General features: G+C 72.4%; 102 protein-coding genes and 1 tRNA gene (2 of these 103 only partly in view). 63 read left to right on the plus strand and 40 right to left on the minus strand.

Annotation, left to right across the window (positions count from 1 at the left end):
- Positions 1–604: the 5' portion of a quinone oxidoreductase family protein gene (locus ASC77_RS11095; protein WP_056152225.1), read on the minus strand. Its footprint begins 362 nt before the window's first position; 604 of the gene's 966 nt are visible here — the first part of the coding sequence; it begins with the start codon at positions 602–604; the stop codon falls past the left edge of the window.
- A gap of 81 nt (positions 605–685) precedes the next feature.
- Between ASC77_RS11095 and ASC77_RS11100 the strand changes: the two genes are divergently transcribed.
- The 35 genes from ASC77_RS11100 (at position 686) to ASC77_RS11270 (ending at position 42548) form a co-directional block, all read left to right on the plus strand.
- Positions 686–1117, plus strand: coding sequence for a MarR family winged helix-turn-helix transcriptional regulator (locus ASC77_RS11100; protein ID WP_056152228.1), 432 nt, complete (start codon positions 686–688; stop codon positions 1115–1117).
- Positions 1118–1121: 4 nt separating this feature from the next.
- Complete coding sequence (locus ASC77_RS11105; RefSeq protein ID WP_056152230.1) at positions 1122–1910, plus strand: 3'(2'),5'-bisphosphate nucleotidase CysQ; 789 nt, start codon at positions 1122–1124, stop codon at positions 1908–1910.
- Positions 1907–2536, plus strand: a complete 630-nt coding sequence (locus tag ASC77_RS11110) for an HAD-IA family hydrolase (RefSeq protein WP_056152233.1) — start codon at positions 1907–1909, stop codon at positions 2534–2536. The genes ASC77_RS11105 and ASC77_RS11110 overlap by 4 nt, the downstream gene beginning before the upstream one ends.
- 162 nt (positions 2537–2698) lie before the next feature.
- On the plus strand, positions 2699–3736 hold the full coding sequence (gene pstC / locus ASC77_RS11115; RefSeq protein ID WP_056152237.1) for a phosphate ABC transporter permease subunit PstC: 1038 nt from the start codon (positions 2699–2701) through the stop codon (positions 3734–3736).
- The gene (gene pstA / locus ASC77_RS11120) at positions 3733–4872 is read left to right on the plus strand and encodes a phosphate ABC transporter permease PstA (RefSeq protein ID WP_235547589.1); all 1140 of its coding nucleotides are present in this window, start codon (positions 3733–3735) and stop codon (positions 4870–4872) included. The genes pstC (ASC77_RS11115) and pstA (ASC77_RS11120) overlap by 4 nt, the downstream gene beginning before the upstream one ends.
- Positions 4869–6557 (plus strand): substrate-binding domain-containing protein, encoded by a 1689-nt coding sequence (locus tag ASC77_RS11125; protein WP_082574635.1) that lies wholly within the window; start codon positions 4869–4871, stop codon positions 6555–6557. The genes pstA (ASC77_RS11120) and ASC77_RS11125 overlap by 4 nt, the downstream gene beginning before the upstream one ends.
- Positions 6554–9301 (plus strand): hypothetical protein, encoded by a 2748-nt coding sequence (locus ASC77_RS11130; protein WP_056152243.1) that lies wholly within the window; start codon positions 6554–6556, stop codon positions 9299–9301. The genes ASC77_RS11125 and ASC77_RS11130 overlap by 4 nt, the downstream gene beginning before the upstream one ends.
- Positions 9298–10221: a sortase gene (locus tag ASC77_RS11135; protein ID WP_056152244.1), complete on the plus strand. Its 924-nt coding sequence runs from the start codon at positions 9298–9300 to the stop codon at positions 10219–10221. The genes ASC77_RS11130 and ASC77_RS11135 overlap by 4 nt, the downstream gene beginning before the upstream one ends.
- Before the next feature lie 131 nt (positions 10222–10352).
- On the plus strand, positions 10353–11555 hold the full coding sequence (locus ASC77_RS11140) for a substrate-binding domain-containing protein (RefSeq protein ID WP_056152247.1): 1203 nt from the start codon (positions 10353–10355) through the stop codon (positions 11553–11555).
- Between the two features lie 81 nt (positions 11556–11636).
- Positions 11637–12278: a hypothetical protein gene (locus ASC77_RS26995; protein ID WP_056152250.1), complete on the plus strand. Its 642-nt coding sequence runs from the start codon at positions 11637–11639 to the stop codon at positions 12276–12278.
- A gap of 41 nt (positions 12279–12319) precedes the next feature.
- Complete coding sequence (locus ASC77_RS11150; protein WP_056152252.1) at positions 12320–13765, plus strand: Ig-like domain-containing protein; 1446 nt, start codon at positions 12320–12322, stop codon at positions 13763–13765.
- Between the two features lie 41 nt (positions 13766–13806).
- A complete protein-coding gene (locus tag ASC77_RS11155) occupies positions 13807–14610 on the plus strand; it encodes a phosphate ABC transporter ATP-binding protein (RefSeq protein WP_414813182.1) in 804 nt (267 codons plus the stop codon).
- Positions 14611–14649: 39 nt separating this feature from the next.
- A complete protein-coding gene (locus tag ASC77_RS11160) occupies positions 14650–15039 on the plus strand; it encodes a VOC family protein (protein ID WP_056152255.1) in 390 nt (129 codons plus the stop codon).
- 327 nt (positions 15040–15366) lie between these two features.
- Positions 15367–16380, plus strand: a complete 1014-nt coding sequence (pstC, locus tag ASC77_RS11165) for a phosphate ABC transporter permease subunit PstC (protein WP_156391032.1) — start codon at positions 15367–15369, stop codon at positions 16378–16380.
- A 1-nt stretch (position 16381) separates the two neighbouring features.
- Complete coding sequence (gene pstA / locus ASC77_RS11170; RefSeq protein ID WP_056152260.1) at positions 16382–17608, plus strand: phosphate ABC transporter permease PstA; 1227 nt, start codon at positions 16382–16384, stop codon at positions 17606–17608.
- Entirely contained in the window at positions 17605–19242 is a 1638-nt protein-coding gene (locus ASC77_RS11175) for a substrate-binding domain-containing protein (protein WP_235547591.1), read from the plus strand. Before pstA (ASC77_RS11170) ends, ASC77_RS11175 begins: the two co-directional genes overlap by 4 nt.
- Complete coding sequence (locus tag ASC77_RS11180) at positions 19239–21860, plus strand: hypothetical protein (RefSeq protein ID WP_056152263.1); 2622 nt, start codon at positions 19239–19241, stop codon at positions 21858–21860. The genes ASC77_RS11175 and ASC77_RS11180 overlap by 4 nt, the downstream gene beginning before the upstream one ends.
- Positions 21857–22837, plus strand: coding sequence for a sortase (locus tag ASC77_RS11185; RefSeq protein WP_056152266.1), 981 nt, complete (start codon positions 21857–21859; stop codon positions 22835–22837). Before ASC77_RS11180 ends, ASC77_RS11185 begins: the two co-directional genes overlap by 4 nt.
- An 88-nt stretch (positions 22838–22925) precedes the next feature.
- Entirely contained in the window at positions 22926–24527 is a 1602-nt protein-coding gene (locus tag ASC77_RS11190; protein WP_056152270.1) for an Ig-like domain repeat protein, read from the plus strand.
- Between the two features lie 93 nt (positions 24528–24620).
- On the plus strand, positions 24621–25466 hold the full coding sequence (gene pstB / locus ASC77_RS11195) for a phosphate ABC transporter ATP-binding protein PstB (RefSeq protein ID WP_056154026.1): 846 nt from the start codon (positions 24621–24623) through the stop codon (positions 25464–25466).
- Between the two features lie 28 nt (positions 25467–25494).
- Positions 25495–26238: a lytic transglycosylase domain-containing protein gene (locus tag ASC77_RS11200; protein WP_056152273.1), complete on the plus strand. Its 744-nt coding sequence runs from the start codon at positions 25495–25497 to the stop codon at positions 26236–26238.
- A gap of 63 nt (positions 26239–26301) precedes the next feature.
- Positions 26302–28800: a hypothetical protein gene (locus ASC77_RS11205; RefSeq protein ID WP_056793417.1), complete on the plus strand. Its 2499-nt coding sequence runs from the start codon at positions 26302–26304 to the stop codon at positions 28798–28800.
- 132 nt (positions 28801–28932) lie between these two features.
- The gene (gene mfd, locus ASC77_RS11210) at positions 28933–32412 is read left to right on the plus strand and encodes a transcription-repair coupling factor (RefSeq protein ID WP_414813183.1); all 3480 of its coding nucleotides are present in this window, start codon (positions 28933–28935) and stop codon (positions 32410–32412) included.
- Positions 32409–33077, plus strand: a complete 669-nt coding sequence (locus ASC77_RS11215) for a hypothetical protein (protein WP_156391033.1) — start codon at positions 32409–32411, stop codon at positions 33075–33077. Before mfd ends, ASC77_RS11215 begins: the two co-directional genes overlap by 4 nt.
- A gap of 12 nt (positions 33078–33089) precedes the next feature.
- The gene (locus ASC77_RS11220) at positions 33090–33698 is read left to right on the plus strand and encodes a MazG family protein (protein WP_056152284.1); all 609 of its coding nucleotides are present in this window, start codon (positions 33090–33092) and stop codon (positions 33696–33698) included.
- 18 nt (positions 33699–33716) lie between these two features.
- On the plus strand, positions 33717–34097 hold the full coding sequence (locus ASC77_RS11225) for a response regulator (protein WP_056793419.1): 381 nt from the start codon (positions 33717–33719) through the stop codon (positions 34095–34097).
- Positions 34094–36133 carry an ATP-binding protein gene (locus tag ASC77_RS11230; RefSeq protein ID WP_056152290.1) on the plus strand — a complete coding sequence of 680 codons (2040 nt, stop codon included), beginning with the start codon at positions 34094–34096 and terminating at the stop codon, positions 36131–36133. Before ASC77_RS11225 ends, ASC77_RS11230 begins: the two co-directional genes overlap by 4 nt.
- A 32-nt stretch (positions 36134–36165) precedes the next feature.
- Positions 36166–37443: a phosphopyruvate hydratase gene (gene eno / locus ASC77_RS11235; protein WP_056152293.1), complete on the plus strand. Its 1278-nt coding sequence runs from the start codon at positions 36166–36168 to the stop codon at positions 37441–37443.
- Between the two features lie 15 nt (positions 37444–37458).
- Positions 37459–38049 carry an FtsB family cell division protein gene (locus ASC77_RS11240; protein WP_056152296.1) on the plus strand — a complete coding sequence of 197 codons (591 nt, stop codon included), beginning with the start codon at positions 37459–37461 and terminating at the stop codon, positions 38047–38049.
- Positions 38050–38061: 12 nt separating this feature from the next.
- Positions 38062–38547: a DUF501 domain-containing protein gene (locus ASC77_RS11245; protein WP_056152298.1), complete on the plus strand. Its 486-nt coding sequence runs from the start codon at positions 38062–38064 to the stop codon at positions 38545–38547.
- A complete protein-coding gene (locus tag ASC77_RS11250; RefSeq protein ID WP_056152300.1) occupies positions 38532–39446 on the plus strand; it encodes a Ppx/GppA phosphatase family protein in 915 nt (304 codons plus the stop codon). The genes ASC77_RS11245 and ASC77_RS11250 overlap by 16 nt, the downstream gene beginning before the upstream one ends.
- 80 nt (positions 39447–39526) lie before the next feature.
- A complete protein-coding gene (locus tag ASC77_RS11255; protein ID WP_056152304.1) occupies positions 39527–40336 on the plus strand; it encodes a uracil-DNA glycosylase in 810 nt (269 codons plus the stop codon).
- 48 nt (positions 40337–40384) lie between these two features.
- Positions 40385–41665: a PAS domain-containing sensor histidine kinase gene (locus ASC77_RS11260; protein ID WP_056152308.1), complete on the plus strand. Its 1281-nt coding sequence runs from the start codon at positions 40385–40387 to the stop codon at positions 41663–41665.
- Positions 41666–41728: 63 nt separating this feature from the next.
- Positions 41729–41802, plus strand: a tRNA-Leu gene (locus ASC77_RS11265).
- An 86-nt stretch (positions 41803–41888) separates the two neighbouring features.
- A complete protein-coding gene (locus ASC77_RS11270; protein ID WP_162249818.1) occupies positions 41889–42548 on the plus strand; it encodes a calcium-binding protein in 660 nt (219 codons plus the stop codon).
- Here the strand turns inward: ASC77_RS11270 and ASC77_RS11275 are convergent.
- On the minus strand, positions 42545–43618 hold the full coding sequence (locus ASC77_RS11275) for a hypothetical protein (protein ID WP_200944955.1): 1074 nt from the start codon (positions 43616–43618) through the stop codon (positions 42545–42547). The two genes, ASC77_RS11270 and ASC77_RS11275, sit on opposite strands and share 4 nt — an antisense overlap.
- 233 nt (positions 43619–43851) lie before the next feature.
- On the minus strand, positions 43852–44205 hold the full coding sequence (locus ASC77_RS11280) for an MmcQ/YjbR family DNA-binding protein (RefSeq protein ID WP_056152316.1): 354 nt from the start codon (positions 44203–44205) through the stop codon (positions 43852–43854).
- Between the two features lie 143 nt (positions 44206–44348).
- Here ASC77_RS11280 and ASC77_RS11285 point away from each other — a divergent pair, with 143 nt between their 5' ends.
- Positions 44349–45224, plus strand: coding sequence for a Bax inhibitor-1/YccA family membrane protein (locus tag ASC77_RS11285; RefSeq protein WP_056152318.1), 876 nt, complete (start codon positions 44349–44351; stop codon positions 45222–45224).
- A gap of 88 nt (positions 45225–45312) precedes the next feature.
- Here ASC77_RS11285 and ASC77_RS27200 read toward each other — a convergent pair whose 3' ends face one another.
- From ASC77_RS27200 to ASC77_RS11295, 3 genes are read right to left on the minus strand one after another with little or no spacing between them, the layout of a single operon-like run.
- Entirely contained in the window at positions 45313–45456 is a 144-nt protein-coding gene (locus tag ASC77_RS27200) for a hypothetical protein (RefSeq protein ID WP_200944956.1), read from the minus strand.
- Entirely contained in the window at positions 45453–46952 is a 1500-nt protein-coding gene (locus tag ASC77_RS11290; protein WP_056152321.1) for a glycosyltransferase family 2 protein, read from the minus strand. Before ASC77_RS11290 ends, ASC77_RS27200 begins: the two co-directional genes overlap by 4 nt.
- Positions 46953–47007: 55 nt before the next feature.
- On the minus strand, positions 47008–48036 hold the full coding sequence (locus tag ASC77_RS11295; protein WP_056152324.1) for an SGNH/GDSL hydrolase family protein: 1029 nt from the start codon (positions 48034–48036) through the stop codon (positions 47008–47010).
- 78 nt (positions 48037–48114) lie between these two features.
- On the opposite strand from ASC77_RS11295, the gene ASC77_RS11300 reads away from it, so the two are divergent.
- The 8 genes from ASC77_RS11300 (at position 48115) to ASC77_RS11335 (ending at position 58492) form a co-directional block, all read left to right on the plus strand.
- Positions 48115–49515, plus strand: a complete 1401-nt coding sequence (locus ASC77_RS11300) for a cystathionine beta-synthase (RefSeq protein WP_056152327.1) — start codon at positions 48115–48117, stop codon at positions 49513–49515.
- Positions 49516–49583: 68 nt separating this feature from the next.
- A complete protein-coding gene (locus ASC77_RS11305) occupies positions 49584–50033 on the plus strand; it encodes a Zn-ribbon domain-containing OB-fold protein (RefSeq protein WP_056152330.1) in 450 nt (149 codons plus the stop codon).
- Positions 50030–51223, plus strand: coding sequence for a lipid-transfer protein (locus ASC77_RS11310; RefSeq protein WP_082574638.1), 1194 nt, complete (start codon positions 50030–50032; stop codon positions 51221–51223). Before ASC77_RS11305 ends, ASC77_RS11310 begins: the two co-directional genes overlap by 4 nt.
- Positions 51224–51381: 158 nt before the next feature.
- Positions 51382–51696, plus strand: a complete 315-nt coding sequence (locus ASC77_RS26590) for a GIY-YIG nuclease family protein (RefSeq protein WP_156391035.1) — start codon at positions 51382–51384, stop codon at positions 51694–51696.
- A 359-nt stretch (positions 51697–52055) separates the two neighbouring features.
- Positions 52056–53510 (plus strand): cytochrome ubiquinol oxidase subunit I, encoded by a 1455-nt coding sequence (locus tag ASC77_RS11320; protein ID WP_056152333.1) that lies wholly within the window; start codon positions 52056–52058, stop codon positions 53508–53510.
- 15 nt (positions 53511–53525) lie between these two features.
- A complete protein-coding gene (cydB, locus tag ASC77_RS11325; RefSeq protein WP_056152336.1) occupies positions 53526–54542 on the plus strand; it encodes a cytochrome d ubiquinol oxidase subunit II in 1017 nt (338 codons plus the stop codon).
- Positions 54542–57724, plus strand: a complete 3183-nt coding sequence (gene cydD / locus ASC77_RS11330) for a thiol reductant ABC exporter subunit CydD (RefSeq protein WP_056152339.1) — start codon at positions 54542–54544, stop codon at positions 57722–57724. The genes cydB and cydD overlap by 1 nt, the downstream gene beginning before the upstream one ends.
- A gap of 126 nt (positions 57725–57850) precedes the next feature.
- A complete protein-coding gene (locus ASC77_RS11335) occupies positions 57851–58492 on the plus strand; it encodes a response regulator (protein ID WP_056152342.1) in 642 nt (213 codons plus the stop codon).
- 9 nt (positions 58493–58501) lie between these two features.
- On the opposite strand, the gene ASC77_RS11340 is transcribed toward ASC77_RS11335, so the two are convergent.
- Together ASC77_RS11340 and ASC77_RS11345 are read right to left on the minus strand one after the other, a co-directional pair.
- The gene (locus tag ASC77_RS11340; protein WP_056152345.1) at positions 58502–60073 is read right to left on the minus strand and encodes a GAF domain-containing sensor histidine kinase; all 1572 of its coding nucleotides are present in this window, start codon (positions 60071–60073) and stop codon (positions 58502–58504) included.
- A 24-nt stretch (positions 60074–60097) separates the two neighbouring features.
- Entirely contained in the window at positions 60098–60538 is a 441-nt protein-coding gene (locus ASC77_RS11345; RefSeq protein ID WP_056152347.1) for a pyridoxamine 5'-phosphate oxidase family protein, read from the minus strand.
- 131 nt (positions 60539–60669) lie between these two features.
- Here ASC77_RS11345 and ASC77_RS11350 point away from each other — a divergent pair, with 131 nt between their 5' ends.
- The 3 genes from ASC77_RS11350 to ASC77_RS11360 are packed head-to-tail and all read left to right on the plus strand — an operon-like array spanning position 60670 to position 62530.
- Entirely contained in the window at positions 60670–61479 is an 810-nt protein-coding gene (locus tag ASC77_RS11350) for a universal stress protein (protein ID WP_056152354.1), read from the plus strand.
- Between the two features lie 7 nt (positions 61480–61486).
- Positions 61487–61717 carry a CBS domain-containing protein gene (locus ASC77_RS11355; protein ID WP_056152357.1) on the plus strand — a complete coding sequence of 77 codons (231 nt, stop codon included), beginning with the start codon at positions 61487–61489 and terminating at the stop codon, positions 61715–61717.
- 9 nt (positions 61718–61726) lie between these two features.
- Complete coding sequence (locus ASC77_RS11360; RefSeq protein ID WP_056152360.1) at positions 61727–62530, plus strand: enoyl-CoA hydratase; 804 nt, start codon at positions 61727–61729, stop codon at positions 62528–62530.
- Here ASC77_RS11360 and ASC77_RS11365 read toward each other — a convergent pair.
- Together ASC77_RS11365 and ASC77_RS11370 are read right to left on the minus strand one after the other, a co-directional pair.
- Positions 62514–63023 carry a GNAT family N-acetyltransferase gene (locus ASC77_RS11365; RefSeq protein WP_200944957.1) on the minus strand — a complete coding sequence of 170 codons (510 nt, stop codon included), beginning with the start codon at positions 63021–63023 and terminating at the stop codon, positions 62514–62516. The genes ASC77_RS11360 and ASC77_RS11365 overlap by 17 nt on opposite strands.
- Positions 63020–63388, minus strand: coding sequence for a YchJ family protein (locus ASC77_RS11370; RefSeq protein WP_200944958.1), 369 nt, complete (start codon positions 63386–63388; stop codon positions 63020–63022). Before ASC77_RS11370 ends, ASC77_RS11365 begins: the two co-directional genes overlap by 4 nt.
- Positions 63389–63450: 62 nt before the next feature.
- Here ASC77_RS11370 and ASC77_RS11375 point away from each other — a divergent pair, with 62 nt between their 5' ends.
- From ASC77_RS11375 to ASC77_RS11390, 4 genes are all read left to right on the plus strand, one after another.
- Positions 63451–64839, plus strand: coding sequence for an ATP-binding protein (locus tag ASC77_RS11375; RefSeq protein ID WP_056152366.1), 1389 nt, complete (start codon positions 63451–63453; stop codon positions 64837–64839).
- Complete coding sequence (locus ASC77_RS11380) at positions 64832–65224, plus strand: OsmC family protein (protein ID WP_056152371.1); 393 nt, start codon at positions 64832–64834, stop codon at positions 65222–65224. Before ASC77_RS11375 ends, ASC77_RS11380 begins: the two co-directional genes overlap by 8 nt.
- A complete protein-coding gene (locus tag ASC77_RS11385) occupies positions 65221–67263 on the plus strand; it encodes a vWA domain-containing protein (protein ID WP_056152374.1) in 2043 nt (680 codons plus the stop codon). Before ASC77_RS11380 ends, ASC77_RS11385 begins: the two co-directional genes overlap by 4 nt.
- Positions 67264–67482: 219 nt before the next feature.
- Complete coding sequence (locus ASC77_RS11390) at positions 67483–67782, plus strand: hypothetical protein (protein WP_056152377.1); 300 nt, start codon at positions 67483–67485, stop codon at positions 67780–67782.
- A gap of 10 nt (positions 67783–67792) precedes the next feature.
- Here ASC77_RS11390 and ASC77_RS11395 read toward each other — a convergent pair whose 3' ends face one another.
- The gene (locus ASC77_RS11395; RefSeq protein WP_056152380.1) at positions 67793–68206 is read right to left on the minus strand and encodes a DUF2695 domain-containing protein; all 414 of its coding nucleotides are present in this window, start codon (positions 68204–68206) and stop codon (positions 67793–67795) included.
- Between the two features lie 55 nt (positions 68207–68261).
- On the opposite strand from ASC77_RS11395, the gene ASC77_RS11400 reads away from it, so the two are divergent.
- The gene (locus ASC77_RS11400; protein ID WP_200944959.1) at positions 68262–68558 is read left to right on the plus strand and encodes a CBU_0592 family membrane protein; all 297 of its coding nucleotides are present in this window, start codon (positions 68262–68264) and stop codon (positions 68556–68558) included.
- Positions 68559–69114: 556 nt separating this feature from the next.
- Here the strand turns inward: ASC77_RS11400 and ASC77_RS11405 are convergent.
- Together ASC77_RS11405 and ASC77_RS11410 are read right to left on the minus strand one after the other, a co-directional pair.
- A complete protein-coding gene (locus tag ASC77_RS11405; protein ID WP_056152386.1) occupies positions 69115–69963 on the minus strand; it encodes a cobalamin-binding protein in 849 nt (282 codons plus the stop codon).
- Between the two features lie 19 nt (positions 69964–69982).
- The gene (locus ASC77_RS11410) at positions 69983–70660 is read right to left on the minus strand and encodes a hypothetical protein (RefSeq protein ID WP_056152389.1); all 678 of its coding nucleotides are present in this window, start codon (positions 70658–70660) and stop codon (positions 69983–69985) included.
- Between the two features lie 101 nt (positions 70661–70761).
- On the opposite strand from ASC77_RS11410, the gene ASC77_RS11415 reads away from it, so the two are divergent.
- The 5 genes from ASC77_RS11415 to ASC77_RS11435 all read left to right on the plus strand — a co-directional run bounded on the left by ASC77_RS11415 (position 70762) and on the right by ASC77_RS11435 (position 73816).
- A complete protein-coding gene (locus ASC77_RS11415; protein ID WP_056152392.1) occupies positions 70762–71544 on the plus strand; it encodes a sulfite exporter TauE/SafE family protein in 783 nt (260 codons plus the stop codon).
- A gap of 76 nt (positions 71545–71620) precedes the next feature.
- Positions 71621–72253 carry a YigZ family protein gene (locus ASC77_RS11420; RefSeq protein WP_056152395.1) on the plus strand — a complete coding sequence of 211 codons (633 nt, stop codon included), beginning with the start codon at positions 71621–71623 and terminating at the stop codon, positions 72251–72253.
- Positions 72250–72564, plus strand: a complete 315-nt coding sequence (locus ASC77_RS11425; protein WP_056152398.1) for a hypothetical protein — start codon at positions 72250–72252, stop codon at positions 72562–72564. Before ASC77_RS11420 ends, ASC77_RS11425 begins: the two co-directional genes overlap by 4 nt.
- Complete coding sequence (locus ASC77_RS11430; RefSeq protein ID WP_056152400.1) at positions 72561–73298, plus strand: VOC family protein; 738 nt, start codon at positions 72561–72563, stop codon at positions 73296–73298. Before ASC77_RS11425 ends, ASC77_RS11430 begins: the two co-directional genes overlap by 4 nt.
- Positions 73295–73816 carry a DinB family protein gene (locus ASC77_RS11435; protein WP_056152403.1) on the plus strand — a complete coding sequence of 174 codons (522 nt, stop codon included), beginning with the start codon at positions 73295–73297 and terminating at the stop codon, positions 73814–73816. The genes ASC77_RS11430 and ASC77_RS11435 overlap by 4 nt, the downstream gene beginning before the upstream one ends.
- A 3-nt stretch (positions 73817–73819) precedes the next feature.
- On the opposite strand, the gene ASC77_RS11440 is transcribed toward ASC77_RS11435, so the two are convergent.
- The 7 genes from ASC77_RS11440 to ASC77_RS11465 form a co-directional block, all read right to left on the minus strand.
- A complete protein-coding gene (locus ASC77_RS11440; RefSeq protein WP_056152407.1) occupies positions 73820–74206 on the minus strand; it encodes a VOC family protein in 387 nt (128 codons plus the stop codon).
- Between the two features lie 82 nt (positions 74207–74288).
- The gene (locus ASC77_RS11445; protein WP_056152410.1) at positions 74289–75635 is read right to left on the minus strand and encodes an ABC1 kinase family protein; all 1347 of its coding nucleotides are present in this window, start codon (positions 75633–75635) and stop codon (positions 74289–74291) included.
- Between the two features lie 151 nt (positions 75636–75786).
- Positions 75787–76152, minus strand: a complete 366-nt coding sequence (locus tag ASC77_RS11450) for a YciI family protein (RefSeq protein ID WP_056152413.1) — start codon at positions 76150–76152, stop codon at positions 75787–75789.
- A gap of 292 nt (positions 76153–76444) precedes the next feature.
- A complete protein-coding gene (locus tag ASC77_RS27705) occupies positions 76445–76567 on the minus strand; it encodes a hypothetical protein (RefSeq protein WP_268788418.1) in 123 nt (40 codons plus the stop codon).
- Between the two features lie 219 nt (positions 76568–76786).
- Entirely contained in the window at positions 76787–77626 is an 840-nt protein-coding gene (locus tag ASC77_RS11455) for a hypothetical protein (protein WP_056152416.1), read from the minus strand.
- A gap of 105 nt (positions 77627–77731) precedes the next feature.
- Entirely contained in the window at positions 77732–78376 is a 645-nt protein-coding gene (msrA, locus tag ASC77_RS11460) for a peptide-methionine (S)-S-oxide reductase MsrA (RefSeq protein ID WP_056152420.1), read from the minus strand.
- A gap of 76 nt (positions 78377–78452) precedes the next feature.
- Positions 78453–79625, minus strand: a complete 1173-nt coding sequence (locus ASC77_RS11465) for a CARDB domain-containing protein (protein ID WP_162249819.1) — start codon at positions 79623–79625, stop codon at positions 78453–78455.
- 70 nt (positions 79626–79695) lie between these two features.
- Between ASC77_RS11465 and ASC77_RS11470 the strand changes: the two genes are divergently transcribed.
- From ASC77_RS11470 to ilvA, 3 genes are read left to right on the plus strand one after another with little or no spacing between them, the layout of a single operon-like run.
- Positions 79696–80859, plus strand: coding sequence for a cystathionine gamma-synthase (locus ASC77_RS11470; RefSeq protein WP_056152425.1), 1164 nt, complete (start codon positions 79696–79698; stop codon positions 80857–80859).
- A gap of 23 nt (positions 80860–80882) precedes the next feature.
- Positions 80883–82241 (plus strand): AI-2E family transporter, encoded by a 1359-nt coding sequence (locus ASC77_RS11475; protein ID WP_056152427.1) that lies wholly within the window; start codon positions 80883–80885, stop codon positions 82239–82241.
- On the plus strand, positions 82234–83463 hold the full coding sequence (gene ilvA, locus ASC77_RS11480) for a threonine ammonia-lyase (protein WP_056152430.1): 1230 nt from the start codon (positions 82234–82236) through the stop codon (positions 83461–83463). The genes ASC77_RS11475 and ilvA overlap by 8 nt, the downstream gene beginning before the upstream one ends.
- Here ilvA and greA read toward each other — a convergent pair whose 3' ends face one another.
- Together greA and ASC77_RS11490 are read right to left on the minus strand one after the other, a co-directional pair.
- Positions 83464–83973, minus strand: a complete 510-nt coding sequence (greA, locus tag ASC77_RS11485; protein WP_056152432.1) for a transcription elongation factor GreA — start codon at positions 83971–83973, stop codon at positions 83464–83466.
- A 180-nt stretch (positions 83974–84153) separates the two neighbouring features.
- The gene (locus ASC77_RS11490; protein WP_056152435.1) at positions 84154–84549 is read right to left on the minus strand and encodes a DUF4307 domain-containing protein; all 396 of its coding nucleotides are present in this window, start codon (positions 84547–84549) and stop codon (positions 84154–84156) included.
- Positions 84550–84578: 29 nt separating this feature from the next.
- Here ASC77_RS11490 and mca point away from each other — a divergent pair, with 29 nt between their 5' ends.
- The gene (gene mca / locus ASC77_RS11495; RefSeq protein WP_414813176.1) at positions 84579–85463 is read left to right on the plus strand and encodes a mycothiol conjugate amidase Mca; all 885 of its coding nucleotides are present in this window, start codon (positions 84579–84581) and stop codon (positions 85461–85463) included.
- 12 nt (positions 85464–85475) lie between these two features.
- Complete coding sequence (locus tag ASC77_RS11500; protein ID WP_056152438.1) at positions 85476–85760, plus strand: hypothetical protein; 285 nt, start codon at positions 85476–85478, stop codon at positions 85758–85760.
- Here the strand turns inward: ASC77_RS11500 and ASC77_RS11505 are convergent.
- From ASC77_RS11505 to ASC77_RS11520, 4 genes are all read right to left on the minus strand, one after another.
- Positions 85757–86224, minus strand: coding sequence for a hypothetical protein (locus tag ASC77_RS11505; RefSeq protein WP_056152441.1), 468 nt, complete (start codon positions 86222–86224; stop codon positions 85757–85759). The genes ASC77_RS11500 and ASC77_RS11505 overlap by 4 nt on opposite strands.
- Complete coding sequence (locus ASC77_RS11510; RefSeq protein ID WP_056152444.1) at positions 86221–87774, minus strand: DUF4157 domain-containing protein; 1554 nt, start codon at positions 87772–87774, stop codon at positions 86221–86223. Before ASC77_RS11510 ends, ASC77_RS11505 begins: the two co-directional genes overlap by 4 nt.
- A 30-nt stretch (positions 87775–87804) precedes the next feature.
- A complete protein-coding gene (locus tag ASC77_RS11515) occupies positions 87805–88599 on the minus strand; it encodes an AfsR/SARP family transcriptional regulator (RefSeq protein WP_056152447.1) in 795 nt (264 codons plus the stop codon).
- A 76-nt stretch (positions 88600–88675) separates the two neighbouring features.
- Entirely contained in the window at positions 88676–90925 is a 2250-nt protein-coding gene (locus tag ASC77_RS11520) for a glycosyltransferase (protein ID WP_056152450.1), read from the minus strand.
- A gap of 187 nt (positions 90926–91112) precedes the next feature.
- Between ASC77_RS11520 and ASC77_RS11525 the strand changes: the two genes are divergently transcribed.
- The gene (locus ASC77_RS11525) at positions 91113–96638 is read left to right on the plus strand and encodes a DUF4157 domain-containing protein (RefSeq protein WP_056152453.1); all 5526 of its coding nucleotides are present in this window, start codon (positions 91113–91115) and stop codon (positions 96636–96638) included.
- 24 nt (positions 96639–96662) lie between these two features.
- Here the strand turns inward: ASC77_RS11525 and ASC77_RS11530 are convergent, their stop codons facing one another.
- The 14 genes in view from ASC77_RS11530 to ASC77_RS11590 are tightly spaced (at most 23 nt apart) and all read right to left on the minus strand, a layout consistent with a single transcriptional unit that may run on beyond the window.
- On the minus strand, positions 96663–98588 hold the full coding sequence (locus ASC77_RS11530) for an ATP-binding protein (RefSeq protein ID WP_056152456.1): 1926 nt from the start codon (positions 98586–98588) through the stop codon (positions 96663–96665).
- Positions 98585–100102: a hypothetical protein gene (locus ASC77_RS11535; RefSeq protein WP_056152461.1), complete on the minus strand. Its 1518-nt coding sequence runs from the start codon at positions 100100–100102 to the stop codon at positions 98585–98587. Before ASC77_RS11535 ends, ASC77_RS11530 begins: the two co-directional genes overlap by 4 nt.
- A 7-nt stretch (positions 100103–100109) precedes the next feature.
- A complete protein-coding gene (locus ASC77_RS11540) occupies positions 100110–101693 on the minus strand; it encodes a hypothetical protein (RefSeq protein ID WP_056152463.1) in 1584 nt (527 codons plus the stop codon).
- Positions 101690–103630, minus strand: coding sequence for a hypothetical protein (locus ASC77_RS11545; RefSeq protein WP_056152466.1), 1941 nt, complete (start codon positions 103628–103630; stop codon positions 101690–101692). Before ASC77_RS11545 ends, ASC77_RS11540 begins: the two co-directional genes overlap by 4 nt.
- A gap of 23 nt (positions 103631–103653) precedes the next feature.
- Positions 103654–106086 carry a phage tail protein gene (locus tag ASC77_RS11550; RefSeq protein WP_056152468.1) on the minus strand — a complete coding sequence of 811 codons (2433 nt, stop codon included), beginning with the start codon at positions 106084–106086 and terminating at the stop codon, positions 103654–103656.
- A gap of 7 nt (positions 106087–106093) precedes the next feature.
- Positions 106094–108556 carry a putative baseplate assembly protein gene (locus ASC77_RS11555; protein ID WP_056152471.1) on the minus strand — a complete coding sequence of 821 codons (2463 nt, stop codon included), beginning with the start codon at positions 108554–108556 and terminating at the stop codon, positions 106094–106096.
- Positions 108553–108969, minus strand: coding sequence for a GPW/gp25 family protein (locus ASC77_RS11560; protein ID WP_056152474.1), 417 nt, complete (start codon positions 108967–108969; stop codon positions 108553–108555). Before ASC77_RS11560 ends, ASC77_RS11555 begins: the two co-directional genes overlap by 4 nt.
- Complete coding sequence (locus ASC77_RS11565) at positions 108966–110609, minus strand: hypothetical protein (protein WP_235547593.1); 1644 nt, start codon at positions 110607–110609, stop codon at positions 108966–108968. Before ASC77_RS11565 ends, ASC77_RS11560 begins: the two co-directional genes overlap by 4 nt.
- Positions 110606–111307, minus strand: coding sequence for a phage baseplate assembly protein V (locus ASC77_RS11570; protein ID WP_200944960.1), 702 nt, complete (start codon positions 111305–111307; stop codon positions 110606–110608). The genes ASC77_RS11565 and ASC77_RS11570 overlap by 4 nt, the downstream gene beginning before the upstream one ends.
- Entirely contained in the window at positions 111304–112377 is a 1074-nt protein-coding gene (locus ASC77_RS11575; RefSeq protein ID WP_056152477.1) for a phage late control D family protein, read from the minus strand. Before ASC77_RS11575 ends, ASC77_RS11570 begins: the two co-directional genes overlap by 4 nt.
- A gap of 1 nt (position 112378) precedes the next feature.
- The gene (locus tag ASC77_RS26600) at positions 112379–112534 is read right to left on the minus strand and encodes a hypothetical protein (protein ID WP_156391037.1); all 156 of its coding nucleotides are present in this window, start codon (positions 112532–112534) and stop codon (positions 112379–112381) included.
- A gap of 9 nt (positions 112535–112543) precedes the next feature.
- A complete protein-coding gene (locus tag ASC77_RS11580; RefSeq protein WP_056152480.1) occupies positions 112544–113389 on the minus strand; it encodes a LysM peptidoglycan-binding domain-containing protein in 846 nt (281 codons plus the stop codon).
- Positions 113389–114015 carry a phage tail protein gene (locus ASC77_RS27710; RefSeq protein WP_056152482.1) on the minus strand — a complete coding sequence of 209 codons (627 nt, stop codon included), beginning with the start codon at positions 114013–114015 and terminating at the stop codon, positions 113389–113391. Before ASC77_RS27710 ends, ASC77_RS11580 begins: the two co-directional genes overlap by 1 nt.
- 1 nt (position 114016) lies before the next feature.
- A protein-coding gene (locus ASC77_RS11590) for a phage tail sheath C-terminal domain-containing protein (RefSeq protein ID WP_056152487.1) crosses the window boundary here: on the minus strand, positions 114017–115343 show its 3' portion. The gene runs 818 nt beyond the window's last position; only the last 1327 of its 2145 coding nucleotides appear in the window; its start codon lies beyond the right edge, outside the window; it ends in the stop codon at positions 114017–114019.

A 115343-nucleotide genomic window follows, 5' to 3' on the forward strand; every position in this document is an offset into this window, starting at 1 on the left:
CCGCCTGCGCCAGCGCCGCGGTGGTGGCGTCGGCATCGTCGGTGAGTGCGACGGTGGCGTCGGCGCCCAGGGCGGCCAAGGTGGCGAGGACCTCCGGGTTGCGTCCGGCTCCGACCACCCGACCGGCACCCAGCCGCTGGGCGACCTGGACCGCCATCCGACCGGCGTTGCCGGTCGCGCCGAGGACGAGCACGGACTGCCCGGGCTGGAGCGGGACCCGTCGCCGGAGCGCCACCCAGGACGACATCGCGGGGTTCATCGCGGCCGCGACCTTGACGAGGTCGGCGCCCGCGGGGAGAGGCACCGTGCGCCGGAGGTCGACCACGGCGCGTTCGGACATCGACCCCGGCACGTCGTCGTCGGCGACGAAGTAGACGGCGGTCCCGTCGGCGAGCCGGCCAACGCCGTCGATCCCAGGCACCAGCGGCAGCCGGCCGTCGCTGGTGTAGTGACGACCGGTCGCCGCGCTGCGCACGCGCGGGTGCAGGCCCGCGGCGAGGACCTCGACGACGGCCTGGTCCTGGCCCGAGGGCGCCGGCAGGTCGAAGGGCGCGAAGCGCGGCGGGTGGTCGAAGGAGCTGACGACGGCTGCGTTGACGTTCATGGGACACCTCGGCTCGGCGAATGGTTCGTGGCACGAACTAAAGTAGTTGGTAACACGAACTAATTCAAGTAGGGTGTCGTCGTGCCCTCGCCGAACGACGACCTCGTCGACGCCCTCGTCCAGCTGTCGTTCCTCGTCCAGGGCACGCTCGCCGAGCTCGCGGGGGAGCACGGCCTGTCCGTCGCGCAGGCCCGGCTGCTCGGTGTGCTGCGCGACCGCGAGCCGACGATGAACGAGCTGGGCCGACACCTGGGCCTCGACAAGTCCAGCACCAGCGGCCTGGTCGACCGGGCCGAGAAGCGGGGACTCGTCCTCCGCACCCCGAGCGCGACCGACCGCCGCGTCGTGCAGGTCTCGATCACGCCCGCCGGGCTCGAGCTCGTCACGACCGCTGCCGCCGTGTTCGCCGACCGGCTCGGCAACCTCACGGCCGAGGTGTCCGACTCCGACCGTCGGGCGCTGGTCCGCGCCACCCGCCGCATCCTCGACGCGGACCCCGGCTGGCTAGGGTGACCGCATGAGCTTCGCGCCCGGAACCCCGCCCGCTGCCGCCGCCACCGACGACCACGTGCTCGCCTCCTGGTTGGCGACCGTCGCGGGGGAGCGGCTGCTCGAGGTGCGCGGCGAGGGGCTCGAGGGCCGCGAGCTCAAGGACGCCGGCGACCGGGCCGCCCACGAGCTGCTGATGGAGCTGCTTGCGGAGCACCGGCCGGTCGACGCGGTGCTCTCCGAGGAGGGCAAGGACGACAAGGCGCGGCTCACGACCGATCGGGTCTGGATCGTCGACCCCCTCGACGGGACCCGCGAGTTCTCCGAGGTGCCCCGCGACGACTGGGCCGTCCACGTCGCGCTCTGGCAGGGCGGCGACCTGGTCGCCGGCGCCGTCGCGCTGCCCGCGCTGGGCGAGACCTTCAACACCGGCGAGCCGCCGGTCGTGCCGCCGAGCACGGCGACCCGGCCGCGGATCGCCGTGTCGCGCAGCCGTCCGCCGGAGTTCGTGCACGCGCTGGCGAAGGAGATCGACGCCGAGCTGGTCCCGATGGGCTCCGCCGGGGTCAAGGTGATCTCGGTGGCCCGGGACATCACCGACGCCTACGTGCACGCGGGCGGTCAGTACGAGTGGGACTCCGCGGCTCCGGTCGCCGTGGCGCGTGCCGCCGGCCTCTTCACCTCACGCATCGACGGCACCCCGCTGGAGTACAACCAGGACGACGTCTACCTGCCCGACCTGATCGTCTGCCGACCCGAGCTCGCCGACCAGATCGTCGCGTTCGTGCGGGCGCACGGCGTCACCTCCGACGGATGACGCCGCTCGACCGGTCCGGCGCGGTGATCCGGCACGTCCTGCTCGACGCCGACGAGGTCGTCCAGCACCCCGGCCGGTGGGAGGAGTCGTCCGGGAAGTTCGCCGAGCGGGTGACCGGAGCGTTCCTCGCCGACGTCGGGGAGCTCCAGGACCCGGCGCTGCGCGGTGAGATCGACTTCTTCGCGGAGTTCGCGACGGTCGCGGGCCGGCACGACCTCGACGTCGACCCTGCCGAGCTGTTCCCGGCCATGTGGCGCGGGATCGTCGTGGACCCGGAGTCCCTGGCGATGATCGACAGCCTCCGGGCCCAGGGGTACGGCGTCCACCTCGCCACCAACCAGGAGCGGCACCGCGCCCGCTTCATGCGGGAGACCCTGGGCTTCGACGACCTCTTCGACGTCGCGGTCTACTCCTGCGACATCGGGACGGCCAAGCCCGACCCGGCGTACTTCGAGAAGGCCGTCTCGCTGATCGGGGCGCCGGCCGACACGGTGCTCTTCGTCGACGACAAGCAGGCCAACGTCGACGGCGCCCGCTCCGTCGGCCTCGTCGCCGAGCGCTGGGAGCTCGCCGACGGTCACCCGCTGCTGCGCGAGCTGCTGGCCGCGCACGGCGTGGACGTCTAGACCGGTCGTCCCACCCGGACGGGCCGTTTCGGCCGGAACGGCACGTATATGCCTATAGTCGAGTAATCTTCTCGGGATTCATGGCAATGGGTGCAACCGTCGCCTGAAAGCGCGTCGTCCCTCCTGGCGGCGTGGTGCGGTCACGTCGTGAGAAGGACGCAGATGTCAGGTGAGGGTGGGGTGGCGACGTCCGTGGCCGACCCGGTCGAGGTCGAGGACGTCCCGCGGCGGTTGACAGCCCGGCACTCGCTCCAGGACCGGCTGTTCGTGCACGGCGTCCGCGTCACCGGGCTCTTCGTGCTGGTCATCGTGTCCTCGATCGGGCTGTTCCTCGGGCTCCAGGCGAGGCCGACGTTCAGCCACTACGGCTGGTCGTTCTTCACGGAGTCGCGGTGGCTGCCCAGCCAGGACATCGTCGGCATCTCCGCCGTCCTGCTCGGCACCCTCCAGGTGGCGGCGATCGCGCTGATCATCGCGTTCCCGCTCTCGCTGCTGACCGCGCTCTTCGTCACCGACTGGGCGCCGGCCCGGATGAAGAACTCGCTGGTGCGGGCGATCGACCTGATGGCGGCCGTGCCCGGCATCGTCTTCGGGCTGTGGGTGCTCCTGTTCATCCAGCCGCACGCCACCCACGTGGCGCACTTCCTGAGCAAGTACCTCGGCTGGATCCCGATCTTCAAGGTGCACACGGACGTCGACTACCCGATCTGGAACCAGGCGCCGGGCTACCCGGCCTACCAGGGATCGGCGTTCATCGCCGCGATCGCGGTCTCGATGATGATCTTCCCGATGGCGACCTCGGTGATGCGCGAGGTCTTCTCCGAGGCGCCGGCCGGCGAGAAGGAGGCGGCCATCGCCCTCGGCGCCACCCGCTGGTCGATGGTGCGCACGGTCGTCATCCCGTTCGGCCGCAGCGGCATCGTCGGCGGCACCATGCTGGCGCTCGGCCGCGCGCTCGGGGAGACGATCTCGGTCGTCCTCATCATCAGCCAGACCTTCCAGCTCAAGGTCAACCCGCTGGAGTCGGGCACGTCGACGATCTCGTCGATGATCGCGATCGGCTACAAGGAGGCGACGCCGGCGCAGCTCTCCGCGCTGCTCACCGCCGGCTTCCTGCTCTTCGTCATCACCCTGGTGACCAACACGATCGCCGCGCAGATCGTCGCGCGCGGCCGCAGCGGAGCGGGGACCGAGCTGTGACCGCCGTGTCCGCCGACAACCTGCCGGCCGGCGGCCTCCGCGCCGTCGAGCGCCGGGCCGACGACGTCGTCCAGCCGCCTGCTGTCCCGGTTCCCGCCGACCTGCCGCGTCCCGTCACCGGCCGGACCCGCGAGGACACGATCACCCTGGTCGCCGCGGGGTTCGCCTCGCTCGCGACCACCTGGCTGCTCTACACGCAGATCCTGCCGGTGGAGGGCAAGATCGGCTTCGTCGTCAGCTGGTTCGCGGTCTTCGTCCTCTACTACGCCGGGCTGACCGCGTTGACGCGTCCGTGGACCGTCGTCGCCGACCGGGTGGCGACCTGCTTCGTGGTCGCGGCGCCGACGCTGGTCGGCGCCGCCCTGCTCTGCACCGTGATCGTCACGGTCGCGAAGGGCCTCCCGGCGCTCGTGCACTGGAACTTCTACACGACCGACATGGCCGGTGTCCGACCCTCCGACCCGTTCTCCAGCGGTGGCATCCTGCACGCGATCGTCGGCACCCTCATCGAGGTCGCGATCGCGGTCGCGATCGCGCTGCCCCTCGGTGTCACGGCCGCCGTCTACATGTCCGAGGTCGGTGGCCGCGGGGCCCGCTTCGTCCGCACGATCATCGAGGCGATGACCGCGCTGCCCTCCATCGTCGCCGGCCTGTTCATCTACTCGGCGCTGATCGTCGGGCTCGGACTGCCCAGCAGCGGCCTGGCCGCGGCGCTGGCGCTGGCCGTGATGGGCCTCCCGATCATGGCGCGGGCCAGCGACGTCGTCCTCCGGGTCGTGCCCGGCGGGCTGCGCGAGGCGTCGTACGCCCTCGGTGCCGGACGTCTCCAGACCGTGTGGAAGGTCGTGCTGCCGACAGCCCGTCCGGGCCTGGCGACGGCGCTCATCCTCGGCATCGCCCGGATGGTCGGCGAGACCTCGCCGCTGATCCTGACGTCGGGCGCCTCGACCTTCCTCAACACCGACCCGACGACCAATCCGATGAACTCGCTGCCGCTCTTCATCTACAACGCCGTCGCCTCGGGTCAGCCCGCCTTCGAGCAGCGGGGGTACGCCGCCGCGACCGTGCTGCTCCTGATCGTGCTGATCCTCTTCGTCTTCGCCCGTCTCGTCGCCCGCAGGAGGCCTGTCCGATGAAGCTCCGTTCTCGCGTGACCCGAGCGGTCGTCGCCGCAGCGGCGCTCGGCGTCGCGCTGCTCGTCCCCACGGCGACGGCGCCCGCGGTCGGTGCCGCGGCGACGCACGCGCTGATCCAGGGCTCGGGCTCGAGCTGGGCCGCCAACGCGATCAACCAGTGGGTCGCGGACGTCGCCAACCAGGGCATGCAGGTGGTCTTCACCGCCAACGGCGCGGCGCAGGGCCGCAAGGACTACGCCAACCGGTCCAACGACTTCGGCGTCTCCGACATCCCGTTCCGGGGAGCGGACCCGACGACCGGCCAGGAGGACAGCCCGCGCGGCCGGTCCTACGCCTACCTCCCGATCGCGGCGGGCGGCACGTCGTTCCCCTACCACGTCGAGGTCGCCGGCAAGCTGGTCCGCAACATCCGGCTGTCGGGGGAGACGATCGCCAAGATCTTCACCAGCCAGATCACCAACTGGAACGACGCGCAGATCACCTCCGACAACAACGGCAAGGCGCTGCCGTCGATCCCGATCATCCCGGTCGTGCACTCCGAGGGTGCCGGTGTCACCAACCAGTTCACTCGCTACCTCGCGAAGCAGTACCCCGACATCTGGGGGCCGTGCAACGGCGGCAAGACCGTCGAGACCGAGTACTTCCCGCTGAACTGCGGCAAGTCCACCGGCAACCAGAAGGCGCAGGCGGGCTCCGACGGCGTCATGAACTTCATCAAGAGCGCCGGGGCCAACGGCTCGATCGGGATCGAGGAGTACTCCTACCCGCTGCTCGCCGACTTCCCGGCGATCAAGGTGCTCAACCAGGCGGGCTACTACACGCTGCCGACGCAGTACAACGTGGCGGTCGCGCTCACCAAGGCGGTCATCGACAACGACCCGAGCTCCTCGACGTACCTGACCCAGAACCTCGACCAGGTCTACGTCAACCCGGACAAGCGGACCTACCCGCTCTCGTCGTACGTCTACGCGATCATCCCCACCGCGTCCGACGACTCGCGGATGACGACGGCGAAGCGCCAGACGCTGGCGGACTTCCTCTACTTCTCCATCTGCCAGGGCCAGGCCGAGATCGGGCCGATCGGCTACTCGTCGCTGCCGGTCAACCTGGTGACCGCAGGCTTCGACCAGATCGGCAAGCTCAAGACCGCCGACAGCAAGGTCGACCTGACGCAGCGCGACGTCAGCACCTGCCACAACCCCACCTTCATCGCGGGCAAGCCCAACGTGAACCACCTGGCGCAGATCGCCCCGAACCCGCCCGCGTGCGACAAGGTCGGCGCGGACCCGTGCGTCGCCGGGGTCGGCGCCTACAACGGTGACAACCCGACCGACGACAAGAACAACCAGCCGCAGCCCGGCAGCGGCGCGACGGGCGGCAACGGCGCCGGAAGCGGCGGCACGGGCGGCGGCGGGGGGACCGGTGCGTCCGGCGGTGCCGACACCGGTGGCACGGGCGGGGTGCAGTCGGACCTCGGCCTGGGCGGGACCGGCACGACGGGCAGCTCCGACGACCCGGCCACGGCGGGCGGCGACATCGTCCCGACCACGCTCGCGGCCGGTAGCAGCAGCGGGCCGACCAGCACCCTGACCGTGCTCGTCATCGGCCTGCTGACCCTGGCGGTCGTGCTGCCCGCGGTCGTGAGCCGACTGCTGTCCCGGCGCTCGGGCGGGGGAGCCCGATGACGCTGCGACGACGCCTCGCGTACGCCGGTGCTGGGCTCACCGCGGTCGGGCTGCTGGTGGCCGGCCTGCTCGTGCCGCTGTCGATGGCGCCCGCCGAGTCCGCGGGGACCTACCGGGTCACGGCCACCCGCGACGCCATCGCCGAGGACGGGACGTCGACGACGCTCGACCAGCGCACGGTGTCCATGGACGTCTCGCAGACGACCAACCTGCGCGGGCGCCAGCAGGTGACGGTGTCGTGGTCGGGCGCGCACCCGACGGGGGGCACGGTCGCCGACGTCAACTCGGCCGCCGGCGCCGGTGAGGAGTACCCGTTCGTCCTCCTCCAGTGCCGCGGCACGGCCTCGGGCGACAACGCCGTCCGGCCCGAGACCTGCTGGACCCAGACCTGGGCCGAGCGCTTCCAGCGCAGCTCGTCGGCCTGGCCGGTGTGGCGCGCTGACGCCTACGCGGACACCGACGCTCGCGGGTCCGCGGTCGGGGCGCCGGACCCGCGGCCCGAGCTCTGCTTCGGCGCCGCCCGCTCCGAGCGCTGGCTCCCGTTCGACGCCGTCGACGGCACGACGTACGCCGGCGGCTCCGCCGGCTGCGCGGGCATGGCCCCCGAGTCGGCCAACGTCGACGGGTCCGGGCTGCCGAGCAACACGACGTACGGGATCACCGGCAGCGACGGCAAGGGCTCCGAGCAGTTCACCGTCTTCACCGCCGACGAGAACGCCTCCCTCGGCTGCTCAAGCGAGGTCCCGTGCTCGCTGGTCGCCGTGCCGGTGATGGGCGTCAGCTGCGACGGCTTCGGCACCAAGCTGCCCGAGGAGTCCCGGCCGACCGCGGCTGCGGGCGCGCGTGCCGACACCCTGTGCCGCGCCCCCGACGTCTACCAGCCCGGCCAGATCGCGACGACCGGCACCGACTCCAACCTGGCCGTCTCCGGCTCCCTGTGGTGGGCGCCCTCCAACTGGCGCAACCGGATCACGGTCCCGCTGACGTTCGCGGTCTCCTCCAGCGTGTGCTCGGTCCTCAACTCGGACGCGCCGCTCACGGCGTACGGCTCGGTGCTGTTCTCGGACATCAGCGCCCAGTGGACGCCGAAGTTCTGCACCGACGACCGGCTCCGGCCGTTCGTGCACGTGCAGGCGGCGGACACGGCGGCCCGCAACCTGATCACGGCGGGCACCGCGTCCATGGTGCTCAGCAGCCGGGCTCCGGACGGCGGCTTCGGGAAGCCAGTGGTCCAGGCGCCCGTCGCCTTCACGGGCTTCGCGGTCGCCTACAACGTCGACGACTCGACCGGGAGACCGGCGAAGACGCTCAACCTCGACGCGCGGTTGCTCGCCAAGCTGCTGACGCAGTCCTATCCGGCCAACTCGTTGGTGGGCGACAACTACCCGGCGCTGGCCAGGAACCCGATGAACATCACCAAGGACCCCGAGTTCATCGCGCTCAACCCCGGTCTGCCGCAGTACGACGCCGTCGAGGCCGCCTCGACGATCATGACGCTCTCGACCGAGACCGACATGACGGCGGCGCTGACGAGCTACATCGACGCCGACCCGGAGGCACGCAAGTGGCTGGACGGCGTGCCCGACCCGTGGGGGATGGTCGTCAACCCAAACTACCTGCGCATCGACCTGCCCGTGTCGTCGTGGCCGCAGCTGGACGAGTTCGTGCTGCCCCAGTCGATCATCGACGCCAAGGTGAACCCCTGCTACAGCTACAGCCCGAGCCCCTACCTCGGCCTCATCGCCAACCCGACCGGGTTCGTGCAGAACGTCGTGCAGAACATCCAGTACTCGATGTCGAACGTCAACATCGCGTGCCCGAACGGCGACTCCAGCGACGTCACCACGCTACGGCTGCGCACCCAGGGCCGGCAGCAGCCGGGCAACCGGTTCGTGCTCGGCGTCGTGCCGCTGACGGCGGCGTACCGCTACAGCCTGCGTACGGCGTCGCTGCAGACGACCTCGGACGTGTCGGCGAGCGACAAGGTCGCGGACGCAGCGGGGCGGACCTTCGTCGCGGCCGACGACGCCGGGCTGAAGGCGGCCGGTGCGCTGCTGAAGCCCGACGAGGAGTCCGGGACCTGGGACCTCGACTACGCCCAGCTCCACGAGACGGCGGGCGCCGCGGCCTACCCGGGCGCGCTGCCGGTGTACGCCGACGTGCCGACCACCGGGCTCGACAAGGCGACGGCCAAGCGGGCCGCGCAGCTCCTCGAGTACGCCGCCACCAGCGGCCAGCAGGCGGGCACCGGCAACGGCCAGCTGCCCCCGGGCGCGCTGCCGCTCACCGAGGCCAACGGGCTGTCGGCGCTCGCGGCGTACACCCACCGGGCCGCCGCCGCCGTGCTCGACCAGAAGGGTGAGGTCCCGAAGCTGGTGCCGGACGACCCGGACCCGACGCCCAGCCCGACCGGCGAGCCCACCGACGACCCGACGACCACCTCGCCCGTCGGACCCGGCACGACGACTCCGCTGACGCCGCCGGCGACCGGGGGATCGCCCAGCGCGGGCAAGCCGGGCAAGGGTGCGACCCCGAAGCCGGCGGAGACCGACGTCATCCGCACGGTCGGCGCCGAGTCGTCGTTCGGCGGGATCGGGCTGCCGGTGGTCCTCCTGGCCGGCCTCGTCGTGGGGGTGGCCGGGTTGAGCCTGCGGTTCACCGGGCGCGCCGTCCAGCTCGGCCGGACCGCCGGGCCCGCGCTGGCCCGACGGGTCCGCTCCGGCGGCCGACGGGTGCGGCGATGACCGCGCCCGCCCCGGAGCGGCCGCGGCCGACCGCCGTCCGCGACCTGCCGACCGACACCGCGCAGCTGCCCCGCCCGGCGCGCGGGTTCAGCGAGGTCGCCCTGGGTCAGACGATGATCGTGCTCGGCCTGGTGACGGTCTGGGCGCTGGCCTACCTCTTCCTCCTCAGCGGTTTCCAGCAGGGGCACGCCCAGCACCGGCTCTACGCGCAGCTGCGCACCGAGCTCGCGCTCGGCGAGGCGCCCGCGGGGGCGCCGATCGCGCTCGGTGCGCCGGTGGCGCTGGTGTCGGTGCCGGACGCCGGGGTGCACGACCTCGTCGTCGTGGAGGGCACGACCCCGGCGGTCCTGCAGCAGGGGCCCGGTCACCAGCAGGGCAGCGTGCTGCCGGGCCAGGCCGGGGTGAGCGTGCTGATGGGCCGGGCGCTGTCCTTCGGCGGGCCGTTCAAGGACGTGCCCCAGCTCCGGGTGGGCGACCCGGTCGAGGTCACGACCGTCCAGGGGACGTTCCGCTACGAGGTGAGCGGCGTACGCCGCAAGGGCGATCCGGTCCCACCCGCCCTCGCCGACGGGCAGGGCCGGCTCACGCTGGTGACCGCCGCAGGGGAGGGTCGGCTGGCCGGCCTCGGACCTTCGCGGTCGGTGTACGTCGATGCGACGCTGACGGGTGACGCACAGCCGGCGGGCGCGGTCGCGGCGATCGACCCGAACGGGTCGCCCTTCGCCCACGACGCCGGCTTCACGACCCTGGCCGTGCTGGTGCTGGCCCTCGAGGTCCTCGTCGCGGCGGTCCTCGTGGTCGCCTGGGCGCGGCACCGGTGGACCCCGCTGGCCGCCTGGGTGGCGGGCGTGCCGGTGGTCCTGGCTGCTCTCTGGCTGGTCTCGTCCGCCGCGAGCCGGCTGCTCCCCAACCTGGTCTGACGGGCCGGTCCGGGCGACCGGACCAGACCACCTGGCCGACACGGATCTTTAATTCTTCAAAATCTAGTAAGTAAGTACAAAAAAGGTCTAAATTCCGACCTGCCCCTCACGTCCCAGGAAAGGCTCCACACATGTCGAAGAGACGGACAGCCGTCGCCATCACCGTCGCAGGGGTCGTCTCGGCCGGCGCCCTGGCTGCGGCCATGCCCTCCCAGGCGGACCCGGCACCGACCGCGACCGACGTCGTCGGCGTGGGCTCCGACATCATCCAGAACTCCGTCGACTTCCTCGGGGACGGCTACTCCTGGTCCGGTGGGTCCCTGCCCGGCTACAACACCGCGGGCAACAAGAACCGGCTGATCAGCTTCAGTGCTACCGCGGACGGCAACGGGCGCAACGCCTTCACCGACCCGGCGCTGGGCACCTCGGTCAAGCTCAACCCGACGATCGTCCTGCGGGCCGGCACCTCCCCGGTGCAGCGGCCGAACGGCGGAGGCGCCGGGCTCAACGCTCTGGTCGCCGACGGCAACCCCACCAACGGCGGCCGCATCAGCTTCGTGCGCAGCCCGAACAAGCCGACCTCGGCGCAGTCGACGCCCACCCGCCCGCTCCACACGATCCAGTTCGCCGACGACAAGCAGTACATCGCGACCGCGACCACGACCAACGCGCCGGCCGACCTCACCACCGCCGACCTGGTGAAGATCTACTCCGGGACCTGGACCACCTGGGGTGACGTCGCCGCCGGCGTGACGCCGGGCGCCCACACCGGCGAGACGATCGTGCCGCTGCTGCCGCAGGACGGCGCCGGGGTGCAGACGATCTTCCTCAACGCTCTCAAGGCGGCCAACGGCGGTGCCGCCATCACCCTGGGTGGGGCGGTCCAGAAGGTCCAGCAGAACGACCCGACCACGATCACCGCGCTCCCGGACGCCACCCGCAAGAACGCGATCGTGCCGTTCCCGAAGGGCCGCTACGAGCTGCTGGGCGCGGGCTACTTCCGCGACCCGGCGCCGGTCTACAACTCCGACAGCCCGTCGGCCGCGCTCTCCAACGCGGGCATCAAGCTCCAGACGGGTGGTTCGAACTTCATCGCAGACATCCCGTACTACATCGTCTTCCGCGAGTCGGACGTCAACAGCAGCACTCCGTGGCAGCCCGGCAGCACGCTCAACTGGGTCGAGACGCTCTTCTACAACCCGGACTACGACCCGGCCGACCCGGACCCGGACGTCACGCCGCCGTTCGTGGCCAGTGCCGCCGGCAAGGCGATCATCCAGTCGATCGGCCTGACCCCGCTCTACGCGGACCACGCCAACACGACGACGGGCTGATGAACGCGGCCGGCCGGACGGTGCACCCCCGTCCGGCCGGTCTCGACCGGCCACCGCCACCACCGAACAGGAGAACCCGACGTGAGCAGCACCCTCGACTCGGCCCAGCAGCGTGCCGACGCCGAACCGACGCCGACCCGCACCCGGTCGTCGCGGATCGGGCGCCGAGGTGTCGCCATCGCGCTCGTCGCGGCAGTGGTGGCGGTGGCCGTGGTTCTCGCGGTCTGGCTGACCCGGTCTCCCGCCGAGGCGCCGTACGCCGATCCCGCCTCGAGCGGGCGGCTGACGCTCTGCGGCGCGGACGGCAAGGCCCTGACCGAGGGCTCGACCGAGGACCCGCTCCTGGCCGCCTCCGTGGTCGGTGCGACCGCTGCCACGCAGGCCTACGCCGCCGAGGGCCGGACCGCTGCCCTCTTCGCCTACCAGCCCCGCGAGGGACTGGCGCCGTCGGAGTGGAGCGGGCTCCAGCTCACCGCCCCGACGTCGTACGACGACCCGGCGGCGCCCGAGGTCACCCTCGCCGAGGGGGACACCACCCTCTCGCAGTTCCTGGCCGGCTACCCCGCGACGTACGACGGCTGGGTGCAGCTCCGGCTCTACCTCGCTGCTCCCGGGCAGCAGGTCGCGAGCCAGCAGTACGACGCCGTCGACCTCCAGGTCGACGGGACGTCCTGGCGCGCCGTCGAACCCGGCACCGCCAGCTGCGCCCCCACCACTCCGTGAACTCCAGCTCCACCCGAACCGCTCCGTGCGAGAGGAAGACCGTGACCAAGCGATCGACCAGCGTCCTGGCAGGCCTGACGGCCGTCACCGTGGCCGCCACCACCAGCCTCGTCCTGGCAGTCGGCGGCCCCGCCGGCGCCGCCACGCCGCCGCCGTGGCAGAGCGGTGCGCTGAAGGACCCGAACGCCGTGGGCGTCCTCACCCTCCACGCCGCGAACGGTGCCGAGATCACCTCGGGCACCCTCGACGACGGCCCGATCGCGGCCTTCGTCGCGGGCTCGACCGCGCTGCGGAGCGGCGACAAGTTCGCCACGCTCTTCGCCTACACGCCGCGTGACGGCAACAACCCCGTCGGCTCGTGGTCCGGCCTGCAGCTGACCGGCAGCACCGACTTCGTCGCCGCGACCCTGCCGAGCTCGATCGACACCGGCCTCCCCGTCGTCGCGCTCTCCGCCGCGGACACCACCCTCCCGCAGTACGCCGCCGGCTACCCGAACACGGCGACGACCACGGGCTACCAGGGCGTCTACGAGCTCCGGCTGCGGACCACCGCCGTGGGGCAGAGCGCGACCTCGGCGTACGACGTGGTCGACATCGTCGTGGACGGCAACACCTGGCACGTCGCGGGCGTCGGTGGCGAGGCGACCTCGACCTCGCTGGTGGTCGCCCCGTCCAGCCCGAAGGTCGGAGACACGGCGACCCTGAGCGCCACGGTCAGCGCCGGCGTGCCCGGCAGCGTCCAGTTCAAGGACGGGACCACCGCCCTCGGCTCGCCGGTGGCCGTCTCGGCCGGTGCGGCCTCGACCACCACGGTGGTGAGCAGGGCCGGCGCCCACACCTACTCCGCCGTCTTCACGCCGACCGACACCGACACGTACGCCGGCTCCACCGGCACCGCGAGCGTCACGGTGGCCAAGGCGACCTCGACGACCACGGCGACCTGGCCGGCGTCCGCGACGTACGGGACCGCGGCCTCGGTCAAGGTCACCGTCGCCGCGTCGGCGGGCACGCCGACGGGAACGGTCACCATCACCTCCGGCGGCGCCACGGTCGGCACAGGGACCCTGGCCGGCGGCACCGCCACGATCAAGCTCGGCGCGACCGCCCTCAAGCCGGGCAGCCCGTCGGTGCGGGCCACCTACGCCGGCAACGCCGACGTCGCGGGCTCCGACTCGAGCGCCGGCACGCTCAAGGTCGCGAAGGCCACCGCCAAGCTGACCAACAAGCTGACACCGGCCAAGGTGAAGGCGAGCGCGAAGGGCAAGCTCACGGTGACCGCCACCGCCACCGGCACGGTCCCGACCGGCAAGGTCACCGTCTTCGACGGCAAGAAGAAGATCGGGACCGGCACCCTCAAGGGTGGCAAGGTCGTGATCACGCTGCCGAAGCTGAAGAAGGGCACGCACCAGATCCACGCGACGTACGCCGGATCGACGCTGGTGTCCGCAGCGACGGCCGCCGTGGTGAAGCTGAAGGTCGTCAAGTGAGTGCCGCGCTGACCGACGACCCGACGATCGTGATCGACCCGGTGGCGCCGGCGGACCAGGCGCCACCGACGACCCACGGTCTCGAGGCCGACGCCGTGTCGGCGTGGTTCGGTCGGCGCAAGGTGCTCGACCGCGTCTCGCTCGACATGCCGGCGGGCCAGGTGACCGCGCTGATCGGCCCGTCCGGCTGCGGCAAGTCGACGTTCCTGCGGATCCTCAACCGGATGCACGAGCTGGTGCCGGGGGCGGCGCTGGCGGGGGAGGTGCGGCTCGACGGGGTCGACATCTACCACCCCGAGCGGCGGCTGACCGACGCCCGCAAGTCGATCGGCATGGTCTTCCAGAAGCCCAACCCGTTCCCGGCGATGTCGATCGAGGACAACGTGCTGGCCGGCCTCAAGCTGACCGGCACTCGGGTCTCCCGGTCGGACCGGGACGCGCTGGTCGAGGAGAGCCTGCGCCGGGCCGGGCTGTGGGAGGAGGTCAAGGACCGCCTCAAGCAGCCGGGCTCGGCCCTCTCGGGCGGTCAGCAGCAGCGGCTCTGCATCGCGCGGTCGCTCGCCGTGCGGCCTGACGTGCTGCTGATGGACGAGCCCTGCTCGGCCCTGGACCCCACCTCGACCCGGGTGGTCGAGGACACGATCACCGAGATCGCCCGCGACGTCACGATCATCATCGTCACCCACAACATGCAGCAGGCGCGCCGGGTCTCCGACCGGTGCGCGTTCTTCCTGGCCGCCCAGGGCACCCCGGGCGTCATCGTGGAGCACGGCGAGACCCAGGCGATGTTCGACGACCCGATCGACCAGCGCACGGCCGACTACGTCAACGGGCGGTTCGGATAAGGGTTTGAGCCCGCACCGGCGCTGCGCGAGGCTGGCGGGATGACCGCCTTCATCTCGCACGTGACCGTCGACTGCCGCAACGCCTACGAGCTCTCCGAGTGGTGGAAGCCGGTGCTCGGCTACGTCGACATCGACGGGGACCCGAACCTCCCGGGCCACGAGGAGTGCATGATCCGCGACCCCGAGACCGGTCAGCAGCTGCTCTTCATCGAGGTCCCTGACGACAAGTCGGTCAAGAACCGCCTGCACCTCGACCTGCGCCCGCGCTCGGCCACGCGCGACGAGGAGCTCGAGACGCTGGTCGCCCACGGCGCGACCGTCGTCGACGACCTCCGCGGGAAGTACGGACCCGGCTCCGGCTGGGTCGTGCTCGCCGACCCGGAGGGCAACGAGTTCTGCATCCTGCGCTCGGCCGCTGAGCTCGGGTAGCCGGTTCGGGTGGTGGTTGCGAGGGCCCCCGGGCCCGTGCCTCGAAACCACGGCAACCACCGGGTAGCGGGCTGCGGGTGGCCGGGCGGCAGCCGAACGGCAGTTGAACGACCGTCACCGGCGTTCCCTGGCCCGGATGGCAGCGCTCCGGCGGCCGAGCATGACCCGTTCGGACTAGGCGAAAACGTGCGGCCGGTGAAGTTGGCGAAAGCAGCCGCTGCTGTTCGCTCGTCGTTCACCCTTCAACGGCCGTTCGTTTCGGTGCTCTCCTGACACTTCTGGCGTTTGCCCGCGCGCTCTCACGAGCGCCTCGCCAGAGAGTTCCAGGTGACGACCCTCCCCATCCAGGACGCGTCCGCCGCCGAGGTCCACCCGCGAAAGATCTCGCGGAAGGCCACCGGCGCGGACAAGGTGTTCGTTTCCTCGATCCGCGTCGTCGGGTCGGTGGTGCTCGTCATCACCGGCGGCGTCGGCGTCTTCCTCGGCTGGCAGGCGCTGCCGACCCTGCGGCACTACGGCTTCGGCTTCTTCACCGAGGCCGCCTGGCAGCCGGAGGCCGACGTCGTCGGCATCGCCGCGGTGCTCACCGGCACGGTCCTGGTGGCGATGGTCGCGATGTCGATCGCGTTCCCGCTGGCGCTGATCACGGCGCTCTACATCAGTGAGTACGCCCCGGCCCGGATGCGTTCGGTGCTGGTCTCCCTGGTCGACCTGATGGCCGCCGTCCCCTCCATCATCTGGGGCCTCTGGGGCTCCTACCTGATCATGGAGCACGCCGCCGGCCTCGCGATGTGGCTCGACCGCAACCTCGGCTTCATCCCGTTCTTCCAGGTCAAGGACGCCGACCCGAACGCCGGGGTCCCGATGCTCTCCCGCTACAGCTTCAGCATGTTCGTCGCCGGCATCGCCGTCGCGATGATGGTGCTGCCGATGGCCTGCGCCGTGATGCGCCAGGTGTTCTCGCAGACGCCGCAGGGTGAGAAGGAGGCGGCGCTCGCGCTCGGCGCGACGCGCTGGGGGATGGTCCGCTCCGTCGTGCTGCCCTTCGGTCGCGGCGGCATCATCGGTGGCGCGATGCTCGGCCTCGGCCGCGCACTCGGCGAGACCATCGCGGTGCTGCTGATCCTCTCGCCGTCGTTCGAGGTCAAGCCGCGCATCCTCGAGATCGGCGGCAACACCGTCTCCGCGCTGATCGCGGGCCGGTTCGGTGACGCCAGCTCCAGCCAGCTGTCCGCGCTGCTGGCGGCGGGCTTCGTGCTCTTCCTCATCACCCTCGTCGTCAACACGATCGCCGCGACGATCGTCAACAGAAGCCGCTCGGGCGCCGGGACGGACGCCTGAGATGACACTGGCACCCGAGACCGACGCGACCACCGTCGGTCAGACCTTCCTGCCCCGGTACGACGAGGACGCAGCGCCCGCCGTACCCCGGGCCTCGCTGGGTCGACTGACGGCCGACGAGAAGTTCGTCCGGGTCGGCAGCGTCGTCTCCGGCGTCGCGCTGGCCTGGCTGATCACCCAGCGGCTGCTCCCGCTCGACGGCGTGCCGTGGTTCCTGGTGATGGCGTTCGTCTGCACGATGGTCGTCACGGCGGTGACCGGCGCCATGACCGGCGGCGCCGTCGAGGCGCGTGACCGGCTGGCCGCGACGGTGATGAACGTCGGCGCCGCCATCGTCCTCGTCGTGCTCGTCAGCGCGGTCGTCTTCGTCGCCTACAAGGGCTGGCACGCCCTCACCCACGTCAACTTCTTCACCCAGGACATGTCCGGCGTGGGCCCGAAGGACGAGTTCGACAAGGGCGGCGTGCTGCACGCGATCGTCGGCTCGCTGATCCAGGTCGGCATCGCGGTCGCGATCACGCTGCCGCTCGGCATCGGGACCGCGATCTTCATGACCGAGGTCGGTGGCCGCTTCGCCCGGCTCGTGCGCACGGTCGTCGAGGCGATGACGGCACTGCCCTCGATCGTCGCCGGCCTCTTCATCTACACCGTCTTCATCGTCGCGCTCGGCTACCCCCGCTCGGGCCTGGCGGCCGGCCTGGCGATCTCGGTGATGATGCTGCCGATCATCGCCCGTGCCTCCGACGTCGTGCTCCGGGTCGTCCCGGGCGGCCTCCGCGAGGCGAGCCTCGCTCTCGGTGCCAGCCGGTGGCGCACGGTGTGGCACGTCGTGCTGCCCACGGCGCGGCCCGGCCTCGCGACCGCCTGCATCCTCGGCATCGCGCGCGGCATCGGCGAGACCAGCCCGGTCCTGCTCACCTCCGGCAACGCGCAGTTCATGGTGGTCAACCCGACCGACGGCGTCATGAACTCGCTGCCGCTCTTCGTCTACTCGCTGGTCCGCACCGGCGAGCCGAACGCGGTGGCCCGCGCCTTCGCCGGCGCCACCGTGCTGCTGGCCGTCGTGATGATCCTCTTCGTCACCGCCCGGCTGATCGCACGCCCGAAGCGCACCAAGACCACCCGCCGACGTCCCGCCGTGGACCTCGTCATGGCCGACCCGCTCGTCGAGATGGGCCCCGTCTCGTCGGCCAGCAACCCGCCTGCACGCACCGAGGAGAACCCGTGATCCGCCCCGTCCGAGTCGCCACCCGCGCCCTGGTGGCCATCGCCCTCGCGATGACCTTCCTGGTCGGCGCGTCGACCTCGGCCCACGCCACTGTCTACGCCCAGATCGAGGGCACCGGCTCCACCTGGTCCGAGCTGATCGTCCAGCAGTGGATCGCCGACGTCGACGCCAACGGCATGAAGGTCGTCTACACCGGTGGCGGCTCGACCAAGGGTCGCAAGGACTTCTCCCAGGACAGCACCGACTTCGCGATCTCGGAGATCCCCTACCAGGGCACCGACGAGCGCGGCCAGGCCGACACCAGCAACGGGCGCGAGTTCGCCTACCTGCCGATCGTGGCGGGTGGCACGGCGTTCACCTACCAGCTCAAGATCGGCAACGACCTGGTCCGCAACCTGCGGCTCTCGGGCGAGACGCTGGCGAAGATCTTCACCAACCAGATCACGAACTGGAACGACCCGGCGATCGCCAAGGACAACAACGGGCGCAAGTTCCCCTCGCTGCCGGTCATCCCGGTCGTCCGCTCCGACGGCTCCGGCACGACGGCGCAGTTCACGACCTGGATGGACAAGCAGTACCCGAACATCTGGCGGCCGTACTTCGGCCAGGCCGGGCTCACGTCGTACTACCCCAAGAAGGGTGACCGGATGGTCAGCCAGGCGGGGTCGGACCAGGTCATGAACACCATCAAGGGCTTCGCCGGCAACGGGATGATCGGGTACGTCGAGTACTCGTACCCGATCAACGCGAACTACCCGGTCGTGAAGGTCGAGAACAAGGCGGGCTACTTCGTCGAGCCGACGCAGTACAACACCGCGGTCGCGCTGACCAAGGCGAAGATCAACCAGGACAAGAGCAGTCAGCTCTACCTGACCCAGATCCTCGACGGCGTCTACAGCAACCCGGATCCGCGGGCGTACCCGATCTCGTCGTACTCCTACATGATCATCCCGACCGGGGCCCAGGACCCGCGGATGAGCACGGCGAAGCGGCAGACACTCGCGGACTTCATGTACTACTCGCTGTGCGCCGGGCAGACCAAGGCCGGCGCCTACGGCTACTCCTCGCTGCCGCTCAACCTGGTGCAGGCCGGCTTCCAGCAGCTCGCCAAGCTCAAGACGGCCGACCCGAAGGTCGACCTCACCGACCGCGACGTGCGTTCGTGCAACAACCCGACGTTCGACGGCAAGAACCTCAACAAGAACGTGCTCGCGGAGACCGCGCCGCAGCCCGCCGCGTGCGACAAGGTGGGCGCGGGCCCGTGCGGCACCGACACCGGCACCGGCAAGCCCAGCACCGACGACAACACCGCCGGCAACGGCGGCGCGACGGGAGGCACCGGCGGCGGCCAGGGCGGTGGGGTCGACACCGGCGGCACCGGCCAGGCGCCCGGGAGTGACACCCCACCCTCCGTCGACCCGGAGACGGGGGCGGTCACCGGCGGCGACACCACCACGACGACGACCGGCGACGCGATCTACGCCAACCCGACCGAGCTGGTCGCCGGCCGCACCTCGGACCAGCGGACCTTCGGCTGGCTGGCCGTCCTCGAGCTGCTCGCGCTCGTCCTGCTGCCCGGGCTGTACGTCGCGACGCTGCGGCGCCGCCGTGGCCAGACGGGAGCCCGGTCGTGAGCCGCCCCCGTCGGTGGACGCTGCGTCGGACCGCGCTGGCCGCGCTGGCCCTGGTCACCGTGGCGCTGACCGCCTCCGCCGCGCCCGGCTCGGCCATGACGACCCCGGCCGCGGACCCGGTCGGCCGGGCCGCGGGCGCCGACAAGGGCTGGACCGGCACCCAGACCTTCGCGCGCGAGTTCGTGAACTTCGACGGCTCCGACACGACCTTCAACAACCCGCTGACGGCGGCGCCGTACAAGATGACCGTCCACGTCGACCACACCCAGAACCTCCGTGGCCGCGAGCGGGTCGCCGTCTCCTGGACGGGCGCCCAGCAGAGCGCTGGTCGCGCCTCCGACCCGTACGGCGCCAACGGCATGAACCAGGAGTACCCGGTCGTCGTCCTCCAGTGCCGGGGACAGGGCGAGGAGGTGACGCCGGAGACCTGCTGGACCTCGAGCGTCGGCCAGCGGTCCCAGGTCAGCGTCTCCCAGTCAGCCGCCGTCTGGCGCGAGGACGAGTACGGCACCGACGCGGACAAGGCGCTCGTCGGCGGGATGTCGACGATGCCGTCCGCGGAGGACTGCCCGAGCGTCGACACCTCCGGCCTGCTGGCCACCCACCTGACGCCGTTCATCGACGCCAAGGGCAAGGTCTACTCGGCGTGCGACGCCGCCCACATGCCGCCCGAGGCAGCGGTCGACTCCGCGTTCCCACCGGCAGAGATCGCCGCCTTCTCGGACGCCGACGGCAGCGGGTCCCTCCAGTTCGAGCTGCGCACGGACATCGAGAACGAGTCGCTCGGCTGCAACCAGAAGACGCCCTGCTCGATCGTGGTGGTGCCGATCGCCGGCATCAGCTGCGACCAGGCGTCGACGGCGAGCACGTTCGACATGACGCCCGTCGAGAAGGCCTGCCGCAAGACCGGTCAGTTCCTGCCGGGGTCCTCCAACCTCCTGGGCGCGCCCGACGCGGCGGTCGCACCGGTCTACTGGTGGTCCGCCTCCAACTGGCGCAACCGGTTCGAGGTCCCGGTCACCTTCGGTCCGCCGCCGGACGTCTGCGACGTCCTCGACTCGCGCGCCCCGACCGGCTTCTACGGCTCCGAGCTGCTCTCGCAGGCCGCCCTGCAGTGGTCGCCGGCGTACTGCCTGAACAAGAAGCGCTTCAAGTTCCAGCTCAACCAGATGTCCGACGAGGCCGGCTGGGAGCTGATGGCCAGCGGCGGTGGCGCTGCGGCGCTGGTGTCCTCGCAGCACCCGGTCAACCCGGGGGCCGACCCGGTCGGCTACGCCCCGGTGGCCGCGACCGGCTTCGCCGTGGGCTACACGATAGACAAGCCGGGCAACACCGGTGAGTACGGCAAGCTGCGGCTCAACGCGCGCCTGCTGGCCAAGCTGATGACGCTCTCCTACACCGGGTCGACGTTCGGCGCCCAGCACCCGGGGATGGCCGACAACCCGGCAGGCATCCAGGCCGACCCGGAGTTCCAGAAGCTCAATCCCCACCTGTCGACCGAGGGGTCCGAGGCCGGAGCGGCACTGCTGTCGCTGTCGAACTCGTCCGACATCATCGCGCAGCTGACGTCGTACATCGCGACCGACAAGGACGCGATGGCGTTCATCAACGGCAAGGCCGACCCGTGGGGCATGAAGGTCAACCCGTCGTACAAGAAGCTCAGCCTGCCGCGCGCCGAGTGGCCGCTGCTCGACGACTTCGTCCCCGCCGCCAGCACGCAGTGCCAGCAGGCGAACCCGCAGGTCTACTTCAACAACGTCGCCGCGCCGGTCTCCACGCTGCGCAAGGTCTCGGACGCCCTGCTGGACGGCTGGCCGAACACGCAGACGCGGTGCGACTCGGACAACAGCACCGACCCGCCGACCTTCAAGCTCGGCCGCGTCGACCGGCAGCCCTACGGCAAGCGGTTCCTGCTCGGTGTGGTGAGCCTCGGCGACGCCGCGCGCTACGGGCTCCGCGCGGCAGCGCTCGAGACGAAGAAGGGCTCGTACGTCGGGCCGACCGACTCGTCCCTCGCCGCAGCCCTCAAGCTCAGCACCCAGAAGAAGAAGTACGGCCCCTTCGTCCTGGACCAGGCCGACGTGCGCAAGTCGCGCTCCGCCTACCCCGGCACGATGGTCGTCTACACCGCGGCACGGCTCCAGAACCTCGACAAGGCGGATGCGACGAAGGTCGCCCAGTTCATCGAGGTCTCGACCACCGAGGGGCAGCAGCAGGGCTCGGGCAACGGTGAGCTGCCCGGCGGCTTCCTGCCGATCCGCAAGACCGGCGTCACCGCGCCGTACTACGCCTCGGCCCAGGAGGTCGCGGCCGCGGTGGCGGCCCAGAAGGCGCCGTCGGCCGAGCCGACCGGCAACCCGACCTCGGGCGCCGGCACGGGTGGGGGATCGGTGGCTCCGCCGCCGGCGGTGCCGACCGCCCCGGCGCCCTCCGCCTCCGCCAGCCCGTCAGCCGTGCCGTCGGCACCGCCCGCGGCGACCCCGATGCCGGCCACCCAGCCGGTCGGCTCCGACCTCGCCGGCGGCCTGCTGCCGGCGCTGATCCTGATCGGCGCCGTCGGCTGCGCGGCCACCGCCCTGATCCGGGTCGGCGCACCCTTCCTCCGGGGACGTCGATGACGACGACCATGGACCCGACCACGAGCGAGACCGTCGAGCCGGGGCAGCGTTCGCGCCGACCGGGTCGGCCGAAGCGACCGGCGCAGCCGCGCCGGAAGCCGAGACGCGTCCGACCGCCGGCGCCGACCACACCTCCCGGGACGGCCGAGAACACCGCGGCGGTCCTGTCGTCGACGTTCACGATGATCGCGATCGTCTGCCTCTGGGCCGCGGTGCAGATGCTGTTCCTGTCCTCGGTGTCCCAGAACCGCGCCCAGGACCTCCTCTACGACCAGCTCCGTCACGAGATGGCGGGCGCGACCGCCCCCCTGGGACCGGTCGTCCCGGTCGGCGATCCCGTCGCCCTGATCACCATCCCGAGCATCGGGCTCGAGCAGGTGGTCGTCGAGGGAACGGCCTCCGGTGACCTGCTGGTCGGCCCCGGACACCGACGCGACACGGCCCTGCCGGGCCAGGTCGGCAGCTCGGTCGTCTACGGCCGCGCCGCGACGTACGGCGGCCCGTTCGCCGACCTGACGAAGCTGGCGCCCGGCGACAAGATCGAGGTCGCCATGGGCCAGGGCCGGAAGGTGTTCCGGGTCAAGGACGTCCGGCGCGCGGGCGATCCCCTGCCGCAGCCGGTCGCCGAGGGCGGGGCGCGCCTCACCCTCGTCACCGCGGAGGGCAGCGGCCGCCTCGGCGCCCTCGCCCCGCAGTCGGTCGTCTACGTCGACGCCGACGCCAAGAAGGGCTTCCCCGCACCGTCCGGCCGGGCGCCGGCAGTGCCCCAGTCCGAGCAGTCCATGGAGGGCGACACCAGCGCACTGCCGCTGCTGGCGCTCTGCCTCGCGCTGCTCCTGGCGGTGACCCTCGGGGTCATCGCCGCCCGTCAGAGATGGTCGACCGCGCTCGTGTGGGTGGTGGCGACGCCGCTCGTGATCGCGCTGTCCTGGGCGACCACCGATGTGGTGATGCGGCTGTTGCCGAACCTGATCTGACGCTTCGACATCGCCGCCTCGGGGCGGCGAGCAGTACGACCCAACTGCAGGATCCACAGCTCAACATCACAGGAAGTGAACCCTTCAGATGTCAGTACGCAAGCCTTTCGCGGTCGCTCTCGCGTCCGTGGTCGCCGGCTCCGCGCTCGTCATGACGGCTGCTCCGGCCATGGCGGTCTACGCGCCGGACGCCGACGACAGCAAGACCACCACGATCACGGCGACCGACCTCGTCGGCGTCGGCTCCGACACCTCGCAGCACGCCCTCAAGCTGCTGGCTGACGCGTGGAACGGCGGCGCTCGCACCAGCTACGGACAGTCCTTCGACGTCGCGACCTTCTCGGCGCTGGGCGGCGGCACCCTGCCGGCCCCGCTGGTGGCCGACACCGGCGGTGCGGACGTGGTCCGGCCGACCGGCTCCGGTGCGGGGCGCAACACCCTGTACGGCTCGGGCCGCGTCTCGAACGTCGACTTCGCCCGCTCGTCGGGTGCACCGTCGCCGGCCGAGTTCACCTCCGGCATGCGGGTGATCCCGTTCGCCCTCGACACCGTGGTGCCGGCGATCAGCGGGTCCAACCCGGTGGCCGCCTCCAACCCGGTGCTGACGCTCGACCAGCTGAAGGGCATCTACAAGACCTGCACGATCACGATGTGGAACCAGGTCAACAGCGCCTACCCGGCCCAGCCGATCGAGCCGTACGTGCCCAAGTCGGGCTCCGGCACCGAGGCGTTCTTCCACGGCATCATCACGGGCTCGACCAGCACGCCGTACGGCGACTGCGTCAAGGACAACGTCGGCGGCACCGTGATCCAGGAGCACGACCCCGCCCTGTTCACCGCCAAGCCCAACGCCATCGTCCCGTTCTCGAAGGGCCGCGCCGGCCTCGCCGGCTCGTCCGTCAAGGTCGTCGGCGGCGACGAGGTCGCCCTCAAGCGCAACCTCTACAACGTGGTCCGCACCGAGGAGTCCAACCGCACCGACATCCAGTCGTTCTTCGGTGAGAGCGGCTTCGTCTGCTCCGCGGCCGCGCACGACCTGATCAAGGCGGCCGGCTTCGACCAGCTCGCCGGCGCCGCGCTCGGTGGCGACTGCGGCAAGGTGCTCAACGCGGGCAGCAGCAACTTCACGATCAACACGATCACCACGCCGACCGTCGGCGTCAGCGGCACCGGCGGCCCGGGTGCGTACAACCTCAAGGCGACGGTCACCTCGAACCCGACCGCCGTCGGTACCGTCACCTTCTCCGAGGGTGGCAAGGACCTCGCCACGGGCGTCCCGATCGTCTCGGGCCAGGCCGTGACCGCGCCGCTCAAGCTGGCGGCGGGCTCGCACAGCATCACGGCCACCTTCACCCCGGGCCAGTCGAACTTCGCGACCGCGACGTCGACCGGCACCGTGAAGGTCGCCAAGACCAAGGCCGTGCTGAGCGAGACCTTCCCCGCGAAGGTCAAGCTGAAGAAGGCGAAGGCCGTGGCCGTCAAGGGCACCGTCACCGTCAAGGGCGCCACCGGCAAGGTGGCGATCAAGCTCGGCAAGAAGACGCTGAAGTCGGTCTCCCTCAAGGGTGGCAAGGCCAAGGTCGTCCTGCCCAAGCTGAAGAAGGGCGCCTACAAGCTGACCATCGCCTACGCCGGCGACGCGACGCACCTGGCGGTTACGAAGACCTTCACGGTCAAGGTCGTCAAGTGACCTCCTGAGCACCCGCTCACGCACTACCCGGTGCCGGCCCACCCCTCCCGGTGGGCCGGCACCGGCACCCACCCCGACGTACAGGAACGAATGATGACCACCTCTGCCGACGAGACGACCGTGATCCCGCAGACCCCGGCCGCGCCGTCGACGCCGACCGTTCCGCTGGCCCAGATCGAGGCCCGTGACATCACGGCGTGGTTCGGTCAGCGCAAGGTGCTCGACCGGGTCTCGCTGACCATGCCGGCCGGCCAGATCACCGCCCTCATCGGCCCCTCCGGCTGTGGCAAGTCGACGTTCCTGCGCATCCTCAACCGGATGCACGAGCTGGTCCCGTCCGCGCAGCTCGGCGGCGAGGTGCTGCTCGACGGGCAGGACATCTACGACCCCGAGAAGAAGCTGATCGACGCGCGCCGGTCGATCGGGATGGTCTTCCAGAAGCCCAACCCGTTCCCCGCGATGTCGATCCGCGAGAACGTGCTCGCCGGGCTCAAGCTCACTGGCACCAAGGCCTCGCGCTCGACCAAGGACGAGCTCGTCGAGTCCTGCCTGCGCAAGGGCGGCCTCTGGGAGGAGGTCAAGGACCGGCTCGACGCTCCCGGTGGCGGCCTGTCCGGCGGCCAGCAGCAGCGGCTCTGCATCGCCCGCTCGCTGGCCATCAAGCCGCGCGTGCTCCTCATGGACGAGCCGTGCTCCGCGCTCGACCCGACCTCGACGCGGGTCATCGAGGAGACGATGAAGGACCTGGCCAAGGAGGTCACGATCGTCATCGTCACGCACAACATGCAGCAGGCCGCCCGGGTGTCCGACACCTGCGCCTTCTTCCTCGCATCGCAGGGCACCCCCGGCGTCATCGTGGAGCACGGGGATACTGCTGCCATGTTCCAGAGCCCCCAGGACCAGCGCACCAGCGACTACGTGCACGGCCGGTTCGGATGACCACCCCACGATTCCGGGGGGACCGCGGGTGATCCCAGGTCGTCTGATCGCGACGTTCGCCACCGCCCTGGTGATCGTCGCGGGGCTGGGCTACGCCCTCTCGCAGACCATCCTGTCCCGACCGCCGCTGGTGGTCGCCCAGCAGCCGCAGTACGTCGAGGCGCCGAGCCCGGAGACCCGGATGGCGAAGCAGCCGGGCGACGCCCCGGCCGCGCCGACGAAGGTCGACCCCCGCTGGGTGACCTCGATGGCGAACAAGGCCGGCATCCCGGCACCCGCCGTGCGCGCGTACGCCAACGCGCAGCTCTCGGAGCCCCGCACCTGCAAGGTCGGGTGGACGACGCTGGCCGGGATCGGCTGGGTCGAGTCCCAGCACGGCACGATCGGCGGCCGGACGCTCGGCGACGACGGGCACTCGTCGACGCCGGTGCTCGGGCCTGCGCTCGACGGCAAGGACTTCGCCGCGATCCGGGCGACGCCGGAGAGCACGACCTGGCACGGCGACCCGACCTGGGACCACGCCGTCGGCCCGCTCCAGTTCATCCCGTCGACGTGGGAGACCTGGGGGAGTGACGGTGACGGCGACGGGGTCGCCGACCCCAACGACATCGACGACGCGGCCTACACCGCCGCGCGCTACCTCTGCGCCGACGGCCACGACCTGACCACCGGCGCCGGCTGGGCCGACGCGGTCTTCGGCTACAACCACGACCAGTCGTACGTCGAGTCCGTCTACGCCGCAGCGTCGGCGTACGCGGACCGCACCAGCTGACCTCCGGCGGGTCGCCCTCGTCGGCGCCCGCTCGCTCCTATCGTGGAGGCGGGAGGGTGCCAGGTGCGCCTGCGGATGTTGTTCGTGCTGGTCGTCGCGACCGCGTCGGTGCCTGCGCTGGCGACGGCCCCGGTGCCGGGAGCCGCTCCGCGAGCTGATGGCAGCATCGCAGCGGCGCTGCCGGTCGCGGGGGTGCGCACCGAGGCGGCCTTCCGGCGGGCCTGGGCCGACCCGACCCGTCGGCGCATCGAGCTCGGCGCGGACCTGGTGCTGCGCAACTGCCGGGTCGGCGACCCGATCCGGGAGTCGCCGTACCCCCTCGAGCTCGACGGCAACGGCCACTCGATCCGGCAGTCCTGCTTCGAGAAGCGGCTGCTGCGCCAGGACGGGACCGGCTACCTCGACATCCACGACATCTCGCTCAGCCGGGGCGGCTCCGACGGGCCGGGCGCGGCGCTGACGTCGCGCGGCGAGATCTCGCTCGCCGACTGCGAGATCACCCAGAACCTCGCCGAGGAGCCCGGGGGCGGTGTCTTCTCGATGCGGCGGGTCACCGTGCGCCGCTGCCACATCAACGGCAACCTCGCCAACGACGACGGCGGCGCCATCTACGCCCGCCGGGGCGGGGTGCAGGTCTACGACTCGGTCCTCAGCAACAACCTGGTCGACGGCTCCGGCGGCGCGATCGGCTCGACCGGCGACATCCTGGTCGTGCGCTCGAAGGTCGACGGCAACACGACCGACGGCGACGGGGGCGCCCTCTACGCCGACGAGGACGGCGACGTGACCGTCATCGACTCGCTCATCGACGGCAGCGACGCCGACGGTCCGGGCGGCGCCATCTTCACGCTCGACGGCGACGTCGCCGTGCTCGGCTCCACCCTCAACGGCAACCGCGCCGACGACCGCGGCGGCGCGATCTCGGGCGAGGCGGACGTGCTCGTCGTCAATTCCAACATCGCTCGCAACCTGGCCGTCGCGCACGCCGGCGGCGGGGTCTGGGCGCGGGGCAACCTGACCGTCGTGAACTCGACGATCACGCAGAACTACGCGGAGGGCGAGGGCGGCGGCATCCTGTCCGCCGGGAGGACGACGGTCGTCTCGTCGACGATCACCCGCAACATCGCGCCGGTGGCCGGCGACGTCGGCAGCGCTCACCGGCTCGACGTCTTCGGCTCGATCATCGGGCCGCCCGTCTTCGAGGGCGTCACCGGCGACACCATCCCCAGCCACCGCAGCTGCCGCGTCTACGACTCGCTCTCGCGCGGCTACAACTTCTACACCGAGGACTCGTGCGAGCTCGAGAACCCGACCGACGTGCTCGGCGACGACCCGGGGCTCGTGCAGGTCGACGGGCACCCGCTGGGCTTCGTGCTGATGCCGACGGACGACAGTCCGGTCCGGGCCCGGATCCCGAGCGGCTCGTGCCGTGGCGTGCTCCCCGACCCGCTCCCGGCGGGACAGCTGCTCGTCGGGTGGGTCGACTGGCCCGACGTCCTGGCGCGGGACACCGTCGGCCGGCTGCGCGACACCGGGCAGCCCTGTGACATCGGGGCCTCGCAGTCGGGTCCGGTCCCGAGCCTCCGGGTGTCGGCGCCTGCGGCCGACCGCGCGCCGGCGGTCCAGCAGGTGGTGGCCGCGGCACCGGTCACCCGACGGTCGGCGCACGCCCCGGTCGGCCGGCTCGCGGCGCGGCTGCGGGCTCTGCTGCACGACGCGCGGCGCTTCGACCAGCTGCGCGCCTGCACGACGTACGTCGGGGTGCGCACGGCCGGCGATCCTCAGCACCGGTGGGGCTTCCTGTACGACGAGCGCGACGGGAGCGGCATCGACCGCCGGCCCGCCCTGGTGCGGGCGCCGGCCCGGAAGGCCGAGGAGGTCCTGCTGCGCCTGGCGACCTCACGGCGCTGTCTCAGCGCGGCCCCCGACCCCAACGGGACCGGCGCCGACGCCCGGCGCGGCGCTCCGTCCCTCTCCGCTCTGGAGCGGATGGCAGCGCAGGTCGAGCGGACGGCCGGCCGCTTCGACCGGTGGGAGTCCTGCCTCTCCTGGCTCCCCGTCACCGAGGACGGCGACGCTCGACAGGGGCTCGGCTTCCTCGCCACGGGACGGCGACACCTGCCCGCCGTCGGCATCGACACCAGCGAGTGGGACGACCCCGACTACCAGCTGCTCGTCCTCCGCCGGCACGGCTGTGCGCCCGACCCGGGCGAGAGCGCCGACCGCCTCGCCCGCAGGTCCCCGGAGGACCGGCGGAGCCGGATCGCGGCGCTGCGCGAGGACGTCGAGGACCTGGTCGAGCCGGTCGCCGAGATCACCCGGTTCGACGAGTGCATGTACACCGTCGGGCTGCACCAGCGCCCCGGCTACCTCTTCCGGGACCGCACCGGCCACCGGAGCCGTCGCGCCGCGCTCTCCTTCGACCTGCGCGGCCCCCGCCTGCCCGCGATCAGCGTGATGGCGACCTCGGGGGAGGAGCCGCCGCAGATCGAGTGCAACGAGGACGCCGGCCTGCCCGACGACGATGACGAGCGTCGACCGGGTGTCGGAGGCCGCCCGTAGACTCGGTGCGTCACCCCCTGTCACTCGTTGACCGGGGGCTGTCGTGCTGTTCCGTGCTCCTCCGAAAGGCTCCCCGTGCACCTCTCCGGCCTCGCCGATGCCGTCCTGGCCGACCCCACGCTCGCGCAGGTGATGGCGGACGCGCGCGACGGCCGGATCGCCACGCTGGACCTGACCGCACCCGAGGCGATGCGGCCGTACGTCGTGGCCGGGCTGGTCCGCGAGGGCCGCACCGTCCTCGCCGTGACCGCGACCTCCCGCGACGCGGAGGACCTGGTCGCGGCGCTCGGCGACCTGGTCGACCCGGCGACGGTCGCCTACTACCCGAGCTGGGAGACGCTGCCCCACGAGCGGCTCAGCCCGCGCAGCGACACCGTCGGCCGTCGGCTCGCGGTGCTGCGCCGGCTCAAGCACCCCGGCACGGACGTGTCCAACGGTCCGCTCAAGGTGGTCGTGGCGCCGGTCCGGTCGGTGCTCCAGCCGCAGGTGAAGGGGCTGGCCGACCTCGAGCCCGTGGAGCTCGCGGCCGGCGACACTGCGCCGCTCGACGACGTGGTGCGGCGGCTCGCCGCGGCGGCGTACTCCCGCGTCGACCTGGTCGAGAAGCGCGGCGAGTTCGCGGTGCGCGGCGGCATCGTCGACGTCTTCCCGCCGACCGAGGAGCACCCCCTCCGGGTCGAGTTCTGGGGCGACGACGTCGAGGAGATCCGCAGCTTCTCGGTCGCCGACCAGCGCACGCTCGACAAGGTCGAGCGGCTCTGGGCGCCGCCGTGCCGCGAGCTGCTGCTGACCGACCAGGTGCGCGAGCGTGCCGCCGAGCTCGGCCGGCAGCACCCGCAGCTGCTCGAGCTCACCGACAAGATCGCGGCGGGCATCGCGGCCGAGGGCATGGAGTCCCTGGCGCCGGTGCTGGTGGACGAGATGGAGCTGCTCGTCGACCTGATGCCCGACGACACCCACGTGCTGGTCCTCGATCCCGAGCGGGCGCGCAGCCGGGCGCACGACCTGGTCGCGACCAGCGAGGAGTTCCTGGGCGCGAGCTGGGCGGCCGCTGCCGGTGGCGGCACGGCGCCCATCGACACCTTGATGCTGGGCATGGGCGCCGCGTCGTACCGCGAGATCGGCGACGTCCGGGGCATCGTGCTGGCCTCCGGCAGGGCGTGGTGGACGGTCAGCCCGTTCGGCCTTGGCGCCGACGACGAGACCCGCGTCCTCGGCTCGCGCCCCGCGGAGGCCTACCGCGGCGAGATGGAGCGCGCGATCGGCGACATCGGCGGGTGGCGCCGCGACGGCTACCGGGTGGTCGTCGTGCACGCCGGCCACGGCCCGGCCGAGCGGATGCGCGAGGTGCTGGCCGAGCACGACCTGCCGGCGCGCGTCGTCGAGGACCTGCAGGAGGCGGCCGATCTCTCCGACGCCGTCATCACCATCACCTGCGGTGCCGCGACGCACGGCTTCGTCGACGACACCAACCACCTCGTGCTGCTGACGGGGGAGGACCTGTCGGGGCAGAAGGCGTCCACCCGCGACATGCGGCGGATGCCGGCGCGGCGCAAGAAGCAGATCGACCCGCTCGAGCTCAGTGCCGGCGACTACGTCGTGCACGAGCAGCACGGCGTCGGCCGCTTCGTCGAGATGAAGCAGCGCGAGGTCGGCGGCGCCGTCCGTGAGTACCTCGTCCTCGAGTACGGCGCGAGCAAGCGCGGCGGACCGCCCGACCGGCTCTACGTGCCCGCGGACGCGCTGGACCAGGTAACCCGCTACGTCGGTGGCGAGTCGCCCTCGCTCGACCGGCTGGGCGGCGGCGACTGGACCAAGCGCAAGAACAAGGCGCGCCGCGCGGTCCGCGAGATCGCCGCCGAGCTGATCAAGCTGTACGCCGCGCGCCAGGCCACGAAGGGCTATGCGTTCGGCCCCGACACCCCCTGGCAGGGCGAGCTCGAGGACGCCTTCCCGTTCCAGGAGACCCCCGACCAGCTGAGCACGGTCGACGAGGTCAAGGGCGACATGATGCGCACCGTCCCGATGGACCGGCTGGTCTGCGGCGACGTCGGCTACGGCAAGACGGAGATCGCCGTACGCGCGGCGTTCAAGGCCGTCCAGGACGGCAAGCAGGTCGCGGTCCTGGTGCCGACGACGCTCCTCGTCACCCAGCACCTGAGCACGTTCAGCGAGCGGATGAGCGGCTTCCCCGTCGTGCTCAAGGGGCTGAGCCGCTTCCAGACCGACGCGGAGGCCCGCGAGGTGATCGCCGGTCTCCAGGAGGGGTCGGTCGACATCGTGGTCGGCACCCACCGGCTGCTCAACCCGGACATCCGGATGAAGGACCTCGGCCTGATCATCGTCGACGAGGAGCAGCGCTTCGGCGTCGAGCACAAGGAGCAGATGAAGCGACTCCGCACCTCGGTCGACGTGCTGTCGATGTCGGCGACGCCGATCCCGCGCACGCTCGAGATGGCGATCACCGGCATCCGCGAGATGTCCACGATCACCACGCCGCCCGAGGAGCGGCACCCGGTGCTGACGTACGTCGGTGCCTACGAGGACCGCCAGATCATCGCCGCCGTACGCCGGGAGCTGCTGCGCGAGGGCCAGGTCTTCTACATCCACAACCGGGTCAACTCGATCGAGAAGGCGGCCGCCCGGATCACCGAGCTGGTGCCCGAGGCGCGGGTCGCGGTCGCCCACGGCCAGATGGGCGAGCACCAGCTGGAGCAGGTGATGCTCGACTTCTGGGAGAAGCGCTTCGACGTGCTCGTCTGCACCACGATCGTCGAGTCCGGCCTCGACGTCTCCAACGCCAACACGATGATCATCGAGCGCGCGGACACGCTCGGCCTCTCGCAGCTGCACCAGCTCCGGGGCCGGGTCGGGCGCTCGCGCGAGCGCGCGTACGCCTACTTCCTGTACCCGCCCGAGAAGCCCCTCACCGAGACCGCGCACGAGCGGCTCGCGACGCTCGCGCAGCACTCCGACCTCGGCGGTGGCATGGCGATCGCGATGAAGGACCTCGAGATCCGCGGCGCCGGCAACCTGCTCGGCGGCGAGCAGTCGGGCCACATCGCCGACGTCGGCTTCGATCTCTACGTCCGACTCGTCGGCGAGGCGGTCAACGAGTTCAAGGGCGGTGAGGCGCCCGAGCTCGACGAGGTCCGCATCGAGCTGCCGGTCGACGCCCACCTGCCGCACGGCTACATCCCGAGCGAACGGCTCCGGCTGGAGATGTACAAGCGGCTGGCCGAGGTGCGCACCGACGACGACGTCGACCAGATCAACGAGGAGCTCCTGGACCGCTACGGCGAGCCGCCGGTCGAGGTGATGTGCCTCCTGCTGGTCGCCCGCTTCCGCGCCCGGGCGCGCCAGGCAGGTGTCCGCGAGGTGACGATCGCGGGCCGCAACGTGCGGTTCGCCCCGGTCGACCTGCCCGACTCGCGCGTGGTCCGTCTCAACCGGCTCTACCCGAAGTCGATCGTCAAGGCGCCGGTCAGCACGATCCTGGTGCCGCGCCCGATGACGTCGGGGATCGGCGGTCAGCCGATCTCGGGCATCGCCCTGCTTGAATGGGCGCGGCAGGTGATCGACTCCGTCATCGACCCCCAGGAGAGCAAGTGACGCGTGTGTCCCCGTTGGCCGGCCTCGCCGTGGCCGGCGCCGTGCTGCTGACCGGATGCGGCTCCGTGCCCGACCTCAACCCGGGCATCGCCGTCGTGGTCGGCGACGACTCCGTCACCACCCGTCACGTCGCCGACCTGTCGTCCGACTACTGCGCCGCCGCCGAGCCCCAGCTCCAGGGGCAGCCGCTGCCGCGGCACTACCTCAACGGCCGGGTCGCGGGCAGCATCGCGTTGCGCTCCGCCGCCGACCAGCTGATGGCCGAGAAGGGCGTCGAGGTGGACCCGTCGTACGCCACGGCGGTGAAGCAGGCCGAGGCCCAGCTGACCGACCTGACCACCGCGCAGCGCGACGCGATCGTCGAGGTGCAGGGCGCCGAGACCTACGTCGCTGCCGCGGAGACGTCCGTCGGTCGCGCCGCACTCGGCGGGTCGCCGTCCGCCGACGACGCGAAGGCCGCTGGGGAGAAGGCGTTCCAGGCCTGGCTCGACGACCACGACGTCCGCATCGACCCGCGCTACGGCGTCGTGATCGAGAAGGGCCAGGCGGTGCTCACGGACACGAGCCTCTCCCAGCCGGTCACCAACACGGCCAAGCAGGCCGACGCCACGACGCCCGACACGACGTACGCCGCGGGCCTGCCCGCGGCCCAGCGCTGCGGATAGTCGGTGGTTGAGGTGCGAGCGGAGCGAGCGTCGAAACCACCATCGACCGGCGAGCCGCTCCTCGACTTCCTCGAGGTGATGCGTCGCCTACGCGTCGAGTGCGCCTGGAAGGCCGGGCAGACCCACCGGTCGCTGGCCCGCTACCTGCTCGAGGAGACGCACGAGACCCTCGAGGCGATCGACACCGGCGACGCGGCGCTGCTCCGTGAGGAGCTCGGCGACCTGCTGCTGCAGGTCTACTTCCACGCGGTGATCGCGGAGGAGTCCGGGGAGTTCACCCTCGACGACGTCGCCGACGACATCATCGCCAAGATGCGCCGCCGCAACCCGCACGTGTTCTCCGACGCACCCGGAGGGACACCGGCGGAGATCAACGAGGCGTGGGAGGCCGTCAAGGCCACCGAGAAGCAGCGCGACTCGGTCACCGACGGGATCCCGCCGACACTCCCGGCCCTGCTCTACGCCGACAAGGTGCTCGACCGCCTCGCCCGTGCGGGCGAGCCTGCTGCGCCGTCGGGGGGCGACCTCGGCGACCGGCTGCTCGCCCTGGTCGCGGAGGCGCGGGAGACCGGCACCGATCCGGAGCAGGCGCTGCGCGACGCCGTACGAAGGCTGCTCTGAGCGGCTAGGGTCTCCCTCATGTCTCGGGTGCTGATCGTCGAGGACGATGTCGATGTGCGCGACTGGATCGCCCACTGCATGCTCCACGACGGCGACGAGATCCGCGGGGTCCCCGACGGGCGTCGGCTGCGGGCGCTCCACGAGGAAGAGCCCGGCTACCTCCCCGACCTGGTGCTGATGGACTACGCCCTGCCCGACACCGACGGGGTCGCGCTGCTCGCCGAGCTGCACGGCTTCTGGGCCGACGTCCCGGCGGTGTTCGTGACCGTGCAGTGGACCGGCGAGATCATCGAGCGGATCCAGCAGACCGGCTACGAACGCATCGCCAAGCCGTTCAACCCCGACGACCTCCGCGCGGCCGCGGGGAGGGCGCTCGAGACGAGGAGGAGCCAGGGGTGAACCGGGTCCGCCTGCTCGACCTGGGTGCCTTCGCGGGCTACTTCGTGCTCGCGGCCTACCTCGGTCGGCTGGCCGTCGTCGACGGCAGCGGGCTGTCGCTCGTGTGGCCGGCCGCGGGGGTCGCCGCCGCCTGGCTCGCGGTGACCGGGTGGCAGCGCTGGCTCGTCGTCGACGCGACCGCGGTCTTCCTCCTCACCCTCGGGGTGTACGCCGCCGTCGGGGCCTCCGTCGGCGTGGTCGTCAGCCTGGCGGCCGCGACCGTCGTCCAGACGCTGGTCTTCGGGCTGCTGGTGAGCCGGTGGGTGCCCGCCTGGTGGGGGTTCGGCGCCGAACCGCCGGCCGGGGTGCAGCGGCTGCGCGACCTGGGCTACCTGCTGGTCGCGGCCCTCGCCGCGGCCGCGGTCTCGTCGCTCGTCGGCCCCACCACGCTTCTCGCGACGACCGACGCCGACTGGACCGTCCTGCTCTCGTGGACCGTGCGCAACTCGGTCGGCATCATCGCGATCTTCCCGCTCTCGATGCTGGCGCGGCACGCCGCCCGCTCGGACTCCCCGGACCGCTCGCCGACCCCGGTCGGGCCCTACCGGGGGAGCGTCCTGGAGCTCGTGGCGCTCGTGGGCGTCAGCATCGGCGCGTGCTGGCTGATCTTCAGCGTGAACGACAGCCTGCCGATCCCGTTCCTCCTCCTCGCGACCTCGGTGTGGGCCGGCACCCGGTTCTCGCCGTGGGTGGCCGACCTGCACGCGCTGGTGCTGGCGGCTGGCGTCGTCGCGTTCACGGTGCTCGGGCGGGGGCCGTTCGCGACCATCTCGGACCCGGTCCAGCAGGTCCTCGTCGTCCAGGCGTACGTCGCGGTCGCGGTCGTGCTCACCCTCTCGCTGTCCGTCGGCCGCCGCGAGAGCCTCGCGCTGAACCAACGGATCGCCGCGTCCGAGAAGGCTGCCACCGAGCAGGCGGCCACGATGCGCACCATCCTCGACACGATGGCCGACGGCGTGAGCGTGGTCGACGGCGAGGGTCGGATCGTGCTGCGCAACCCGTCCGCGGGCGTCCTGGTGGGTGACGTGAAGGCCAACGGCGAGGGTGTGCTGGACGCCGGCGGCTACGACCTGCGGCACGCGGACGGCACCTCCGTCACTGCGGAGGAGTACCGGGCGGCGTTCGCGGGACAGGTCGTCGACAACATGGACCTGTTCGTGCGCACCGCCGACTCCCCGGACGGCCGGATGCTCGAGGTCACGGCCCGACCGATCCCCGGCAGCGACCCGCCGCTCGTGGTCGTCGTCTTCCACGACGTCACCGCCGACCGGCGCGAGCGTGACGAGCTCGCGTCGTTCGCCGGCGTCGTCGCGCACGACCTGCTGAACCCGCTCACCGTCGTCGAGGGCTGGTCCGAGACGATGCTCGAGACGGCCCAGGCCGGCATCGTCGTACCCCCGGAGAAGCAGGTCGACCAGCTCGACCGGATCGTGCGCGCGGCCCAGCGGATGCAGCACCTGATCAGCGACCTGCTCGCCTACACGACGGCGCGCGACCTGCGGATCACGCCGGTGCGCGTCGACCTCCGGGCGATGGTCAAGGACGTCGCCCGGGCCCGGGTCGAGGCGAGCCGGGTCAGCGAGGTGGAGCAGCCGGTCATCACCGTCGACCCGGCGCTGCCCGACGTCCTCGCCGAGCCGGTGCTGCTGCGCCAGGTGATCGACAACCTCGTCGGCAACGCGGTGAAGTACGTCGCGCCCGGGGTGTGCCCCGAGATCGAGGTCCGCGGCCGTCGGGTCGACGGCGACGGCGACGGCGCGCCGATGGTGCTGATCGAGATCGTCGACAACGGCATCGGCATCCCGGAGGACCAGCGGGCCCGGGTCTTCGACACGTTCCACCGCGCGCACCGCGACGGGTACCGCGGCACCGGCCTCGGTCTCTCCATCGTCAAGCGGATCGCCGAGCGGCACGGCGGCACGGCCGCGGCGGCCGCCAACGCCGGTCGCGGTGGGACGACGATGAGCGTGACCTTCCCAGCGGCTGACCTGGACTGATCACGGCGCCCGGACGGCACTAGGCTGGCCGCATGGCATCCATCGAAGCTGTCGGCGCCCGCGAGATCCTCGACTCACGAGGCAACCCCACCGTCGAGGTCGAGGTGCTCCTCGACGACGGCGCGTTCGCGCGCGCCATGGTCCCCAGCGGCGCGTCGACCGGTGCCTTCGAGGCCGTGGAGCTGCGCGACGGCGGCGACCGCTACGGCGGCAAGGGCGTCACGAAGGCGGTCAACGCCGTCATCCAGACGATCGCCCCGGCGATCGAGGGCCTCGCCGCCGACGACCAGCGCCTCGTCGACCAGACGATGCTGGAGCTCGACGGCACGCCCAACAAGGCCAACCTCGGCGCCAACGCGATCCTCGGTGTCTCGCTCGCCGTCGCCCGCGCCGCCGCGGACTCGGCGCAGCTCCCGCTCTACCGCTACGTCGGCGGGCCCAACGCCCACCTGCTCCCGGTGCCGATGATGAACATCCTCAACGGCGGCTCGCACGCCGACTCCAACGTGGACGTGCAGGAGTTCATGATCGCGCCGATCGGCGCGCCCACCTTCCGTGAGGCGCTGCGCTCGGGCGCGGAGGTCTACCACGCGCTCAAGTCGGTGCTGAAGCAGAAGGGCCTCTCCACCGGCCTCGGCGACGAGGGCGGCTTCGCGCCGAACCTCGACAGCAACCGGGCCGCGCTCGACCTGATCGCCGAGGCGGTCGCGGCGACCGGTCTCACGCTCGGCAAGGACATCGCACTGGCGATGGACGTCGCCGCCTCCGAGTTCTTCAAGGACGGCTCGTACGCCTTCGAGGGCGGCAGCAAGTCGGCCGACGAGATGTCGGCCTACTACGCCGACCTGGTGGCGTCGTACCCGATCGTCTCGATCGAGGACCCGCTCGACGAGGACGACTGGGACGGCTGGAAGGCGATCACCGACCAGATCGGCACCAAGACCCAGATCGTCGGCGACGACCTGTTCGTCACCAACGTGGAGCGGCTGCAGCGCGGCATCAGCGGCGGCCAGGCCAACGCGCTGCTGGTGAAGGTCAACCAGATCGGCACGCTGACCGAGACCCTCGACTCCGTCGAGCTGGCGCACCGCAACGGCTACCGCTGCATGATGAGTCACCGCTCGGGCGAGACCGAGGACACCACGATCGCCGACCTGGCCGTCGCGGTGAACTGCGGCCAGATCAAGACCGGCGCCCCCGCGCGCTCGGACCGGGTGGCGAAGTACAACCAGCTGCTGCGGATCGAGGACGAGCTCGGAGATGCTGCGCGCTACTCCGGCGCGTCGGCGTTCCCTCGCTACGGTGCCTGAGCGACCCTAGGAGACATGCCCGAGTCTCGTCGTACGCCGTCGCGCGCTCCGCGCCCCGGCGGCCGCCCCGGACGCGGCCGGAGCGGGTCGACGGGGCGCGGCAGCACGCGCTCGTCCCTGACCGACACCTCCGGGACCGGCAGCCTGCCGGCGGTCCCCGTCGGCCGCCGCCGGCCGCGGGTCACCGGGCGTGCGGCGGTGCTGCTGCTGGTGCTGTCGCTGCTGACGATCTCCTACGCGTCGTCGATGCGGGCCTACCTCGACCAGCGCTCGCACATCGACGACCTCAAGGGCCAGATCGCCCTGCGCCAGGCGCGCATCGACGACCTGGAGCGGGAGAAGCGGCGCTGGGACGACCCGGCGTTCGTGCGTCAGCAGGCCCGCGACCTCAACTACGTCATGCCCGGCGAGACGGCGTACGTCGTGCTCGACGAGGACGGCAAGCCGCTCGACTCGGAGGCGAAGCTCTCCGACCCCGCCGAGGCCGCCCGCAAGGCGCCGACCGCGTGGTGGTCCACGGCGTGGAAGTCCGTCGAGCTCGCCGGCAACCCGCCGAAGCCCGGGGACAAGCCGCAGCCGGCGGACAAGATCGACGAGACGCCCTGACAGGATGGGGACGTGATCGACCCCTCCGACGTCTCCGCCATCGAGGCCCAGCTCGGTCGTGAGCCGCGCGCCATCCACGAGGTCGGCCACCGCTGCCCGTGCGGCAACCCCGACGTGGTCACCACGGAGCCGCGGCTGCCCAACGGCACGCCGTTCCCGACGACGTACTACCTCACCTGCCCGCGCGCGGCCTCGCGGATCGGCACGCTCGAGGGCTCCGGCCTGATGAAGGAGATGCAGGACCGGCTGGCGGAGGACCCGGAGCTGGCCGCGTCGTACCGCGCCGCCCACGAGCGCTACCTCGCCGCGCGGGCGGAGCTGGGCAGCGTCCCCGAGATCGAGGGCATCTCCGCCGGCGGGATGCCCGATCGCGTCAAGTGCCTGCACGTGCTCGCCGGCCAGGCGCTCGCCCAGGGCCGCGGGGTCAACCCGTTCGGCGACGAGGTGCTCGACCTGCTGGGCGCCTGGTGGGAGTCGGGTCCGTGCGTGGACGTGTAGCAGCCATCGACTGCGGCACCAACACGATCAAGCTGCTCATCGGCGCGTTGCCCGACGTGGACGTCCGCGAGATGCGGATGGTCCGCCTCGGCCAGGACCTCGACCGCACCGGCCGGATCGCCGACGAGGCGCTGGTGCGAGCCTTCGCCGCGATCGACGAGTACGCCGCACTGATCGCGTCGTACGACGTGCCGCCGTCGCGGGTGCGCTTCGTCGCGACCTCGGCCTCGCGGGACGCGTCGAACGCCGACGTCTTCGTCGCGGGTGTGCGTGCCCGGCTCGGCATCGAGCCGGAGGTGGTCTCCGGGGACGTCGAGGCGGCGCTGTCCTTCGACGGCGCCGCGCGCAACCTGCGGGAGGCGCCGGCCCTGCCGGTGCTGGTCGTCGACATCGGCGGCGGATCGACCGAGCTGATCCTCGGCAGGTCCGCCCCCGACGAGGCGGACTCGATGGACATCGGCTCGGTGCGCCTGCACGAGCGGCACCTGCACTCCGACCCGCCGACCGCGGCCGAGATCGCCGCCTGCACGGCCGACATCGAGGCCCACCTCGACGCGTGCCCGGTCCGACCCGCCGACGCGGCGACGGTGGTCGGCGTCGCCGGCACCGTCACCCAGCTGGCCGCGGTGGCGCTGGACCTGACGGCGTACTCCCGCGCCGACGTCGACCAGCTCGTGCTCCCCGCGGAGCAGGTCTTCGCCACTGTCGAGCGCCTGCTCGCGATGACCGTCGCCGAGCGCCGCGCCCTGCCCGCCATGCACCCCGGGCGCGCCGACGTCATCGGCGCCGGGGTCCTGATCCTCGACCGGGTCCTGCGGCGCACCCGTGCCTCCGCCCTCGTCGTCTCCGACTCCGACATCCTCGACGGGATCGCCTGGTCGGTCGCCGCGGAGGGATAGTCCCTGACGTTCTGGCCCTCTCCGGGCGCTCGGGAGGACCGGATCGTCAGGGACTACCCCGACGACGGCAGGATGGGGCCGTGAGCAACGTCGCGCCCGGCACCGGCTGGCCCGGCGACCCCGCGACATCGGAGACGCCGGTGGCGGGGACGGCGGCGCAGGTACGCCGGCTCGCGCGGACCGCGGCGGCCGAGGGGCTGGACGAGGTGGACGCCCGGGTGTCGGTCTGCCGGGCCTGCCCGCGGCTGGTGCGCTGGCGCGAGGACGTCGCGCGCGAGAAGCGGGCGGCGTTCCGCGACGAGACCTACTGGGGCCGGCCGATCCCGGGCTGGGGATCTCCCACGCCGCAGATCCTGATCGTCGGCCTGGCGCCGGCAGCCCACGGTGCCAACCGCACCGGCCGCGTGTTCACCGGTGACCGCAGCGGGGACTGGCTGTTCGCCAGCCTGCACCGCGTCGGCCTGGCGCGGCTCCCCACGAGTGTGCGCGCCGACGACGGCCAGGAGCTGATCGGCACCCGGATGGTCGCCACCGTCCGCTGCGCGCCGCCGCAGAACAAGCCGACCGTCACCGAGCGCGACACCTGCGCGCCCTGGATCGAGGCCGAGCTCGGGCTGCTCGTCGAGCACGTGCGCGTCGTCGTCGCCCTCGGCGGCTACGGCTGGGATGCGACCCTGCGCTCGTACGCCGCGATCGGCTGGGACGTGGTGCGGCCCAAGCCGCGGTTCGGCCACGGCGCCGAGGCGCGGCTGGTCGGCGGCGACCGGGAGGTGGTGCTGCTCGGCAGCTACCACCCCAGCCAGCAGAACACGTTCACCGGTCGGCTCACCGAGCCGATGCTCGACGAGGTGCTGGGCCGCGCGGCGGCCCTCGGTGCGCCGCTACGCTGATCCCATGCGCGCATCGTTCCCGGGGATGCACGGCTGGGCCACCCCGTCGTGACGCGGCCCCGACTCTCCGCGACCGTACGCCGGCGCTGGGCCCACGAGTGGGGCTCCACCGCGGACACCGTCCTCGTCGCCGCCGTCTCCGGGTGCCTCGCGGCCACGTCGTACTCGGTGCTGCGCTACCGCCGGGCCCGCACCGCCGTGGCCCAGCACGTCGCGATCGACCGAGCGCTCGCGGAGACGACCGAGCGCTACCGCGCACTCTTCGACTTCCACCCCGACGGCATCTTCTCGCTCAGCCTGGAGGGCCGGTTCACGAGCGCCAACGAGGCCTCCGAGCGGCTGTCGGGCTACTCGCAGGACGAGCTGGTCGGGATGGCCTTCCGCGACCTGCTCCCCGACGACCAGCTGGAGGTCGTCTCCCGCAGCTTCGAGGACGTGGTGGCCCGCCGCTCGCGGCACCTGGAGGCGAGCATCGTGCACCGCGACGGGCACCGCGTCGACCTCAGCCTGACCGGGCTGCCGATCATCGTCGACGACGAGATCGTCGGGGTGTTCGGCATCGCCGAGGACATCACCGCGCGCCTCCAGATGCAGCGGGAGGTCGAGGAGGCCCGCGCGGTCGCCGAGCAGGCCAACGAGGCGAAGTCGCTCTTCCTCGCGACCATGAGCCACGAGGTGCGCACGCCCCTGACGAGCGTGATCGCCGCCTCCGAGATGCTCGACGACACCGGCCTCGACGAGACCCAGCGCAAGCTGACCGACGTCCTGCACCGCTCCGGGACCCGCGCGCTCCGGCTGGTCGAGGACATCCTCGACTTCTCGCGCGTCGAGGCCGGGAAGACCCGCCTCGAGCCCGTCACCTTCGACCCGGCCGCCGTCCTCGACGAGACGTTCGCCCCCGCCCTGGAGGCCGGCCGCGCCCGCGGCCTCGTCGTCGAGGCGTCGTACGGCGAGCTCCCGCCGCTGGTCGTCGGCGACCCGGGCCGGCTCGCCCAGGTCGTGACGAACCTGCTCGAGAACGCCGTGAAGTTCACCGACGCCGGCCGGGTCCGGCTGAGCGCCCACGCCAAGCAGACCGACGCGGGCGCCGACCTCCACGTCGAGGTCTCCGACACCGGGATCGGGATGACCGACGAGCAGGTCCGGCTGGTCTTCGAGCCCTTCCAGCAGGCCGACTCGTCCATCACCCGCCGCTACGGCGGCACCGGGCTCGGCCTCGCGATCTGCCGCCAGCTCGTGGCCCTGATGGACGGCAGCTTCGAGGTCGAGAGCACCCCCGACCGCGGCACCACGTTCGCGGTCCGGCTGCCCCTCGGCGTACCCGACTAGGCTCCGGCGGGACGTCATACGGCTGGAGCATCCGCTTGCTCGATCCGTATGACGTCCGCGAACGCCCCTGTATCCCAACCGGTAGAGGAAGCCGCCTTAAAAGCGGTCCAGTCTGGGTTCGAACCCCAGCGGGGGCACGTTTCGTGTCTGCCGACGCTGGGTCTCCCTGCTGGCTAGAGTCACGGCGACCGGATCGATGTCTCTCAGCTTCCAGGAGATCGCCATGAACCCACGGATGCTGGTCGCCGCGGGGTCTGCCGTTGTCGCAGCGGCGATGTCGTCCGTGGTCCCAGCGGTTCAGGCGAGCTCAGGCGCCATCAGCCATGGCGCGGCGAGCAGTGTCACAGGAACCGCCAGGGCGGATCGATTGCGTGGCTCGGCCGGCGCGGACGTGATCCGCGCACGTGGTGGGATCGACCTCGTCCTTGCTGGGGCCGGTGACGACACCGTCTTCCTCGGTCCCGGTGGCAGCGCGCGGGCGCCCGAGTACGGGTATGGGCAGGGCGGTGACGACCGCATGGACGGCGGTCCAGGAGCGGACAAGCTGGCCGGCATGAGCGGTGCCGACCGCCTTGTGGGTGGCGCGGGTCCGGACCACCTGGTCGGGGGTGGCGATGATGACGTCCTCGACGGAGGTGTCGGTCCCGACTACCTCGTGCCCGGGGAAGGTGTGGATGTTGTCCGCGGTGGGGCCGGCAGCGACACGTTCGAGGTGCAACCTGACGGGGCGAGAGACCTGATCCGTTGCGGTCCTGGCTACGACGAGGTCCTGTACTGGGATGACGTTGACGGTCTCGACGTCGTCGCTGATGACTGCGAACAGGTGCTGTCCAGGGTCTCGCCGCTCAGGCTCGGCGGCGGACAGAGCGCGGCCAGACCCTAGGCCGCGCGGAGGTCCGTCTCCTGCGCGCGCCGCCAGGCGTAGACCGGCTGGTAGCGGTCGTGCAGCGTGGTCATCAGGCTGATCAGGCAGAGGAAGAAGAACGTCGTCCAACCGTGCCCGCTGCGGCCGAGGGTGAAGTCGATCAGCCACACCATCCCGACGTTGACCCCGACCCGGACGACGACGGCCAGCGCCGCGGACTCGATCGACCAGTTGCGGCGCGAGAAGAGCAGCGTGATGACGGCGTTCAGGGCGACGAGCGTGCCGATGGAGACGAAGAGGTCCTGGGTCGACAGCGACACCGTCGGCAGGAAGAGGCCGTAGATCGCGGAGACCAGTCCCACGAGGACGATCTTCTCGGCGGTCATCCAGGACACGACCCAGCCGCCGGCGACGTGGATCGCGGCCAGCTTGGCGCTGGTGTCGACGGCGTCGGGGACCGGGTCGGAGACGATCCGGAAGCGGTGGTCGGGCTCGGGCAGCCGCGGTCGTACGCCGAACCAGAGGATCGCGGCGAGCAGCAGGAGCAGGAGGATCAGCAGCGGCCAGGCCCACCAGTAGTCCTCCAGCGTGTCGGTCACGTCGAGCTCCGCGACGTGCAGCCAGTACTCCTGCGGCAGCTTGATGAAGATCCAGATGAAGCCCGCGGTGAGGATCCAGGCGCGCTGGGTGACCGGACGGGTGTTCCACCGGGTCCGCCACAGCTCGTAGGCGATGAAGAAGTACTCGAACGTGTTCGGGAAGACGAGCAGCAGCCAGCGCTCATGGGTGACCTCGAAGAGGAACGCACCGGCGAGCCGGTAGTAGAAGAGGAACCGCGCAACGGCGAACGCGTGCAGGTTGTCCCAGTTGCGCATCGCGGCGAGGTAGGCGATGGACAGGTAGAAGATGTCCATCGCCTTGTCGTAGTTCTGGTAGCCCGGGGGGTCGAACCCGAAGGCCTGGAAGATCGTCTGGTCCGCGGCGTCGAGCACGAGGCAGGCGATGATCGCCGGCAGCGGGTACCGCGGGATCAGCAGGGGCAGCAGGAACCGACCCGCGACGACCAGGACGAACACCACGTCTTCCACAGGCCTGATCATGGAGGATCCCGGCGATCCGGGACAGCAGGTCCTGCCGGTCGGGACGCCGCGCGTCCGAGACTCGGCCTCGTGACCGTCGTCGCCGCCCGGTCGACCTCCGCCGTCGTACCCCCTCGGTGGTGACGGCGATCGCCGGCGAGCAGGTGGTGGTCGCGGGCCTTTCGTGGGTCAGCCACCGGTCGGTGGTTGAGGTGCGAGCGGAGCGAGCCTCGAAACCACCCCTACGACGGGAGCACGTCGGCCCGGGCGGCGACCAGGTCGGCCGGGGCGGTGAGCCGCCACGCCTCGAAGACGAGCTCGGCGAGCTCGTCGCGCTCGACCCCCTCGAGGTGGACGACCACCCAGCCGAAGCCCCAGGCGGTGAACTGCACCTCGAAGACGTCCGGTCGCTCGCCGACCAGCGCCAGCTGCTCGGCGATGGTCTGCTTGAGCCCGACGGTGCGGGTCGGCTCCCACAGGTAGCCGAAGACGCGGCTGCCCACGTCGAAGCGCCAGTAGCGGTCATGGTCGGACCGGACGACGTCGGGGAGCTGCTCGACCAGCTCGAGGAAGTCGGAGATCTCGCAGCCGGCCACGAGAGGGAGTCTGGCGTACGACGCCGACGGTCGCCGGGAACGTTGCAGCCACGCCCTGCGTTGAACCCAGTGAGCCCGCTTAGGATGGACTCATTGAGGTGACCCGTCACAGCGACGACACCCCCGGCCTCGAGGAGAGACCAATGCAGAGCAACAACCCGGTGTTCCGTCGTTCGGAGGAGTTCAACTCCTCGAACGCCCACGGCAACCAGACCTACGCCGGCAACGGCTCCGGCTACCAGAACTACGGCCAGCCCGGCTACACCGACCCCGCCACGTGGGGCACCGGCCAGCCGGGCCAGCCCGGCACCCCGGCCCCGGTCGCCACCGGCGGGCCGATGACGATCGACTCGGTCGTCCAGAAGACCGCGATCGCGCTCGGCGTCGTCATCGTGACCGCCGCCATCACCTGGGTGATGAGCCCGGACGTCGACCAGAACACCGACCCGTCGGCGATCAGCGGCCTCATCGCCGCGGCCACGATCGGCTCGCTGCTCGCGTTCGTGCTGTCGCTGGTCAACTCGTTCAAGCGGGTCATCAGCCCCGCGCTCGTGCTGCTCTTCTGCGCGGCCGAGGGCGTCGCGCTGGGTGCGATCAGCAAGGTCTTCAACATGGCCTACCCGGGCGTGGTGATGAGCGCCGTGATCGGCACGTTCGGGGCCTTCGTCGGCACGCTCGCGGTCTACAAGTTCTTCAACATCAAGGTCAGCGACAAGTTCCGCCGGATGGTCTTCGCGGCGGTCCTCGGCGTGGTCGCGATCAGCCTGATGGAGGTCGTGCTGAGCGCCTTCGGCGCTCCGATCGGCTTCTTCGACGACGGCAAGCTCGGCCTGATCTTCGCGATCGTCGGCCTCGCGCTCGGTGTCTTCATGCTGGTCCTCGACTTCGACTTCGTCGAGCAGGGTGTCGCCAACCGGCTCCCCGACCGTGAGGGCTGGCGCGCCGCGTTCGCCATGACGGTCAGCCTGGTCTGGATCTACACCAACCTGCTGCGGATCCTGGCGATCATGCGCGAGTGACGCTCCACGCGTACGACGAGGGGCCCCGGGCACACCGCCCGGGGCCCCTCGTCGTTGCGGAGGCGTACGCCGCGCGCCGGGGCCTTGTCTACCCGCGGCGGCGGGACGGGAGCATGTGCCAGACACTGAGCGCAGCGAAGACGATCGTGTTGAACGCGACGAACGTCGCCAGGTGCAGGAACCAGTCGGTCTCGAGGACCGATGACGGCAGCAGGATCCCCAGGAACGTCACGGCGCGACCTGCCTCTCCACGTAGTTCCACTCCGCGCGTCGGTGCAAGCTGATCTGCACGATCGAGGTGACGAAGCAGGCCTGCAGGAAGACGGCGTACCCGAGCTCGAGGACGATCGGCGCCGCCACGAGCCGTCCCGGCCAGCCGGCGTTCCACGCGGTCACCACCCGCTCCGTGATGAAGATGACGCCGATGGCCGTCCAGAAGGGGACCAGCACGAAGCTGTCGGCGGCGAGCAGGCTGATGCCGGCCATCAGCAGGTAGGAGCCGAGCGCGACGACGCCGTACGCCAGCCCGATCTGCTGTGCCCAGTAGAGCCCGGTCGCGCGCGTGAGCCCGTAGGCGCCGATGTTCTCCAGAGCGCCGCGGTGCCAGCGCAGCCGCTGGCGCCACAACGCCCGCGCGCTCGGCATGATCTCCGTGGTCACCCGGCACTCCGGCGGCGAGTCGAGCCTCGCGCCGAGGGTCTTGAGTGCCAGGGTCAGCTCGTTGTCCTCGGTCAGGGCGAGGGTGTCGTAGACCTCGCCGCGATGGCCCGGCAGGAGGGTGCCCCGCGCTGCCGCGACCGCCTCGAGGGCGCCGGCGCGGATGAGGGCAGCGGTGCCGGTGAGCACGAAGACGCGGCCGGGCCGCCGAAGCACGAGGCGCTGGTAGCGGACGAACTCGTTGCGCTGCAGCTGCCCGATGAGCCCCTCTCCGGGCTCGCCGTCGAAGACCCCGCCGACCGCCATCAGATCCGGGTCGCTCTGGAGCAGTCCCAGTGCCACCTCGATGAAGTTCGAGGACAGCGTCGAGTCAGCGTCCATCACCATGACGACGTCGGAGTCGTCTGTGCTCGGGAGGAGGTCGGCCAGCGCCTGGTTCAAGGCGCCGGCCTTCTTCCGGGTGTTGCCGACCGTCGACCGGACCTCCACCCCGATGTCGTCCACCACTTCGGCGGTGCGGTCGGTGCAGTTGTCGGCGATGACGATCACGCGCGCCGGTGGGGTGGTCTGCGCCCGCAGCGACGCGATCGTGCTGCCGACGATCGCCTCCTCGTTGTGTGCGGGGATGAGCACGGTCAATCGCAGCGGTCGGTCCGGTGTGGGGTGCGGGGCCATCGTCTGCGGCCAGTCGACCGGCGTCTCCAGCGCCGGGATCCGATCGCCGAGTGGTCCGAGCACGCGTCGCCGCAGCCGGACCTGGGCGTCCGAGAGTGGCGCCGGCAGGGGGCGGTCGGGGGACAGCACACGCATGGCAGTGGCGGTCTGGGTCGATGCCATGAACATCAGGACGGCGGCGACCCCCAGCACGATCGCTGGCAGCAGGGTCAGGACCGCGTGCGTCAGGCGCAGGGGGAGCGGGAGGCCCCCCTGCTGCGTCAGGGTGCCGTGCTCATCGGTGAGCGCCATCCGGACCGCGGCCAGGGCGAACGCCCCGGCCAGGATCGCCAGGATCGCGGTCGCCCAGCCGAGAACCGCGGCGCGTCGGCGCCATTCGAGTTGCTGGCGGGTCACCGGCCCAGCCTGTCGCGGGCGGTCGGTGTGGCCATCACCCGAACGGGGTGACTGATCAGCCGGCCGTCGCGTCGTCGACCTGCTCCTCGTGCTCCTCCGGTGTCTCGCCCGCGGTGTCAGGGTGCCGGCGGCGGTGCCGCAGCTCCACCCACAGGCCGCGTACGCCGCGCCGGGAGCCGGCCACCTCGGTGCCGCCGAGCTCCGTGCCGGGCTGGTTGACGGCCTGCAGGGCGGCGTCCGTGATGGGCAGGATCCCCTCGCCGCGGTAGGCCTCGGGCTCGGCCTCGTCGTCGGGACCGAGGCCCAGGGCGGCCAGCGTGGACGGCAGCAGCACCTGGGCGAGGGACCGGTAGCCGTGCGCGGAGGGGTGGAACTGGTCCGGCCCGAAGAGCAGGGCGGGCGCGGTGGCGAACTCCGGTCCGAGGATCGAGGCGAGCGAGACCGTGCGGCCGCCCTCCTCGAGCACGGCGATGGTCTGGGCGGCGGCGAGCCGCCGGGACCAGATCCGGGCCACCTGCTTGAGCGGCGGCATGATCGGCTTGATGGTGCCGAGGTCGGGGCAGGTGCCGACGACCACCGCGACGCCGGCCTCGTGCAGGCGCCGGACGGCGTCCGACAGGTGTCGCACCGAGGCCGGCGGCAGCACCCGGTGGGTCACGTCGTTGGCGCCGATCAGGATGACCGCCACGTCCGGCCCGGTCGGCAGCGCGCGGTCGAGCTGGGCGGCCAGGTCCGACGACCGGGCGCCCACGACCGCGAAGGCCCGCAGGTGCACGCGCCGGTCGGCGCGCTCCGCGACGCCGCTCGCGAGCACGGCCCCGGGGGTCTCCTCGACCCGGGCCACGCCGTAGCCGGCGGCGCTCGAGTCGCCCAGCAGCGCGACCTTGAGCGCGGGTCCGGGCCGGCCCCGGCCGTACCAGCCGGTCGAGTCGGGCGGGTCGCCCTCCGCGTTGCCGATCGTGCGCCGCGCGACCTCGGCCTCGACGCGTAGCACGCCGTACAGGCTCGCGCCGAGCACGGACAGACCGCCGCCGCCGTACGCCGCGGCAGAGGCCAGCTTGCGTGCGGCTCCGGCTTTACCCACGCCCTCACCCTACGGAGCCCTACCAGCGGGTATGCACGGGGTTTACGTCGTGGTGACTCTCGCAACTAGATTGACTCAATGCAGTACGTGAACTCACTCCTCGACCTGATCGGCAACACCCCGCTGCTCAGGCTGTCGAAGTCCACCGGCTCCCTCGAAGGCGCAACGGGACCGATCGTCCTGGCCAAGGTGGAGTACCTCAACCCCGGCGGCTCCGTGAAGGACCGCATCGCCACCCGGATGATCGAGGCCGCCGAGGCGTCCGGCGAGCTCCAGCCGGGCGGCACGATCGTCGAGCCGACGTCGGGCAACACCGGTGTCGGGCTGGCGATGGTGGCGCAGGCGAAGGGCTACAAGTGCGTCTTCGTCTGCCCCGACAAGGTCAGCGAGGACAAGCGCAACGTCCTCAAGGCGTACGGCGCCGAGGTGGTCGTCTGCCCGACCGCCGTCGAGCCCGAGCACCCCGACTCCTACTACAACGTCTCCGACCGGCTCGCCTCGCAGCCGGGCGCCTGGAAGCCCGACCAGTACTCCAACCCGCACAACCCGCGCTCGCACTACGAGAGCACCGGCCCGGAGATCTGGTCGCAGACCGAGGGGCGGATCACGCACTTCGTCGCGGGCGTCGGCACCGGCGGCACCATCAGCGGCACCGGTCGCTACCTCAAGGAGCAGAACCCGTCCGTCCAGGTCGTGGGTGCGGACCCCGCCGGCTCGGTCTACTCCGGCGGCTCCGGCCGTCCGTACCTCGTCGAGGGCGTGGGTGAGGACTTCTGGCCGGACGCCTACGACCGCGACGTCGCCGACCGGATCATCGAGGTCTCCGACGCCGACTCGTTCGCGATGACCCGGCGGCTCGCCCGCGAGGAGGCGCTGCTGGTCGGCGGCTCGTCCGGCATGGCCGTGCACGCCGCGATCCAGCTCGCGCACGAGCTCGAGGGCACGCCCGAGGGCGAGAACGCCGTGATCGTCGTGCTCCTGCCCGACTCGGGCCGCGGCTACCTGACCAAGGTCTTCAACGACGACTGGCTGGGCCAGTACGGCTTCCCGGTCGAGGGCGGCGTCGACGTCCCGGTGCAGAGCGTGGGGGAGGTGCTGCGCGGCAAGGACGGGCGGCTGCCTGACCTCGTGCACACGCACCCGGGCGAGACGATCGCCGAGGCGGTCGCGATCCTGCAGGAGTACAACGTCTCGCAGATGCCCGTCGTCCGCGCCGAGCCGCCGGTCGTGGCCGCCGAGGTCGTCGGTTCGGTCTCCGAGCGGACCCTGCTCGACCTGCTCTTCACCGGCGTCGCCCGCCTCACCGACAGCGTCAGCGAGCACATGTCGCCCCCGCTGCCCTCGATCGGCTCGACCGAGCCGGCCTCCGAGGCGGTCGGCGCGCTCGAGGGGGCCGACGCCCTGCTGGTGCACGAGGACGGCAAGCCGGTGGGCGTGGTCACCCGTCACGACCTGCTGGCCTACCTGGCCCGCGGCTGAGACCACCCGCCGCGCTCGCCTATAGTGAGAACACGTTCTACTTTCGGAGCCAGTTCTCAGGAGTGCAGATGACGGCGACCCCGGCGATCGACGGCTGGTTCACCACCGGCCCGGACCCGACGCTGCTCGGGTCCGGCTGCACGACGTGCGGGACGGTGTTCTTCCCACCGACGAGCGGCTTCTGCGCCAACCCGGCCTGCGCCGGTGAGGAGTTCGAGGAGACCGCTCTCTCTCGCCGCGGGACCGTGTGGTCCTACACGGACGCCCAGTACCAGCCGCCCCCGCCGTACGTCGCGCCCGACCCGTTCGTGCCCTTCGCCCTCGCCGCCGTCGAGCTGCCCGACGGACTCGTCGTGCTCGGCCAGGTGGCCGAGGGGTACGGCGTCGCCGACCTGCACGTCGGCGCCGAGGTGGAGCTCGTGGTCGAGCCGGAGCACGCGTCCGATCAGCTGATCTGGCGCTGGCGCCCCTTGATTTCTGGGCGCGTCACCGAGATGGGCGAGGAGGCCGACCAGTGAGCCGCAACGACGTCGCCGTCGCGGGTGTCGGCATGCACCCGTGGGGCAAGTGGGGCAAGAACTTCGTCGAGTACGGCGTGCACGCGTCGCGGGCGGCGCTCGCCGACTCCGGCATCGCCTGGCAGGACGTCGACCTGATCGTCGGCGGCGAGACGGTCCGCAACGGGTACGGCGGCTACGTCGCCGGCGCGACGTTCGCCCAGGCGCTCGGCTGGAACGGCGCGAAGGTCGCGACGTCGTACGCCGCCTGCGCCACCGGCGCTCAGGCCCTCGACACCGCCCGCGCCCGGATCCTCGCCGGGATGTCCGAGGTCGCGCTGGTCGTCGGCGCCGACACCACCCCGAAGGGCTTCCTCGCGCCCAACGCCGGCGAGCGCTGGACCGACCCGGACTGGCTGCGCTTCCGCCTGCTCGGCATGACCAACCCGGCCTACTTCGCGCTCTACGCGCGCCGCCGGATGGACCTCTACGGCGCCACGCCCGAGGACTTCGCGGCTGTGAAGGTCAAGAACGCCAAGCACGGTCTGGAGAACCCGAACGCGCGCTACCGCAAGGAGGTCAGCGTCGACGACGTGCTGACCAGCGCCGTCGTCTCGGACCCGCTGCACCTGCTCGACATCTGTGCGACCTCCGACGGCGCGGCCGCGGTGGTGCTCTGCTCGACGGAGTACGCCGCCAAGCACGGGATCGGAGGCGGCGTGCGGATCAACGCGATCTCCACGGTCACGCCGACCTTCCCGCAGACGGTCATCGACATGCCGCTGCTGTCGACCGACGCCACCAACGCCGTCTCCGCCCCGGAGCAGACGTTCAAGGAGTCGATCGGCCAGGCGGCGTACGACGAGGCCGGCATCGACCCCGCCGACGTCTCGGTCGCCGAGGTCTACGACCTGTCCACCGCGCTCGAGCTGGACTGGATCGAGGACCTCCAGCTCTGCAAGCGCGGCGAGGCCGAGTCGCTGCTCCGCGCCGGTGACACCACGATCGGCGGCCGGATCCCGGTCAACCCGTCGGGCGGGCTCGCCTGCTTCGGCGAGGCGGTCCCCGCCCAGGCGCTCGCGCAGGTGTGCGAGGTGACCTGGCAGCTGCGGGGCCAGGCGACCGGTCGCCAGGTGGAGGGCGCCCGCGTCGGCATCACCGCCAACCAGGGTCTCTTCGGCCACGGCTCCTCCGTGATCCTCAGCGTCTGAGGCACGCCGTACGGCGGCGGTGGTTTCGAGACGGTTGCTAGCGCAACCTCCTCAACCACCGTGGTCCGGTGGTTGAGGAAGGCGCGCTAGCGCCTGTCTCGAAACCACCCCTGTGGAGGACGATCCCGGGACCGGGTGGCGCGGGTGCACGCTGACCCATGCCCTGGACCTACATCGTGGAGTGCGCCGACGGCTCGTACTACGTCGGCAGCACCTGGGACGTCGAGGGTCGGGTGTGGCAGCACAACAGCCCGGATCTCGGCGCCGTCTACACACGTCGCCGTCAGCCGGTGCGGCTCGTGTGGTCGTGCTGGTGGGACTCGATCGAGGAGGCTCTTCTGTTCGAGAAGCGGGTCCAGGGGTGGAGCCGGAAGAAGCGAGAGGCGCTGATCCGCGGCGACTTCGAGGGACTGCCGGGTCCTGCCAAGCGGCGTACGTCGTCCACGGATCGGTGGTTTCGAGACGGTTGCTAGCGCAACCTCCTCAACCACCGTGCTGCGGTTGTTGGCGCAACCTCCTCAGCCACCGTGCTGCGGTTGTTGGCGCAACCTCCTCAACCGCCGTGGCCCGGTGGTTGAGGAAGGCGCGCTAGCGCCTGTCTCGAAACCACGCGGAACGAGACCCACGCCACGCTGGCGACCCCCTCTCCGGACCCCGATGGCGGGCCCGTTCTGACGCGTTGCAGACTTTGAGAAAAGTTTCACAAGCGTCGGATCGGCGGGACCTTTGGCCCGTTCCGGGGGACCCCCGGCACGGGTGCGGGGAGCAGGGTTCTCCCTAGCGTTGGCCCGGCGCAGTCGATCGCGCAGACGTTCTGGGGAGTGGAGACCACGTGGACAGCATTCTCGACATCGCTCGGTGGCAGTTCGGCATCACGACCGTGTACCACTTCCTCTTCGTGCCGCTGACGATCGGGCTGACACTCCTGGTCGCGGTGATGGAGACGCTGTGGCTGCGCACCAAGAACCCGGACTGGCTCCGGCTCACGCGCTTCTTCGGCAAGCTGATGCTGATCAACTTCGCGATCGGCGTGGTCACCGGCATCGTGCAGGAGTTCCAGTTCGGCATGAACTGGTCCGACTACTCGCGCTTCGTCGGCGACGTCTTCGGGGCTCCGCTCGCGATCGAGGCGCTGCTGGCGTTCTTCCTCGAGTCGACGTTCCTCGGCCTGTGGATCTTCGGCTGGGACAAGCTGCCGCGCGGCCTGCACGCCGGGTGCATGTGGATCGTCCACATCGGCACGCTCTTCAGCAGCTGGTTCATCCTGGCGGCCAACTCCTGGATGCAGCACCCGGTCGGCTACAAGTACAACCCCGACACCGGCCGCGCCGAGCTCACCGACTTCGCGGCGGTGATGTTCAACAAGGTCCAGCTGGTGACCTTCCCGCACGTCATCCTCGCGGCGTACATGACCGCGGCGGCGTTCGTGGTCGGCGTCAGCGCCTGGCTCTACGTACGGCGGGCCGAGGACGACCGGCCGATGTACCGACTGGGCATCCGGCTGGGCGCCTGGGTGGCGCTCGTCGCCGGCCTGGGCGTCGCGGTCAGCGGCGACTTCCAGGGCAAGGTGATGACCGAGGTGCAGCCGATGAAGATGGCGGCCGCGGAGGCGCTCTACAACACCGAGGACTCGTGCGCGCCGTTCTCGATCTTCACGATCGGCACGCCGGACGGGAAGACCGAGAAGTTCGCGGTCACCGTGCCGTGCCTGCTGTCCTTCCTGGCCACCGGCAGCTTCGACGGCAAGGTCGAGGGCATCAACGACCTGCGGGCGCAGTACCAGGAGAAGTACGGCCAGGACCCGGGTGCGCGCTACTACGACCCGTCCGGCAACTACACGCCGATCATCCCGGTGACGTACTGGAGCTTCCGCTACATGATCGGCCTGGGCATGGGCGGCGCGTTCCTCGCCGCGCTGATCCTCTTCCTGACCCGCAAGGGCCGGGCGCCGACGTCGAAGTGGTTCGGCCGGATCGCCGTGGCGACCCCGCTCCTCGTGCTCTTCGCCAACTCGGCGGGCTGGATCTTCACCGAGATGGGCCGGCAGCCGTGGGTGGTCTTCGGCCTGATGAACACCAGCAACGGCGACTCCCCGGGGGTCAGCCCGACCGAGGCGTGGATCTCGCTGGTCACCCTGACGCTGCTGTACGGCGGCCTCGCGGTGATCGAGGTCGGCCTGATCCTGCGGACCATCAAGAAGGGTGCCGCCCCGTTCGAGGAGCCACCGAACCCGACCCTCGGCGGCGGCACCGACGACGAAGACCGCCCGCTGGCGTTCGCCTACTAGGAGAGGAGAGACGACATGGATCTCACCACCGTCTGGTTCATCCTGATCGCCGTCCTCTGGATCGGCTACTTCACCCTGGAGGGCTTCGACTTCGGCGTCGGCATGCTGCTCCCGGTGCTCGCCCGCGACGACCGCGAGCGGCGCCAGATGATCAACACGATCGGCCCGGTCTGGGACGGCAACGAGGTCTGGGTGCTGACCGCCGGCGGCGCGACCTTCGCGGCCTTCCCGGAGTGGTACGCCACCCTCTTCAGCGGGTTCTACCTGCCGCTGCTGCTGATCCTGGTTGCCCTGATCGTCCGCGGCCTGGCCTTCGAGTACCGCCACCAGCGCCCCGAAGCCGCCTGGCACTCGTGGTGGGACCGGGCGATCATCGTCGGCTCCTACGTGCCCGCCTTCCTGTGGGGCGTCGCGTTCGCCAACATCGTGCGGGGCGTGCCGATCGACGAGACGAAGGACTTCACCGGCACGATCTTCACGCTGCTCAACCCAGTCGGGCTGCTCGGTGGCCTGGTGACGCTCTTCCTCTTCCTGACCCACGGCGCGATGTTCGTGGCGCTCAAGACCGACGGTGACATCCGGCACCGCGCCCGGGCGCTCTCGGTGAAGCTCGGCCTGGTGGCCGCGGTCGTCGCCGTGGTGTTCCTGGTCTGGGCCCAGCTCCACACCGGCAACGGCTGGTCGGCGGTCCTCTTCGTCGTCGGAGCGCTGGCGCTGGTGGCCGGCATCGCCGCGGCGTACGCCGGGCGCGAGGGCTGGGGCTTCATCGGCACGTTCGTCTGCATCGCGCTCGCGGTCGCGGGTCTCTTCGTGGCGCTGTTCCCCGACGTGATGCCGTCGACGACCGACCCGGCGTTCTCGCTGACGACGACCAACGCGGCGGCGACGGCGTACACGCTCAAGCTGATGACCATCGTCGCGGCGATCTTCACGCCGCTGGTGCTCGGCTACCAGGCCTGGACGTACTGGATCTTCCGGAAGCGGATCTCGATCCACCACATCCCGGAGGCCGAGCTCGAGGGCGCCCACTAGTGCGACCCACCGATCCCGCCGTACGCCAGCAGCTCGCGCCTGCGCGGCGCGAGCTCGCCGTCGTGCTGGTCGCGGGAGGGGTGGGCAGCCTGCTCCTGGTCGGCCAGGCCTGGGCGGTCACCGAGCTGGTGCTCGCCGCGCTCGACGACGGGGCGGTCTGGCCCTGGGCCCTCGTCGTCGTCGGGGTCTTCGCCGCCCGGTCGGCGGTCGGGTGGACGACCGACACGATGGCGGCCCGGGCGGCTGCTGTCGTCGGCTCCGACGTACGACGTCGGGTGGTCGGCGCGATCCTGCGCGACGGCGGCGCGGGCCGCTCGACGGGAGAGCTCGCCACCCTCGCGACTCGGGGCGCGACGGCCGCCGAGCCCTACCTGACCCGCTACGTCCCGGCGCTGGCGCTCGCCGGCGTGCTGCCGGTCGTGACGCTGCTGGCGATCGCGACCCAGGACCCGATGAGCGCGCTGATCGTGCTGGTCACGCTGCCGCTGATCCCGGTGTTCGGGATCCTGGTCGGCCTGGCGACGCGGGACCGCGCGCGCCTGCAGTGGCGGGCGTTCGAGTCCCTGTCGGGCCACTTCCTCGACGTGATGCGCGGGCTGCCCACGCTGGTGGCGTTCCGGCGAGCCGAGGCGCAGTCGTCGACGATCCGATCGATCACCGAGCGCTACCGGCGGCGCACGGTGCACACGCTGCAGGTCGCGTTCGCCTCGTCGGCCGTGCTGGAGCTGGTGGCGACGCTGTCGGTCGCGCTGGTCGCGGTCACGGTCGGCATCCGGCTCTCCCACGGCGACCTCGACCTCGAGACGGCCCTGGTCGTCCTGCTGCTCGCGCCGGAGGCGTACTGGCCGCTGCGCCGCGTCGGTGCCGAGTTCCACGCCGCGGCCGAGGGGGTCGCCACGTTCGAGGCCGCCAGCGAGCTGGTCGACGCCGACGACCCGACCCCGCACCGGCGGCCCGGGTCGATGCGGCTCGAGCACGTCTCGGTGCTGCGGCCCGGCCGCGCCGTACCCGCCCTCGACGACGTGAGCGTCGCGGTCCCCGACCGCGGGGTGCTGGCGATCACCGGCCCGTCCGGCTGCGGCAAGTCGACCCTGCTGGCCGTCCTGGCCGGGCTCCTCGAGCCCACCTCCGGCACCGTCCACGGCCCGACCCGCGACCGGATCGCGTGGCTGCCGCAGCGGCCGGTCTTCGTCGCCGGGACGGTCGCCGACAACCTGAGGCTGGCCGCCCCGGACGCCGACGACGACCGGCTGCGCTCGGCGCTCGCCGCCGTCGCGCTGCCGGTCGGGCTCGACACGGTGCTCGGTGAGGACGGCACCACCCTGTCCGCCGGGGAACGCGCCCGGCTCGCCCTGGCTCGGGTCGTGCTGGCGGAGCGCCCGTACGTCCTGCTCGACGAGCCGACCGCCCACCTGGACACCGACACCGAGCGCGTCATCGTCGAGACCGTCCGCGAGCTCGGCCGGCGCTCCGCCGTCGTGGTCGTCGCGCACCGCCCCGCGCTGGTCGCGGTGGCCGACCGGGTCGTGACGCTGCCGGTGCCCACCGCGGTGCTGCCCGTGCGGGCGGCGTCGGTCGCCGCCCGGCCGACGCCGCCGGAGGAGCCGGCCGACGGGCGCCGCCACGGGCTCGTGCTGCCCACCGTGCTCGGCGGCCTCGCCTCTGCGTCGGGCGTCGCCCTCACGGCGACCGCCGGATGGCTGATCGTCAAGGCGTCGTACGAGCCCGCGATCCTGACCCTGCTCGTCGCGATCGTGGCCGTGCGCACGTTCGGCATCGCCCGGCCGGTGTTGCGGTACGCCGAGCGGCTCCGCTCCCACGACGTCGTGCTCCGGATGCTCGCCGACCGCCGGGTCGCGGTGTACGACGCGGTCGTGCCGCTCACGCCCGGCGCGCTCGGCCGTCGGCGCGGGGACGTGCTGGCCGCCGTCGTCGACGACGTCGACGCCGTGATGGACCGCGAGCTGCGGGTCCGGATGCCGGTGAGCGGGTTCGTCATCACGGCCGCGATCGCGGTCGCCTTCGCTGCGTTCGCGGCGCCCGTCGTGGTGCCCGTGCTGCTCGGTCTGTGCGCCGCCGCCGCTGCGGCGTTCGTGCTCGCCCGCACCGGCGCCGCGCGCGCCGAGCGGGCGGCCGTCGACACCCGCGCCCGCCTGTCGGACGCGGTCGTCGAGGCCACCCAGACCGCCGGCGAGCTGGCGATGTGGCAGGCCGAGGGCCGAACCCTCGACGCGGTCTCCGCGCTGAGCGACCGGCTCGGTCGCCGTACGGTCGCCGCGGCCACGTGGCTCGCCAGCGGCCGCGCGCTGGTGCTCGCCTGCTCGGGCCTGGCGGTCGCGGCCTCGGCCCTGCTGCTGCCGGGAGTCGTCGGCGGGCCGATGCTGGCCCTGCTGGTGCTGCTCCCGCTCGCGCTCGGCGAGGTCGCGTCGTCGCTGGCCGACGCCGGCGCGCTGGCCGCCCGCACGCGGGCTGCCGAGGACCGGCTCGCCGCACTCGCCTCGCGGGTGCCCGCGGTCGCTCCGCCGGTCGCACCGGTGGCACCGGCCGGAGCCGACCTGGAGGTCGACGGCGTCAGCGCCGCCTGGGACGACCGGGTGGTCCTCGAGTCGCTCTCGCTCACGTTGGCGCCCGGCGACCGGGTCGCCGTCGTCGGCCCGACGGGGTCCGGCAAGAGCACGCTCGCCGCGCTGCTGCTGCGCTTCGTCGACCCGGTGCGCGGCGGCGTACGGCTCGGCGGCCGGCCGCTGCCCGAGATCGCCCTGGACGACGTACGCCGCACCGTCGGCCTCGTGGACGACGACCCCCACGTCTTCGCCACGACCCTGGTCGAGAACGTGCGCCTCGCCCGTCCCGCCGCCACCGACGCCGAGGTCGACGCGGCCCTGCGCGCGGCGCGTCTGGGGGAGTGGCTGGACTCGCTGCCCGACGGCCTCGACAGCTGGCTCGGCGACGGCCACGCCCAGGTCTCCGGCGGCGAGCGCGCTCGGATCGCGATCGCGCGCTCGCTGCTCGCCGACCAGCCCGTCCTGGTGCTCGACGAGCCCGCCGCACACCTCGACGGCGCGACCGCCGACGAGCTCGCCGCCGAGGTCCTCGGCGGCGACCGCGCCCGCACGGTCGTCTGGATCACCCACGCCGACGCCGGCCTCGACCGTGTCGATCGGGTGGTCAGCCTCGGCTGAGCGGGACGTCATACGGACGGAGCATCCGCTTGCTCCATCCGTATGACCTCCCGCGCCGCGACCTCCGCCGGAAGTCGGGACCTTCGGCCCCCGCGCACAGGTCCGGTGCGCTGATAGGAATGAGGCATGGAGTCCCGCACGGTCCGCGTCTACCTGCTCGACGACCACGAGGTGGTGCGGCAGGGACTGAGGGCGCTGCTCGAGAGCCACGACGACATCGAGGTCGTGGGGGAGTCCGGGTCGGCGGTGGACGCGGCCCACCGGATCCCGGCCCTGCGTCCGGACGTGGCGGTCCTCGACGCGCGGCTGCCGGACGGCTCGGGGATCGAGGTGTGCCGCACGGTGCGTGCGGTGGACCCGAGCATCCGCGGGCTGATCCTGACGTCCTACGACGACGACGAGGCGTTGTTCGCGGCGATCATGGCCGGGGCGTCGGGCTACGTGCTCAAGCAGGTCCGCGGCTCCGACCTGGTCGACGCGGTCCGCCAGGTCGCGGCAGGGAACTCGCTGATCGACCCGAGCATGACGGCCACGGTGCTCGAGCGGGTGCGACACCCGGAGACGGTGGCGCCGGAGCTCGCCGAGCTGACCGAGCAGGAGCGCAAGCTGCTCGCCCTGATCGCGGAGGGCCTGACCAACCGGCAGATCGGCGAGCGGATGTTCCTCGCCGAGAAGACCGTGAAGAACTACGTGTCCAGCATCCTCGCCAAGCTCGGGCTGGAGCGGCGTACCCAGGCCGCGGTGCTCGCCAGCCGCCTCCTCGGCTAGGTCGACGCCCTAGGCCGGCAGCGGCACCCGCCAGACGAACGACGTGCCGCGCGGCGCTCGCGGCGTCACCTCCAGCGAGCCGCCCAGGGCGGCGGCCCGACGACGGGCGTTGCGCAGCCCGCTCTCGACAGTCCCCGGTCCCAGGCCCACCCCGTCGTCGACGACCGAGAGTCGGACCTCGGTGCCGTCGACGGCGAGCTCGACCTCGCCGTGGTCGGCTGACGCATGCCGGGCCAGGTTGGACAGCGCCTCGCGCAGCACCGGGAGCAGCTGCTCGCGGATCTCGGGAGGGACGACGGTGTCGACGGGGCCCACGGTGCGCACGACCGGGTCGAAGTCCAGCAGCGGTGCGTACTCCCGCGCCAGGTCGCGGAGGTCGGCACGCAGCGACGGCCGACCGGCGGTCTGCTGGAGCTCGAAGATGGTGCCGCGGATGTCGCGGATCGTGCCGTCGAGGGAGTCGACGGCGCTGCGGACGATCTCGGCGACGTCCGGGTCGGTCGCGGTCGCCTCGGCGCGCTGGAGCTGGAGACCCGTGGCGAACAGCCGCTGGATGACGAGATCGTGGAGGTCGCGCGCGATCCGCTCGCGGTCCGAGGTGACGGCCAGCTCGGCGCGGTCGTCGACGCCCTGGGCCCGGTCGAGCGAGAGCGCGGCGTGCTCGGCGAACGACACGAACAGCTCGCGGTCCTCCACCGGCATCGGGGAGCTGCCGGGCGGGTGGAACGCGACGAGCAGGCCGCCGCCGGCCAGGTGCGTGCGCAGGGGTACGACGAACGCGTCGTACCCCTCCACGGCGAGCTCGACCGGCTCGCCGGCCTGCGCGATGGCCGGGTCGTCGATGATGCGGCGCAGCGCGGCGTAGACCCCTTCGACGTCGTCGGGGCGGGCCACCGCGAGCTGGGGACCGCCACCCTCCCGGCTCGTGGTCGCGGCCACCGCGGGCGCCCGGGCCACGCTGCGGGCCGCGCGGGCGACCTCGCGCACCGCGCGGTCGAACGCGACCGGCGGCTGCACCGACGCGTCGAGGTCGGCCGCCGCCTCGAGCCACTGGCGACGGCGCTCGCTGAGCCCGTAGGCGCGGGCGTTGTCGATCACGAAGCCGGCCGTGTCGGAGAGCGCCTCGACGAGCAGCTGGTCCTCGCGGGTGAACGACCGCCCGTCGGCCTTCTCGGTCAGGTAGAGGTTGCCGAAGACGGTGCCGCGGATCCGGACGGGTACGCCGAGGAAGCTGTGCATCGCCGGGTGGTGGGCCGGGAAGCCGGTCGCGTCGGGGTGCTGGGTCAGGTCGTCGAGCCGGATCGGCTCCGGGTGCCGGATCAGCAGGCCGAGGATCCCCCGGCCGTGCGGCAGGTCGCCGATGAGCACCCGGTCGTCGTCGGAGATCCCGGTCGTCACGAACTCGACCAGCAGCGCGTCGTTGCCGATCACCCCGAGCGCGCCGTACCGGGCGTCGGTCAGCCGGGTGGCGGCCTCGACGATGCGCGACAGCACGCTGTGCAGGTCGAGGTCCGAGGAGATCGCGGCGACGGCGTCGAGCAGCGCCTGCGTCGACTCGGGCAGGCGGGACGGGTGGGTCACGCGGCCAGTCTCTCGCAGCGTGGGTCAGACGGCGCGGCGGACGGTGAGGGTGTCCAGCGGGTCCCACCCGGTCCCGACCTGACGGCCGCTGAGCTCGGTCCACGGCAGCCGGAGGTAGAGGTTGCGACTGCCGCCCGCCCAGGGTCGCGGCTCCCAGGTGGTGCGGATCCGCTCCAGCTCGACCGGGTCGGTGACGACGTCGGCACGCCCGCGGGCCACGACGCTCCACCCGCGCCAGCGGTCGTGGTCGAACCAGTCGACCTCGAACGCGAGCACGCTGCCGCGCCCGTACGTCCCGAGCACGCTGTACGGCGAGGTGCGCATGACCACCGCGCTGCCGACCACCGAGTAGTTGACCGGCACCAGGTGCGGGCCGTCGGGCGAGGACAGGGCGACGCGACCGGCGACGCCGGCGCGCAACAGGTGCTCGCACTGGTCGGGGCTGAGGTCGAGGGTCTCGTTCACGAGTGCCTCCCACGGTCGGTTGTCTTCGGACCATGGTCGGTCGCGGAGCCGTGGGTGGGCAGGGCCGATGGTCCCGACACCAGGGGCCTTCGGCGCTACTGACCGCTGCCGTCGAGGAGCAGCGTGGAGCCATGGAGAACACACTCATCCCGCCGGGGACCGTGGTCGTGGGCATCGACGGATCGCCGTCCTCCGACCGGGCGCTGGACTGGGCGATCGACCACGCCACCCGCGAGCGACGGCAGCTGACCCTGGCCCACGCCGACGACTCGCTGCGGGGGGACCACCGACTGCTGGCGCACGCCCGGGAGTGCATCGCCGAGAGCGCCCCCGACCTCGTGGTCAACGAGTCCCTCTGGACCACCGACCCCCGCACCATGCTGCTCGACCTCGCCGAGGACGCGCACGTGCTGGTGGTCGGCTCGCGTGGCCGCGGGCCGGTCGCGAGCCTGGTCCTCGGCTCGGTCAGCGCCGCCGTCGTCCGGCACGCGCCGTGCCCTGTCGTCGTGGTGCGACCCGGCCACCGGGGGCTGGTCCGCAACGGCGTCGTCGTCGGCGCGGACGCGAGCCCGTCGTCGCGGGCGACCGTGGAGTTCGCCTACCGGCAGGCCTCGCTGCGCCGGCTGCCGCTGACGATCCTGCACTGCACCTGGGGTGCGCTGCCGGGCACCAGCGGGGACGACCTGCGACTGCCCGCCGCCGAGCCGCTCAGCGGTCTCGCGGAAAAGTTCCCCGACGTCCGAGCGCGGCTCGAGGTCGTCCACGGCACCCCGGACGTCGAGCTGGCCGACGCCTCGGCACGGATGGACCTCGTCGTGGTCGGCGCGCACCACGGCAGCCGGCTGTCCTCGGTGGTGGACGGGTCGGTCGCCCAGTCCGTCGTCGAGCACGCGTCCTGCCCGGTCGCCGTCGTACCCATCGCCGGACCGTCCGCGGGGTGAGTCGGCGATGGACGCGGTCCGCACGATCATGTCGCCCTTCGACGGCCCGCCTCCCCGTGCGGACCACACGCCGTTGCGGCCCGGCGACGCGATCCGGCGCGCGGTGGAGGTCATGCTCGGCGACCTCGTCGACGAGCTGCTGGTCGCGGACGACGCCGGCACGGTGGTGGGGATGGTGACCTGGTCGGACGTCGTCGCCTGGGCGATCGCGCAGCAGCTCAGCGCCCCTGAGCCCTAGTCTCCCTGCATGTCCTACGTCCTGGTGGACCGCCCCGACCCGGCCGTCGCCGTGGTCACCCTGAACCGCCCCGAGCGGATGAACGCCATGTCGTACGACGTGATGGTGCCCTTCCGCGACACCCTTCTCGAGCTGGGTCAGGACAACACGGTCCGCGCCGTGGTCGTGACGGGCGCGGGCTCCGGGTTCTGCTCGGGCGCCGACCAGGAGTCGGCTGGGGTGCCGCCGGGCGTCGCCGGGCTGACCCGGCCGACGTACGCGCTGCGTGCGATGGAGGTGCTCGAGGACGTCGTGCTCACGATCCGCCGGCTGCACCAGCCGGTGGTCGCGGCCGTCAACGGTGCGGCGATCGGTGGCGGGCTCTGCCTCGCCCTGGCCTGCGACCTGCGGGTCGCGGCGCCTGCGGCGTACTTCCGCGCGGCCGGCATCAACAACGGCCTGACCGCGAGCGAGCTCGGACTGTCCTTCCTGCTGCCGCGAGCGGTCGGTTCCACCCGGGCCGCCGACATCATGCTCACCGGCCGCGACGTGTCCGCCGAGGAGGCCGAGCGGATCGGGCTGGTCTCGTCCGTGGTGCCGGACGTCGTCGGCGCAGCCGTCGAGATCGGGCAGCGGATCGCGGGGTTCTCGCAGCCGGGCATCGAGCTCACGAAGCGGTCCCTGCACGCAGGGCAGTCCGCGACGTCGATGGAGACCTACCTGTCGTCGGAGGGCATCGGGCAGCTCTACCTGCGGATGCTGACCGGCAACTTCGAGGAGGCCACCGCCGCCCGCAAGCAGGGCCGGGCGCCGGTCTTCAGGGACGAGCGCTGAGGGTCATGAGCAGCAGCGGCGGGTGCTCGGCGCCGAGGAACGCCGGCCGGGCCTCGCCGATCGTGCTCCACCCGCGGTGCCGGTAGACCGCCAGCGCGCGGTCGTGGGCCGGCACGACGTCCAGCACCGGCTCGCGTCCGGACTCCCGGATCCAGTCGACCGCCGTGTCGAGCAGGCGCCCCCCGACGCCTGCGCCGAGCGCGTCCTCGGCGACGAACAGCACCGCGATCTCGGCCAGGTGCTCCGTGCCGAGCAGCACCACGAACTGCTCGCCGAGCTCACCGTCGAGCCGTCCGGCCGACACGTGCCCGGCCACCCTCCCGTCGATCTCGGCCACCCACGAGGCGAGCTCGGTCGGCCGGACGATGAAGTCCTCGACGGGGAAGGGGAGCGGCCACCGGACGGGGTAGTGCGACGACGCCTGCTGGCCGGCCAGGACCTCGCAGAGCACCGGCACGTCCTCGGGTCGCCGCGCGCGGACCACGACACTCACGCGAAGTCGCCGTCGACGTAGACCCAACGGCCGGCGCGCTGCTCGAAGCGGCTGCGCTCGTGCTGCTCCCCGGGCACGCCGCCGATCTCGTACGCCGCCGCGAACTCCACCCAGTCCTCGCCGGCACCGAGGATCGTGAGGCCGGTCCAGGTGCGTCCGGGGTCCGGCGCGATGTCGTCGGGCCGGGTCCGCGGGTGCCAGGTCCGGAAGACGTAGTCGGTGTCGCCCACGGCGTACGCCGCGTAGCGCGAGCGCATCAGCTCCTCGGCGGTCTCCGCCGGCGCCGCCCCGCGGTGCAGGCGACCGCAGCACGCGTCGTACGACGCGCCGCTGCCGCACGGGCAGGTCTGCTGGAGGGGTGCCACGGTCACAGAGTAGTAACCGGAGACGGGTCCCGCTTCTTGCGTGCCGGGCGTAGCGTGATTGCGTGACCTCCGCACCCACGATTTCGACGGTCGGCGAGCTCCGCGCCTCCGGCCACGTCCAGAAGCACCTCCGCCAGGAGATCCGCGACAACCTGCTCGACGCCCTCCGCGAGGGCCGCGACCCGTGGCCGGGGCTGCACGGCTTCGAGGACACCGTCATCCCGCAGCTCGAGCGCGCGCTGATCGCCGGCCACGACATCGTGCTGCTCGGCGAGCGCGGCCAGGGCAAGACCCGGCTGCTGCGCACCATGGTCGGCCTGCTCGACGAGTGGACGCCGGTGATCTCCGGGTCCGAGCTCGGCGAGCACCCCTACGACCCGATCACGCACGCCTCCCAGGCCGCGGCCGCGACGTACGGCGACGACCTGCGCATCTCGTGGAAGCACCGCGACGAGCGGTACGCCGAGAAGCTGGCCACTCCCGACACCTCCGTCGCCGACCTGATCGGCGACGTGGACCCGATGAAGGTCGCCGAGGGCCGGTCGCTGGGCGACCCGGAGACGATCCACTTCGGCCTGATCCCGCGCAGCCACCGCGGCATCGTCGCGATCAACGAGCTGCCCGACCTCGCCGAGCGGATCCAGGTCGCGATGCTCAACGTGATGGAGGAGCGCGACATCCAGATCCGCGGCTACGTGCTGCGGCTGCCCCTCGACGTGCTCGTGGTCGCGAGCGCCAACCCCGAGGACTACACCAACCGCGGCCGCATCATCACCCCGCTCAAGGACCGCTTCGGTGCCGAGATCCGCACCCACTACCCGACCGTGCTCGAGGACGAGGTCGCGGTGATCCGGCAGGAGGCCGAGCTGGTCGCCGACGTGCCGGACTACCTGATCGAGGTGCTGGCGCGCTTCACCCGCAACCTGCGCGAGTCGAGCTCGGTCGACCAGCGCTCGGGTGTGTCCGCGCGCTTCTCGATCGCCGGCGCCGAGACGATCGCGGCGGCGGCGCTGCACCGCGCCACGGTGCAGGGCGAGCCCGAGGCGGTCGCCCGGGTGGTCGACCTCGAGACCGCCGTCGACGTGCTCGGGGGCAAGATCGAGTTCGAGAGCGGCGAGGAGGGCCGCGAGGCCGAGGTGCTCACCCACCTGCTCCGCACCGCCACCGCCGAGACCGTGCGCCACCACTTCCGGGGCATCGACTTCGGGCTGCTGGTCGACGCCATCGAGTCGGGCGCGATGGTCACCACCGGCGAGCAGGTCACCGCCCGCGACTTCCTCACCGGGCTGCCGGTGCTGGGCGAGTCGGAGCTGTACGACGACGTCTGCGACCGGCTCGGTGCGACCACCGACGGCGCGCGTGCCGGCGCGATCGAGCTCGCGCTCGAGGGGCTCTACCTGGCGCGCAAGATCGGCAAGGACACCGACGGATCCGAGACCATCTATGGCTGAGCTGCACGTCGACGTGCGGGTGGCCGCCGGCTCACGGGTCGGCGACCTGAGCCCGGCGTACGTGATCCCGCACCCGTGGACCGACGGCGGGATCGCCGTCGAGGGCGGCGGCACCGGCGCCCACCTGCTGCTGACAGCGGTCGCGTGCTGCGTGCTCAACGACGTCTTCCGCGAGGCGGAGCCGGGCATCCCGGTCGACGGGGTGCTGGTCGGCGCGAGCGGCGACTTCGACTCGGAGACCTGGTCGACGACCGCCATCGACTACGACGTGTCGATCGACTCGCCCGAGGCGGGAGACGTGATCGCCCGCCTGCTGGAGACGGTGGAGATCGTCGCGGAGATCCCGCGGGTGGTCCGCGGCGACGTCACGGTGAGCCGGCGATGAAGGACCGCACGCGGTTCAAGAGATACGACGGCGGCGACCCGCTCGCCGCACCGGTCGACCTGGCCGAGGCGCTGGACGCGATCGGCGAGGACGTGATGGCGGGCTACTCGCCCGAACGGGCGATGCGCGAGTTCCTGCGCCGTGGCGGCCGCGACCAGAGCGGCCTCGACGACCTGGCCCGCCGGGTCGCGGAGCGGCGTCGCGAGCTGACCCAGCGGCACAACCTCGACGGCACCCTCCAGGAGGTCCGCGAGCTGCTCGACAAGGCGGTGCTCGAGGAGCGCAAGCAGCTGGCCCGCGACGCCATGATGGACGACGGCGACCGGACCCTGCGCGAGATGCAGCTCGACAACCTCTCGCCCAACACGTCGGCGGCGGTGAGCGAGCTGTCGTCGTACGACTGGCAGAGCAGCGAGGCCCGCGAGGCCTACGAGCAGATCAAGGACCTGCTCGGCCGCGAGCTGCTCGACCAGCGGTTCGCCGGCATGAAGCAGGCGCTCGAGAACGCGACCGACGAGGACCGGGCCGCCGTCAACGAGATGCTCGGCGACCTCAACGACCTGCTCGAGAAGCACCGGATGGGTGACGACACCCAGCAGGACTTCGACGAGTTCATGGACAAGCACGGCGACTACTTCCCGGAGAACCCGCAGAACATCGACGAGCTGCTCGAGTCGCTGGCGCAGCGCTCGGCGGCCGCGCAGCGGATGCTCAACTCGATGTCGCCCGAGCAGCGCCAGGAGCTGATGGAGCTGTCGGCGGGAGCGTTCGGCTCACCGGAGCTGATGAACGCGCTCGGCCGGCTCGACGACAACCTCCAGTCGCTGCGGCCCGACCTCGACTGGGGCGGGTCGGAGCAGATGGGCGGCGAGGAGGGCCTGGGCCTGGGCGACGGAACCGGCGTCTTCCAGGACCTCGCCGACCTCGACCAGCTCGCCGACCAGCTGTCGCAGGGGTACGGCGGCGCTCGGATGGACGACCTCGACCTCGACAAGCTCGCCCGTCAGCTCGGCGACGAGGCCGCCGTCGACGCCCGGACCCTGCAGCAGCTCGAGAGGGCGCTGCGCGACTCGGGCACCCTCAAGCGCGGCTCGGACGGGCAGCTCCGGCTGACCCCGAAGGCGATGCGCCAGCTCGGCAAGGCACTGCTCCGCGACGTCGCCGAGCGGATGTCCGGTCGGCAGGGCAACCGCGAGCTCCAGCGGGCCGGTGCTGCAGGGGACCTGTCCGGCGCGACCCGCCAGTGGGCGTTCGGCGACACCGAGCCGTGGCACGTGCCGCGCACGATGCTCAACGGCGTGCTCCGTCGTGCGGGGGACCCGACCGGGCCTCGGCTGTCGATCGACGACGTGGAGGTCCAGGAGACCGAGGCGCGCACGCAGGCCTGCGTCGCCCTGCTCGTCGACACGTCGTTCTCGATGGCGATGGACGGTCGCTGGGTGCCGATGAAGCGCACCGCGCTCGCGCTGCACACGCTGATCAAGTCGCGCTTCCGCGGCGACGACCTGCAGCTGATCGCGTTCGGCCGGCACGCCGAGGTGATGGACATCGAGCAGCTCACCGCGCTCGACGCGATGTGGGACAAGGGCACCAACCTGCACCACGCGCTGCTGCTCGCCAACCGGCACTTCCGGAAGCACCCGAACGCCCAGCCGGTGCTGCTCATCGTCACCGACGGCGAGCCGACCTCCCACCTGGAGCCCGACGGCGAGGTCTACTTCTCCTACCCGCCGCACCCGTTGACGGTGGCCTACGCCGTCCGCGAGCTCGACAACGCCCGGCGGCTCGGCGCACAGACGACGTTCTTCCGCCTCGGCGAGGACCCGGGCCTGGCCCGCTTCATCGAGCAGATGGCGGACCGTGTCGAGGGCCGCGTCATCGCCCCGGAGCTCGACGACCTCGGCGCTGCCGTGGTCGGCTCCTACCTCGGCTCGCGCCGCGGCGGCAGTCGGGGCGGCTCCGCCGAGGACGGGCCCTACCGCTCGGGTGGCTACGGTGGCTGGTTCGGTGGCGGTCGCGGCTTCTGGGTGGGTGACTAGGCCCGACCCCGGTGGTCGAGGAAGGCGCGGTACGCCGTACCCGGTGGTTGAGGAAGGCGCGCTAGCGCCTGTCTCGAAACCCCCGCAACCCACGCGCCGACGTGAGCCCCCTCAGCAGACAGCGGGGAACATCTGGTGCACCGGGTGGGTCAGATCTTCCCCGCTGTCCGCGAGTCCGGACGACCGGCCTCGTCATCGACGCCGTGCCACGCTGATCCCATGAGCCGTGAGTCCATCGCCGAGATCGCCCTGGTCCTCGCCGACGTCGTGGAGCTGGGGCAGTCGCTCGACGACACCCGTGACGACAACGCCCGGATCGTCGAGCTCGAGGTCGGTCGGGTGCTCGAGCACGGCGCGATCACGATCACGGAGACCCAGGACGGCCAGGTCGAGGTGAACCCGTCGCTGCTCGTCTCCGGCGCCAGCCGCCTCGTCGTCGCGGTGCTGGGTGCCGCCGCCGAGCTCGGCCTCGACCCGGCGGAGGTGCTGGCGCGCGCGAAGGACTCGCTCCGACGCTAGCGAGGGCGGCCTACTCGTGCCGCCCCGGTCGCCACTCGCTGAGCGGGCGGCGCTCCCAGTTGGCGCAGGGCTTGGTCGACGTACGACCGACGCCCGCGCAGTCCGGCATCTCGTCGGGCTCGGACAGCTCGTCGGTCATCAGGTCACGGATGAGCAGGCCGCGCTCCATGCGGTAGCCGTTGCGCGTGACGTGGCAGTCGCAGTAGACGCCGATGCGGGTCAGCCGCGCCTCGAGTGCGCTCGCGGTCGGCGACTTCACGTCGCGGAACCACTGCGACCACACGAGGGTGCCGTCGCAGCCGACCGCCTCGACCCGGCGCGAGACGAAGCAGGCGAGACACTCGTAGAGGCCCGGCTCGCTGCCGGGGTCCGCGATCATCTTCAGGTAGAGCTCGGCCTCGTCGGCCACCGACATCTCGGGCATGGCAGATGTCTACCGGTGCCCACCGACACAGGCCCGGCGCGGCAGGATGGGGGCCGTGGATGCCACCGTGCTCGTCGTCAACGTCCTGGGCTGGCTCGGGATGGCCCTGCTGATCGGCGCGTACGCGCTCGTCACCGCGTCCCGCATCCACGCGACGGGGCTGGTGTTCCAGCTGATGAACCTCTTCGGCGGCGGCTTCCTGATGGTCAACTCGGCCTACTACGGCGCGTGGCCGTCCGCCGTCCTCAACCTGGTCTGGGTGGGGATCGGCACGGTCGGCCTGGCCCGGGCAGCAGTCGGTCGACGCGGGACCATCGGCCCTGGTGCAGGCGCGGCGGACCTCGGACGCTGAGGCCATGACCACGGCATCCGTTCGGCTGTACTGGCTGCCGCTGGGCGCGGGCGGCCGGTCGGTGTGGTGGAACGGCCGGGTGCTGGAGGCGGTCGCCGCCCGGGTCCAGGGCCGTCCTCGATGCGATCTCGTTCACGCCGCGCTCGAGGTGCGGGTGGGGGACGAGCGCTGGACGATCGAGATGGCGCCGGCGTGGAGCGCCGGGTCGCGCGGCGCGGTCAGCGGGCCGGTCGGCCTCCGCGCCCTCGGACGGTCCGCCCTGTTCCGCTACGAGGTCCGGCTGTGGGCGGACGGCACGATCCCCGACATCGGCGAGGCGATCGGATCACCGACGTACGTCGGCACGAACGCCGTCCGGGCCCGACGGCTGCTCGCCGCCGCGAATCGGGTGCCGGCGCTGACCTGGGGTCGTGACGAGCTGGGCCTCGGCGACATCTGGACGTCGAACTCCGTCATCTCCTGGCTGCTCGTCGTCAGCGGCCACGACACCGACGACCTCGAGGTCCCTCCCGGTGGTCGTGCGCCAGGCTGGGTGGCCGGGCTCCGGCTCGGCCGCTCAGAGCGGGTGCAGCAGGGCGGCGAGCTCCTCCACGCCGTCGACGAGGCGGGTGCCGGGGCGGGCCCAGGCGGCGTTGGCGTCGACGGCGTGCACGGGCACGCCGGCGGGCAGCACCCCTGAGGCGACGAGGTCGTCGGCGAGCGACTGGGCGCCGGGCAGGTCGTACCCGCAGGGTGCGCACACGATCACCTCGGGCGAGGCCTCGTGCACGGACTCCCAGAGGACGCGCTCCGACTTCGCGCCGGGCTTGCCGAGCAGCGGCTGGCCGCCGGCGGCCGTGATCATCTCGGGCACCCAGTGTCCCGGCGCGTACGGCGGGTCGGTCCACTCGAGCAGCATCACCCGCGGTCTCGGCAGGCCGGCGACGCGGGACCGGACGGCGTCCAGCCGGGCCCGGAGGCCGGCCACCAGGGCCACAGACTCCGGCTCGTGGCCGGTCGCCCGGCCGAGCACCTCGATCGAGGCGAAGACCTCGTCGAGGGTGTGCGGGTCGATGGTGACCACCTCGGCCCGGCAGCCGAGGTAGGCGAGCGCGTCGTCGACGACCGAGACATCGACGGCGCAGACCGCGCAGAGGTCCTGGGTGACGACCAGGTCGGCGTCCAGCTCGGCGAGCGCATCGGCCGACAGGTGGTAGAGGTCCTCGCCGCGCGACATCGCGCCGACGACGTACGCGTCGATCTCGGCGGGCGTCAGCCCCTCCGGCAGCGCCGAGGTCGACACGATCCGGCGGGTGCGTGCCTCGACCGGGAAGTCGCACTCGAAGGTCACGCCGACGACGTCGTCCCCGGCGCCGATCGCGAAGAGGATCTCCGTCGTGGAGGGGAGCAGGGAGACGATGCGCACCCCTCCACGATAGGAGCCGTCAGGCGACGGTCTTCAGCGCCAGCTTGGTCATCGCGATCGACGCGGGGATCGACGGCGCCGTGGCGTCCATCGACATGGCGCCGGTGTAGACGATGAACTTGCCCTGGCGGGCGAAGAGCGAGTTGAAGACCGAGGTGGAGGTCACGCCGCCCATCGTGCAGGTGGACTTCGTCTGGTAGCCCCAGCGCTCGTTGCCGAGGTTGAACCTGATCTTCTTCATCGAGCTCTTGCACTTCATGCCGCCGGTGCCGCCGCCCCCGCCGCCGCCACCGGTGCCACCGGGGCAGTCCTTGGCGTACGACGCGGAGCCGTGCAGGTACTGGATCGCCGCCTTGGTCGACGGGAACCTCATCGCGGTCGCGAAGACGCTCGGGCGAGCGCCGGTGATCACGTAGGCGTCCGGGTCGCCCGACGAGTAGTCGGGGGAGTACGACGCGGAGCGCTGGCTCGCGCCCTTGATCGGCTTGCCGGTCTTGCACTTCTTGCCCGGGCCGAGGACCTTGGCGGCCGACTCGCTCGACGTTCCACCCTCGAGGTGCGGGTAGATCTTCGCGGCGGCGTCGATGGTCGGGACCTTCGCGGTCGCGGCCGCGGTGGCGGACGAGGTGACTGCGGGGACGATCAGGGCGGGGGCGACGAGCGCGATCAGCGCCCGGTTCAGCCAGCGGCGGTGCATGGTTCTCTCCTTGATTGGTGACCGGTTGTGTTCTGGATGTGGGAGCACCGTGTCGCGGGCCGCTTGGGGTCGACTGGGAGCCGGCTGGGAGCATGTCCGCGATGGATGACGTCTCCACGACCGTGCTGGTCCTGCTCGGCCTGGCCGGGCTGGCCGCCGGGTTCGTCGACGCCGTCGTCGGCGGCGGCGGGCTGATCCAGCTCCCGGCGCTGCTGCTCGGGATGCCGAGCGCCACGACGGTCCAGGTGCTCGCCACCAACAAGGTCGCCGCGATCAGCGGCACGACCGCGAGCGCGGCGACGTACTACCGCCGGATCCGGCCGGATCCCCGGACGTTCCTGCCGTTGATGGTCTTCGCGTTCGCCGGCTCCGCGGCCGGCGCGCTGGTCGCCAGCCAGATCCCGCGCGAGGCGTTCGAGCCGATCGTCCTGGTGGCGCTGGTCGTGGTCGGCGGCTACGTGCTCTTCCGCCCGCAGCTCGGCGAGGCGACCGCGCTGCGCTTCTCGGGGCACCGCCACACCGTGGCCGCGATGGGAACCGGCCTCGCCATCGGCTTCTACGACGGGGCGCTGGGGCCGGGCACCGGCAGCTTCTTCGTGATCACCCTGGTGGGGCTGCTGGGCTACAGCTTCCTCGAGGCGTCCGCGAAGGCCAAGCTCGCCAACTGGGCGACCAACCTCGCGGCCATCCTGGTCTTCGCGCCGCAGGGCGCGATCGTCTGGAAGGTCGCGCTGGTCATGGGCGCCTGCAACATCGTGGGCGGGTACGTCGGTGCGCGCACCGCCGTCTCCCGGGGCGCCGGCTTCGTGCGGGTCTTCTTCATCGTGGTGGTTTCGGCGTTCATCATCCGGATCGGTGGCGACGTGTTCGGGGTCTGGTCGTGAGCGAGCGGAGCGAGCGAACCATTCAACGCAGCGCTACCTGTGCCTCATGCGCGCACGGAGCGAAGCGAGTACGTGCATGAGCTACCTGACCATCGCCAGCGACGTGACGGCCGAGATCGAGGTCAAGCGGTCGCGATTCCTCTGCACCCTGGTCCGGGTCGAGGACGAGCAGGCCGCCCGGGCCGTCGTCGAGCGCCTGCGCAAGGAGCACTGGGATGCCGGGCACCACTGCTCGGCCCTCCGCGTCGGACCGCCGCCCCACGAGGTCGAGCGCTCCGCCGACGACGGGGAGCCGGCCGGCACCGCGGGAGCGCCCATGCTCGAGGTGCTCCGGGGTGCGGAGGTGAGCGACGTGGTCGCCGTCGTGACGCGGTGGTTCGGCGGCACCCTGCTCGGCGCCGGCGGTCTCGTGCGTGCGTACGGCGACGCCGTACGCACGGCCCTCGACGGGGCCGGGACCCTCCGCCGGTCCCTGCTGCGCGAGCACGTCCTCGAGCTCGAGCACGCCGACGCCGGCCGGTTGGAGAGCGAGCTCCGCACACGCGGGATCGCGATCCTGGACACGACGTACGCCGACCGCGTGTCCCTCACCCTCGGCGTCCCACCGGCCGGCGAAGCCCGTCTCGCGACGGCGCTCGCCGAGCTCACCGGCGGTTCCGCGGAAACCACGGTGGCGGGCGAGCGCTGGGTCGATAGCCTCACCACATGAGCGTTCTCGTCGACGTGGCCGACATCCCGGCCCGGCTCGCGGAGTTCGACCGCGGCTACCTGCTCACCTCGAAGGACGGCCTGGTCAAGGCGGTCTCCATCCGGGCGGTCCCCGAGGACGGGGGGCTGCGGATCTCCACCCCCGGGCGCGGCTCGGTCGCCAACGTCGGCGCCAACCCGAACGTCACCCTGGTCTTCCCGCCGCTCGTGGATCCCGGGATGTCGCTGCTCGTCGACGGCATCGGCGCCGTCGACGGCGAGGACGTCCTCGTCGCGCCCACCGGCGCCGTGCTGCACAAGCCCGTCGTATGACGATCGCGCCGTACTGGGTCAGCGCCTTCCTCGACTTCGGGCCCGGCGATCTCGACCGCGGGGTCGCGTTCTGGCGCGACGTCACCGGGTACGCCGTCTCCGAGACGCGCGGCGAGACCGACCAGTTCGCCACCCTCGTCCCGCCCGACGGCGACGACTACCTGCGCGTGCAGCACCTCGACGACGGGCCGGGCCGGATCCACCTCGACCTCCACGTCGAGCAGCCGACGATCGCCGCCGAAGCCGCGATCGAGCTCGGCGGCCACGTCCTCGTGCGCCACGAGGCGGGGTACGTCGTGCTGCGCTCGCCCGGGGGCCTGATCTTCTGCTTCGTCAGCCACCCCGCGGCCCGGCGGCCCCGTGCGGCGAGCTGGCCCGGCGGGCACCGCTCCCAGGTCGACCAGGTCTGCCTCGACCTCCCACCGTCGTCGTACGACACGGAGGTGGCGTTCTGGCAGGGGCTGACCGGCTGGGACCTGACGGAGGTCGACGAGCGCGAGTTCGAGCGTCTCCAGCCGCCCGACACCCAGCCGCTGCGCTGGCTCGTGCAGCGCCTCGACCACGAGCAGCCGGCCGTCACGGCGCACCTGGACCTGGCCGCCGACGACCGCGACGCCGAGGTCGCCCGCCACCTCGCGCTCGGCGCGACCGAGGTGGCTCGGCACGACTGGTGGACGGTGCTCGCCGATCCCGTCGGCACGGCGTACTGCATCACCCGGAGGTCCCCGCGATGAGCTCCACGTCGAGCTCCGCGTCCCACCAGGCCGGCGACGAGCGCAGCACGATCCAGGGGTTCCTCGAGCACCACCGCGAGGTGCTGCGCGGACGGTGTCGGGGACTCACTCCCGAGCAGCTCGACACCCCGTTCCCACCCTCCTCGATGACGCTCGGCGGGATGCTCAAGCACCTCGCGTTCGTCGAGAACTGGTGGAGCGCGGTCGTGCTCCGCGGTGCTGAGCCCGGTGAGCCGTGGGCCTCGGTGGACTGGGCGGCCGACGAGGACTGGGACTGGCACTCCGCGGCGGACGACTCGCCCGAGGAGCTGTGGGCGCTCTACGAGGCCGCGGTCGTCGACGCCGACCGGATCTACGTGACCGCCGACCTCGACGACCTGGCCGAGCGCGCCAACCGGCGTACGGGCGAGCGCTGCAACGTGCGCTGGATCCTGATGCACCTGGTCGAGGAGTACGCGCGCCACAACGGCCACGCCGACCTCATCCGGGAGTCGATCGACGGGACCGTCGGCGACTGATCCTCAGCCGCTGAGCTGGTGGATGCAGAGGATGTTGCCGTCGGGGTCGAGGAACCAGGCCGCCTTCATGGAGCCGTCGTCGAAGACGTGGTCGACGGTCTTCATGTCCGGCAGGTCGTAGTCCTCGAACCGGACGCCGCGCGACTCGAGGTCGGCGACCTCGGCCGCGATGTCGGAGACCTCGAAGCTCATCGCCGTGTTGGGCGACGGATGGGCGTCGGGGAGGACGCGCAGGACGAGGTGCGACCCGCCGCCGAGCCCGAACATCAGCTCGTCGGGACCGCCGGTCCCGTCGTAGGGAAGCCCGAGCCGCTTCTCGTAGAACTCCTGGGCGCGAGTGGCGTCCCCGGTGGGGAGCATCACCGCGACGGCGCTGTCGGTCAATGACATGGCTACCTCCTGGACCACCCTCCAGCGTGCGCCCCTCACGCACCCGCGCGCAATGCCCAGAAGTGGTGATCGGGCCCGGTGATCAGGCCCGGTCGTCCGGCGCGGCGAACCCGGGCAGCGAGTCGGTGAGGATCTGGCGGAACGGCGCCTCGCACTCGAGCTGGCAGAGCACGCCGAGGCCGGCGAGCCAGGTGCGGTGGATGAGCAGGTACGACGGCGGCAGGTTGAGCTTGAGGCCGACCAGGTTGACGGGGTCGCGGGGGTCGTTCATCCGGGCCGCCTGGGCGCGCATCCACTCCCGGGAGAACTGGAAGCGCTCGACCTTCGTCGGCTCGACGAACGGCGCCAGGTAGGCGAGCAGCTGCTCGGGATCCACCCGGATCCGGTCCTTGATGAACCCCTCCCGACGCAGCCCCTCGACCAGCGCGTCCTGCTCCTCGTCGGCGGCGACCCGCAGCAGCCGGCCCATCGCCTCCGGGAGCCCGTGCTCGGTGAGGCGGGCGACCGCGCCGAAGTCCAGCACACCCAGCCGGCCTGGCTCGCCCGACGGTCCCGGCAGGACCCGGTAGTTGCCCGGGTGCGGGTCGGCGTGCAGCATCCCGGTGCGCACCGGCCCGGAGAAGAGGAAGCGCACGAAGAGCTCGCCGTAGTGGTCACGCTCGGCCTGGCTGCCGTCGGCGATGACAGCTGCGAGGGACGCCGGGCTGTCCAGCCACTCGGTGACCAGGGTCGTGGCGCCGACGGCCACGACGTCCGGCACGACGATGTCGGGATCGTCGCGGAAGGCGGCCGCGAACGTGCGCTGGGCGTCGGCCTCGAGGTCGTAGTCGAGCTCGTCCTGGGCGCGGGCCTGGAGCTCCTCGATCAGCGGCTTGAGCTCCACGCCGGGCACCAGCGGGCCGATCGTGCGGGCCAGCCGGGAGAGCTGGCGCAGGTCGGAGCGCAGCGCGTCCCCGGCACCGGGGTACTGCACCTTGATGGCCACCTCGCGGTCGTCCACCCAGCGCCCGCGGTGCACCTGGCCGATCGACGCGGCGGCGGTCGGGCCGCCGTCGAGCCAGACCAGCCGCTCCTTCCAGTCCGCGCCCAGGTCGCGCGCCAGGATCTCGCGCACCGTCGCCGTCGGCATCGGGGGAGCGGCGTCCTGGAGCCTGGTCAGCTGCTCGCGGTAGGGACCGACGAGCTCCTCGGGGAAGGCCGCCTCCATCACCGAGAGCATCTGGCCGAACTTCATGGCCCCGCCCTTGAGCTCGCCCAGGGTCCGGAACAGCTGCTCGGCAGTGCGCTGCTGGATCTCGCTCATCACGGCGTCGGCGGGCTTGCCGCCGATCCGCTTGCCGAAGCCGATCGCGCTGCGCCCGGCGTACCCGATCGGCAGGGCGGCAAGCCTCGCCGTCCGTGCCACGGCCTTGCGGGGCAGCTCGGTCATGCCTCCAGTCTGACAAACGGACCCAGCGGGCCTACCTCGTGACGACCAGGACGGCCTTCTTCGACCCGCTGGCCGCGAGCGACGCGCCGCCCGCGAAGACCGCGGTCACGGCGTACCGCCCGGCGACCCGCCTGGCCTGCGGGGCTCGACCTCAGTCCTGGGCCATGCGCGGGACCGGCTTGAACGGTCGGACCTCCTGCGGCCAGCCGCACCCCTCCGCCACCTTGCCGGCCCACATCTTGGCGGCCTCGTCGTGGTCGACCCGGATCACGCAGAAGCCGCCGAGGTACTCCTTGGTCTCGGCGTACGGCCCGTCGGTGATGCTGAGCGTGCCGCTGGTCGCGTCGGCGCTAAAGGCACGGTCGATCTCCTCCTCCAGCCCGCCGCCGAAGACCCACACCCCGGCCGCCTTCATCTCCTCGACGACGGCCATCGAGGGCTCGACCCGCCCCTGGTACCACTCCTCGGGGTGGTCGCCGACCCACTGCTGGTTGAAGAAGATGAGGTACTCGGTCATGTCGACTCCTGTGCTCGGACGGACCCGATGTCCGTCGCTGCCAACGCTACGAACGGGGGACGACCGTTACGACATCGTCCGGCCGTGATTCTCATCGGGAGCGCCCGGATGTCGCTGGCGGCGCCACACCGCCGTCGGTCTCACAGTTCGGTGCCTGCCCGCGACGGCGCACATCGAGGCCCTCCGCCGCCTCGTCGAGGCGGTCGACCCCGGCACGGGCCACATCGAGGACGACGGCGACGACATGACAACGACCCCCTCGTCGAGTCGTGGGGGCCGTCGGTGAGGCGGGTCAGGCGGTCGCGGGGAACTTCACGCCGGTGTTGGCGTGGCAGCGGTAGCCGAAGGGGTTCTTGGCCAGGTACTGCTGGTGGTGGTCCTCCGCGTAGTAGTACGGCGGGTCCTGAAGGGCCATCGAGTAGAGGACGCCGCTCTCCCTGCCGAAGCCGCGTGGGTCACTACTTCTTGTTTGGCTTCGCAGTTCCCGTGATGCGCAAGCCACGCAGGCTCTGGGACGGGCTTGACGACGAGCTTCCGGACTTCGAAACGCGGACGGGACTGACCGACGCGGAAAGTCGCTTGGCCGGAGCACCGCTTCCCGACACGCGGATGGGCGCGTTCGAGGCGTTTGAGTTCACAGTCCTTCTCCCTCTTCTGGGTTCAATTTCGCATTGTAGTAGTGCTTCCGCTGCACCCATTTGAAACCTTCATGCTTGGTCAGGGCAGCGACTTCAACCGGGCCCCCGACCATGGCGTCGCCGGGCATAAACCGCACGAAGTTGATCTGCGTCTCCACCAAGAAACGAGCCATGTCGATAGTCTCGCCGAGGGGCATTCCGGGCCAAGCCCATGCCATGCGCAGTTGGTCACGCAGTTGCTCAGCGGCCGCGTCGCCCGATCCGGCTGGGACGCCCATCTTCTCTAGGGCAGCTCCGAGCCCGAGTCCTGCGCCGTCCACCAATCGTGTGATCGCGTCGGTCATACCCTGAGTGACGATCCCTGGATCACCGGGTGCAACAACGCATTCGATCGTGTCACCGGATTCAGAAACGTTCACCTGCCACATTTCGGGTCGTCGCTCCGTGGCAGAGAACCCACCCACGATGAAACCGAGATCGTCTCCTGGGTCCAGATTCGACTGGTTGCGGTAGTAGTCGAGCACGGTCTGAGCGACCTTCTCGACGGAGTACGTGTCGTCGTCAAGAGCGGGGAATGCGGTGTCCGGCATCGCACCGCTCAGGCGTAGCCGCAGGTCCTTCGCGTGAGTCGCGATTGACAGTCCCCCGATCGCTGCGCGACCGAAGGTCATTGCGCCAATCGGCCAAGACTTCCGGAGGTTGAAGATCTTGTTGGCTGAGTTCCAGATGCTTGAAGTGGCGTAGCCTCCACCCACGAGCGCCAGTTGTTGGGTGGTCGCGCTGTCACTCGCAAGCACCAGCCCATCCGTGGTTTGGATACCTACGACGACGGTCACGCGCAAACCTCCAAGTCAGCGTCAGCATGACATTCGTTGCGCGACGACAACGGTATTTGACGGCCTAGGCCGCGCCCGAGTCTCGGACTCGGACGCGGCCAAGCGTCAGGCGGGGAACTTCACGCCCGTGTTGGCGTGGCAGCGGTAGCCGAAGGGGTTCTTGGCCAGGTACTGCTGGTGGTGGTCCTCCGCGTAGAAGTACGGCGTCTCGCTCGCCGGGCGGATCTCGGTGGTGATGTCACCGAGGCGCCGGCGCTTCAGCTCGTCGCCGTACACCTTGGTCAGCTCGCGGGCGACCTGCTCCTGCTCGGGGGTGGTCCAGTAGATCGCCGAGCGGTACTGCGTGCCCACGTCGTTGCCCTGGCGGAAGCCCTGGGTCGGGTCGTGGACCTCGAAGAAGGTCTTCACCAGGTCGGCGAAGGACACCTTCGTCGGGTCGAAGACGATCCGCACGGCCTCCGTGTGGTTGGTGCGGCCCGAGCAGACCTCCTCGTAGGACGGGTGCTCGGTCGTGCCGCCGGCGTACCCGACCGACGTCGACCAGACGCCGGGGAGCTGCCAGTAGATCTCCTCGGCGCCCCAGAAGCAGCCGAGGCCGAAGAACGCCACCTCGAAGCCCTCGGGGACCTCGTCGGTGACCAGGGGTGCGTCCAGGACGCGGTGCTTCTCGGACAGCGGGAAGTTGCGCTCGCTGCGGCCGGCCAGGGTCTCGTCGGGGGCGACCAGCTGGGCCTTGCGGGTGAGGAACACGTTTTCTCCTTCTTTCGGAGTGATGATGCACAGTCTGTAACAACGGCGGGGACCGTGGCGTTCCCGGTGCAGGAGGTCAGGGAGAGACCCAGCCGTCGTCCATGTGCCCCTTGACGAGCACCTCCTGGAAGTCGTGCCAGGTGCCGTCCGTTGGGTTGTCCGGGTCGGTCGGCTCGTCCCAGTGGGTCCCGGGCAGCTCCTGGCGCGTGACCGGGAAGCCGAGGCCGTCGAGGTCGTCCAGCTCGGCCGTCACCCCCGCCTTCGGGTAGGTCTCGTCGCCGGTGTGGAGCAGGTGGAAGACGGGGAACCGCCACGCCGCGTGGGCGGCGTCGGTGACCGTGGTGCCGTTGTCGCGGAAGGGCGACGTGTTCATCGCCAGGACGCCGGCGAACCTCTCGGCGTGCAGGAAGGCCGTGCGATAGGCGAGGTCGCCGCCGGAGGAGTAGCCGCCCAGGACCACGCGGTGCGGATCGACGTCGAAGTGCGCGCGCAGGCTGTCGACGGTCGCGAGCACCCGGTCGGGTCCGGTCGACATCGACCAGCAGCCGCCCTCGGCCCCGTCCGGGACGATGGCGATGTAGTGGTAGCCCCAGTAGTCCGCGGCGCCCCAGATGTCACCGTGGTCGCCGCCGCAGCCGTGCAACCAGATGAGCACCCCGTACGGCTCGTCGCTCCCGTCGTCGGGGACGTAGACCCAGTACGAGCCCGACGCGTCCGTATAGGGGACCTCGGTCCCGCGCGCCACGTCGAGCGGTGCGCACAGCGGGGTCGCGCAGAGCGTGCCGCTCGAGGAGGTCGCGACCGTGACGCGGGCGAGCACGCGGCAGTTGTTGCTCTCCGACCGCTCGCCGAGCCGATGGCCGCCGTCGGCGCAGGCGCGGACGGCGTAGCGCCCGGGGCGCAGCCTCGCGGTCGAGACGTCGACCCGCACGCGCGCTGCCTGGCCGGCCTTCAGCCGGTGCACCGGGAGCGACCCCAGTGCGACGGCCCGCCCCGACCGCACAGCCGTCAGCCGGACTGCTGACCTGTCGGCGGTCCGGCCGTGGGGGCTGCGCAGGTTGACCACGACCAGGCGGCCGGTGATCCGACTCCCGGCCACGTGCACCGAGCCCCGCGTCACCGCGAGGTCCGGCCGGGCCGACCCGGCGGCGTACGCCGGCGATCCGGTCGCACGGTCCAGCGACAGGTGGACCGGTCCGAGGAGCAACCCGAGGAGGAGGCCCGCCGAGAGGGCCACAGCACGTCGCACGCCTGCGAGTGTCCACCATCGGGGGCCGGGTGGGAACGCCCGCGAGCAGATGCCCGGATAGCCTCGATCCATGACCGAGCAGCAGCACAGGAACAAGTCGGGCTTCGAGACGCGTGCGATCCACGCGGGCTACGAGCCGGACGCGGCGACCGGGGCGGTCATCCCGCCGATCTACGCCACCAGCACCTACAAGCAGGACGGCGTGGGTGGGCTCCGCGGCGGCTACGAGTACAGCCGCTCCGCGAACCCGACCCGGACCGCCCTCGAGGGCAACATCGCGGCGCTGGAGGAGGGGGAGCGCGGGTTCGCGTTCGCCTCCGGCCTGGCGGCCGAGGACACCCTGGTCCGGGCGCTCTGCAAGCCGGGCGACCACGTGGTGATCCCCGACGACGCCTACGGCGGCACGTTCCGCCTCTTCGACAAGGTCGAGAAGGTGTGGGGGCTCGACCACAGCCCGGCCCCGGTCTCCGACCTCGAGAAGGTCGCCGCGGCGGTGCGGCCCGGCGAGACCCGGCTCGTCTGGGTGGAGACCCCGACGAACCCGCTGCTCAACATCGGCGACATCGAGGCCCTCGCGGCGATCGCCCACGACGCCGGCGCCCTGCTGGTCGTCGACAACACCTTCGCCTCGCCGTACCTCCAGCAGCCGCTGACCCTCGGCGCCGACGTGGTGGTGCACTCGACGACCAAGTACTGCGGCGGGCACTCCGACGTCGTCGGGGGCGCGATCGTCGTCAAGGACCTCGACCTGGCCGAGAAGGTGACCTTCCACCAGAACGCGATGGGCGCGGTCGCCGGCCCGTTCGACGCCTGGCTGACCCTGCGCGGCCTCAAGACGCTGGCACTGCGGATGGACCGGCACTGCGACAACGCCGAGCGCGTCGTCGACTTCCTGACCAGCCACCCGAAGGTCGGCGAGGTCATCTACCCCGGCCTCGAGACGCACCCCGGCCACGAGGTCGCGCAGCGCCAGATGAAGCGGTACGGCGGCATGGTGTCGTTCCGCGTCACCGGCGGTGAGCAGCACGCGCTGCAGGTGTGCGAGCGCACCGAGGTCTTCACGCTCGGCGAGTCCCTCGGCGGCGTCGAGTCGCTCATCGAGCACCCCGGCCGGATGACGCACGCGAGCGTCGCGGGCACGGACCTGGAGGTCCCGGCCGACCTGGTCCGGATCAGCGTCGGCATCGAGACCGCGGACGACCTGGTCGCGGACCTCGAGCGTGCGCTGGACTGACGTCGGTTGGGTACGTTGTCGCCGTGAGCAACGACGCTGACGGGCCCGGACCCGACCACGAGCCCGAGGGCGAGACCGGACGCCGCCGCCTGCCGATCATCAGTCGACGGCACCGCCCCGACAGCGATGCGGAGGAGCGCGAGGTCCGGCTCGCCGCCCGGCTCGCGCACCAGTTCGCCCACCTGCGCGACGAGCGGCAGGCCCAGCTGGAGATGCCCGCCGTCGCCGGCGTCCCCACGGTCGCGCGCCCGGAGGGCGTGCCGTGGGGCGTCGACCTCGCGGCGGCGTGGGCCTGGCGCTTCCTGGTCATCGTCGCCGCGGCGGCCGTCATCTTCACGGCGATCGGCTTCCTGGCGGTGGTCGTGCTGCCGGTCGTCATCGCGCTGCTGATCACGGCCCTGGTGGTCCCGATCGTCGACGGCCTCGTGCGGATCGGCATCCCGCGCGGACTCGCCGCGCTGGGCGTGGTGATCGCCGGCATCGCGCTGGTCGGGCTGCTGCTCACCCTGGCCGGCCAGCAGATCGCGACCGGAGCCACCGACCTGGCCGACCAGACGGTCGCCGGGCTCGACGAGATCAAGGACTGGCTCAAGAACGGTCCGCTGCACGCCAGCGACTCGCAGATCAACGACTACATCGGCCGGGCGCAGGACGCCATCACCGAGCAGTCGCAGGGTGGCGAGGTCGTCGGGCGGATCACCGAGGTCAGCACCGCGGTCGGGCACGTCTTCGCCGGCTTCTTCATCGTGCTGTTCTCGTCGTACTTCTTCCTCGCCGACGGCGAGCGCATCTGGTCGTGGCTGGTCCGGCTGTCGCCGCGCGCCGCCCGCGGCCACGTGGACAGCTCGGGCCGGGTCGCCTGGATCTCGCTGACCCAGTTCGTGCGGGCGACGGTGATCGTCGCGCTGACCGACGCCATCGGCATCGCGGTGGGCGCCGCGATCCTGGGCGTGCCGTTCGTGCTCGCGATCGGCGTCCTGGTCTTCCTCGGTGCCTTCGTCCCGCTGGTCGGTGCGACCGTCGCCGGAGCGGTCGCCGTGCTGGTCGCGCTGGTCGCCAACGGCCCGGTCACCGCCCTGCTTATGCTCGCGGTGATCATCGGGGTCCAGCAGCTCGAGGCGCACGTGCTCCAGCCCTTCCTGATGGGCCGCTGGGTCTCGGTGCACCCGCTCGCGGTGATCCTCGCGATCGCTGCCGGCGTGCTCATCGCGGGCGTCGCGGGCGCGCTGGTCGCCGTACCGATCGCGGCCGCGCTGAACGCCGTGGTCCAGCACCTCGCGGCGTACACCAGCCCGGGCGACGATCCGGTCGAGGAGCTGCACGAGGACTACGAGGAGACCGGGGAGACCGTCGACGTGGGTGAGGAGGGTCCCGATGAGTGAGGTGGCCGGCAACGAGGTCCCCACCGTGGGGCTGAGCGACATCGAGTCAGCGCGTGAGCTGCTCGAGGGGGTCGCGATCGTGACGCCGATGGAGGAGTCGCGCTGGCTCTCCGCGCTGGCGGGCGGCCCGGTGTCGCTCAAGTGCGAGAACCTGCAGCGCACCGGGTCCTTCAAGGCCCGCGGCGCCTACACCCGGATCGCGCGGCTGTCCGAGGAGGAGCGCGCCCACGGGGTGGTCGCGGCCTCCGCCGGCAACCACGCCCAAGGCGTGGCGCTCGCCGCCCAGCTGCTGGGCATCCGGTCCACGGTCTTCATGCCCGAGGGCGCGCCGATCCCCAAGGAGAAGGCCACCCGGGCCTACGGCGCCGACGTGGTCTTCCACGGCCGCTACCTCGAGGACGCGCTGGTCGAGGCGCACGCCTTCGCGCGCGACACCGGGGCGGTGCTCATCCACCCGTTCGACCACGTCGACATCGTGGCCGGTCAGGGCACGGCGGGCCTCGAGATCCTCGAGCAGGCCCCCGACGTCGAGACCGTGCTGGTGCCGACGGGCGGTGGTGGCCTGCTGGCCGGCATCGCGATCGCCATCAAGGCGCTGCGTCCCGGCGTCCGGGTGATCGGCGTGCAGGCCGAGGGGGCCGCGGCGTACCCGGGCTCGCTCGAGGAGGGCTGCCCGGTGCCGCTGCCCTCGATGAGCACGATGGCCGACGGCATCGCTGTAGGCCGCCCGGGCGACATCACCTTCGCCGCCGTGCGCGACCACGTCGACGAGATCATCACGGTCTCCGAGGACGCCCTGGCGCGGGCCGTGCTGGCCACGCTCGAGCGCGCCAAGATGGTCGTCGAGCCGGCCGGGGCGGCGGCGGTCGCGGCCCTGCTGGAGCACCCGACGGCGTTCGCCACGCCGGCGGTCGCGGTGCTCTCCGGCGGCAACATCGACCCGCTGCTGCTCGGCAAGGTGATCCGGCACGGGATGGCCGCCGCCGGTCGCTACCTCAACCTGCGCGTCTGCATCCCGGACACCCCGGGGGGCCTGGCGCACCTGCTCACCGAGATCAGCGCCGCCGGCGCCAACGTGCTCGAGGTCGCCCACGAGCGCATCTCACCGACGCTGCACGTCGACGAGGTCGAGGTGCGCCTTCAGCTCGAGACCCGGGGCGAGCCGCACGCGCAGCAGGTGCTCGCCCGCCTGGACGAGCACGACTACCGCGTCATGCAGTAGCTATCCCTGGAAGGGGACGGCATCCACGATGACGACCTGGAGCTCCTTGCCGTTGGGCGCCTCGTAGGTGACGGTGTCGCCCTTCGAGGAGCCGAGGATGGCGGAGCCGAGCGGCGACTGCGGCGAGTAGACCTTGAGGCCGCCCGCGGCGTCCTCCATCTCGCGGGCGCCGAGCAGGAACGTCTCGACGTCGTCGTCGGAGTCGCCGACGAACTTGTAGGTGACCTTCATGCCGGGCTCGACGACGCCGTCGTCGGCCGGGGTCTCGCCGACCTCGGCCCGCAGCAGCATGTCCTCGAGCTGGCGGATCCGGCCCTCGAGCTTGCCCTGCTCCTCGCGGGCGGCGTGGTAGCCGCCGTTCTCCTTGAGGTCGCCCTCGTCGCGAGCGGCGCTGATGCGGGCGATGATCTCCTGGCGGACGGGACCCTTGAGGTCCTCGAGCTCCTGGGTGAGCTTGTCGAACGCGTCCTGGGTGAGCCAGATCTTGCCGTGCGCCTGTGCCTGCGTCATGAGGTAACTCCTGCTTTGCTTCGAGGTACGGCGGAGTCGATCCGCCGTACCGTCGGTGGGTGCCCCGCACGAGATGTCGATAAACGACAGGTGCGCTGATCGGGGTATGGGCGATCGCGCCGGGCCGTCCTCGACGGCCCTGCGGGGAGCGTCAGACCGAGAAGTCTAACAACAGGGCGGTCAGCGCGGGCGGTTCTGCCCCGGGGCGGTGCACCCGAGGAGCTCGACCGACGACGCGCGCCGCTCGGTGCGGACGTCCTGGTCGCTCCGCCCGTCCGTGGGCGCGAAGACCAGCTCGCCCACGACGGTGTGGTCCTCGGCGTACGCCCGCAGCGTGCAGCTCGCGGCCACGCCGTCGCGCAGCCGGACCTCGATGGTCGCGGTGGCCCGGTGCTCGTCGACGATGTCGAAGCCGACCAGGTCCGAGCGCACGTGGGGAGTGGACTGGTCCCAGATCGTCCAGCCCAACCAGCCCAGGAAGGCGGCCACGACGACCACGCACGCCGCGACCAGCGTGCGGCGCCGCCACGGTGCCGGAGCGCCGTAGCGGTCGGCGAGGTCGGTCGGCTGGGTCACGCCGGAATCCTCCCATCTACGATTGCCGGGTGACTCAGCAGCCCCGCGCCGGCCTCCGCCTCATGCACGTGCACGCCCACCCCGACGACGAGTCGAGCAAGGGGGCCGCCAGCACCGCGATGTACGTCGCGCAGGGGGTCGACGTCCACGTCGCCACCTGCACCGGCGGCGAGCGCGGGTCGATCCTCAACCCCAAGATGGAACGCCCCGAGATCCTCGAGAACATCACCGAGATCCGGCGCCAGGAGATGGAGCGGGCCCGCGACATCCTCGGCATCCGCCAGGACTGGCTCGGCTTCGTCGACTCCGGCTGGCCCGAGGGCGACCCGAAGCCGCCGCTGCCCGAGGGCTGCTTCGCGCTGGTGCCGATCGAGGAGGCCGCGGCACCGCTGGTCCGGCTGATCCGCGAGTTCCGCCCACACGTGCTGACGACGTACGACGAGCGCGGTGGCTACCCGCACCCCGACCACATCAAGTGCCACGAGATCAGCGTCTACGCGTTCGAGGCGGCCGCCGACCCGGAGCGCTACCCGGAGCTCGGCGAGCCGTGGCAGGCGCTGAAGCTCTACTACCACCACTCGTTCAACAAGGCGCGAATCCAGGCGATCCACGACGCGATGCTCGCGCACGGCCTGGAGTCGCCGTGGACGGAGCGGCTCAAGGAGTGGAAGGACGAGCCCGAGTGGGAGGCCCGGGTGACGACCCGCGTGCCGTGCTCGGACTACTTCGGCGTCCGCGACCAGGCCCTGCTCGCCCACGCCACCCAGATCGACCCGGACGGCTTCTGGTTCGCCATCCCGCGGGAGATCCAGGTGGCGACCTGGCCGACCGAGGACTTCGAGCTGGTCACCAGCCACGTGGACTCCCCGACGCCGGAGGACGACCTCTTCGCCGGCATCACGAACCCCCTCTGAGACACTAGGGACATGCAGGTGCTGACCGTCCTTCCCCAGCTCATCTCGCTCGTCGACGACGTGCCGGAGGCCAACGACGTCAAGGCCGGCTGGGTGGCGTTCGCGATCTTCATCGGCCTGATCCTGGCCGTCGCGTTCCTGGGCTGGAGCCTGGTCAAGCAGCTGCGCAAGGTCGACGCCGCCGAGGAGGCCGGGCTCTACGACCCGTCCGACAAGAAGCCGGTCCCCATGCTCGAGCAGACCCCGGCCAGCACCCCGGCCAGCACCCCGCAGCAGGACCCGGCCGACGAGGCCTAACCTCCGGTGTGCGCCTCGGCGTACGCGAGGTTGGTCGGCAGCGACCACAGGTCCTCCCCGTGGGCGTGCCCGACGGTGAACACCGGCCCCCAGGCGGCCAGCTCGTCGTGGAACCGCGCGGCGGCCGCCACGACCTGGGCCGCGCGGCCCGGGGGGTAGACGAGCATCTGGTTGGGCGGGCTGAGCAGTCCGACCAGGCCCAGCGGGGTGCGCAGGCTGGCGTCGACCGCCGCCTGCTCCCGCTCGGCGTCGACCTCCTCGCGTACGACGGCCGCGACGAGCAGCTGGAGGGGGAGGTAGGCGCGCAGCACCACCTCGAGCTCGAGGCCGGCGACCCGGTCGAGCAGCACCAGCGTCGGGTCCGGCTCGACCTCGGGCTCGGGCCAGTCGCCGCCGGCGAGGAAGGACCGCAGCGCCGCGCTCGCCCGCCCCGAGACGTCGGGGTGGGTGCCGGTGAGCCTCACGGGACCGGCACCAGGTTGCGCGGCGGGAACAGCCGCGAGCCCTCCGAGATGATCACGTAGATCAGCAGTGCGGTGCCGGTGAGCCCGGTGATCTCCTGCATCTTCCGCATGAACGAGGGGTCCGTCGCCGGAGCGGGGTCGGACGCCGTCGAGCGGACCCGCACCCGGACGCGCGGCGGCTGGCGGTAGTTGTAGGTGATGACGCCGGGCACGGGCGCGCGGTACTCGTACCAGCCGCCCGGGGCCGGCACGACTCCGCTGGTCCCGCGCTCCGACGTCGAGCCCAGGGTCATGGGGAGCCCGGCCGCCAGGAACGCTGCGACGTACAGCCCGGCCTCGGTCACGCCGAGGCCCTGGAGGGTGGTCGGCTTGATCTCGTAGAGGTGCAGCTGGGTGATGTTGGCGATGTCCGGCTCCATGTCGAGCTGCCACTGGGCTGCCGTCGCGGCGCTGATCGCCAGCCCCAGGCGGCGCGCCGCGGCGACGATCGCCGAGACCGAGATGGTGTTGGTGAACACGGCCTCGCCGGGGTGGGCGGTCCGGTACGCCGTCGCGATGGCGATGTGGGCGGCGTTGCCGAGGTAGAAGGGGATCGGCTGTCGCCCGGGGTTCCAGGGACCTGGGGTGACGCCGCCCATCGTGGGCGTCGCTGCGGCGGCCGCCGGGTCGTCGACCACGGTGTCGGGCGTGGCCGCGCGCGCGGTCTCGGACTCGCTGACGGCGGCGGTGCCCTCGCGCAGCATCGGGATCTCGGCGCCGCGCCCCACGAGCCGCAGGACCTGCTCGAGGACCGCGATGCGCTGGGCCTCGGGCATGCCGGCCAGGATCGTCGCGGCCAGGATGCCCCAGGACGGGGTCGCACGGTGGTTGGCCGAGAGGTAGAGGACGGCGAAGATCGCGCCGACGAGCGGCTCGGTGTTGCCGACGGTCACGGCTCCGGCGATCGTCTCGACGCGCTGCTCCGCGTCGAGCTGGACCAGGATCTCGACGGCGTCAGCGAGCTCGTACTCGCGGAGCAGGTCGAGGGCCGCGTGGCCACTGGCGGACGCGTCGGCAGCGGTGTCCATCGCCTCGCGGATCTCGTCGACGTCCGCCGACGACGTGGCCCGCCGGTGCTGGCACTGGATGAGCGGACCGGCCCGCTCGCCGAGCGCGGCCTGCTCCCCGACGTGGCCGAGCTCGTGCCACAGCAGGGCACGACCGCTGGCGCTGGTCGGATCGGGCGCGCCGGGACCGAGGAACACGTCGGCGCCGTGCGTCGCCGCGACGGCGTCGAGGCCGGCCGTCGCCTGGCGGGAGCGGGCGTCGTCGTGGACGCGGACCCGGCCGAGGTCGCGACCCAGGGACCGCTCCGCGCGACCGCGCAGGCCCGGCTCGAGCGGCCGGCCCGCACCCGACGGGTGCAGCACCGGGTCCGTCGCCCAGGCCGGCGTCCGGCTGAGGTCTGCGGCGTGCCGCGCCGGCGCCGGCAGCCGGTGGTGCGCGGGAGCCTCCGCCGGGCGAGCGGCGGACTCCGGACGGGTGAGCGTCTCGGCCTGCACCTCAGCCATCCTCCTCCGGGTCGCCGTGATCCACCAGGGTCATGACGCGCTCGCCGTACGCGGTCGCGGAGCGCGTACGCCGGTCGACCAGGTGGTCGCCGCCGCACCCGACAGGGCGTCGGCGACCAGGTCCTCCATCGCCTTCGAGGGGCGTACGCCGAGCTCGGCCGACAGCAGGTCGGAGTAGGCGCGGTACTGGCGCAGTGCCTCCGCCAGGTTGCCCTCGCACAGGTGCGCCCGCACCAGCAGGCGCTGGGCGCTCTCGCGCAGCGGCTCGGTGGTCACCGCGACCAGCCCGACCTGCACCGACTCGCAGTAGTGCTGGGCCCGCAGCAGCAGCTCGCCGAGCTGGTCGAGCACGTGCAGGCGCAGCTGGCGGAAGCGCTCGCGCTCGGCGATGACCCAGTCGTCGTACCACCCGACCAGCACGTCGTCTGCGAACTGGTCGAGCTCGCGGTGCACGTCGTCGAGGCCGAGCTCGAACGTCGGCATCTCCAGCACCCGGCGGGCCCGGGTGCGGGCCTCGTCGAGGTCCACGACCAGGTCTGGCCGCAGCCACAGGTGGGTGTTGGACGCACCCACGAGCGGGGCGCCGGCCAGGGCCGGGCTGCGCCAGATGGCGGAGCGCAGGCTCGCGTGGGCCCGCGACTCGGGCGCGTCGATCCACAGCGTCCCGCTGACCAGCCCGCGCCGCACCTGCCGGCCCGACTGGAGGGCCAGGAAGCCGATCAGGCGCTGGGCTGCGGGTGGCACCACGACGGGGGTGCCGTCGACCGTCAGCTCGAAGTCACCGATCAGCGACAGCCGGAGCTGCGGCGCGGTGGTGGCGGTCATGGGTTCAACCTCGTCCCGAGTAGTTGAGGTGCTCCTCCGAGCCTGCGGCGGCCAGGCGTGGACGTCCATAGGCTTTTCAGGTCACTGACGTGGCGATTGGGGTGGTCGCACCCACCACTGATCGGTAGAAGTCGAGGTCGGCGCCGAGTCGCTCCTCGACGGGGCCGACCGGGACCGCCGACCAGTGCGCCCCCTGCCCGCGCTTGGCGACGGTGTTGCCGGCATGCACCAGGGCGACCACGCCGGGGTCGTCGACGGTCGTGACCGCACGCTGCGGCACGCCCCAGACGAAGCGGGTGTCCTCGCCGGTCGGTACGTCGGGGAACCGGTGTCCCTGCCACAGCTCGCGCTGGTACATCAGGGTGGTCCCGGCCAGCCACGGACGACGCCCGGCCGGCCACGTGTAGTGCCAGGCCCGTCGCCGCACCGGGTCGTAGAACGGCAGCGTCGAGGTGCCGCACACGGCGGCGCCGGTCGTGCGCAGCCGCTCCACCTGGCGGCCGAGCCGGTCGTCGGCGTACCAGTCGTCGTCGTCCCAGTGCGCGAGCACCGACCCGCGGGCGAGCTCGACCGCGAGGTTGCGCTTCGTGCCGAGCACCATCGGGCGCTCGATCCGGTGGTAGCGGATCGCCGCGATGTCGGGCAGCAGGTCGCGGACCGGCGTACGGCCGTCGTCGAGGACGACCAGCTCGCGCGCGGGGTAGGTCTGGCGCAGGAAGTACTCGACCGCCTGCGGCACGAACCGCTCCCGGTCCTTGGTCGGCATCAGGCAGCTCACGAGCGGCAGGTCCGCCTGCTCGCGGCCGCCGGCCGCGCGGAGGAAGGCCTGGTCCTCGACGGGCAGGTCCGGGGCGGCGACCGCGCGCCAGCCGCGCGGGCTGACCGCCCGGCCGGGCTGCATCTGCCAGGTGTTGGCGGCGTGCCGGACGTAGACGTAGTGGGCTGCACCGGGCACCTGCTCGAGGCGTGCGCCGCGCCGCAGCGCCTGGCGCAGGAAGGCGGCGTCCTCGGCGACCGACCCCGGTCCGAACCGGGCCCCGCCGCGCCAGACCCGCCGGTGCACGGCGAGGGTGCCGCAGTAGATCTCCTCCAGCAGCAGCCGGCGCGCCAGCGACGGGGTGAGTCGCCAGCTCCGCCACGGACCGATCTCCAGCCAGGTGACGTCGGTCAGCCCGGTGACGTCCGCACGGCCGGCGAGGATCGGCTCGACCTGGGCACTCAGCCGTCCGGGTCCGTGCCAGTCGTCGTCGTCCCAGAGCACCAGGACCTCGCCCCGCGCCAGGTGGGCGCTCTGGTTGCGCAGCGCGCCGATGCTGGGTCGGCTCCCGGTCGCGGCGTGCACCCGGACGCGCGGGTCGGACCCGGTCAGTCCTGCGAGACCGGGCGCGCCGTCCTCGACGACGACGAGCTCCTTGTGGGGATAGTCCTGGCGCGCGAAGTGCTGCGCGGCCTGGGCCGCGTAGTCCGGTCGACCACGCGTGACCATCAGGCAGCTCACCAGCAGTGCGCGCTCGCGGGCGACGACAGGCGTCCGCGCGGGGCGCACGATGGACGCGACCGGGACCGGTGCCGGGAGCAGCCCGGCCGGCGCGAAGTCCGCACACTCGTCGCCGCGGCAGTGCGCCCGGTAGTCGTCCGTCGCACCACGCAGCCGCAGCCCGCACAGACGGTCCTGGAAGAGCCGCCGGTTCCGCTCCAGGAGGCGCTCCTCGCGGCGCCGCTCCGCCGGCGGCAGCGCCGGCCGGAAGACGTACGACGACGCGACCCAGACGCCGGCGAAGCCAGCCCGCGCTGCCCGCACGCTGTAGTCCATCTCCCAGCACGGCCCCTCGCCGTACGCCGGCTCCGGCGCGCCGATCGCCCCGACGACCTCGCGGCGTACGGCGAAGCAGAAGGCGCCGAGGGAGTGCAGCGGTGCTAGGGACCGGGGCGCGTCGGTGCGGACGGCGAGCGTGGCCGCGTCGCGTCGGATGCTGGCGAGGTCGGGGCGGGCCCGGCGTACGACGCCCTGCTCGTTCCAGGCCCGGTTCGTGGAGGGTCCGGCGAGCCCGGTGCCCGGGATCTCGAGCGCCGTGAGCAGCGGCTCGAGCCAGCCCGGTCCGACGAGGGCTCCGCGCTCGAGCAGGACGTAGACGGCGGCCGGACGCTCGGGGTCGTCCACGGCGAGCAGCTCGGCGAGGGCGGGACCACCCGCCGACCGCAGTGCGCGCACCTCGACCGTCGTGCCGGGAGGCGTGTCGGTGTGCAGGCGGAGGAAGCGCTGCACCGCCGCCGGCACGGGGAGCGCGCCGCAGGACGCGACTCCCACGAGCACCAGGCGGTCCATGGGTCGCACTCTCCGGGGCCGCGGTCACGCCGCCATGCCGGACCCGTGCCGGCGGAGTCACCCCAGCGTCACCCCAGCGTCACGGCTGACGGGGGTGCGGCGTCACCGGAGCGTCACCGCGGCGTCACGGTCCGCGAGGAGCGGCGACGGTGACGCGGCCGTGACTCCCGTTCGGGAGGGTGGCGCGGTGTCGTCCGAGCACGCGACGGTGGAGACGACCACCGTGCCCGCGGTCGAGGCCGTGCCCGACCGGGTGGTCCCGTCTGCCCCGGTGTCGACGGTCGCCGATCTGCAGGTGGCGCCGGCGTGGTCGCGCGAGGAGGACCGCCTCGTCACCGACCCGGACGGCCCGGACGAGCGACGGGCGGACGCGGTCGCGGAGGCCCTGATCGCCGCCGCGCCGCCGTCCGACCGACCGGACGGCGACGTGCCGCCCGAGACCCCGGGCGCCGGCGTACCCCTGCCGCCGAGGCTGCGGGCGTGGGCGGAGCGCGTCACGACGGCCGACCTCCACGACGTGCGCCTGCACCGCTCGCCCGCCCACGAGCGGACCGCAGACCTGCTCGGCGCCCGGGCCTTCACCCGAGGCCGCGACGTCGTCCTCGGCGCGGGTACGGCGCCGCTGTCGACGCGCGCCGGACTCGCCACGCTGGCCCACGAGCTCGGGCACGTCGTCGCTCCGCCGCGGGGCGGCCGGATCGGACGCCAGCAGGTCCCGGACCAGAAGGCCGAACCGGCACCGCCGCCCGACACCGAGAACTGGTGGCGGATGCGGGTTCCGCCGCAGTCCCTCGACGGCGTCCTCGCGTTGATCCCCGACCTCGCCGACGAGCTGCTCAGCACCAGCTGGGACGAGGCGGCGATGGCGACCTGGACGGAGAAGCAGCTCGACGCCGGCGCCCCCACCAAGGTGCTCACCCCCGAGACGTTCGTCGTGGCGACGGCCGAGCACTATGTCGCGGCCACCAGCAAGGGCGTGGTGACCGGGGTGACCGACCGCACCTCCGCGGCGGCCCCGGGCTCGCTGTCCAACGAGTTCCTCTACGACCTGTCGAGCGGGTGGACCTGGGTGATGGGCACCCACAAGGAGCCGGGCAAGCCGGAGGGCGGCCAGCTCCGGAAGGGCCAGAAGGCCCCGCCCGACGCGGACGCCACGCCCGGCAAGAGCTACTTCGTCGTGGCGATCCCGGACGTGCACCTCACGGCCGAGCAGCTCAAGAAGCTGCAGCAGCAGGCGAAGGTCGCCGCCGCCAAGGCGGCCGGGCCGCCCGGCTGGTCCAAGGACCAGGTCGCCAAGCTGCGCAAGCGCAGGGCGACGGCCGACAAGGAGGGCGCGGGCGGCCTCGGCAAGAAGGGCACCGGGGAGGGCGGCGGCGGGGAGGCCGACCAGGGCGACAAGGACGGCGGCACCGGGCAGGAGGGCACCACGGACACGCCGCCCCCGTTGCGGGGTCCGGCGAAGCTCGACGTGTTCGTCGGCGGCGACGGCGAGCCCGTGCTCCAGGTGACCGTCGACCGGGCCCGGACGTACGTCGGGCTCAAGGAGGGGGAGACGGACGAGCACCTCGAGGCGAGGGTCGACAAGGCCGTCAAGGACCTGCAGGCCTCGCGGGACCCGGCCAACAGCCTCGCCGTGGCGAAGGGCGTGACCGGCTTCGTGCAGCCGAAGGGGAGCACGGACGGCGTCGCGCAGACGGGGGACGCCGCCGGCAAGCAGGCCGGGAGCACCGAGCTGAAGACCACGCCCGGTGAGCAGAAGGACGCGGCCAAGGGTGGGATCGCGAACGCGCCCGAGTACCCGTCGAAGATGGAGCTGAGCGGGCGTGACCCGCAGTTCGCGCCGACCACCGTGCGCGGGGCGACCAACGAGTTCACGATGACGCTCGACTACGCCGCCCGGTCGATCAGCATGCAGGACGAGGTGTTCAACCGACTCCAGGACATCCAGTTCTACTGGGAGATCATCGAGGTCACGAACCTCAAGGCGCCGGCCAACGCACCGCTCATGTCGCAGGAGGACGCGGAGAAGAAGGCGCCCGCGACGAAGCTCGGCGCCGGTGAGGAGAAGGGCCGCTCGGACGCCCTGAAGACCAACCTCGCGCGGGACATGAACGCGATCGCCGAGGACCAGCAGAAGGACATCGCGAAGATGTCCTCGGAGAACTGGTCGTGGGAGGCGCGGGCGGCGTACCTCGGCGTCATCGGCATCTCGAACACCGTCCGGGTGCTCGGCTCGATCATCGGCAGCTTCATCGACACCCTCACCCAGCCCCTGAACGCCCGGTCGCTGGGCTTCGACCACGACGGCGACTACATCGTCCGGTGCGTCGCGACCCCGCTGGTCTCCGACAAGGCGCGGGCGGATCCGGACCACTACGTCATCCGCAAGTCCAGCGTCGCGGTGATGCCGATCCGGGTGCAGGCGATCAACGCCCGCGCCACCGAGGCCGTCGGTCGGGAGGAGGCGGACCTCCACGCCAAGGAGGCGGCGCTCGCCGAGGCGCAGGGCTCCGGCAGCGAGACCAAGAAGAAGCAGGCGCAGGCCGACCTGGACGCCGTACGGGAGGCGAGCAGGCGCGGGGGCCTGGACACGTTCACGGCGCGGGTCGCCTACGTGCGCGAGCAGGTGACCGCCGCCCGCGCGCTCAAGGCGCACCGCGAGGCGCACGCGGACGTGAAGGAGTGGTCCGACGCCGAGGTCGGGCTGGCCATCCGGCTGTACGGGCAGAACCTCAAGCTCGACGCCTACCTCGCCCAGATGGAGCACGCCCTCGAGTCGATGACCAAGGACGACCACGAGGAGTGGGTCGGCAAGAAGGCGGGCCAGTTCAAGGAGGTCGGTGGCAAGCGCGAGTTCCGCCCGCGGATGGTGCTCGCGAGCGAGGAGACCGGTCAGGTCTCCGAGCTGCTGTGCATGCTCGGCCAGCTCTCGCCGGGACCGGATGCGCCGTGGCGCTGGGCCCTGGTCGACATCACGTCACCGGGCACCCGCAACATCTACGAGGGGTCCAGCTCGCTCCCCGGAGCCGCCGGGCGGAGCGCCGCGATCCGCGACGCCTTCCGCAACTTCGCCGAGAACGCGGACTACGGGCGCGGCACCCTGGCGATCCGGATGCCCCAGGAGCTGATCGACGCCGTCGGTGCGGTCGACGTCGAGGCGACGATGCGCTCCGCCCCGGGAGACTGGAAGCGCGTCACCCGACGTCTCGCCGACCTCGCGCGGGTGGCCGGGGCGCTGGCGCTCGTCCTCACCGGACCCGCCGCGATCGTCGTGGGTGCGATCGCCGGCGTGGCCGGCGCGGTCGTCTCCGTCGACGCGCTGATGAAGAGATCGGCCACCGGCCATCTCCTGGAGGGCGGGACGCTCTTCGACATCCTCGGGGTGATCGGTGGCGTGGCCTCGGTCGTCAGCCTCGGCACGATGCTGACGGCCGACGCCGTGAACGCGGCGGTGCAGGCGAAGACGCTCTCGGGCGGCGTCAAGGAGCTGCCGAAGTGGGTCCGCAACGTGCAGATGATCGACCGGGTCGTGCACATCCAGGGACAGGTCGCCGGCGTGCTGACCCTGATGAAGATCCCGTACGACCTGGTCAAGGAGTGGGGTGAGATCGACGCCAGCGACGCCAGCGAGGGGCAGAAGAGCTCGCGGAAGATGCGCGCCCTGCTGCACGCACTCGAGTCGGGCAGCGTCACGGTGGTCGGGATGGCCGGCGGCCTCGGCGGCCGTGAGCCGGCGGGTCGTCCGAAGGGCGAGCCGGAGGTGCAGGGCCCGAAGGCGGGGGAGCCGGCACCGAAGACGGGGGAGCCGGCGCCGAAGACGGGGGAGCCGCCCGCCGCCAAGCCGGCGGCCGACGAGCCGGCGCCGATCGCCGACGTCGACGCGGTGGCCGCCGCCAAGACACTGGCGGCGAAGCGGCTCGCGGAGGCCGCGCAGGCCGAGCGCGAGGTGGTCGCGGGCAAGGACGAGGAGGTCCTGCCCGACGAGCAGGGCCGCACCGCGCGCGGGACCTCGAAGGGCACCCCGGAGCCGCAGGCCGAGGCGAACGGCGACAAGAACACCACCGGCCGCGACGAGGTCCTCGCGCTGCTGGAGGCTCGGGTCGGCCAGTCGCCGAAGACGCCCGCCGCCGATCCGGTCCCGCCCAAGCCCGGGGAGTACGGCGCGCCCACCAAGTCCGCGGCGGACGCGGTGGCGCAGTACGACAAGGGGGTCGCGGCCGTCGGCGGCAAGCGCGAGGTCGGGCTGTTCTACAACCCCAACACCGGCGAGTTCCAGATCATGATCGGCAGCGAGCACGCCGTACGGTCCCCGCAGGGCGACGGGTGGCAGGCGCTGATCCACCTGCACCCGAACCCGGAGAACATCGTCACGTTCCGGCTGCCGGCACCGGCCGACATCGAGGGTTCCGTGATGGCCGCGATGCGCGGCGGCGGCCACGTCGAGTACGTCCAGTCCACCCTCCCCGACGGCACCACGATGCTCACGAAGGTGACGGTGACGACCAAGCCGCTGAAGATCCTCGTCGAGATGCCGGCGCGCCACGGTGAGCCGCCGCGGGTCATCGAGGCGACCAGCCCCCAGGACTACGCGAACAAGTACGGCGCGGACACGACGTTCCTGGACCCGACCAGCGACGCCTACAAGTGGGTGATGAACGACCTGGACGCGTTCTACGCCGCGAAGGCCAAGGACGAGGGCCGCACCGCGCGCGGCACGGTCGGCGGGGCACCCAAGCCGGCCGCGACCGCTGCCGAGACGCGCAGCGCCAGCCAGGAGGCGCTGGACCGGACCCAGCGCCAGCTCGAGACCCTGCGCGACCGGGCCACCGACCCGCGGGAGAAGGGGGTCTACGAGAGCGACCTTGCCGACCTGGCCAAGCTCCGCGAGGAGCTCGCGAAGGGCGACGACATCACCGAGCGCCTCGCGAACCTGGACGAGACGCTGGCCGGGCACAACGAGGCCTTCGCGCCGGTGAAGGTCAGCGACATCCGTGCCCTGGCCCTCCGTGCGACCAAGGCCGCGACGAAGACGAAGAAGGCGGCGCTGAAGGCCGAGCTGATGCGGATCGCCAACGAGGCCACGGCTCTCGCGGACGCGCTGGACGCCGGGAAGAAGCCCAAGGCCGACCCGCGCGAGACCCTCGCCAACCTGCGCCGCCAGGAGCTGGTCGCCGACGCGCAGGACTACTCGGTCGTGATCGACCTCAGCGACGCGGTCCTGCGCAAGGAGGTCCGGGACTGGATCGAGTCGAAGGCCGCGAAGCTCAAGGACGACCCGGTCGGACAGCTGCTCCTCGAGAAGATCCTCGAGCACGTCGACAACGCCGACGCGCTCACCCTCCAGCAGTCCCCGCGCTCCTCCGGCAAGGGCGCGGCGGACACCGCCTCGATGCGCGCGGCCATCCTCGAGGCCGTGAAGGCGGGGCTGTTCCCCGCGGAGTACGTCGGCGCCTTCGACCAGGGCGTCAAGAACGCCGAGCGCCTCGGCCACGACGACGGCTGGCCGCGGGACTCCGCCGGCCGGGCCTGGGAGGTCGACCACGTCGCCGAGCTCTGGCTCGGCGGTGGCGACGACATCTCCAACTACATGGCGCTCCCCGAGAGCCTGCACGACCTGAAGTCGCGGGTGTTCGCCGAGTTCATGGGCAGGTTCCGCAGCCGCCGGGTGGTGGGCGACCAGGTCGACATCCGGTCGACCGGCGGGGTCAAGTGAGGCGTCCGGCGCCGCTCGGAGCCCTCACCAGGTCGGCGTCGACCGGCGAGGTGCGGAGGTGGGGGTGAGGCCCTCGAGGGGATAGGTGGCGCCGGTGCGCCGGTACTCGCGGCGTACGGCGTCGAGAAGGTCGGCGGAGCAGACGGGCTCCTCGCGGTCGAGGGCGAGCAGCAGGGCGTGGAGGGCGGCGTTGCGGATCTGGCCGCCGGTGAGCGGGCAGCGCCGGGAGACCTCGGTCAGCAGGTCGGCGGGGACCTCGTGCTCGAGGGGGAGGTGCTCGCTCCAGATCTGCCAGCGCTGCTCGGCGTCGGGCGGCACGAAGTCGACGGTGACGTCGATGCGACGCAGGAACGCCGGGTCGATCCGGCCGGCGGCGTTGCTGGTGACGATCACGATGCCGTCGAAGGTCTCGAGGCGCTGGAGGAGGAAGTTCGTCTCCAGGTTGGCGTAGCGGTCGTTGGCGTTCGACACGTCGGTGCGCCGGGCCATCAGGGCGTCGCCCTCGTCGAGCAGCAGCAGCACGTCGAGCTCCTCGGCGCGGCTGAGCACCCGGTCGAGGTTGCGCTCCGTCTCGCCGATGTACTTGTTGACGACGGCCGCGAGGTCGACCCGGTAGAGGTCGAGGTCGAGGACGGCGGCGAGGTGCCGCGCCGTCAGGGTCTTGCCAGTGCCGCTCGGCCCGGCGAAGAGGGCGCGCACCCCGCGGTTGAGCCCGCCGTGGCCGCCGGCGGAGTGCAGGACCAGGTGCTCGCGGTGCCGGCAGCGGCTCAGCAGGGTGTCCAGCTCGGCGCCGGCCGAGGGCGTCAGCACCGGTCCGCCCGCGAGCTCGAGCGGGTCGAGCCGGGTCGCCAGGGTGTCGAGCTCCTGGCGGCGCATCGTGCGGGTCGCGGCACGTACGTCGGCGGTGCCGATCCCGTCGCGACCGGCGGCCCGGGCGTTGAGGGCGGCGAGCGGCGCGGCGCGCAGGATGTTGCCGGGCGGCAGCAGGAACCGCTCGACGATCTCGTCGAGGTCGTCGGCCCGGTCGTCCAGCCCGGCCGTGCCCCACAGCAGCCGTCGGTCGTCGGGACCGACGGCGTCGAGCGTGATCGCGAGGACCCGGGCCAGCTGGGGACCGGCGACGCTGCCGGTGCGCCCGCACACGACGCCCAGCGGACCGGCGAGGCCCGGAAGGGCGGGCACCGTGACCGTCTCGCCGGGACCCGGCGTGCAGCGCAGCACCGGGAGGACGTCGGCCACCGAGGCGAGCGCCGCGAAGACCTGCCAGGCGGGGTCGGCGACGTCGCCGTCGTACTGGAGCACGTCCTGGCCCGACTCGGCGGCGACGCTGCCGAGCACGGAGGTCCGACCGGAGCCGCTCATGCCGCGCACCAGGACGGCGCTCAGCCGGTCCTCGGCGATCAGGTCGGGCAGGCTGGCGACCGCGCCGGCGGCGCCTGGGGACAGGGCGAGCTCGTCGGGCTTGGGGAAGTCGGAGCGCAGGGTGACCTGCGGCGGCAGCGACGCCGGCTGCACCCGGCCGGTGCTCACCAGGTCCCAGACCGGGACCGGCACCCGCAGCACCCACTCGGACCGCGGGTCCGTGGGGTTGTCGACGGACAGCAGCCCGCGCCGGACCAGATCGTGGCAGAGCGCCGTCAGCTCGGCGGGCGTCTCGTCGGGCTCGCAGAGCAGCCAGGCCAGCAGCCCGATGCAGGGACGGCGGGCGGCGAGGGGCTCCTGCAGGGACGCGAAGAGCGCACCGAACCGGATGTCCTCCTCGATCAGGCCGGCGGCGACGACGAGCCGCGCCTCCACGTCGGTGAGGCGGCCCAGCCCGACCGGCTCGCCCTCGGGCGCCGCGGGGACCTGCTCGGCGAGCCAGCCGCCTGCCGACCCGAGGTAGCCGCTGGCGTCGAGCCGTCGCACGATCGCGGCGACGACGCCGGCCCGGACGGCGTCGGCGCTCACGTCGCGTCCTCGAAGTGGAAGAGCACGATCCGACCGAGCGCGGGCACCCACCCGGGGTCCTGGTCGAGGCCGGTCGCCCGGACGCGTACGTCGGCCTGGTCGAGGAGCAGCAGCACGTCGACGTGGGTCCGCGAGACCAGCACCCGGCCCGGCTGGAGGAACGCCTCGGCCCCGACCCCGTGCCGGTGCAGCAGAGCCCGGACCGGACGGGTCGCGGCACCCAGGCGCACCGGTGTCGGTACGTCGGGCTCACGGCCGTCGAGCGTGGCCAGCAGCGGCAGCAGCGGGTCCTGCAGCAGCTCGCGACGCCGGGCCGCGGGCACCTGGCGCAGCAGCCACCGCCCCAGTGCCTCGACGACGGCCCAGCCGGTGCCGGGCCGCGGCGGTGCCCGGTCGAGCACGGGCAGCAGGTTCACGGCGTAGAGCAGCGACGCGAGCCCGGTGGGCACGGCCGGACCGCTGGCCTGCCAGGGATGGTGCTGCCACGGGGGCGGCTCGCCGTCGTCGGGGCCGGATCCCGGGACGGGTCGACCTGCGGCCGGGCGGGCACGCAGCGGCACCACCTCGCCCGGCGCTCGCGGGGTCCGGTCCGGGCGGTCGGGGTCGTCGGGGCGGTCCTCGGCCGCGGCCGCCGGGCGTCGCGCCGCCCCGGCGGCCCGCGCCACCGGGGCTGCGGCGGCGCCGGGGGCGTCGGCCACGGCCGCGACGAGGTGGAGCGTGGGCGGCTCCGCGACGTCGTACGTCGGGGGCGGTGGGCGCTCCTCGGCTGGCGGCTCGGGCGAGGGCCGCGACGCCGGGGTGGTCGGCGCCTCGAGCAGCAGCGCGGTCTCGAGCAGGGCACGCGCCTCGGGGTGCAGCCGGGCGACGGCGGCGTCCACGGGCGCCGGCCCGGTCGCCGCCCGGGCACGAACGGTCGCTGGATGCACCGCCCCCCGAGCGTCGGGCGCGGCTGCCGCCGGGTCGGCCGGGGTCCGGCCGACGGGGGGCGCCATGCCGTGCTCGGCGAGCACCGCGCGGCGTACCCGGGTCGCGGCGACCGGGTCGAGCAGGGCGACCGCCGCGGCGGCCCGCGCGGGGGTGACGCGGTGCAGCGCCGCTACGGCCGCCGGCACCCAGCGTGCGTCGCGCAGCCAGGCGGTCTCCAGGACCTCGGCGTCCGAGCCCGCGGCCCGGCGCACCCGGCCCCGCCACCACCAGTGCTCGCGCGCCCGTCCGCGGGCCAGGTCGTCGCTCAGGCACACCAGCAGCTCGACCTCATCCGCGAACCACACGGCCGACGCACCCGGGGGGACCGGCTCGAGCGCGGGACGCCGGGCGGTACGCCGGAGCGTCTCGACCCGGTCCCGGCCGGCCGAGTCGGAGCCCGGGAGGACCTCGAGGTGCCGGATCACCAGGAGGCCCGGCTCGTCGGGCAGGCGCTCGGCGAGCCGGGTGGCCTCGGCGCGCGCATCGACCGGCCGACCGGACCGCCGCTGGGGCACCCGGGCGACGCCGATCCGCAGCTGCGCCGTCATCGCCGGCTCACCGCAGGAAGGAGGACAGCGGGTAGGGGATCGCCGGTGGCTCGCTGCCGAGGGCCCACTGGATGTTGCTGGTGAAGACGACGTAGAGGTTCGAGCGCGACAGCCCGACCTCGGCGCGCTTCTTCTTCGCGGCCTGACGGCGCGCCTTGGTCGCGTACGCGGCCGAGAGAAGGTTGGGCAGCACGTAGTAATAGGTGATCGGCGACTGCCGGATCCGGTGCAGTCGGTTCGGGTCGACGTGCGTCTGCATCCCGGGCACCTCGTCGATGTCGTCGTCCACGACGTCCTGCGAGGTCGAGACCGGGGGTCGTCGCCAGGACTGCTCCAGCGCCCACTCGGCCAGCTCCCAGTCGACGAAGCCGCCGAGCCGGGCCAGTGGCCCGAAGAACTCCTCGGGGTCGTAGCCGTAGCCGACCGACGACTCCGCGACCTCGCCGAGCGCGCTGTAGACCTTGCTGGTGCCGGTCCCGGTCGCGGCGGCGGACTCGGCCTCCTCCGGAGCGCCGACGAAACGCTTGGCCCACTCGCCCGCGAGCTCCTCGGTGACCTGCTCCTCCTCGGTGTGCTCCGCCCCCTTCCGCTCCTCGGTCCGGGCACTGCGGTAGGCGCGCTCGGCCATCTGGGCGAACTGCTGGTTGGCCACCGGCAGGAACCCCACCGGCGGTAGCAGCCCGAAGTGGTCGGGCGCCACCGCGGAGCCCGCGAGCCCGCGCGAGACCAGCTCCTCGGCCTGGTCCTGGAACTGGAGGAACCGGGCCTCGCCGTCGGCCAGCCGCCGGTCGGAGACCGTGACCGCCCAGCTCGACGGCACCGGACGGGGGTCGCTCACCCGTCGCCGGGCGGCCCAGTTGTCGAGGTCCGCGATGCTCGAGCCGTCCCAGGAGAAGGCCGCCAGCGGCACGTCGTACGGCGTCAGGTCGGCCGCGCTGAGCTCGTCGAACCCGGTCCAGGCCGTCGGGAAGCCGAACGGGTCGGCGCCGAGCGCGTCGAGCTGCTCGGTCCCGTAGCACCAGTGCGCGACCAGGTTGCGCCGGTTGCCGGAGGTCAGCTGCTCGCCCGCGACGTACGCCGGCACCGGCAGCGCGACGGCACGGAACTCGACGCCCTCCACCTGCCAGCGTGCGGCGCAGCCCGGCGACTCTGCGCCCGTGGGCGGGCCGGCGGTCGGCGCGCGGCCGTCCAGCCGGCAGGCCGGCCGGGCGACGAGGAGCAGGATCCCGGCGGCGAGGTCGGTGCCCTGGCCGTCGGTGGCGTCGGGGGTGCAGCAGGAGAAGTCGGAGCGGTCCACCATGGCGGCCGTCGTGACGAAGGTGAGCTGGAGGGTGACCGGCCTGGCCACCACCACCGGCTCGCCGGCCGCGCTCATCGCGAGCCCGGCGTCGACGCTGAGCGTCGTCTGGCTGCCGCTCACCCACAGGCCGCGGACCACCCCCGCACCCGCGGTCTCGCCGACGCGCTGGTCGCGGGTGCGCAGGCTGGCCTGCCCGGTCGCGAGGTCCTCGGCCACCAGGACGCGCCCGTTGACGTAGTTGGGCAGCAGCGCGCCGTCGGTGTAGTCGGCGCCGACGAGCTGGCTGGTCATCGCGGGTTCCTGCGCAGCGGGCTCAGCCGGCGGGTCCCGCGGTCGACCACCTTGTCGAACGGCGTGAGCGTCGGCAGCGGCGCGCCCTCGACGGCGCCGGGGTTGCGGACGAACGCGACGACCTCGTTGGCCTCGGGGTCCCACCCCTCGAAGTTGGCGGGCGCCTTCGCGATCCAGTCCTGCAGGCTCAGCTCGTCGCCGGAGTCGAGCCGCACCGTGAAGCGGTCGGCGAGGAAGACCAGCCGGAGGTAGACGGGCCGGCGGTCGTCGTCGTACGGCGCCTCCTGGGTCATCCGCCAGACGTTGCCGGTCCACGGCGACGGGCCGGTGAGCTGCACCTTGAGCTCGTCGCCCGTGGTGTCGTCGAAGACCCGGAAGACCGGCAGCGCGGCGACCGCCGTCTCCCCGATCCGGCCGCGGGGCTGGAGGTGGAACCAGAGCTCGGTCCACAGCAGGCCGTCGTTGTACTCCGAGAGCAGCGTGACGAACTCGGTGCTGGGCACGGTCTCCGCGGGTGGCGGTGGCGGTGGGTCCGGGATCACCACGGGCCGGCGGACGATCCCGTAGGCGACCACCTCGGTGTCGGTGCAGTCGACCAGCGCGGTGTCCGCGGCCTCCGCCAGGTCGCGCAGCGTGCCGGTGCCGCCCACCTCGACCAGGTCGAGCGGCAGGTGGACCGCGATCTGGAGTCCCTCGCGGTCCGCGACGCCCTGGTCGGGCCCGGTCAGCGTCCACCGGTCCGAGATGCCCGCCACGGGCGACGACGCCGCCGTCGTGAAGTCCCACGTGCCGCCGTCCTCGTCGGTGACCGTGACGGTGTCGGGCAGCCCGACGCCCCCCTCGACGTGGAACCACGCGTCGACGACGGTGAGACCGGACTCGCCGAGCGTCGCCGTCAGGGTCGCGACCGTGGTCGGGTCGGGTGCGATCGCGGCCGAGCCGCCGAGGTGGCGCAGCTCCTGGACGAGCTGGGTGCCGAGCAGGTAGGGGCGACCGCTCTCGTCCGGCGCGTCGCAGGCGACGATCTCCGGCGCCGCCGGGTCGAACGGCGCGGCGGGCACGAACGTGATCGCGGCCAGCAGGATCGCCGCCGACGGGTCGGCGCCGCCGGGGTCGCCGGTGGCCGGGAGGTCGACCAGGTCGAGGGACAGCTCGGGCCGGACCCGGGTCACCCAGACGGTGAAGATCCGGTCGAGCGCGTCGGCCGCCTCCTCGGCGGGCAGCCGCCAAGCAGGGGTGGACGGGTCGAGCTCAGGGTCGAGGTCGTCCGGCCCGTCGGCGGCCCGGTCGACGAGGTCGAGCACGGCGGCCGTGATGACCTCCTCGTCCGAGTCGGTGGGGGAGAGGCCAGTGACCACCTGGACGCCGGCGAGCAGGCGGGCCAGGCGGCGGTCGCTGTCCCAGCGCACCGAGGCCGGGCGGTCCCAGGTCAGGTCGATGTCCCAGGCGTCCCGGATCCGCGACGGCACCATCGACTGCTCGCTGCTGCTGCACGGCTGCCCGGGCACGGGGACCAGCGCGTCGAGGCACTCGGCGTACGACGCGGTGACGTAGACGGTGAGCTCGCCGGACGGGCCGAGGTGGCGGCCGATCACGCCGGGGTCGACCTGTTCCTGCACGCCGAGCCAGGCGCCGATCCGCGCGCACTGGTCGCAGCGGATCACGATCTCGCGACCCCACTGGTCGACCGCGATCCCGGTGCCGACGTGCACGGTGAAGTCCGCAGCGCCGTCGGTGGGCTCCACGGTGACGGCCAGTCCGGAGGCCGTGCCGTAGCCGTGCAACGCCCGGTCGTGGAGCCACCCGTGCGTGAGCCGGTGCAGCTGCTCCTGCAGGAACTCGTCGAGCCCCAGGACCATCCCGTAGGCGTAGTTGACCCGCAGGTCGGGGCTCAGCGTGCCGGTCGAGGGAGAGACGCAGCAGTCGGTGATGGTCATGGTGAACTCCTCGATGGATCTGGTCAGAGAGCGGGCAGGCCACCGATCCGGTCGCGGTCGGAGACCACGCGGTCGGCGATGTCGAAGGGATGGGCGTAGCCGAGGTAGCCGGCGGCGAGCCGGGTCCGGCCGGGGACCACGGCCTCGAAGAGCGGTGCCCGGCCGAGCTCGGTGTCGAGCCCGAGCCGGGCCTGGCCGACGACGAAGAGCTCGTCGTACGTCCGGAGCGCGAAGGCGGTGTGCGCCGGCCGCGCGGCGGCCACGATCCGGTCGACCATGGCCAGCTGGTCGGCCGTGAGGGTCGCCGGGACCAGCACGTCGAAGCGGTGCGCGGCGTCGCGGACCCGGGTCTCGGGGTCCGGGTCGGGGAGCGTCTCCGGTGCGCCGTACGCCGCGCCGCCGGTGTCGCGGGTCAGGAACCGCTCGACCACCCGGATCCCACCCGCGCCGGCGAGGGCGGACCGGAAGACTCGCTCGTCGAGGTCGGTCTCGAGGTAGGCGCGCAGGATCGCGACCACCCCGGCGACGGTGCCGCGGATCCGGTAGAAGCGGTCCACGTGGCCGACCAGGAAGCGCCGGCGCTGCTCGTCCCACTGGGGGTCCAGCGCGAGCCCGAACCATGCGGCCAGCCAGGGCAGGTCCCCGGCGAGCGCGGTGCGCGGGTCCAGCAGCAGGTGGGTGTGCTCGATCCGCTCCTCGATCGCGGTCAGCGTGCCCTCGGGGTTGGCGAGGAAGCGCTCGAGGAACCTGCCCGGGCCGTCGTTCTCGGCGTAGAACGCGGGGAGGTAGTGCTCGACGTACGAGAAGCGGGGGTACCACGCCCGCAGCGAGCGCAGGAGCGGCGTCGCGCGGCCGCCACCCGTGAGCGTGACCTCCAGCTGGACGTAGCGACCCGCGACCTGCTGGAGCAGCAGCTCGTGGGTGCCCATCCCGTCGGGCAGCGGCACCGGCGCGCGCGGGTCGCCGCGGCGGTCGGCCCACGGGTCGGCCCACGGCAGCTCCGACTCCGAGCGCAGGTACGGCGTCGGCTGGGCCAGCCACGGCTCGAGGGTGAGCAGCGTCGGGTCGTCGCAGGCCCGGGCGCGGACCGTGATCGAGGTGCCGGTCGGCACGTGGGCGTCGAGCAGCAGCCGGTGCCAGGTGCAGCCCGGGCGGCCGCTGTCGAACGTGTCGGACCCGAGCCCCGGCAGCGTCCCGAAGCCCACCGGTGTCGTGAGCGTCGCGGTCGCGGCGTAGCGGCGCTCGGCGAAGACCTGCACGGTGACCCAGCGCTCGCCGAAGTCGTACCAGAGCTCGCCGCCGCTGCGGACCAGGGCGCGGGCCGCCCAGCGGCGTAGCGGCAGGAACTCGTCACGGGCCACCAGGTCCCCGGTCGCGAGGTCGACCACGAACGCCACGACCTGGTCGCCGGCGCTGTCGGCGACGTACAGCAGCGGGGCGTCGAGGGGACCGCCCTCCGCGAGGTAGGCCAGGTCGTGCCCGAGGATCGAGTGCAGGAAGCCGGTGGCCGTGGGGTCCTCGGGGTCGACCACCTCGACGATGTCGGCCAGCGAGGTCTGCCAGCGCAGCACGTCGCCGTCGAAGCAGTAGACCGTGGACGCGCCCGCCACCGGGTCGGCGTCCAGGACCAGCACGCACCCGTCCGGGCCGGGCTCGACGGAGATCGGGTGCACGAGCTCGCCGTCCTCGTCGCGCAGCACCATCGGGGACGGGTCGACCGGTCCGGCGACGAGCAGCGGGTCGTCCGCGTCGTCGACCGAGGTGAACGCCGGGAGCCGGCTGGGCCGGACGCCGCGCAGGCGCAGGTGCTCGTCGAGACGCCAGTACGCCGAGGCCGCGCGGTCCAGCACCAGTGCGCCGCCGTCGTCGAGGTCGACCAGGTCCCAGGGCCGGAACGTGTCCGGCCAGAGCATCCGCAGCGGTGTGCCCCCGGCGAGCAGGTCGAAGACGAGCAGCCCGGCCTCGCCCGGTGCCGTGTAGCCGGCCAGCAGGTAGTGGTGCCCGGTGACGGTGAGGCCCGAGAGGCGCAGGTCGGACGGCGGGCAGGTGCAGCCGCCGGAGAAGGTGCCCGGCGCACCGTCCGCGCAGGTGCACGCGGCGAGCAGGTCGCCGGTCGACCACCAGGGCTCGGCCTCGCGTCGACCGGCGACGAGGCGGCGGATCGCCGTACGACCGGCGTCGATCCAGTACCAGTGGCCGTCCCGGCCCGCGCCGCGGCGGGCATCGGGGTCGAGCGGCTCGGTGCGCCCGGCCCGCCGGAAGAGCGGCGTGTCCCGGCGCAGCCGCAGCACGCGGCCGGCGTCGTCGTACTCCCAGCCGGTCGGCACGGACGACGGGACGCCGTCGGCGCCGTCCTCCCAGAGCTCACCGAGGGTGAGCCCGGACGCGACGTCGTCGCAGCGCGCCCAGTCGGGGCGGCCGTCGAGCAGGTGGAACTGCGATCCCTGGACGTCCATCGCGGCCTCAGCAGGTGTCCGGGACGACGGGGACGGGGACGGTCGAGGTGCTCACGGCCTGGCTGCCGGCGATCAGCGTCGCGGGATCGACAGCGGGCGGTGGTCCCACGAACACGGTGGCAGCCGGCAGCTGCAGGCCGGTGAGGGGTACGACGTCGACGGGCGAGACCACGGCACCCGCCGCGTCCTGCGTCGCCATCAGCACCGAGTCGACGTAGCGGACGCCGGGCACCCGCGTCGCGACCGCCTCGATGTCCTGGGCGCGCAGGCCGACGCCGAGGGGCCAGCCGGTCCCGCGGGCGTCCGGCTCACCGAGCAGGCCGTCGTCGCCGGGGCGCGCGGGCAGCCCGCCGGTGAGCGGCGACAGGAACGCGTCGATGGCCTGGGTGACCGCCTGCTCGACGATCGATGGGACCTGCCCGGGCAGCGTGACGATGCCGACCGAGACCCACACCGGCACGTAGACCGGGCCACGTACGTGCAGCTCGGTGGTGACGAGCCGGCGCGGGGCCAGCCACGCGCAGACCCGGTCCAGGAACTGGCGGTCCGGCTGCGGTGTCTTCGGCCGCACCGGGTCGGAGCGGGGGATCACCAGCACGGTGACCATGCCCGGCCAGTCGCGCTGGGCCGCCGAGGTGGGGGAGCCGCTCGCCTCCGGGTTGAAGAGCGGCAGCGTCTCGACCCGGCCGAGGTCGACCCCCGGCGTGCGCCGGGTGAGGTCGCGGAAGTCGTCGGTGGTGACGAGGCGGTCGCGGTGCCGCAGCCACCGGGTGATCGCCTCCTCGCCCTCGGCGACCGACTCGCCGGCGCTCGCGCCCCAGGTCGGCACCGGGTTGGCGACCGTGTAGCCGCCCGGCAGCGTGACGGCCTTGTCGATGCCGCCGATCGCCACCTGGCCCTGCGGGCCGCCGCCGTACCAGTACGACGCGCGGATGCCCGCCCCCCGCGGCGGCCGGAGCCCGGCCAGGCCGCTGCCGAAGGTGATCCGGCCGACGGCCAGGTCTACGGCGTACGCCCGCTCCTCGCGGCCGGCGGCGTAGATGTCGTCGATCTCGTGCCACGCCTCCCAGGTGCCGCCGATCTCCTGCACCTCGACGACCAGGCCGGACACCGCCGGGGTGCCCGGCAGGTCGCCGCTGACGACCGGGGTGTTGGCGATCGCCACGGTGTGGAAGGGCGTGCCGGGCGAGAGGCCGAGCTGCTCCTGGCGGACCTCGACGGCCTGCACGACGTGGGCCGCGTTCACCCCGACCCAGGTGATCCGCCCGGTGGGGGTCGCGGTGATCGTGCTGCTCGTCGGCAGGTCGGAGTCGCAGCCGCAGTCGCAGCCCGCCAGCGAGAGGTCGGTCGCGGGTGCCGCCTCGGCGACGCCCGACGGGTCGACGCCCGACGGGTCGGTGCCGGGGTCCGGCTCCGGCTCCGGCTCCGCCGACTCCGGCACGGGTGGGTAGCGCAACCGCACCCAGGTCACGACCCGGGAGGAGACGGCGGCGTCGTCGACGCGCGGCGGGTAGTCGCCGGTGCCCTCCTCCTCGGGGTCGAAGTCCCACAGCAGCAGCCGCTCGTAGGCCGGCAGCGTCACCTGGATCAGGCCGGGTGACTCCAGCACCGGCTCCGCCCAGGTCACCGGCAGCCGCGTGTAGCGGGCCGGCCCGACGCCGAGGCCGTCGCCGTCGAGGTCGTGCGGGTCGGCCGGGTCGGGCTCGGGGGCGGCGATCTCGACGACGAGCCCGGGGTCGACGTCGCCGGCGCGCGTGTGCAGCGGCGGCAGCACCTGGCCGGGGACCTCGGCCGCCGGGTAGACCCCGATCGACAGCGTCTGGCCGGCGATCGCGCGGCGTACGTCGGAGAGCGGAGCGCCCTTCGGCGCCAGCAGCGCCACCCACAGCGAGCGGTCGATGGTGCCCGTCAGGGCGTCGCCGAGGTCGACCACCGGGTCCGGTCGTCCGGGCGCCGGCGGGTCGAGCGCGACCGGCTTGTAGAAGGTGAGCACCTCGGTGTCGGTCGTGAGGAAGGTCTGGTAGAGCAGCTGGTACTGCTCCAGCGTCGCGTCGTCCAGCTGCTGCGGCTGCTTGTAGTAGGCCGCGGACGTCACCGGCAGCACGGCCAGCGGGCTGGTGGTCACGAACGGCACCCGGCCGGCGCGCACCTCGGTGCCGGCGTCCACCGCGAGCGGAGGCTGGAGCGGCCCCTTCTCGTTGGTGATCGTGACCAGGCCGAGACCGGGAGCCGGCGGCTGGAGAGAGATCCCCAGCATGGACAGGAACTTGAGCCGGTTGGCCTCGGGGATCCGGTTGCTGCGGTACAGCAGGTTGTCGGTGAGGAACGCGAAGAGCTCCAGGATCGTGACCCCGGGATCGCTCTCGTTGAGGTTGGTCCACTCGGGCGTGTGCACCGGGACCCGGGAGCGGGCCTCCTCCAGCAGCTGCGCGTAGGTGCGGTCGTCGAGGGAGGGGATCTCGATGGTCACGGCGTCTCCTCTGCTGACCCGCCGAGGGTCATCTGGAGCCGCTCGCGGGTGCCGGTGGCGACCAGCGTGTAGCTGATCACCACGTCCACGGCGCGGGCGTCGTCGGGGTTGAGGGTCGCGGTCACGTCGTCGAGGCGGACCCGCGGCTCCCACCGCGCGATCGCCTGCTGGACGTCCTCGCTGATCAGTCGCAGGGTCGCGACCGTGTTGGGCTCGTACAGGTAGCGGTCGAGGCCGCAGCCGTACGCCGGCATCTCGACCCGCTCGCCCGGCCGGGTGCGCAGGATCGTGCAGATGCACTCGCGCACGTTGAGCTCGCCGACCGACCAGACCACGCCGCCGTCCGGGCCCACGCGGGGTGGGAACGAGATGCCCTGGCCGTAGAGGCGCGGGTCGTTCGCGAGCGGGCTCATGGCGTGGGTCCGTTCGAGGACGACGGCGGCACCGGGATCGGGAAGCAGATCTTCAGGAAGGGCATCCACCAGAAGACGATGTTGAGCAGGATCAGGAAGATGAACATCACGATGAACGCGACCAGGAAGATGATCTGGAGCGAGAACGAGCAGATCCAGCCGAGCTGAAGACCCGGGTCGGCGCTGGGCGGGTCGCCCTTCATCATCTCGGGCGTGACCCGCGCGAGCATCCGCTGGAGCGACGGCGGCATCTCGATCGCGACGCCGCGCTTGGCCTTGCGCAGGCTGTTGAGGTCCGGCATCTGGAGGAGGATCTGACGGGCCGGGGCGTCCGGGTCGAGCGCGCGGGCCAGCTCGAAGTCGTGCGTCGGTGCGCTGAGCACCGGCCGGCACGGTGGGTGCTCGAAGACGGTGCGGATGATGTACGTCTGGCCGCTGCCGGTCGGGCTCCCGGCCACCGGCGCCGGCCGCTCCTTGATCATCCCGACCAGCTCCGGCGGCAGCTCGGCGTCGACCGGCGCCACGGCGAGGGCCGCCTGGGCGAGGTGGGCGAGGCTGCCGGCCGTCGGCGTGCTGCCCAGCCAGGTGCCGAGGTTGCTGGCGTTGCGCAGGTCGTAGCCGACCGCTGGGCCGGTGATGTCGTCGCCGTCGAGCAGTGCTCGGTAGGGGATGGTGTCCTTGATGGCCTGGCGCAGCGACACCGAGCCACCGCCGGTCAGGGGCACCGAGATGCCGTCGAGGCCGTCGAGCAGCGCGTCGTACGCGCCGGTCAGCGAGCTGCCGTTCTCGATCGCGTCGTGCACGGGCCGCAGGTGCTCGTCGAGCCAGTCGCCGAGCTCGAGGAGGAGGAAGAGCGAGCCGTAGGCGCCGTTCGGCGGCTGCGGCTTCGGGGGCGCGAGCCGCACCCACGGGTCGATCACCCGCGCGAACAGCCAGGACAGGATCGGGTCCGGCACCACCAGCCCGGCCGGCGGAGCGGCCCGCAGGGCGGCCAGGGCGCCGGCGGGGTCGGGCATCGGCCGCAGCGTCTGCTCGCCGATCGCGACGGGCACGTAGCCGACGAAGACGGTGCGCCCGATGCCGGTGTCGCGGTCCAGGCCGAGCGCGGCCGTGGTGCCGCCCGTCGAGTACGGCGCCACCGGCATCGGGTGCATGGGGTGCTGCTCCTCGCCGGCGACGAGGTCGGCGCCGGTGGCCGCGACCCAGTCGCCGCCTCCGGTCGCAGGCACGTAGGCGTGCTCGCTGCCGTCCGCCGCGATCCGGCGTACGACGAAGGTGGTGGCCTGGCCCGCGGTCGCGTCGACGGCGTGGTCGGGGATGCCGGGGCGGCGGCAGGCCAGCGTCGCGATGACCAGGTAGTAGCGCTCGCTCAGCGGCTGGAAGAGCCGGTAGGGACCGGTGGACCCGCCACCGGCGCGCGCCTCCGGCTCGAGAGTGGCGAGGTCGGCCGGCGTCCCGACGGTGCCGGCGAGCATCGCGGTGACGTCGTCCATGAACGAGTCCCGGGTGAGCTCCGCGATCCACGGCCTGGCCAGGCCCGAGGCGCCAGCGCCGACCGACAGGTCGTCCCAGACCGGGGCGGGCGCCAGCCACTGGAGCACCTCGGTGCGCCCGAGCGGGGCGATCGCGACGGCGGTCACCAGACGTTCCCGGCGCCGGGCGTGTAGCTGCTGCTGACCACGCTGTTGGTGATGAGGGTGTCGCACTGGACCACGCCGCTGAACTTCGACATCCCGGCGTCCACGGTGACCATGCCGGCGCTGACCTTCACGGTCGAGGCGTTGACCGTGACCTTCGCCGACGCCGTGACGGTGATGCCGGCCGACGCCATCTCGAGCGTGTTGCCGTTGCCGTCGTCGACGGTGACCTTCATGCCGGCGTCGTCGAGGGTGACGGTGCGCCCGCCGGGCGTGCTCAGCGTGAGCTTCACCGCGCCCTGGGTGTCGTCCATGGTGATCCGGATGTCCTCGCGCGAGACGATCGCTCGGATGTTGTTGTCGGAGTCCATCGACTGCGGGGTGGCGTCCTGGCCGTTCCACAGCGCGCCCACGACGTACGGGTGGTTGGGGTTGCCGCCCCCGAAGCCGACCAGCACCTCGTCCTCGGGCTCGGGCACGAACCAGGTGCCGCGGCTGTTGCCGGCCATCGTCGTCGCGAGCCGGGCCCAGGCCTCGTAGCGGCTGCCGCCCGTGTCGGGGCTCCAGGCCAGCCGCACCTTGACCCGGCCCTGCCCGTCCGGGTCCTGCACGTCGGTCACGACCGCCGTGTACATCCCGAACCAGCGGGCGTCCCGCGCCTGGTTGGCCGGGCCGAGGAGGTCGATCATCTCGGTCGTCACGAGGTGGCCCCGATCCCGGCGCGCTCGACGTCGAAGTCGGTGCGGTAGCCGTCGTGCACGTCGAAGTGGTGCCGGGTGCGGACGACGCGGTAGTCGCCGTTGAACGACGACCCGAGCCCGCTGAGCGTGACCCGCCCGCCGACCCGGAGCTCGGGGGTGCCGCCGGTGCGGCCGGAGCCGGTGACGAAGCGGCGGGCGCGCTCGAGGTACGCCGCCTTCGCGCGCGAACGCGCGTCGTCGCTGGTCAGCGGCTCGGTGACGACGAGGTGCTCGTGCCGCTCCGCGAAGGCCGCGGCCAGGACGTCGGAGCCGGAGCTGTCGCTGCCGAGCTCGGCCCCCAGGCCGCCGGAGTCGGCCGTCTCCTCGATGGTGTCCTTGTCGGCGACCGACCAGCCGGTGGCGACCACGTCCGTGACCTGGTGGGCGAGGTCCGCGCGCACGTCGAAGTGCAGCAGGCCGCCGCCGTACTCGAGCGACACGGAGCCGCCGTCGCGGTCGGCGCGGCCCTGCACGTGCAGGGTGCTGTCGTCGAGCCAGACCTCGCCGCCGTCGGCGAGCGCGAGCTGGCGCAGGAAGGCGAGGTCGGAGAGGTTGAGCTGGTTGACGACCACGCGCGTTGGTCCGGTGAGCGAGATGTCGGCGGTGAGGCCGTGGTCGGAGGCGAGCTGCTGGGCGACGTCGGCGGTGGAGACCTGGTCGAAGGTGCGGGTGCGCCTGCTCAGCCGCAGGTCCTGGAGCCCGTCCTCGGCACAGATGCCGAAGGTCGCGAGGCTGCCGGCGGGGTAGGCGGCCTCGAGCGCGCTGATCCGGCCCGTGAACACCCGGGTGCCGCCGTTGGGCCCGAACGAGACCTCGACCCGCGTGCCGAAGTCGAAGGTGGCGCGGTCGAGGTAGAGGTAGTCGATGCCGTTGCCGGTGAAGCCCCAGTTGTTCAGGCGGGCCTCCATCCAGCACAGGCCGTGCACGTCCTCCTCGACCGTGAGCGAGACGAGGTGCTGCATCGGCCCGGTCGCGAGCGACCCACCGACCCGCAGGGCCGGCGTGCTCGCGTAGAGCAGCGTGTCGGGCATGTCAGTCCGCCCGCAGTCGGTTGCGGCGTACGGCGTGCGCGCGGTGCCAGCGGTCGGCGCCGTCGGCGGGCGGGGCCGGGGCGGCCGGAGCGGGCGCGGTCGCCGGCTCGTGGTCGGGGGCGGGGAGGACCTCGAAGTCCTGGATCTCGACGGGCACGGTCGTCTCCTAGCTCGTCCCGATGCCGGCTCGGGCGTCGATCACGGTGCCGGGCGGCACCAGGCGGGGGTTGTCGATGCCGTTGGCGGCGGCGACGGCCTTCCACGAGGCGCCGCCGCCGGCACGGGCGGAGAGGGACTGGAGGCTGTCGCCGGACTGGCTCAGCGTCAGCGGGGTGGTGCCGATGCCGGCGCCGGCGGAGACACCGACCGACGCCCCGGCTGAGACGCCGCCCGAGACGCCGCCCGAGATGCCTCCCGAGATGCCTCCCGAGATGCCGATGCCTGCGGAGGCGCCGAACGACGCGGAGGCCCCCAGCGAGGCGGAGGCCCCGAACGAGGCCGAGGCGCCGATGCCCGCGCCCGCGCCACCGCCGCCGGCCGGGTCCCCTCCGGACGGATCGGCGGGCCGCACCTCCGAGAGCGTCATCCGGACCTCCGAGCGCAGCGGCACGCCGGCGTCGGAGAAGAACGAGATCGTCTGCGACAGCGTGCTGACGGTGCCGTAGTAGAGGAACGCTCCCCAGCTGAAGCGGGCCACCTTGCGGGCCGGCGCGGTCTCGCCGAGCGGCGCGGGCCGGGTGAGCAGCACCAGCTGGTCGGTCTTGGTCTGCACCGACGAGCCGTCCGCGCTGGTGTCGAAGGTCAGCTCGACCGAGAGCGTCGAGCTCTGCCCGGTCTGCTGGGTCGGCGACTCGCTGAAGGTGCCCGACGACGTCGTGGCCGCGCCGGCGGTGGTCCCCGTCGGCGTGTAGGTCAGCGACAGCGTGTGCGGGTCGAAGTCGACCACCAGGTCGACCCCGCCGGCGGCGACGCCGCGGTCGAGGTCCCACTCGGTGATGGTGGCGGTGCCCATCAGCCGAACCCCCCGCCCACCGAGACGCCGCCGCCGACGGAGGCGCCGGCCGAGATGCCCCCCGAGATGCCTCCCGAGATCCCGGCCGAGGCGGAGACCCCCACGGACGCGCCGAGGGAGACGTCGAGCGACGCCCCGATCGAGATGCCGCCGGCGGCGCCGGGCGCGGCGACCACGAGGCGTTCGTAGACCAGGGTCAGCTCCTCGACGGCGACGAGGCCGTCGCGGGCGTTGAGCGACGGGGCCCGGAGCTTCACCGGCAGGCAGCCGGTGACGGTGGCCTGCACCGCCGGCGTGCCGTCGGCCGCCCAGAGGGTCACCTCGCCGTGGGCGGTCAGCACCGAGCCGGGCCGGGTGCCCTGGGCGAACCAGGTCCAGAGCTGGAGGTTGTCGGTCATGCCGCGCCGCAGCGTGAGCTGGCCGAAGGTGACCGGACCGATCAGGTGCACCTGCCGGTCGTTGACCCCGCCGACCTCGAGGGTCTTGTGCTGCATCGTCTGGTCGAGCCCGTCGCACTCGGCGAACGCGGCGTCGCACAGGGGACTGGTCAGGCCGGCCGTCGGCTGGTCGAGGTCGAGCACCACCTCGAAGCGGAAGGTGGTCAGCGGGGGATCGGTGACGCCCATGTCAGCCCTCCACCACGTCGAGCAGGCCCTCGCCGGTGCGCAGCAGGGTGACGGTGATGAACTCGACCGGGCTGGTCGGCGCGATCTGGAGGCTGACCACGAACCGGCCGGCGTCCTGGTCGGCCGCGGTGTTGAGCCCGTCGGCGGTCGACACCCGGAAGGCGTGCAGGGCGCCGCGCTCGGCGAGGGTGGTCAGGGTGCGGTCGAAGCGCATCCGGACCAGCTGCCGGAAGCGGTCGTTGTTGATCTCGAAGACGTAGCGCTCGCCGAGCCGCAGGCAGATCTTGCGGAGCAGGATCAGCAGCCGGCGCACGGAGACCTGGAGCAGCTGGGGGTCGGCCGACAGGGTGTGGGCGCTGATCGTCGTGAACACCCCGGGGTGCTGCTCGACGAGGTTCGCGTGCGCGTCGAAGAGCTGCACGCGGTCGGCGTCCGACAGCGGAGCCGGGGTCGCGAGCCGCACCACGCCGCGCAGGGGTACGCCGGCGGGGGCGACCCACGACCCGCGCGCCAGCTCGCGGGCGGCGATCATGCCGGCGACCGCTCCGTCCGGCGGCGCGTCGCGCAGCACCGGCGGGCTCGACGTCGTGACCGGGAGCCCGGCGCTCGTCGACACCCAGGGGTGGAACGAGGCGGCGTAGCTGAGCGGTGACGATCCCGACCCGGTCGAGTCGCCGAGCCGCCCGAGGGCCGTCAGCCGACCGCTCCAGGCGAGGGTCGACGCGACGTCGTAGTGGCGGGGGACGCTGAGCAGGGCGACCGCGTCGGCGCGCGCCGCACACAGCGTCACCAGCGCGGCCTGCACCTCGACGAGGGCGAGCTCGTCGTAGTCGGCGGTCCGGTCGAGCTCCGGGAGGTCGGAGACCGACGGGGGCGTGGGGTCGACGGGCGGGACGGGCGGCGGGACGACGATCTCGTCCGAGCAGCAGCGGAAGTCGGACCAGTCGACCGGTGGCACGGGCTCCGGCTCGACCGGCGTGACCGGGACCGGGGTGGGCACCACCGGCGACCAGCCGCGCTGGGTGACGTCGGGGGCTGCGACGAGGGCGACCTCGTCGATGCCCAGCAGCGCGTGGGCGCCGCGCAGCTGGACCGGATCCTTGGCCAGCACGGTGAGCTGGTCGGCGTGGCCGGTCAGGGAGAGCACGGTGTCGTCGGTGAGCCGGTCGTCGACCAGCCACCGCGGGTCGAACGTGTCGAGGTCGTCCTCGCCCTCCTGCTCCCCGGCGACCGGCAGCGCGCCGCCGGGCTCGGTGACCGGCACCAGCAGACCGGTGCCGAGGGCGGTGACGGTGTCCGCGTGCTGTCGCAGGGTCGCCGACCGGGTC

Origin of the sequence: Nocardioides sp. Root1257 (assembly GCF_001425175.1) — a bacterium.
Classification (GTDB): Bacteria; Actinomycetota; Actinomycetes; order Propionibacteriales; family Nocardioidaceae; genus Nocardioides.

Bases quoted from the DNA above. Each gene is read 5' to 3' on its own strand.
- ASC77_RS11105 (WP_056152230.1), top strand. From the start codon at position 1,122: ATGAGCTTCGCGCCCGGAACCCCGCCCGCTGCCGCCGCCACCGACGAC.
- ASC77_RS11110 (WP_056152233.1), top strand. From the start codon at position 1,907: ATGACGCCGCTCGACCGGTCCGGCGCGGTGATCCGGCACGTCCTGCTC.
- pstC (WP_056152237.1), top strand. From the start codon at position 2,699: ATGTCAGGTGAGGGTGGGGTGGCGACGTCCGTGGCCGACCCGGTCGAG.
- ASC77_RS11125 (WP_082574635.1), top strand. From the start codon at position 4,869: ATGAAGCTCCGTTCTCGCGTGACCCGAGCGGTCGTCGCCGCAGCGGCG.
- ASC77_RS11130 (WP_056152243.1), top strand. From the start codon at position 6,554: ATGACGCTGCGACGACGCCTCGCGTACGCCGGTGCTGGGCTCACCGCG.
- ASC77_RS11135 (WP_056152244.1), top strand. From the start codon at position 9,298: ATGACCGCGCCCGCCCCGGAGCGGCCGCGGCCGACCGCCGTCCGCGAC.
- ASC77_RS11140 (WP_056152247.1), top strand. From the start codon at position 10,353: ATGTCGAAGAGACGGACAGCCGTCGCCATCACCGTCGCAGGGGTCGTC.
- ASC77_RS11160 (WP_056152255.1), top strand. From the start codon at position 14,650: ATGACCGCCTTCATCTCGCACGTGACCGTCGACTGCCGCAACGCCTAC.
- pstA (WP_056152260.1), top strand. From the start codon at position 16,382: ATGACACTGGCACCCGAGACCGACGCGACCACCGTCGGTCAGACCTTC.
- ASC77_RS11185 (WP_056152266.1), top strand. From the start codon at position 21,857: ATGACGACGACCATGGACCCGACCACGAGCGAGACCGTCGAGCCGGGG.
- ASC77_RS11190 (WP_056152270.1), top strand. From the start codon at position 22,926: ATGTCAGTACGCAAGCCTTTCGCGGTCGCTCTCGCGTCCGTGGTCGCC.
- pstB (WP_056154026.1), top strand. From the start codon at position 24,621: ATGACCACCTCTGCCGACGAGACGACCGTGATCCCGCAGACCCCGGCC.
- mfd (WP_414813183.1), top strand. From the start codon at position 28,933: ATGGCGGACGCGCGCGACGGCCGGATCGCCACGCTGGACCTGACCGCA.
- ASC77_RS11225 (WP_056793419.1), top strand. From the start codon at position 33,717: ATGTCTCGGGTGCTGATCGTCGAGGACGATGTCGATGTGCGCGACTGG.
- eno (WP_056152293.1), top strand. From the start codon at position 36,166: ATGGCATCCATCGAAGCTGTCGGCGCCCGCGAGATCCTCGACTCACGA.
- ASC77_RS11240 (WP_056152296.1), top strand. From the start codon at position 37,459: ATGCCCGAGTCTCGTCGTACGCCGTCGCGCGCTCCGCGCCCCGGCGGC.
- ASC77_RS11270 (WP_162249818.1), top strand. From the start codon at position 41,889: ATGAACCCACGGATGCTGGTCGCCGCGGGGTCTGCCGTTGTCGCAGCG.
- ASC77_RS11285 (WP_056152318.1), top strand. From the start codon at position 44,349: ATGCAGAGCAACAACCCGGTGTTCCGTCGTTCGGAGGAGTTCAACTCC.
- ASC77_RS11300 (WP_056152327.1), top strand. From the start codon at position 48,115: ATGCAGTACGTGAACTCACTCCTCGACCTGATCGGCAACACCCCGCTG.
- ASC77_RS11305 (WP_056152330.1), top strand. From the start codon at position 49,584: ATGACGGCGACCCCGGCGATCGACGGCTGGTTCACCACCGGCCCGGAC.
- ASC77_RS26590 (WP_156391035.1), top strand. From the start codon at position 51,382: ATGCCCTGGACCTACATCGTGGAGTGCGCCGACGGCTCGTACTACGTC.
- cydB (WP_056152336.1), top strand. From the start codon at position 53,526: ATGGATCTCACCACCGTCTGGTTCATCCTGATCGCCGTCCTCTGGATC.
- ASC77_RS11335 (WP_056152342.1), top strand. From the start codon at position 57,851: ATGGAGTCCCGCACGGTCCGCGTCTACCTGCTCGACGACCACGAGGTG.
- ASC77_RS11350 (WP_056152354.1), top strand. From the start codon at position 60,670: ATGGAGAACACACTCATCCCGCCGGGGACCGTGGTCGTGGGCATCGAC.
- ASC77_RS11355 (WP_056152357.1), top strand. From the start codon at position 61,487: ATGGACGCGGTCCGCACGATCATGTCGCCCTTCGACGGCCCGCCTCCC.
- ASC77_RS11360 (WP_056152360.1), top strand. From the start codon at position 61,727: ATGTCCTACGTCCTGGTGGACCGCCCCGACCCGGCCGTCGCCGTGGTC.
- ASC77_RS11380 (WP_056152371.1), top strand. From the start codon at position 64,832: ATGGCTGAGCTGCACGTCGACGTGCGGGTGGCCGCCGGCTCACGGGTC.
- ASC77_RS11385 (WP_056152374.1), top strand. From the start codon at position 65,221: ATGAAGGACCGCACGCGGTTCAAGAGATACGACGGCGGCGACCCGCTC.
- ASC77_RS11390 (WP_056152377.1), top strand. From the start codon at position 67,483: ATGAGCCGTGAGTCCATCGCCGAGATCGCCCTGGTCCTCGCCGACGTC.
- ASC77_RS11395 (WP_056152380.1), bottom strand. From the start codon at position 68,206: ATGCCCGAGATGTCGGTGGCCGACGAGGCCGAGCTCTACCTGAAGATG.
- ASC77_RS11410 (WP_056152389.1), bottom strand. From the start codon at position 70,660: ATGCACCGCCGCTGGCTGAACCGGGCGCTGATCGCGCTCGTCGCCCCC.
- ASC77_RS11415 (WP_056152392.1), top strand. From the start codon at position 70,762: ATGGATGACGTCTCCACGACCGTGCTGGTCCTGCTCGGCCTGGCCGGG.
- ASC77_RS11420 (WP_056152395.1), top strand. From the start codon at position 71,621: ATGAGCTACCTGACCATCGCCAGCGACGTGACGGCCGAGATCGAGGTC.
- ASC77_RS11425 (WP_056152398.1), top strand. From the start codon at position 72,250: ATGAGCGTTCTCGTCGACGTGGCCGACATCCCGGCCCGGCTCGCGGAG.
- ASC77_RS11430 (WP_056152400.1), top strand. From the start codon at position 72,561: ATGACGATCGCGCCGTACTGGGTCAGCGCCTTCCTCGACTTCGGGCCC.
- ASC77_RS11435 (WP_056152403.1), top strand. From the start codon at position 73,295: ATGAGCTCCACGTCGAGCTCCGCGTCCCACCAGGCCGGCGACGAGCGC.
- ASC77_RS11440 (WP_056152407.1), bottom strand. From the start codon at position 74,206: ATGTCATTGACCGACAGCGCCGTCGCGGTGATGCTCCCCACCGGGGAC.
- ASC77_RS11445 (WP_056152410.1), bottom strand. From the start codon at position 75,635: ATGACCGAGCTGCCCCGCAAGGCCGTGGCACGGACGGCGAGGCTTGCC.
- ASC77_RS11450 (WP_056152413.1), bottom strand. From the start codon at position 76,152: ATGACCGAGTACCTCATCTTCTTCAACCAGCAGTGGGTCGGCGACCAC.
- ASC77_RS27705 (WP_268788418.1), bottom strand. From the start codon at position 76,567: ATGGCCCTTCAGGACCCGCCGTACTACTACGCGGAGGACCACCACCAG.
- ASC77_RS11470 (WP_056152425.1), top strand. From the start codon at position 79,696: ATGACCGAGCAGCAGCACAGGAACAAGTCGGGCTTCGAGACGCGTGCG.
- ilvA (WP_056152430.1), top strand. From the start codon at position 82,234: ATGAGTGAGGTGGCCGGCAACGAGGTCCCCACCGTGGGGCTGAGCGAC.
- greA (WP_056152432.1), bottom strand. From the start codon at position 83,973: ATGACGCAGGCACAGGCGCACGGCAAGATCTGGCTCACCCAGGACGCG.
- ASC77_RS11500 (WP_056152438.1), top strand. From the start codon at position 85,476: ATGCAGGTGCTGACCGTCCTTCCCCAGCTCATCTCGCTCGTCGACGAC.
- ASC77_RS11510 (WP_056152444.1), bottom strand. From the start codon at position 87,774: ATGGCTGAGGTGCAGGCCGAGACGCTCACCCGTCCGGAGTCCGCCGCT.
- ASC77_RS11515 (WP_056152447.1), bottom strand. From the start codon at position 88,599: ATGACCGCCACCACCGCGCCGCAGCTCCGGCTGTCGCTGATCGGTGAC.
- ASC77_RS11520 (WP_056152450.1), bottom strand. From the start codon at position 90,925: ATGGACCGCCTGGTGCTCGTGGGAGTCGCGTCCTGCGGCGCGCTCCCC.
- ASC77_RS11535 (WP_056152461.1), bottom strand. From the start codon at position 100,102: ATGACGGCGCAGCTGCGGATCGGCGTCGCCCGGGTGCCCCAGCGGCGG.
- ASC77_RS11540 (WP_056152463.1), bottom strand. From the start codon at position 101,693: ATGACCAGCCAGCTCGTCGGCGCCGACTACACCGACGGCGCGCTGCTG.
- ASC77_RS11545 (WP_056152466.1), bottom strand. From the start codon at position 103,630: ATGACCATCACCGACTGCTGCGTCTCTCCCTCGACCGGCACGCTGAGC.
- ASC77_RS11550 (WP_056152468.1), bottom strand. From the start codon at position 106,086: ATGGACGTCCAGGGATCGCAGTTCCACCTGCTCGACGGCCGCCCCGAC.
- ASC77_RS11560 (WP_056152474.1), bottom strand. From the start codon at position 108,969: ATGAGCCCGCTCGCGAACGACCCGCGCCTCTACGGCCAGGGCATCTCG.
- ASC77_RS11575 (WP_056152477.1), bottom strand. From the start codon at position 112,377: ATGCCCGACACGCTGCTCTACGCGAGCACGCCGGCCCTGCGGGTCGGT.
- ASC77_RS11580 (WP_056152480.1), bottom strand. From the start codon at position 113,389: ATGGGCACCGCCACCATCACCGAGTGGGACCTCGACCGCGGCGTCGCC.
- ASC77_RS27710 (WP_056152482.1), bottom strand. From the start codon at position 114,015: ATGGGCGTCACCGATCCCCCGCTGACCACCTTCCGCTTCGAGGTGGTG.